98 protein-coding genes and 2 pseudogenes (2 of these 100 running past the window's edge) are annotated in these 114,762 nt (G+C 72.6%); 52 read left to right on the top strand and 48 right to left on the bottom strand.

What is annotated here, in order from left to right; translation table 11 throughout:
- From ACIODU_RS05240 to ACIODU_RS05275, 8 genes are all read right to left on the bottom strand, one after another.
- Positions 1-18: the beginning of an antitoxin gene (locus ACIODU_RS05240; protein WP_356419044.1), read on the bottom strand. Its footprint begins 183 nt before the window's first position; only the first 18 of its 201 coding nucleotides appear in the window; it begins with the start codon at positions 16-18; the stop codon falls past the left edge of the window.
- 95 nt (positions 19-113) lie between these two features.
- Positions 114-764, bottom strand: coding sequence for an endonuclease (locus ACIODU_RS05245; RefSeq protein ID WP_401764103.1), 651 nt, complete (start codon positions 762-764; stop codon positions 114-116).
- 114 nt (positions 765-878) lie between these two features.
- Positions 879-2,267 carry a glutamine synthetase family protein gene (locus ACIODU_RS05250; RefSeq protein ID WP_401764106.1) on the bottom strand — a complete coding sequence of 463 codons (1,389 nt, stop codon included), beginning with the start codon at positions 2,265-2,267 and terminating at the stop codon, positions 879-881.
- Positions 2,267-3,679, bottom strand: a complete 1,413-nt coding sequence (locus ACIODU_RS05255) for an amino acid permease (protein WP_356419643.1) — start codon at positions 3,677-3,679, stop codon at positions 2,267-2,269. Before ACIODU_RS05255 ends, ACIODU_RS05250 begins: the two co-directional genes overlap by 1 nt.
- A 162-nt stretch (positions 3,680-3,841) precedes the next feature.
- Positions 3,842-4,837 carry a hypothetical protein gene (locus tag ACIODU_RS05260; protein WP_401764109.1) on the bottom strand — a complete coding sequence of 332 codons (996 nt, stop codon included), beginning with the start codon at positions 4,835-4,837 and terminating at the stop codon, positions 3,842-3,844.
- 329 nt (positions 4,838-5,166) lie between these two features.
- The gene (locus ACIODU_RS05265) at positions 5,167-6,060 is read right to left on the bottom strand and encodes a hypothetical protein (RefSeq protein ID WP_401764112.1); all 894 of its coding nucleotides are present in this window, start codon (positions 6,058-6,060) and stop codon (positions 5,167-5,169) included.
- A complete protein-coding gene (locus ACIODU_RS05270) occupies positions 6,057-7,067 on the bottom strand; it encodes an SPFH domain-containing protein (protein WP_401764115.1) in 1,011 nt (336 codons plus the stop codon). The genes ACIODU_RS05265 and ACIODU_RS05270 overlap by 4 nt, the downstream gene beginning before the upstream one ends.
- Before the next feature lie 89 nt (positions 7,068-7,156).
- Positions 7,157-7,579: a DUF350 domain-containing protein gene (locus ACIODU_RS05275; RefSeq protein ID WP_401764117.1), complete on the bottom strand. Its 423-nt coding sequence runs from the start codon at positions 7,577-7,579 to the stop codon at positions 7,157-7,159.
- 208 nt (positions 7,580-7,787) lie between these two features.
- On the opposite strand from ACIODU_RS05275, the gene ACIODU_RS05280 reads away from it, so the two are divergent.
- Both ACIODU_RS05280 and ACIODU_RS05285 read left to right on the top strand, forming a co-directional pair.
- Complete coding sequence (locus ACIODU_RS05280) at positions 7,788-8,132, top strand: GNAT family N-acetyltransferase (protein ID WP_401764120.1); 345 nt, start codon at positions 7,788-7,790, stop codon at positions 8,130-8,132.
- 82 nt (positions 8,133-8,214) lie between these two features.
- Positions 8,215-8,847, top strand: a complete 633-nt coding sequence (locus ACIODU_RS05285) for an aspartate/glutamate racemase family protein (RefSeq protein ID WP_356419023.1) — start codon at positions 8,215-8,217, stop codon at positions 8,845-8,847.
- Positions 8,848-9,260: 413 nt separating this feature from the next.
- Here the strand turns inward: ACIODU_RS05285 and gndA are convergent, their stop codons facing one another.
- The gene (gndA, locus tag ACIODU_RS05290; RefSeq protein WP_401764124.1) at positions 9,261-10,703 is read right to left on the bottom strand and encodes an NADP-dependent phosphogluconate dehydrogenase; all 1,443 of its coding nucleotides are present in this window, start codon (positions 10,701-10,703) and stop codon (positions 9,261-9,263) included.
- Between the two features lie 465 nt (positions 10,704-11,168).
- Here gndA and ACIODU_RS05295 point away from each other — a divergent pair, with 465 nt between their 5' ends.
- From ACIODU_RS05295 to ACIODU_RS05320, 6 genes are all read left to right on the top strand, one after another.
- Positions 11,169-11,930, top strand: a complete 762-nt coding sequence (locus ACIODU_RS05295) for a DeoR/GlpR family DNA-binding transcription regulator (protein ID WP_356419017.1) — start codon at positions 11,169-11,171, stop codon at positions 11,928-11,930.
- Positions 11,931-12,054: 124 nt separating this feature from the next.
- Complete coding sequence (locus ACIODU_RS05300; protein WP_401764127.1) at positions 12,055-13,416, top strand: ABC transporter substrate-binding protein; 1,362 nt, start codon at positions 12,055-12,057, stop codon at positions 13,414-13,416.
- Complete coding sequence (locus tag ACIODU_RS05305) at positions 13,413-14,396, top strand: sugar ABC transporter permease (protein WP_356419011.1); 984 nt, start codon at positions 13,413-13,415, stop codon at positions 14,394-14,396. Before ACIODU_RS05300 ends, ACIODU_RS05305 begins: the two co-directional genes overlap by 4 nt.
- Positions 14,393-15,283: a carbohydrate ABC transporter permease gene (locus tag ACIODU_RS05310; protein WP_356419009.1), complete on the top strand. Its 891-nt coding sequence runs from the start codon at positions 14,393-14,395 to the stop codon at positions 15,281-15,283. Before ACIODU_RS05305 ends, ACIODU_RS05310 begins: the two co-directional genes overlap by 4 nt.
- Complete coding sequence (locus ACIODU_RS05315; RefSeq protein ID WP_401764131.1) at positions 15,280-16,269, top strand: zinc-dependent alcohol dehydrogenase family protein; 990 nt, start codon at positions 15,280-15,282, stop codon at positions 16,267-16,269. The genes ACIODU_RS05310 and ACIODU_RS05315 overlap by 4 nt, the downstream gene beginning before the upstream one ends.
- Positions 16,266-17,192, top strand: coding sequence for a PfkB family carbohydrate kinase (locus ACIODU_RS05320; RefSeq protein WP_401764134.1), 927 nt, complete (start codon positions 16,266-16,268; stop codon positions 17,190-17,192). Before ACIODU_RS05315 ends, ACIODU_RS05320 begins: the two co-directional genes overlap by 4 nt.
- Before the next feature lie 129 nt (positions 17,193-17,321).
- Here ACIODU_RS05320 and ACIODU_RS05325 read toward each other — a convergent pair whose 3' ends face one another.
- From ACIODU_RS05325 to ACIODU_RS05340, 4 genes are read right to left on the bottom strand one after another with little or no spacing between them, the layout of a single operon-like run.
- Entirely contained in the window at positions 17,322-18,677 is a 1,356-nt protein-coding gene (locus tag ACIODU_RS05325) for a GH1 family beta-glucosidase (RefSeq protein WP_401764920.1), read from the bottom strand.
- Between the two features lie 20 nt (positions 18,678-18,697).
- Positions 18,698-19,558 carry a carbohydrate ABC transporter permease gene (locus ACIODU_RS05330; protein WP_401764137.1) on the bottom strand — a complete coding sequence of 287 codons (861 nt, stop codon included), beginning with the start codon at positions 19,556-19,558 and terminating at the stop codon, positions 18,698-18,700.
- On the bottom strand, positions 19,551-20,561 hold the full coding sequence (locus tag ACIODU_RS05335) for a carbohydrate ABC transporter permease (protein ID WP_401764140.1): 1,011 nt from the start codon (positions 20,559-20,561) through the stop codon (positions 19,551-19,553). Before ACIODU_RS05335 ends, ACIODU_RS05330 begins: the two co-directional genes overlap by 8 nt.
- A 10-nt stretch (positions 20,562-20,571) precedes the next feature.
- Positions 20,572-21,882: a sugar ABC transporter substrate-binding protein gene (locus ACIODU_RS05340; protein WP_356418997.1), complete on the bottom strand. Its 1,311-nt coding sequence runs from the start codon at positions 21,880-21,882 to the stop codon at positions 20,572-20,574.
- Between the two features lie 142 nt (positions 21,883-22,024).
- On the opposite strand from ACIODU_RS05340, the gene ACIODU_RS05345 reads away from it, so the two are divergent.
- Complete coding sequence (locus ACIODU_RS05345; protein WP_356418994.1) at positions 22,025-23,359, top strand: ROK family transcriptional regulator; 1,335 nt, start codon at positions 22,025-22,027, stop codon at positions 23,357-23,359.
- Between the two features lie 196 nt (positions 23,360-23,555).
- Here ACIODU_RS05345 and ACIODU_RS05350 read toward each other — a convergent pair whose 3' ends face one another.
- The gene (locus tag ACIODU_RS05350; protein WP_401764148.1) at positions 23,556-24,683 is read right to left on the bottom strand and encodes a LacI family DNA-binding transcriptional regulator; all 1,128 of its coding nucleotides are present in this window, start codon (positions 24,681-24,683) and stop codon (positions 23,556-23,558) included.
- 154 nt (positions 24,684-24,837) lie between these two features.
- Between ACIODU_RS05350 and ACIODU_RS05355 the strand changes: the two genes are divergently transcribed.
- Positions 24,838-26,121, top strand: a complete 1,284-nt coding sequence (locus ACIODU_RS05355; protein WP_401764151.1) for a transglycosylase family protein — start codon at positions 24,838-24,840, stop codon at positions 26,119-26,121.
- Here the strand turns inward: ACIODU_RS05355 and ACIODU_RS05360 are convergent.
- Positions 26,002-27,189, bottom strand: coding sequence for a DMT family transporter (locus ACIODU_RS05360; RefSeq protein WP_356418986.1), 1,188 nt, complete (start codon positions 27,187-27,189; stop codon positions 26,002-26,004). The two genes, ACIODU_RS05355 and ACIODU_RS05360, sit on opposite strands and share 120 nt — an antisense overlap.
- Before the next feature lie 239 nt (positions 27,190-27,428).
- Here ACIODU_RS05360 and ACIODU_RS05365 point away from each other — a divergent pair, with 239 nt between their 5' ends.
- From ACIODU_RS05365 to ACIODU_RS05410, 10 genes are all read left to right on the top strand, one after another.
- A complete protein-coding gene (locus ACIODU_RS05365; protein WP_356418983.1) occupies positions 27,429-28,148 on the top strand; it encodes a (2Fe-2S)-binding protein in 720 nt (239 codons plus the stop codon).
- 77 nt (positions 28,149-28,225) lie between these two features.
- Complete coding sequence (gene glgA, locus ACIODU_RS05370; protein ID WP_356418980.1) at positions 28,226-29,416, top strand: glycogen synthase; 1,191 nt, start codon at positions 28,226-28,228, stop codon at positions 29,414-29,416.
- A 25-nt stretch (positions 29,417-29,441) separates the two neighbouring features.
- The gene (glgC, locus tag ACIODU_RS05375; protein ID WP_161309183.1) at positions 29,442-30,659 is read left to right on the top strand and encodes a glucose-1-phosphate adenylyltransferase; all 1,218 of its coding nucleotides are present in this window, start codon (positions 29,442-29,444) and stop codon (positions 30,657-30,659) included.
- Positions 30,660-30,925: 266 nt separating this feature from the next.
- Positions 30,926-31,849, top strand: coding sequence for an NADP-dependent oxidoreductase (locus ACIODU_RS05380; protein WP_401764155.1), 924 nt, complete (start codon positions 30,926-30,928; stop codon positions 31,847-31,849).
- A complete protein-coding gene (locus ACIODU_RS05385) occupies positions 31,846-32,559 on the top strand; it encodes a GNAT family N-acetyltransferase (protein WP_401764157.1) in 714 nt (237 codons plus the stop codon). Before ACIODU_RS05380 ends, ACIODU_RS05385 begins: the two co-directional genes overlap by 4 nt.
- A 101-nt stretch (positions 32,560-32,660) precedes the next feature.
- The gene (locus ACIODU_RS05390) at positions 32,661-34,133 is read left to right on the top strand and encodes an SDR family NAD(P)-dependent oxidoreductase (protein WP_356418971.1); all 1,473 of its coding nucleotides are present in this window, start codon (positions 32,661-32,663) and stop codon (positions 34,131-34,133) included.
- Positions 34,134-34,358: 225 nt separating this feature from the next.
- A complete protein-coding gene (locus ACIODU_RS05395) occupies positions 34,359-34,529 on the top strand; it encodes a hypothetical protein (RefSeq protein WP_356418968.1) in 171 nt (56 codons plus the stop codon).
- Positions 34,530-34,737: 208 nt separating this feature from the next.
- Complete coding sequence (locus tag ACIODU_RS05400; RefSeq protein WP_401764161.1) at positions 34,738-35,937, top strand: imelysin family protein; 1,200 nt, start codon at positions 34,738-34,740, stop codon at positions 35,935-35,937.
- On the top strand, positions 35,934-37,292 hold the full coding sequence (gene efeB, locus ACIODU_RS05405; RefSeq protein ID WP_401764164.1) for an iron uptake transporter deferrochelatase/peroxidase subunit: 1,359 nt from the start codon (positions 35,934-35,936) through the stop codon (positions 37,290-37,292). The genes ACIODU_RS05400 and efeB overlap by 4 nt, the downstream gene beginning before the upstream one ends.
- A 160-nt stretch (positions 37,293-37,452) precedes the next feature.
- Entirely contained in the window at positions 37,453-39,339 is a 1,887-nt protein-coding gene (locus ACIODU_RS05410) for a phospholipase C (protein ID WP_401764166.1), read from the top strand.
- A gap of 70 nt (positions 39,340-39,409) precedes the next feature.
- Here ACIODU_RS05410 and ACIODU_RS05415 read toward each other — a convergent pair whose 3' ends face one another.
- On the bottom strand, positions 39,410-39,946 hold the full coding sequence (locus ACIODU_RS05415) for a DUF1990 family protein (protein WP_401764169.1): 537 nt from the start codon (positions 39,944-39,946) through the stop codon (positions 39,410-39,412).
- Between the two features lie 327 nt (positions 39,947-40,273).
- Here ACIODU_RS05415 and ACIODU_RS05420 point away from each other — a divergent pair, with 327 nt between their 5' ends.
- The 6 genes from ACIODU_RS05420 (at position 40,274) to ACIODU_RS05445 (ending at position 47,309) form a co-directional block, all read left to right on the top strand.
- The gene (locus tag ACIODU_RS05420; protein ID WP_401764171.1) at positions 40,274-41,395 is read left to right on the top strand and encodes a DUF6777 domain-containing protein; all 1,122 of its coding nucleotides are present in this window, start codon (positions 40,274-40,276) and stop codon (positions 41,393-41,395) included.
- A 44-nt stretch (positions 41,396-41,439) separates the two neighbouring features.
- A complete protein-coding gene (locus ACIODU_RS05425) occupies positions 41,440-43,512 on the top strand; it encodes a SpoIIE family protein phosphatase (protein WP_356418950.1) in 2,073 nt (690 codons plus the stop codon).
- Positions 43,513-43,582: 70 nt separating this feature from the next.
- Positions 43,583-44,950, top strand: a complete 1,368-nt coding sequence (locus tag ACIODU_RS05430) for a wax ester/triacylglycerol synthase family O-acyltransferase (protein WP_401764174.1) — start codon at positions 43,583-43,585, stop codon at positions 44,948-44,950.
- A gap of 191 nt (positions 44,951-45,141) precedes the next feature.
- Positions 45,142-46,140: an aldo/keto reductase gene (locus ACIODU_RS05435; protein ID WP_401764177.1), complete on the top strand. Its 999-nt coding sequence runs from the start codon at positions 45,142-45,144 to the stop codon at positions 46,138-46,140.
- Positions 46,137-46,448 carry an L-rhamnose mutarotase gene (locus ACIODU_RS05440; protein WP_401764180.1) on the top strand — a complete coding sequence of 104 codons (312 nt, stop codon included), beginning with the start codon at positions 46,137-46,139 and terminating at the stop codon, positions 46,446-46,448. The genes ACIODU_RS05435 and ACIODU_RS05440 overlap by 4 nt, the downstream gene beginning before the upstream one ends.
- Before the next feature lie 6 nt (positions 46,449-46,454).
- Positions 46,455-47,309 (top strand): amidohydrolase family protein, encoded by an 855-nt coding sequence (locus ACIODU_RS05445; protein ID WP_401764923.1) that lies wholly within the window; start codon positions 46,455-46,457, stop codon positions 47,307-47,309.
- Between the two features lie 293 nt (positions 47,310-47,602).
- Here the strand turns inward: ACIODU_RS05445 and ACIODU_RS05450 are convergent, their stop codons facing one another.
- Positions 47,603-48,220, bottom strand: a complete 618-nt coding sequence (locus tag ACIODU_RS05450; protein ID WP_356419634.1) for an alpha/beta fold hydrolase — start codon at positions 48,218-48,220, stop codon at positions 47,603-47,605.
- A gap of 244 nt (positions 48,221-48,464) precedes the next feature.
- On the opposite strand from ACIODU_RS05450, the gene ACIODU_RS05455 reads away from it, so the two are divergent.
- Positions 48,465-49,331 (top strand): DNA-formamidopyrimidine glycosylase family protein, encoded by an 867-nt coding sequence (locus ACIODU_RS05455; RefSeq protein WP_356418942.1) that lies wholly within the window; start codon positions 48,465-48,467, stop codon positions 49,329-49,331.
- A gap of 21 nt (positions 49,332-49,352) precedes the next feature.
- Here ACIODU_RS05455 and ACIODU_RS05460 read toward each other — a convergent pair whose 3' ends face one another.
- Positions 49,353-50,033, bottom strand: coding sequence for a zf-HC2 domain-containing protein (locus ACIODU_RS05460; RefSeq protein ID WP_401764184.1), 681 nt, complete (start codon positions 50,031-50,033; stop codon positions 49,353-49,355).
- A 95-nt stretch (positions 50,034-50,128) separates the two neighbouring features.
- Here ACIODU_RS05460 and ACIODU_RS05465 point away from each other — a divergent pair, with 95 nt between their 5' ends.
- From ACIODU_RS05465 to ACIODU_RS05480, 4 genes are all read left to right on the top strand, one after another.
- Entirely contained in the window at positions 50,129-50,878 is a 750-nt protein-coding gene (locus ACIODU_RS05465) for a LytTR family DNA-binding domain-containing protein (RefSeq protein ID WP_356418938.1), read from the top strand.
- A gap of 114 nt (positions 50,879-50,992) precedes the next feature.
- On the top strand, positions 50,993-51,361 hold the full coding sequence (locus ACIODU_RS05470) for a hypothetical protein (RefSeq protein ID WP_401764187.1): 369 nt from the start codon (positions 50,993-50,995) through the stop codon (positions 51,359-51,361).
- The gene (locus ACIODU_RS05475; RefSeq protein ID WP_401764190.1) at positions 51,358-52,866 is read left to right on the top strand and encodes a cation acetate symporter; all 1,509 of its coding nucleotides are present in this window, start codon (positions 51,358-51,360) and stop codon (positions 52,864-52,866) included. The genes ACIODU_RS05470 and ACIODU_RS05475 overlap by 4 nt, the downstream gene beginning before the upstream one ends.
- Positions 52,863-54,056, top strand: a complete 1,194-nt coding sequence (locus tag ACIODU_RS05480; RefSeq protein WP_356418930.1) for a histidine kinase — start codon at positions 52,863-52,865, stop codon at positions 54,054-54,056. The genes ACIODU_RS05475 and ACIODU_RS05480 overlap by 4 nt, the downstream gene beginning before the upstream one ends.
- Positions 54,057-54,108: 52 nt before the next feature.
- Here the strand turns inward: ACIODU_RS05480 and ACIODU_RS05485 are convergent, their stop codons facing one another.
- On the bottom strand, positions 54,109-54,618 hold the full coding sequence (locus ACIODU_RS05485; protein ID WP_356418927.1) for a hypothetical protein: 510 nt from the start codon (positions 54,616-54,618) through the stop codon (positions 54,109-54,111).
- Positions 54,619-54,788: 170 nt separating this feature from the next.
- A pseudogene (locus ACIODU_RS05490) lies at positions 54,789-55,364 on the bottom strand (sigma-70 family RNA polymerase sigma factor); the annotation flags it as partial.
- 292 nt (positions 55,365-55,656) lie between these two features.
- Here ACIODU_RS05490 and ACIODU_RS05495 point away from each other — a divergent pair.
- On the top strand, positions 55,657-56,865 hold the full coding sequence (locus tag ACIODU_RS05495; protein ID WP_401764927.1) for a CapA family protein: 1,209 nt from the start codon (positions 55,657-55,659) through the stop codon (positions 56,863-56,865).
- A gap of 10 nt (positions 56,866-56,875) precedes the next feature.
- On the opposite strand, the gene ACIODU_RS05500 is transcribed toward ACIODU_RS05495, so the two are convergent.
- Positions 56,876-57,337, bottom strand: coding sequence for a universal stress protein (locus tag ACIODU_RS05500; RefSeq protein WP_356418924.1), 462 nt, complete (start codon positions 57,335-57,337; stop codon positions 56,876-56,878).
- A 145-nt stretch (positions 57,338-57,482) separates the two neighbouring features.
- On the opposite strand from ACIODU_RS05500, the gene ACIODU_RS05505 reads away from it, so the two are divergent.
- Positions 57,483-58,325: a polysaccharide deacetylase family protein gene (locus ACIODU_RS05505; protein WP_401764193.1), complete on the top strand. Its 843-nt coding sequence runs from the start codon at positions 57,483-57,485 to the stop codon at positions 58,323-58,325.
- 34 nt (positions 58,326-58,359) lie between these two features.
- Here the strand turns inward: ACIODU_RS05505 and ACIODU_RS05510 are convergent, their stop codons facing one another.
- Positions 58,360-59,019, bottom strand: coding sequence for a class F sortase (locus tag ACIODU_RS05510; protein WP_356418918.1), 660 nt, complete (start codon positions 59,017-59,019; stop codon positions 58,360-58,362).
- 310 nt (positions 59,020-59,329) lie between these two features.
- On the opposite strand from ACIODU_RS05510, the gene ACIODU_RS05515 reads away from it, so the two are divergent.
- Positions 59,330-59,815, top strand: a complete 486-nt coding sequence (locus tag ACIODU_RS05515) for a hypothetical protein (RefSeq protein ID WP_161310089.1) — start codon at positions 59,330-59,332, stop codon at positions 59,813-59,815.
- A gap of 95 nt (positions 59,816-59,910) precedes the next feature.
- Here ACIODU_RS05515 and ACIODU_RS05520 read toward each other — a convergent pair whose 3' ends face one another.
- Together ACIODU_RS05520 and ACIODU_RS05525 are read right to left on the bottom strand one after the other, a co-directional pair.
- Positions 59,911-60,465: a hypothetical protein gene (locus tag ACIODU_RS05520; protein ID WP_401764196.1), complete on the bottom strand. Its 555-nt coding sequence runs from the start codon at positions 60,463-60,465 to the stop codon at positions 59,911-59,913.
- Between the two features lie 202 nt (positions 60,466-60,667).
- A complete protein-coding gene (locus tag ACIODU_RS05525; protein WP_356418913.1) occupies positions 60,668-61,432 on the bottom strand; it encodes a hypothetical protein in 765 nt (254 codons plus the stop codon).
- Positions 61,433-62,309: 877 nt separating this feature from the next.
- Between ACIODU_RS05525 and ACIODU_RS05530 the strand changes: the two genes are divergently transcribed.
- The 3 genes from ACIODU_RS05530 to ACIODU_RS05540 all read left to right on the top strand — a co-directional run bounded on the left by ACIODU_RS05530 (position 62,310) and on the right by ACIODU_RS05540 (position 66,479).
- Positions 62,310-63,239 (top strand): SCO0930 family lipoprotein, encoded by a 930-nt coding sequence (locus tag ACIODU_RS05530; RefSeq protein ID WP_356418910.1) that lies wholly within the window; start codon positions 62,310-62,312, stop codon positions 63,237-63,239.
- 256 nt (positions 63,240-63,495) lie between these two features.
- Positions 63,496-64,308: an SAM-dependent methyltransferase gene (locus ACIODU_RS05535; protein ID WP_356418907.1), complete on the top strand. Its 813-nt coding sequence runs from the start codon at positions 63,496-63,498 to the stop codon at positions 64,306-64,308.
- Positions 64,305-66,479, top strand: a complete 2,175-nt coding sequence (locus ACIODU_RS05540; RefSeq protein ID WP_356418904.1) for an EAL domain-containing protein — start codon at positions 64,305-64,307, stop codon at positions 66,477-66,479. The genes ACIODU_RS05535 and ACIODU_RS05540 overlap by 4 nt, the downstream gene beginning before the upstream one ends.
- A 40-nt stretch (positions 66,480-66,519) precedes the next feature.
- Here the strand turns inward: ACIODU_RS05540 and ACIODU_RS05545 are convergent, their stop codons facing one another.
- Complete coding sequence (locus ACIODU_RS05545) at positions 66,520-67,488, bottom strand: LysR family transcriptional regulator (RefSeq protein ID WP_401764201.1); 969 nt, start codon at positions 67,486-67,488, stop codon at positions 66,520-66,522.
- An 82-nt stretch (positions 67,489-67,570) separates the two neighbouring features.
- Between ACIODU_RS05545 and ACIODU_RS05550 the strand changes: the two genes are divergently transcribed.
- From ACIODU_RS05550 to ACIODU_RS05560, 3 genes are read left to right on the top strand one after another with little or no spacing between them, the layout of a single operon-like run.
- Positions 67,571-68,278: a succinate dehydrogenase gene (locus tag ACIODU_RS05550; RefSeq protein WP_356418898.1), complete on the top strand. Its 708-nt coding sequence runs from the start codon at positions 67,571-67,573 to the stop codon at positions 68,276-68,278.
- Positions 68,279-68,294: 16 nt separating this feature from the next.
- The gene (locus tag ACIODU_RS05555; RefSeq protein WP_401764930.1) at positions 68,295-70,244 is read left to right on the top strand and encodes a fumarate reductase/succinate dehydrogenase flavoprotein subunit; all 1,950 of its coding nucleotides are present in this window, start codon (positions 68,295-68,297) and stop codon (positions 70,242-70,244) included.
- Positions 70,241-70,987, top strand: coding sequence for a succinate dehydrogenase/fumarate reductase iron-sulfur subunit (locus tag ACIODU_RS05560; protein WP_401764204.1), 747 nt, complete (start codon positions 70,241-70,243; stop codon positions 70,985-70,987). Before ACIODU_RS05555 ends, ACIODU_RS05560 begins: the two co-directional genes overlap by 4 nt.
- 9 nt (positions 70,988-70,996) lie before the next feature.
- Here the strand turns inward: ACIODU_RS05560 and ACIODU_RS05565 are convergent, their stop codons facing one another.
- Entirely contained in the window at positions 70,997-72,013 is a 1,017-nt protein-coding gene (locus ACIODU_RS05565) for an LLM class flavin-dependent oxidoreductase (RefSeq protein ID WP_401764207.1), read from the bottom strand.
- 60 nt (positions 72,014-72,073) lie between these two features.
- Between ACIODU_RS05565 and ACIODU_RS05570 the strand changes: the two genes are divergently transcribed.
- The gene (locus tag ACIODU_RS05570) at positions 72,074-72,595 is read left to right on the top strand and encodes a hypothetical protein (protein ID WP_401764210.1); all 522 of its coding nucleotides are present in this window, start codon (positions 72,074-72,076) and stop codon (positions 72,593-72,595) included.
- 40 nt (positions 72,596-72,635) lie between these two features.
- On the opposite strand, the gene ACIODU_RS05575 is transcribed toward ACIODU_RS05570, so the two are convergent.
- The 6 genes from ACIODU_RS05575 to ACIODU_RS05600 form a co-directional block, all read right to left on the bottom strand.
- Entirely contained in the window at positions 72,636-72,860 is a 225-nt protein-coding gene (locus ACIODU_RS05575) for a dodecin (RefSeq protein WP_161307172.1), read from the bottom strand.
- Positions 72,861-72,975: 115 nt separating this feature from the next.
- On the bottom strand, positions 72,976-73,971 hold the full coding sequence (gene dhaK, locus ACIODU_RS05580) for a dihydroxyacetone kinase subunit DhaK (protein ID WP_356418886.1): 996 nt from the start codon (positions 73,969-73,971) through the stop codon (positions 72,976-72,978).
- Between the two features lie 84 nt (positions 73,972-74,055).
- Complete coding sequence (gene dhaL, locus ACIODU_RS05585; RefSeq protein WP_356418883.1) at positions 74,056-74,706, bottom strand: dihydroxyacetone kinase subunit DhaL; 651 nt, start codon at positions 74,704-74,706, stop codon at positions 74,056-74,058.
- Positions 74,707-74,729: 23 nt separating this feature from the next.
- Entirely contained in the window at positions 74,730-75,536 is an 807-nt protein-coding gene (locus ACIODU_RS05590) for an HAD-IA family hydrolase (protein WP_401764215.1), read from the bottom strand.
- Positions 75,537-75,541: 5 nt separating this feature from the next.
- Positions 75,542-76,402, bottom strand: coding sequence for a class II fructose-bisphosphate aldolase (locus ACIODU_RS05595; RefSeq protein WP_356418878.1), 861 nt, complete (start codon positions 76,400-76,402; stop codon positions 75,542-75,544).
- A 150-nt stretch (positions 76,403-76,552) separates the two neighbouring features.
- Positions 76,553-78,331 (bottom strand): response regulator, encoded by a 1,779-nt coding sequence (locus ACIODU_RS05600; protein WP_401764218.1) that lies wholly within the window; start codon positions 78,329-78,331, stop codon positions 76,553-76,555.
- A 279-nt stretch (positions 78,332-78,610) separates the two neighbouring features.
- Here ACIODU_RS05600 and ACIODU_RS05605 point away from each other — a divergent pair, with 279 nt between their 5' ends.
- From ACIODU_RS05605 to ACIODU_RS05615, 3 genes are all read left to right on the top strand, one after another.
- A complete protein-coding gene (locus ACIODU_RS05605; protein WP_401764221.1) occupies positions 78,611-79,861 on the top strand; it encodes an extracellular solute-binding protein in 1,251 nt (416 codons plus the stop codon).
- 244 nt (positions 79,862-80,105) lie between these two features.
- Complete coding sequence (locus ACIODU_RS05610) at positions 80,106-81,005, top strand: GNAT family N-acetyltransferase (protein WP_401764224.1); 900 nt, start codon at positions 80,106-80,108, stop codon at positions 81,003-81,005.
- The gene (locus tag ACIODU_RS05615) at positions 81,002-81,982 is read left to right on the top strand and encodes a lysophospholipid acyltransferase family protein (protein ID WP_401764226.1); all 981 of its coding nucleotides are present in this window, start codon (positions 81,002-81,004) and stop codon (positions 81,980-81,982) included. Before ACIODU_RS05610 ends, ACIODU_RS05615 begins: the two co-directional genes overlap by 4 nt.
- Here ACIODU_RS05615 and egtD read toward each other — a convergent pair.
- From egtD to egtA, 4 genes are read right to left on the bottom strand one after another with little or no spacing between them, the layout of a single operon-like run.
- On the bottom strand, positions 81,877-82,839 hold the full coding sequence (gene egtD, locus ACIODU_RS05620) for an L-histidine N(alpha)-methyltransferase (protein ID WP_401764229.1): 963 nt from the start codon (positions 82,837-82,839) through the stop codon (positions 81,877-81,879). The two genes, ACIODU_RS05615 and egtD, sit on opposite strands and share 106 nt — an antisense overlap.
- Positions 82,836-83,591, bottom strand: a complete 756-nt coding sequence (gene egtC / locus ACIODU_RS05625) for an ergothioneine biosynthesis protein EgtC (RefSeq protein ID WP_401764232.1) — start codon at positions 83,589-83,591, stop codon at positions 82,836-82,838. Before egtC ends, egtD begins: the two co-directional genes overlap by 4 nt.
- Positions 83,591-84,898: an ergothioneine biosynthesis protein EgtB gene (egtB, locus tag ACIODU_RS05630; RefSeq protein ID WP_401764235.1), complete on the bottom strand. Its 1,308-nt coding sequence runs from the start codon at positions 84,896-84,898 to the stop codon at positions 83,591-83,593. The genes egtC and egtB overlap by 1 nt, the downstream gene beginning before the upstream one ends.
- Positions 84,895-86,169, bottom strand: a complete 1,275-nt coding sequence (gene egtA / locus ACIODU_RS05635) for an ergothioneine biosynthesis glutamate--cysteine ligase EgtA (protein ID WP_401764237.1) — start codon at positions 86,167-86,169, stop codon at positions 84,895-84,897. Before egtA ends, egtB begins: the two co-directional genes overlap by 4 nt.
- A gap of 173 nt (positions 86,170-86,342) precedes the next feature.
- On the opposite strand from egtA, the pseudogene ACIODU_RS05640 reads away from it, so the two are divergent.
- A pseudogene (locus tag ACIODU_RS05640) lies at positions 86,343-86,657 on the top strand (TIGR02452 family protein); the annotation flags it as partial.
- A gap of 2 nt (positions 86,658-86,659) precedes the next feature.
- Here ACIODU_RS05640 and ACIODU_RS05645 read toward each other — a convergent pair.
- Entirely contained in the window at positions 86,660-87,127 is a 468-nt protein-coding gene (locus tag ACIODU_RS05645) for a type II toxin-antitoxin system PemK/MazF family toxin (protein ID WP_401764240.1), read from the bottom strand.
- A gap of 131 nt (positions 87,128-87,258) precedes the next feature.
- Here ACIODU_RS05645 and ACIODU_RS05650 point away from each other — a divergent pair, with 131 nt between their 5' ends.
- From ACIODU_RS05650 to ACIODU_RS05670, 5 genes are all read left to right on the top strand, one after another.
- Positions 87,259-88,689, top strand: coding sequence for a WGR domain-containing protein (locus ACIODU_RS05650; RefSeq protein ID WP_401764243.1), 1,431 nt, complete (start codon positions 87,259-87,261; stop codon positions 88,687-88,689).
- A 2-nt stretch (positions 88,690-88,691) separates the two neighbouring features.
- Positions 88,692-89,594 (top strand): endo alpha-1,4 polygalactosaminidase, encoded by a 903-nt coding sequence (locus ACIODU_RS05655; RefSeq protein ID WP_401764245.1) that lies wholly within the window; start codon positions 88,692-88,694, stop codon positions 89,592-89,594.
- Between the two features lie 103 nt (positions 89,595-89,697).
- Positions 89,698-91,119 (top strand): DUF2252 domain-containing protein, encoded by a 1,422-nt coding sequence (locus tag ACIODU_RS05660; RefSeq protein WP_401764248.1) that lies wholly within the window; start codon positions 89,698-89,700, stop codon positions 91,117-91,119.
- A 133-nt stretch (positions 91,120-91,252) separates the two neighbouring features.
- Positions 91,253-92,263, top strand: a complete 1,011-nt coding sequence (locus tag ACIODU_RS05665) for a LacI family DNA-binding transcriptional regulator (RefSeq protein WP_356418840.1) — start codon at positions 91,253-91,255, stop codon at positions 92,261-92,263.
- A gap of 10 nt (positions 92,264-92,273) precedes the next feature.
- Positions 92,274-92,537, top strand: a complete 264-nt coding sequence (locus ACIODU_RS05670; protein ID WP_161309596.1) for a hypothetical protein — start codon at positions 92,274-92,276, stop codon at positions 92,535-92,537.
- A gap of 86 nt (positions 92,538-92,623) precedes the next feature.
- Here the strand turns inward: ACIODU_RS05670 and trxA are convergent, their stop codons facing one another.
- Entirely contained in the window at positions 92,624-93,004 is a 381-nt protein-coding gene (gene trxA, locus ACIODU_RS05675; protein WP_356418836.1) for a thioredoxin, read from the bottom strand.
- Positions 93,005-93,148: 144 nt separating this feature from the next.
- Between trxA and ACIODU_RS05680 the strand changes: the two genes are divergently transcribed.
- Positions 93,149-94,579 carry a dihydrolipoyl dehydrogenase family protein gene (locus ACIODU_RS05680; protein WP_401764252.1) on the top strand — a complete coding sequence of 477 codons (1,431 nt, stop codon included), beginning with the start codon at positions 93,149-93,151 and terminating at the stop codon, positions 94,577-94,579.
- A gap of 101 nt (positions 94,580-94,680) precedes the next feature.
- Here ACIODU_RS05680 and ACIODU_RS05685 read toward each other — a convergent pair whose 3' ends face one another.
- Positions 94,681-95,652 carry a DUF389 domain-containing protein gene (locus ACIODU_RS05685; RefSeq protein WP_401764254.1) on the bottom strand — a complete coding sequence of 324 codons (972 nt, stop codon included), beginning with the start codon at positions 95,650-95,652 and terminating at the stop codon, positions 94,681-94,683.
- A 231-nt stretch (positions 95,653-95,883) separates the two neighbouring features.
- On the opposite strand from ACIODU_RS05685, the gene ACIODU_RS05690 reads away from it, so the two are divergent.
- The gene (locus ACIODU_RS05690) at positions 95,884-98,556 is read left to right on the top strand and encodes a hypothetical protein (RefSeq protein WP_401764257.1); all 2,673 of its coding nucleotides are present in this window, start codon (positions 95,884-95,886) and stop codon (positions 98,554-98,556) included.
- A 71-nt stretch (positions 98,557-98,627) separates the two neighbouring features.
- On the opposite strand, the gene ilvC is transcribed toward ACIODU_RS05690, so the two are convergent.
- From ilvC to ACIODU_RS05735, 9 genes are all read right to left on the bottom strand, one after another.
- Positions 98,628-99,629, bottom strand: a complete 1,002-nt coding sequence (gene ilvC / locus ACIODU_RS05695) for a ketol-acid reductoisomerase (RefSeq protein ID WP_401764259.1) — start codon at positions 99,627-99,629, stop codon at positions 98,628-98,630.
- Between the two features lie 80 nt (positions 99,630-99,709).
- Positions 99,710-100,282 (bottom strand): acetolactate synthase small subunit, encoded by a 573-nt coding sequence (gene ilvN / locus ACIODU_RS05700; RefSeq protein WP_356420386.1) that lies wholly within the window; start codon positions 100,280-100,282, stop codon positions 99,710-99,712.
- Positions 100,283-100,296: 14 nt separating this feature from the next.
- Complete coding sequence (locus ACIODU_RS05705) at positions 100,297-102,186, bottom strand: acetolactate synthase large subunit (protein WP_401764262.1); 1,890 nt, start codon at positions 102,184-102,186, stop codon at positions 100,297-100,299.
- A 138-nt stretch (positions 102,187-102,324) separates the two neighbouring features.
- A complete protein-coding gene (locus ACIODU_RS05710; RefSeq protein WP_401764265.1) occupies positions 102,325-103,101 on the bottom strand; it encodes a 4'-phosphopantetheinyl transferase family protein in 777 nt (258 codons plus the stop codon).
- Positions 103,102-103,144: 43 nt separating this feature from the next.
- Positions 103,145-104,437 carry an MFS transporter gene (locus ACIODU_RS05715; RefSeq protein WP_401764268.1) on the bottom strand — a complete coding sequence of 431 codons (1,293 nt, stop codon included), beginning with the start codon at positions 104,435-104,437 and terminating at the stop codon, positions 103,145-103,147.
- Positions 104,434-107,199, bottom strand: coding sequence for an argininosuccinate lyase (argH, locus tag ACIODU_RS05720; RefSeq protein ID WP_401764271.1), 2,766 nt, complete (start codon positions 107,197-107,199; stop codon positions 104,434-104,436). Before argH ends, ACIODU_RS05715 begins: the two co-directional genes overlap by 4 nt.
- Positions 107,196-108,293 carry a PLP-dependent cysteine synthase family protein gene (locus tag ACIODU_RS05725; protein ID WP_202532261.1) on the bottom strand — a complete coding sequence of 366 codons (1,098 nt, stop codon included), beginning with the start codon at positions 108,291-108,293 and terminating at the stop codon, positions 107,196-107,198. The genes argH and ACIODU_RS05725 overlap by 4 nt, the downstream gene beginning before the upstream one ends.
- A gap of 1 nt (position 108,294) precedes the next feature.
- A complete protein-coding gene (locus tag ACIODU_RS05730; RefSeq protein WP_401764274.1) occupies positions 108,295-109,212 on the bottom strand; it encodes a kinase in 918 nt (305 codons plus the stop codon).
- Positions 109,213-109,400: 188 nt separating this feature from the next.
- On the bottom strand, positions 109,401-114,762 hold the 3' portion of the coding sequence (locus ACIODU_RS05735; protein ID WP_401764275.1) for an amino acid adenylation domain-containing protein. It continues 1,727 nt past the right edge of the window; 5,362 of the gene's 7,089 nt are visible here — the last part of the coding sequence; its start codon lies beyond the right edge, outside the window; the stop codon is at positions 109,401-109,403.

Below are 114,762 nucleotides of genomic sequence, written 5' to 3' on the forward strand. Positions count from 1 at the left end.
CTTGTCCATCATCGACATTGCTTGCTCCTCACTCGGAACGTACTCACCCCCACCATCCCCGCTGCCCGGCGATCCCGCATCCGCAGCGTGTGTTCCCGGGTCGGCGTGTGTTCTCAGGCGTCGTCCTCCGGGTCGAGCGACCCCGTCCGGTCCAGCGCCTCCCTCACCAGCGCCGACGCGAAGACCGCGGGGTCGGTGCCGCCCGCCAGCCGTATCAGCGCCGCCGGGTCGTCCGGCAGGCCCAGACGGCGGGCGCCCTGGAGCGCCTTGTCGTCCAGGTACGGCGCGACGTGCGGCCAGATCCCCTGCACCTCGCGCAGGAAGATGTCCGCCCCGACCGGGCCGATGCCCGGGGTCTTCTGGATGCCGGCGGCCAGGGCGCCGACGTCGCGGCCCGCCGCCTCGCGCAGTCGTCGCAGGTCACCGCCGTACTCGTGGAGGAGCAGGCGGGCGCCGTCACCGAGCTGGGTGGCCGTGCGCTCGTCGTACCGGCGGTAGCCACCGCGCCCCAGCGCGTCCACCCGCTCCTGCCAGGTGGCGTCGGCCATGCGCCGCGGGGTGCGCAGCCCCGCGTCGCCGAGGGCCCGGCAGGCCGCGACCGCGGTCTCGGCGCGGATCCGCGCGCTCAGCAGCAGGGCCAGGACCAGGGTGCGGTAGAGCGGCTGCGGTGTGTCGCGCAGGCGGATACCGGCCTCCTGCGCGTAGGTACGACCGTGGGTGCCGAGGAGCTTCCTCACGGTCTCGCTGTCACTGGATCGCGGCACAACACGCCTCCTCCGACGGACAGTTGCCGGTGCGGCGCGGGGCAGAACCTCTCTCCCCGCGCCTCCACCATTGTCGCGCCGCCGGGCGCCGACCGCACACGCTGCCGGGAGGGATCAGGCCCGGGCGAACCAGCGGGCGATCTCGGTGTCCGTGATCTCCTCTCCCAACTCCTCGGGCAGGGCGTCGAGTTCGAGCTGGGCGACCTGGGCGTAGTGTTTCGCCACCCCGGGCGCGAAGATCTTGTCCGGGAGCGGCCCGGCCCGGAACGCGTCGAGAGCGGCGCTCAGTGTGGTGTGGACCGGCGGGGCGGTGTGATCCGCGTACGCGTTGCCCGTGACCGGCTCCGGCGGGGTGAGGGCGTGCTCGATGCCGTGCTCGACCGCGGCCAGGGCGGCCGTCAGGGCGAGGTAGGGGTTCGCGTCCGCCCCCGGGAGCCGTACCTCCAGGTGCGGGGTGGCCCGCCCCACCACCCGTACCGCACAGGTCCGGTTGTCGTAGCCCCAGGTGAAGCTGGTGGGGGCGCCGGTGTCCGGCTGGTAGCGGCGGTACGAATTGGTGTTCGGCGCCCACAGCGGGGTGAGGTCCGGCAGGACCGCGAGCAGCCCGGCGACGGCCTGGGAGCCCGTGGCCGACAGCCCCCCCGAGGGGGCGGCGAACACCGGCTGGCCGTCCTGCCACAGGGACAGGTGCAGGTGCAGTCCGCTGGCCGTGCCGGCCTGCGGGGTGGGCATGAACGTCGGGGCCAGCCCCGTACGGTCGCCGGTGTGCCGGGCGACGCGCTTGAACAGGACGTGCCCGTCGCACGCCTCCACCGCGTCGCCGTACGGGAAGGTGATCTCCACCTGCCCCGGGGCGGCCTCGGACTTGGCGGCCTCGATGGGCCGGCCCGCGTGTTCCAGGTGTTCCTGGAGGAGCCGCAGGTAGCGGCTCGTCCGCGGGTCGACCTCCAGGGCGAAGTCGCGGTTCTTCGCCGACACGGGACGCAGCGCGCGGTGGAGCGTGTCCTCCAGGCGCTGGTGGGTGCCCCGGTAGAGGGCGAACTCCGTCTCGATGCCGACCTTGACCCGCAGGCCCCGCTCGGCGAGCAGGTCGAGCTGCCGCCGCAGGATCCGGCGCGGCGACACCTCCACGGGCCGGTCGTCGAGGTAGGCGTCCGCCTGGACGACCACCGTCGCCGGATCCCAGGGCGCCGTCCGGATCGTCGTCAGGTCGGGCCGCACCTGGAAGTCGCCGATGCCGCTGTCCCAGGAGACCAGCTCGAAGTCGGACGGCGGCAGCATGTCGACGTCCGTGGCCAGCACGTACGCGCACACGTCCGCCCCGTCGCCGGCCACCCGGTCCAGGAAGTACCGGGCGTGGTACCGCTTGCCCTGCTGTCGGCCCTGGACGTCGGCGAGCGCCAACTCCACGGTCCTGACGCGGCCTTCGGCCACCTCGGTGCGCAACTGGTCGAGGGTGAGGCGCCCGGTGGCCCGGGCCGTCCGGTCCAAGTCCGCGGTCATCAGATGAACTCCTCGACGTGGGCGCGGTCCTGGGCGGCCGGGGTGGGCGTCGGCGGGTTGTAGGCGCGGCGCGCGAACGGCCAGCGCAGCTCGGCCAGCAGCAGGACGGCGACCAGCGCCACCGGCGCGTAGTTGAACGTCTCGACGGTGACGGGGTTGCGCTGCGGCAGGCAGAAGAGCACGGTCACGAAGCCGACCCAGACCACCGCGATCCACCCCACCGGCTTGCTCCAGCGGCCCAGGTGCCAGGGGCCCTTGCGGAAGCGGTTCCCGTGGCGGAGGCGCAGGAAGATCGGGATCGCGTACGCGGGCGTCATCCCGATGATGTTGATCGCGGAGACGGCGGTGAACGCCGTGGGCGAGTACAGGCTCGGCAGGGTGATCAGGCACGCGGCGGCGACCACCAGCCACACGGCCAGGTGCGGGGTCTGGCTGCGGCTCAGCCGCCGCCACAGGCCGGAGCCGGGCAGCGCCCCGTCGCGGGAGAACGCGAACACCATCCGGCTGCCGGCCGCGACCTCGGCGTTGCCGCCGCACAGCAGCACCACGATGACCACGGCGAGCAGCAGGGTCGCCCCGTCGGTGCCCACCGCGTCCACGAAGATCTGCGCCGGGGGTACGGGGGAGGCGGCGGTGGTCGCGTAGTCCTGGATCGCGGACGCCATGGAGGCCAGCAGGACGAAGCCCACCGCCCACGACACCCAGATCGAGCGCACGATGCCGCGCGGGGCCGACACCGCCGCGCGGCTCGTCTCCTCCGACATGTGGGCCGAGGCGTCGTAGCCCACCAGGGTGCCCTGGGCGATCGCGAGGCCGATGCCGGTGACGTACAGCGGATTGGCCCAGCCGGTGCCGTTGCTGAACTCACCGAGGACGAACGACGCGGGCTGGTGGCTGTCCGGGGCGATCCACAGCACACCGAGGATGACGGCCACACCGGCGAGGTGCCACCACACACTGATCGAGTTCAGCACACTGACCAGCCGGACGCCGGCCAGGTTCAGGGCGGCGTGGAACAGGAGGATGGCGACGAAGATGACCATCGTCTCCTCCGGTGTGACGGCGATGCCCCACTGGAGGTCCAGGACGGCCCCGGTGAACAGGGCGGCGCCGTAGTCGATCACGGCGATGCCGCCGATCAGACCTAACAGGTTCAGCCAGCCCGTGTAGAACCCCCAGCGCCGGCCGCCGAGTTGGTCGGCCATGTAGAACATCGCGCCCGAGGTGGGGTACGCGCTCGTCACCTCGGCCAGCGCCATCCCGACGAAGAGCACGAAGAAGCCCACCACCGCCCAGCCCCACAGCATGACCGCGGGACCGCCCGCGATCAGGCCGGGCCCGTACAGCGCCATGCAGCCGCCCAGCACCGAGATGACACTGAAACTCACGGCGAAGTTGCCGAAACCGCCCATCCGCCGGGCCAGCACGGGTTCGTAGCCGAGATCGGCCAGCTGCCGGTTGTCGTCGGACACCTGCTCGGGTCCTGTGGCAGGTTGTGGTCGGGTCGCACCAAACACTGAGGTCCTCCTCATGGGACACACTCATCGGGGGAAAGGATCACCAGGAACGACGGCTCAGGGGGAGCCGTTCGCCAGGGCCGCGTCGTGCGCGTCGAGGAACAGGCGCTCCCACCGGGCCCCGTCGGCGACGAGGTACAGCCAGGGGCGGGGGGAGGCGTGCGGGCCCAGCGCGCGGAACACCTCGGCGGCGGGGCCGTACTGCTGGCTCGACCACAGCGCGTGCGCGAGGTAGTTCATGTCCTGCGTCAGACGGCGCGAGGTGGTGACCGCGAACCAGTCCCGGTACGCGACCCGGGCCCGCGCCAGCGCCCGGTCGGTCACCCAGTAGAGGCTGGCGTCCAGCGACTCGCGGCCGGTGTGGGTCGCCCGCCACCGCTCCACGGCGACATAGAGCGGAAGGGCCAGCAGGGCCGAGCCCCCGGGCGCGCAGTCCGCCACCCACCGGGCGAAGAAGTCCTGATGGGCGACCGAACCGCCCTTGCGGACCAGGAAGTAGCGTGCCATCCGGTGGTACGCCTCACGGTTGCCCGGGTCCCGCCGGTCGACCTCCGCCAGCAGCCCCCAGGGGCCGGGGAACAGCTGCGGGTCGGGGGCGTGGCGCCGGTGCTCCGGATCCACCTGGTCCGGGTCCAGCTCGGCGAGGGCCAGCCGGCAGAGGTACGGCACCGGATCGTGCGGCGCCAGCTCCGCGGCGGCCGGGCAGGCCGCGCTCGCGGTCCACCACAGGCTCTGGAGGTGCTGGACGTCGCCGATACGGTTCGCCCGCAGCGCCCGCTCCACCGCGACCCGGGCCCGCATCACCGCGGCCGGCCGGCTGTCCGGGACCTCCCGCTGCCACGTCTGTACGACCGTGGTCCCCGCCGACGCGGCGCCCAGCACCTGCGTACGGAAGGTCCACCGCGACCAGTCGGGGCCGCCCTCGGCGCGCAGGACGCCCGCCTCGGTGCGTAAGAGCAGATCCTGCATGGACATCCAGTAGCCCGAGGCCACGTCCTGGAGCACCGCGCGTAATTCGTGGTCGTCCCCGGCCGGCCCGGAGGACAACCGCATCCCCCGCCCGGACCTGTCGCCCGTCCCCATGGCGTTCACCGGCACCGGCCCCCGGGCCCGCCGTGGGCGGAGGACCGGGATAACGGCCGCACTGGAGACATCGTCATTCCTCGTCGCAGGTCAGGGGGGTCCACTCAGGACGCCGTCCATCACCGAGGGTTGGCGCTCGGTGGCCCTGCGTCCCGGCGCACCAGCATGGCACCTGGGCTTTCGTAAAGAAAGCTCGACCGGAACTTTGCTTCCGTCAATTGCGCGCCCCTGTGCGCCGTTTGACCGTTTCCGACCGGGAGACCTCCGCGTGGCGGAATACGTCTTCCGAAAAGGGCACTTCAGGCCAGCAGACGCAGCGCCACTCCGGCCAGGCCCACCGTGACCGTCTGGCCCCACGTCAGGTCCAGCGCGTCACTCTCCATGCCGTCGCCGAACGCCACCAGCCGCTCCGACTCCACCGTCAGGCGCAGCCGGTGGCTCCCGGTCAGGACGCCCGTCAGCCGGGACGTGCCGGTCGTGGGGGACGGCCAGGCCTCCCGTACGCACCAGACCAGGACGGGGTCGGTCGGCGCCGGCGACGGCAGCGCGCCGCCGCCCAGCGACCGCAGCCAGCCCGTCGCGCCCGTGCCCGTACCGACCAGCACCCCCGAGGACGCCTGGGCCTCGGCGGGACCCGTCCCGTCGTCCGGGCCCAGCCGGTAGCGCGAGGTCTGGTGGTCGGGCCGGCCGAGATAGATCTCGTTGAGCGCGAGAAGCCGCTGTGTGTCGTCGGCGACCGCCTCGACCATCGTCAGCTCGTCGACCCGGGCGGCCCTCCCCGGCCCGGCCGCCCGGAGCAGCGCCCCCGCGTCGCCGGGACGGTGGCGTACGAGCACCCCGAGCCCCCGCCCCGGATCCGTGTCGATCCCCACCACCACCTGCCCCGTCAGGTACTTCGCGGTGTTGGCGACCAGCCCGTCCGCGCCCACCACGACCACCACGTCCTCGGGGCCGAACAGGAACCGGTCCAGGTCCGCGCGCTCCACCCGGGCCTGCCGCCACGACAGCGGCACCGCCGCCGCCACCTCCGTCAGCGCGCGGAGCGCCCGGTGGTGCCGCGCGGCGACCTCGTCCAGGGACCGGCCGCGCGAGGAGAGGTAGAACGCGGCCTGGCCGTGCGTGCCGTGCCGGGCCAGCAGCTCCTCGTACTCGCTGGTGCGGTGGACCAGCACCGCGCGCGGCGCCAGGCTCACGCGGACCCGTCCCCGGGGCGGCCCAGCTTGGCGAGCAGCCCGGTGAGCACGTCGGGGGAGACGGTGAGGCTGTCGACGCGCGGCAGGTTCTCCGCGAGGCGCGTCGCGGCCAGCGCGCGCAGCGTCGCCGCGCCCACCTCGCCGTGCACCCGCAGCCAGGCGGACTGGGCCGCCGCCCGCGCGTCACCGGTCTGCCGCGCCGCCTCGGCCTGCGCGGTGGCGAGCTTCACGATCCGCCGCGCCTCGGCCTCGGCCCGTACGGCGTCGGCCGCCGCGCTCTCCTCGGCCTCGCGGCGGGCGTTGGTGCCGTGCTGCTCGACCAGCCGCTCCTCGCGCCGGGCCAGCTCGATCTTGCTGGCGAGTTCGTTCTCGGCGATGGTCCGCTCGCGCTCGACGGCCACGGCCCGCCGCTCGTAGGTGGCCCGGTCCGCCTCCTGCTGGATCAGCTCCCGGGCTGGTGTGCGCAGCGCGCGCTCCACCTCCGCCTCCGGGCGGATGGCGACCACCCGCGCGGCCACCACCTCGATGCCCGTGGCCGGCAGCCGGGGCTCGGCCGCGAGTCCGTCGGAGATCCGCTGCCGTACGGACGCGACCCCGTCGGCCAGCGCCGCCGCCAGCGGGGTACGGGCCAGCACGTCGAGCGCGTGCTGCTGGGCCGTCTCGGTGAGCAGGGTGGCGATCTGCTCCAGCGGCGCGCTCCGCCAGGCGCCGGTGTCCGGATCGACGGAGAAGTCGATCCGGCCGGCGGCCGTGCCCGGGTCGCTGATCCGGTAGGTGACGGTCGCCTGCACGGTGACGTCCTGGAAGTCCGCCGTACGGGCGTGGAAGGCCATGGCCAACTCCCGGTCGTCGACCGGCACTTCCGAGAGGGCCGCGCTCAGCGCCCGGAACCAGAAGCTCAGCCCGGTGCCGTCGCGTGCCAGCTGTCCGCGCCGGTGGTGCCGTACGTACGCGGTGGGCGCGGAGCGCAGATGGCGCCAGCCGAGGCGCCGGGTGATGTCGGCCATGGAGGCCCCCCTTGTTGTCGTCATGGCGACGATATCGAAGGCGACTCCTTGTCGTCAAGATGACGATATGAAGGGGGGTGGGTGTGCGGTCAGGCGATGGACGCCGAGATGATCGCGGCCACCGCGAGGTTGCAGGACGCGGTCACCCACACCGCCGGATGCGGCTCCGCCTCGACCAGCGTGGCGCCCAGCTTCCCCGGGGTGACCAGATCCACCACCAGGAAGGCCACGGCCATCATCACCAGCCCGAGCACGCCGAACGCGGCGGTCGACGCGAGTCCCTTGCCGAAGTCGTCGTAGGTCGTCCAGATCGAGGTGAACACGATGCCGCCGATGCCCAGCAGTGCCGAGCTGAGGAGGACCGCCGCGTTGCGGTTGCGCTCCTCCCATATCTGCTTCCCGAGCTTGCCCGGGGTCAGCAGGTCCACCAGGACGATGCCGAGGATCAGCAGGACGACACCGAGCGTCCCGTAGACGCCGGCCCGGCCAAGTCCGTTGAGAATGTCGCTCATTGAGAAGCTCGTCTCCGCCGCAGAAGTGGATCGTGGTAAAAGCGACGCAAAATGTATCGCACGGCCGTACGGGGTTTCCGTGCGCGGCGGCCCAAACCGGCGGCGCGGCGGGCGGGTTGCGTAGGCTGGAACGGTCACGTGAGTGTGGCTCTCCCCTCCGCGGAGCACTCCACCGACCACCCCACCGAGCCTCAGGGAGTCCGTCACCATGGCCGACATCGAGATCCGCGACCACCGCGCGCAGGGCCGTCTGGAGGCGTACGAGGACGGCCGGGCCGTCGGTGTCGTCGCCTACTTCACGCTCGACGCCACCCCCGCCGCGCTGGTCGCGGTGCACACGGTGGTGGAGCAGGGCCACGAGGGCAAGGGCATCGCGGGCACGCTCGTACGGGAGTTCTACGCGATGGCGGCGCGCGAGGGCGTGCCCGTCGTCCCCCTCTGCCCGTACGCGGCCTCCTGGGCCGAGCGGCACCCCGACGAGGCGCCCCCGGCGCCGGCGGACGCCGTGGCGGCCGCCGAGGAGCAGCTGAAGGCGAGCACGAAGGTCTGGTGACCCGGGGCGGGTCGATCGGCCGTGCCCCCGGGGTCCCGCCACCGACGCGACGCCTCCGCCGGCCGGGCCTAGCATCGTGATCATGCTCGCGCTGCTGCACACCTCGCCCGCCCACGTCCCGGTCTTCGACGCCCTGCGCGACTCCGGCCACCCGGGCCTCGTCCTGCGGCACGTGGTGGCCGGGGAACTGCTCGACCGGGCCAGGACCGAAGGGCCCGAGGCCGTGTCGGACGCGGTGGAGGCGGCGCTGGAGGACGTGGTCGCGGAGGGCGCGGCCGCCGTGCTCTGCACCTGCTCGACGCTCGGGGAGGTCGCGGAGAAGGCGGGCCGCGTCCTCGGCGTACCGGTGCTCCGGGTCGACCGGCCGATGGCCGCCGAGGCGGCCGGGGCGGGCCGGGTGGTGGTGGTCGCCACCGTGGAGAGCACGCTGGAACCGACGCTCACGCTGATCCGCGAGGAGGCGGCGGGCCGGCCCGTCGACCTGCGGACGGTGCTGGTCGACGGCGCCTGGGAGCGGTTCGAGGCGGGGGACCTCGACGGCTATCTGGACGCGGTGGCGGCCGTCGTGGACGGCGTCACCGCGGCGGACGTGATCGTCCTGGCCCAGGCCTCGATGGCCGGCGCGGCGGACCGCGCCACGACCACCGTCCCGGTGCTCTCCAGCCCCCGGGCCGGCCTGAACGCCGCCGCCGTGGCCGCCGCCGCGCTCTCCTGACGCGCACCCGGCGAATCCCGACGCGTGGACCCGGCGCGCGTGGGCACGCGCACCGGGAGACATTGGGAACGTACGACCACGCACCACAGGAGGTCAGTCATGACCAGCCCGTATCCGGATCCCGTACCGCCGTCGCCCGTCCCCACGCCAGGACCGCCGGCGCCGGGACCGGGACCGCTGCCGGGCCCGGGCCCCACGCCCGTTCCCTCGCCGCCCCCGGCCCCCTCGCCCCCGCCGCGCCCCTCGCCGCCCCCGGAGCCCGATCCGGTGCCGAGCCCGCCGGGCCCGGACCCCGTACCGGAACCGGAGCCCGCGCCGGGGCCCCTGCGCGACACCCTCTGACACCCGGCTTCCACGCCCGCCGGCCGGCCGCGACGACGCGGCCGGCCGGCGGCGTCGTACGCCGCGACGGGTCAGCCGCTGGTGACCTCCGAGCGGTCGCCGCCCCAGAGGGTGTGGAACGACCCCTCCCGGTCCGTACGCCGGTAGGTGTGCGCCCCGAAGAAGTCACGCTGGCCCTGCGTCAGCGCGGCGGGCAGCCGCTCCGCGCGCAGCGCGTCGTAGTACGAGAGCGCCGCCGAGAAGCCCGGGGTCGGGACCCCCTGCACCGCCGCCGTGGCCACCACGGCCCGCCAGTCGTCCTGCGCCGTGCCGATCTCCTCGGCGAACTGCTTGTCCGACAGCAGGCTCGGCAGGTCGCGCCGCGCGTCGAACGCCGCCCGGATCCGGTCCAGGAACGCCGCGCGGATGATGCATCCCGCCCGCCAGATCGAGGCGACGGAACCGAGGTCGATGTCCCAGTCGTACTCGTCGCTGCCCGCCCGGATCTGGTGGAAGCCCTGCGTGTACGACACGATCTTCGACGCGTACAGCGCCTGCTCCACCTGGTCGGCGAAGCGCGCCGCCTCCGTGTCGTCCAGCGGGCGCACGGTCGGCCCCGGCAGCCCGCGCGACGCCTCGCGCAGCGCCGCGTGGCCGGAGACGGCGCGCGCGAAGACCGCCTCGGCGATCCCGGAGACCGGCACACCCAGGTCGAGCGCGATCTGGACCGTCCAGCGGCCGGTGCCCTTCTGCTCGGCCTGGTCCACCACGATGTCCACGAACGGCTTGCCGGTCGCCTCATCCGTATGGGCCAGTACCTCGGCGGTGATCTCGATCAGGTACGAGTCGAGCCGGCCGGTGTTCCACGTACGGAACGTCTCGGCGATCTGCGCCGGGGAGTAGCCCGCGACGGACCGCAGCAGGTGGTACGCCTCCGCGATGAGCTGCATGTCGGCGTACTCGATGCCGTTGTGCACCATCTTCACGAAGTGGCCCGCGCCGTCCGGGCCGATGTGCGCGACCGTACGCGCCCCGTCCGGCGCCTTCGCCGCGATCCTCTCCAGCAGCGGGCCGAGCGATTCGTACGACTTGGCGGAGCCGCCCGGCATGATGCTCGGGCCGTGCAGCGCGCCCTCCTCGCCGCCCGAGACCCCCACCCCGACGAAGTGGATGCCGCGCTCGCGCAGCTCCTTCTCGCGGCGGCGGGTGTCGGCGAAGTGGGCGTTGCCGCCGTCGATGATGACGTCGCCCTCCTCCAGCAGAGGGGCGAACTCCTGGATCACGGCGTCCGTCGGGTCCCCGGCCTTCACCATGATCATCAGACGGCGGGGGCGCTCCAGGGCCGCGACGAACTCCTCCGCGCTCTCCGCGGGCACGAAGGTGCCCTCGTCGCCGAACTCCTCGACCAGGGCCCGGGTCTTGGCGGCCGTGCGGTTGTGCACCGCGACCGTGAGACCGTTGCGCGCGAAGTTGCGGGCCAGGTTGCGGCCCATCACCGCGAGCCCCGTGACGCCGATCTGGGCGGTACCACTCATGGAAGCGCTCCTGAAAGTTGTGAGTCTGTTACGCCGAGCGTGAGCCTGTGCCGAGCGTGAGCCTGTTACGTCGATCCTCAAGGTGCCCGGAGTCATCCGCATTCCGGGCTTGTCGCATCGTGTCGTGTTCCCGCCGTACGCGCGACGTGATCGCCGGATCGTGTCCGAACGGGCAGCTCCCGATGTGAGCGGCTTCTCGTGTAACCGGTCCGGTTGTGGGGAAAGGGGATTCCGGTTCGGGCTCCGTTCGGGCACGGGACGGTACCGAACCGGGCGGTGATCCGCGCGACAACAGCCGTTGTCGCCGGTCTGACCTGCGCCGACGCTCCGGGCCAAGCGGGCATGAACGGGCACAGTCGCCTCAGTGAAGAACCTGGTCGCGGCGGGGCCATTGCTTGTACAAACGACGCATGAGCCCGAACGGGTGCTGAGCCCGAGCCGCAGCGGAGCAGGGAAGTGTGTGTCGTGGACACCGACGAACGCCGACGAGAAATCCTGGAGATCGCCCGCCGTGCCGGGGCGGTCGACGTCACCGCGCTCGCCTCGAAACTCTCGGTGGCCAAGGAGACCGTCCGGCGCGACCTGCACGCGCTGGAGGAACACGGCCTGGTACGGCGGACCCACGGCGGGGCCTACCCGGTGGAGTCCGCCGGCTTCGAGACGACCCTCGCGGTACGGACGACCCGTCTCGTCCCGCAGAAGTCCCGGATCGCGGCCGCGGCAGCCGATCTGCTCGGCGACGCGGAGACCGTCTTCGTCGACGAGGGCTTCACCCCGCAGCTCGTCGCCGAGGCGCTGCCGCGCGACCGCTCCCTGACCGTCGTCACCGCCTCCCTCGCGGTGGCGACCGCGCTCGCCGACGCCGAGAAGATCGCGGTCCTGCTCCTCGGCGGCCGGGTCAGAGGCTCCACCATGGCCACGGTGGACCACTGGACCACGCGCATGCTCTCCGAGTTCGTCATCGACCTGGCGTACGTCGGAGCGAACGGGATCTCCCGCGAGTACGGCCTCACCACCCCGGATCCGGCCGTCAGCGAGGTCAAGGCGCAAGCCATGCGCAGCTCCAGGCGCCGGGTCTTCGCCGGGATCCACACGAAGTTCGGCGCGGTGAGCTTCTGCCGGTTCGCCGAGGTCGCCGACTTTGAATCCATCGTCACGGACGCGGGCCTGCCCTCGGCGGAGGCCCAGCGGTACTCCCTCCTCGGACCGCAGGTCATCCGCGTCTGACACCCACCGGCCCCCTCCGTTCCGTACCCGCCGCGCCGCGTCGGCCCGGCCGGGACGCGGGTCCGCACACCCCGAACCCCCTCACCCCGACCCCCCTCACAACGAAGTGATCAGGAGACAACTCATGCCCGTCCAGACAAGACGACGTGGAATCAGCGTCCGTGTGGGAGCAGGCGCCGCCCTGGCGGCCCTGCTCGCGGGGTGCAGCGGAGCCGGCGGCGGCGGCTCCGCCGGAGGGAGCGACTCGATCAACGTCCTGATGGTGAACAACCCGCAGATGGTCGAGTTGCAGAAGCTCACCGCGGATAACTTCACCAAGGACACCGGGATCAAGGTCAACTTCACCGTCCTGCCCGAGAACGACGTCCGCGACAAGATCAGCCAGGACTTCTCCGAGCAGGCCGGCCAGTACGACGTCGCCACCATCAGCAACTTCGAGGTCCCGTTCTTCGCCAAGAACGGCTGGCTGCACCCGCTGGACGACTACGTCAAGAAGGACAAGGCGTTCGACCAGCCCGACATCCTCAAGCCCCTCCAGGACTCGCTGACCGCAGCCGACGGCAAGCTCTACGGCGAACCGTTCTACGGCGAGTCGTCGTTCCTGATGTACCGCAAGGACATCTTCGCCGAGAAGAACCTGACCATGCCGCCCAAGCCCACCTGGCAGCAGGTCGCCGACCTCGCCGCGAAGGCGGACGGCGCGAAGAGCGGCATGAAGGGCATCTGCCTGCGCGGGCTGCCCGGCTGGGGCGAGGTCATCGCCCCGCTGACCACGGTCGTCAACACCATGGGCGGCACCTGGTTCACCAAGGACTGGGAGGCGCGGCTCACGTCGCCCGAGTTCACCAAGGCCACCCAGTTCTACGTCGACCTCGTCCGCGAGCACGGCGAGGCGGGCGCGGCGCAGTCCGGCTACTCCGAATGCCTCAACAACATGACGCAGGGCAAGTCGGCCATGTGGTACGACGCCACCGCCGGCGCCGGGTCGCTGGAGGCCGCCGACTCCCCGGTCAAGGGCAAGATCGGTTACGTACCCGCACCGGTCGACAAGACCGAGAGCTCCGGCTGGCTCTACACCTGGGCCTGGGGCATGCAGAAGGCGTCCACCAAGGACGAGAGCGCCTGGAAGTTCATCTCCTGGGCGTCCAGCAAGGAGTACGAGAACCTCGTCGGCGAAAAGATCGGCTGGCCCAACGTGCCCGCCGGCAAGCGCGCCTCGACGTACGCCAACCCGGACTACCTCAAGGACGCGGCGGCCTTCGCCGACGTGACCCAGCAGGCCATCACCTCGGCCAACCCGACCAACCCGGGCACCCAGCCCCGGCCCACGGTCGGCATCCAGTTCGTCGACATCCCGGAGTTCACCGACCTCGGCACGAAGGTCTCGCAGGAGATCAGCGCGGCCATCGCGGGCAAGCAGTCCGTCGCGGACGCCCTCAAGACCTCGCAGGCGCTCGCCGAGAAGGTCGGCAAGGAGCAGCGGTGAGTGCCTCCGTCAGCACCCCCAAGGCCTCCCCGGCCGGCGCGTCGCGGCCCCCGGCGCCGCGGCGCGCCGGCCGGGGGCCCTCGGTCAGGGCCCGCGCCTGGGCCACCAGGGCGCCCCTGCTGCCCGCGCTGATCTTCCTCATCGCGGTCACCCAACTGCCCTTCGTGGCGACGCTGTTCATCTCGCTCTTCGACTGGAACTCACTCGCCCCGGACGAGCGCGCGTTCTCCGGGCTGTCCAACTACAAGACGGTCGTCACGGACGCGTCCCTGCGCGACTCGATCCTCACCACCATCCTGCTCACGGCGACCGTCGTGATCGTCAGCGTGGTGCTCGGGCTGCTGCTGGCGCTCCTGATCAACCGGAAGTTCCTGGGGCGCGGATTCGTCCGTACCCTCCTGATCACCCCGTTCCTGCTGGTGCCCGTCTCGGCGGCGCTGATGTGGAAACACCTGCTCTACAACCCCGAGTACGGCCTGCTGAACGGGGGGTGGGCCTGGTTCACCGGGCTGTTCGGCGACTCCACGCCCGCCCAGCCCGACTGGATCACCGACATGCCGCTGCTGGCCGTCGAGGCGTCCCTCGTCTGGCAGTGGACGCCGTTCATGATGCTCATCCTGCTCGCCGGGCTCCAGAGCCAGCCGCTGGACATGATGGAGGCCGCGCGCCTCGACGGCGCCGGCACCTGGCAGATGTTCCGCTTCCTGACGGTGCCCCACCTGCGCCGCTACCTCGAACTGGGCACCCTGCTCGGCGCCATCTACGTCGTGCAGAACTTCGACGCGGTGTTCACCATCACCGCGGGCGGACTGGGCACCGCGAACCTGCCGTACACCATCTACCAGACCTTCTACCAGGCTCACGAGTACGGACTGGCCTCCGCGGCCGGAGTGGTCGTCGTGATCGGCACCATCGTGATCGCGACCTTCGCCCTCCGCGTGGTCTCGTCCCTCTTCAGTGAGGAGGCGAGCCGCGCATGACCACCACCACCGCCCCCGTGAAGGCGGCCCCGGCCACCACTGCCTACGCGCCCGCCACCCGCAGGGCCAGGCGGCGCTCCGCGGGCCTCGGCCTGCTCGCCTGGGTCGTGGGGCTCGGCTTCTGCCTGCCGGCGCTCTGGATGCTGCTCACGTCCTTCCACTCGGAGACGGACGCGGCGACCAACCCGCCCTCGTTCACGGCGCCCCTCACCCTCGACAGCTACAAGGTGTTCTTCGGCTCGGACGGCGGCGCGAGCCCCTGGCCGCCGCTGATCAACTCCCTGACCGCGTCGCTGTTCTCGACCCTGTTCGTGCTGCTGCTGGCCCTGCCGGCGGCGTACGCGCTGTCCATCAAGCCCGTCCGCAAGTGGACGGACGTGATGTTCTTCTTCCTCTCCACCAAGATGCTGCCGGTGGTCGCGGGACTGCTGCCGATCTACCTCTTCGCGAAGAACATCGGCATGCTGGACAACATCTGGCTGCTCGTCATCCTCTACACCTCGATGAACCTGCCGATCGCGGTGTGGATGATGCAGTCCTTCCTCGCGGACGTCCCGGTCTCCATCATCGAGGCCGCGCAGATGGACGGCGCCAGGCTGCCGACCGTCCTCGCCCGCGTCGTCGCCCCGGTCGCCGCGCCCGGCATCGCCGCCACCGCGCTGATCTGCTTCATCTTCAGCTGGAACGAGCTCCTGTTCGCCCGGGTGCTCACCGGTGTCACCGCGCAGACGGCGCCCGTCTTCCTGACGGGGTTCGTCACCAGCCAGGGCCTCTTCCTGGCCCAGCTGTGCGCCGCCGCCGTCGTCGTGTCACTGCCGGTGCTCGCCGCCGGTTTCGCCGCCCAGGACAAACTGGTCCAGGGCCTCTCTCTTGGAGCAGTCAAATGAGGGCCGCGATCATCGAAGCCCCCGGCAAGGTCTCCGTCACGACGGTGCCCGACCCCACCCCCGGCCCCCGGGACGTGGTCGTCGCCGTCGCGTCCTGCGGGCTCTGCGGCACCGATCTGCACATCCTCCAGGGCGAGTTCGCCCCCACCCTGCCGATCGTCCCCGGCCACGAGTTCGCCGGCGAGATCGTGGAAATCGGCTCCGACGTCACCGAACTCGCCGTGGGCGACAAGGTCGCCGTCGACCCCTCGCTCTACTGCCACGAGTGCCACTACTGCCGGATCGGGCGCGGCAACCTGTGCGAGCGGTGGAACGCGATCGGCGTCAGCAAGCCCGGCGGGGCCGCCCAGTTCGCCGTCGCGCCCGTCGCCAACTGCGTCCGGCTGCCCGACCACATCGACGTCAAGGACGCCGCGCTGATCGAGCCGCTGTCCTGCGCGGTGCGCGGCTACGACGTCCTGCGCTCGACGCTCGGCGCCGAGGTCCTGATCTACGGCTCCGGCACCATGGGCCTGATGATGCTGGAGCTCGCCAAGCGCACCGGCGCCGCCTCCGTCGACATCCTGGACATCAACCCGGAGCGGCTCGCGACCGCCTCCACCCTCGGCGTCTCGCGCGCCGCCGCCACCGCGGAGGAGCTGGACACCCCGCGCGGCTGGGACGTCGTCATCGACGCCACCGGCAACGCCGGCGCCATCCAGGACGGCCTCGGACGGGTCGCCAAGGGCGGTACGTTCCTCCAGTTCGGGGTCGCCGACTACGCGACGACCGCGGTCATCGAGCCGTACCGCATCTACAACCAGGAGATCACGATCACCGGCTCGATGGCGGTGCTCCACAGCTACGAGCGGGCCGCCGCGCTCTTCGCCACCGGGGTGCTCGACCCGGCGGTGTTCATCAGCGACCGGATGCCGCTGGAGTCCTACCCCGAGGCGCTGGACCGGTTCAAGGCCGGCCAGGGACGCAAGATCGTGGTCGAGCCGTGACCGGTGGGCCCGGCGCCGTGCTGGTGATGGGGGAGGCGCTGATCGACCTCGTACCGTCCCCGGACGACCGGCTGGTCCAGCACGCCCAGCCCGGCGGCGCGCCCGCGAACGTCGCCGCGGGGCTGGCCGCGCTCTCCACCCCCAGCTGGTTCGCCGGCACCCTCGGCGGCGACGGCTTCGGGCGGGCGATCGAGGAGCGGCTGGTCTCGGCCGGCACCGAACTCGGCCTGTGCGGGCGGTCGGAGCTGCCCACCGCCCTCGCGGTCGCCGACCCGGGGCCCGACGGCACGGGCTACCACTTCCACCTCCAGGACACCGCGACCTTCCGCATTGCCGAACGCGCGGCGGAGGCGGGGGAGTTCGGGGCGGTGTACGTGGGCGGGCTCGCCGCGGTCGTCTCCCCGGCGGCCGAGGCGGTGGCGGCGACGGCCCGCGCGGCGGCGGAGCGCTCGGTGCTGGTGGTCGACCCCAACGTGCGGGAGGACCGGACGCTGGACGCGGAGTCGGGCGGGCGGCGGCTGCGGGAGCTGTGCGGCCTGGCGGGGATCGTCAAGGCCAGCGACGAGGACGTGCTCCGGCTCTGGCCGGGGGCCGACCCCGGCGAGACGTGCCGGCGGCTGGCGCGGGAGGGGGAGGGGCGGCTGGTGGTGCTGACGCGCGGTTCGCGCGGCGCGACGGCCTATACGCGGGCGGGGGAGCCGGTGACGGTGCCGGCGGTGCCGGTCGAGGTGGTCAACACGATCGGCGCGGGGGACGCGTTCATGGCGGCGGTGCTGAACTGGCTCTCGCGGGAGGGGGCGTTCGCGCGGGCGGGGGAGCTTTCGCCGGCCGGCGTGGCGGAGATGCTCGGGTTCGCGTCCCGGGTCGCCGCGTCGGTGGTCGCGCAGGAGGGGACGCAGCCGGTGCCGGTCCCGGTGTCCTGAGGGGGCACGGCCTGCGGCCGTGGTGTGTCCTCAATCGCCGGACGGGCTTGATGCGTCCGGCCGGAGGGGCTGAACCCAAACGCCGGACGGGCTGAAATTCAGCCCGTCCGGTGATTGAGGACAAAAGCGTCAGGCGGCCGCGTCGCGCTTCGAAGCCGCCTCGCGGATGATCTCCGCGTAGCGGTACCCGCTGGACTTGATCGTGCGGGTCTGCGTCTCGTAGTCCACGTGGACCAGGCCGAACCGCTTGTCGTAGCCGTACGCCCACTCGAAGTTGTCCATCAGCGACCACGCGAAGTACCCCGCGAGCGGGGCGCCCTTCTCCACCGCGCGGGCACACGCCGCGAGGTGGTCCTCCAGGTACCGGGTCCGCTCGGGGTCGTCGACCGTACCGTCCGCGCGTACGACGTCGGGGAAGGCCGAGCCGTTCTCCGTCACGAAGATCCGCCGGACGCCGTACTCGTCGGTGAGGCGGAGCAGCAGCTGTTCCAGGCCCTCCGCGTGCACCTCCCACCCCATGTGGGTGTGGAGCGCGTTCGGACCCTCGACCTGCTTCGCGAAGGGCGCGATGCCGGCCGGGTCGTCCTGCACGATCTGGCGGAAGTAGTAGTTCACTCCCATCCAGTCCAGCGGCGCCGCGATGGTCTCCAGGTCACCCGGCCGGATCGGCAGTTCCACCCCGTACAGGTCGACCATGTCCTGCGGATAGCCGCGCCCGAGGATCGGGTCCAGCCACCAGCGGTTGGTGTGCCCGTCGGCGCGCACGGCGGCGGCGCGGTCCGCGTCGCTGTCCGAGGCCGCCTCGACCGGGCTGAGGTTGTTGACGATCCCGATCCGCGCGTCCGGCGAGACCGCGCGGATCGCCTGGACCGCGAGCCCGTGGCCGAGGTGCAGGTGGTACGAGGTGCGTACCGCCGCTTCGAGGTCGGTGACGCCGGGCGCCATCTTGCCTTCGAGGTGGCCGATCCACGACGAGCACAGCGGCTCGTTGAGGGTCGCCCAGTCCTTGACGCGGTCGCCGAGGCGCTCGGCGACGACGGAGGCGTACCGGGCGAAGTGCTCGGCGGTCTCGCGGACCGGCCAGCCGCCCCGGTCCTGGAGCGCCTGCGGCAGGTCCCAGTGGTAGAGCGTGGCGAACGGCGTGACGCCGGCCTCCAGCAGCCCGTCCACCAGCCGGTCGTAGAAGTCGAGGCCCGCCTTGTTGACGGGGCCGTCGCCGCCGGGGACGACCCGGGGCCAGGCCAGCGAGAAGCGGTACGCGTCCACGCCGAGCCGCTTCATCAGCCCGATGTCCTCGGGCACCCGGTGGTAGTGGTCGCAGGCCACGTCACCGTTGTCGTTGTTGTCGATCGTGCCGGGGAGGTGCGAGAACGTGTCCCAGATCGACGGGGCACGGCCGTCCTCGGCCACCGCCCCCTCGATCTGGTACGCGGCGGTGGCGACGCCCCAGGTGAAATCGGGAGGGAGGGCGTTGAGGTCGTTCACGAACAGCCTTTCGGGGTGGTTCACTTCACGGCGCCCGCGGTGAGGCCGGCGACGAGGTAGCGCTGGAGGAGAAGGAACCCGACGACGACCGGCACGCTCACGACCAGCGAGGCGGCCATGATCTGGTTCCAGTACACGTCGTTCTGCGTGGCGTAGCCCTGGAGACCGACCGCGAGGGTACGGGTCTGGTCGTCGGTCATGACGGAGGCGAAGAGGACCTCGCCCCAGGCCGTCATGAACGCGTACACGGCGACGGCCACGATGCCGGGCACGGCGGCCGGCACCACGACCTGGAACAGCGCGCGGATCGGTCCGCAGCCGTCCACCATGGCGGCCTCGTCCAGCTCGCGCGGGATGGAGTCGAAGTACCCGATCAGCATCCAGATGGAGAACGGCAGCGAGAACGTCAGGTAGGTGAGGATCAGCCCGGCGCGCGAGCCGTACAGCTCGATGCCGGTGCTGTTCCCGATGTTCACGAAGATGAGGAACAGCGGGAGCAGGAAGAGGATCCCCGGGAACATCTGGGTGGAGAGCACCGTGATGGTGAAGGTCCGCTTGCCGCGGAACCTGTACCGGCTCACCGCGTACGCCGCGAAGACCGCGATCACCACGGAGAGCACCGTCGCCGCGCCCGCCACGATCAGCGAGTTCACGAAGTACTTGGCGAGCGGGACCGTCTTCCAGATGTCGAAGTACGGGCGGATCGTCAGGTTCGTCGGGATCCACTGGAACTTCCCCGACACGTCCTGGAGCGGCTTGAGCGAGCTGCTGACCATCACGTAGACGGGCAGCAGCGCGAAGACCGCCAGCACCGTCAGGACGACGCGGCGCGTCCACAGGAACGACTGCGGCGGCGCCATGGGAGAGCGGGGGCTAGACATCGGTGCCCTTCCTTCCCCGTGAGGTGATGAGCAGGTAGACCGCCGTGACCAGCAGCAGGAAGAGCAGCAGCAGGACGGACATCGCGGAGCCGGAACCGAAGTTCCAGGTGACGAAGGACGACTGGTAGATGTGGATCGAGATCAGGTCCGCCGCTTCCGGCGCCGACTTGCCGAACAGCACGTACGGCGTGTTGAAGTCGTTGAACGTCCACAGGAAGAGCACCAGCACCAGCACCTGGTTGACCGGGCGCAGCGACGGCAGCGTGATCTTGCGGATCTGCTGCCAGATGCCGGCCCCGTCGATGGAGGCGGCCTCGTACAGGTCACGCGGGATGTTCTGGAGGGCGGCCATCAGCATCAGGAACGCGAAGGGCCAGGACTTCCAGAGCGAGACGATCACCAGCGCGATGAAACTGTTGTTGCCGATGAGCCAGAAGGACGGCTTGTCGGTGAGGCCGAGCTGGTCGTGCAGGACGTGATTGATCACGCCGTTGTCGTGCTGGAACATGAACGCCCACGTGATGACCGCCGCGTACACGGGCAGGGCGTACGGGACCAGGAAGATCGTCCGCAGGACGCTCCTGCCGCGGAAGTTCTCCTGGAGCATGATCGCCGCCGCCACCCCGAGCAGCCACGAGAGCCCGACGGAGAGCACGGTGAAGGCGCAGGTGACGAGGAACGAGTGGAGCAGCGCCTGACCGATCGGGGCATCGAAGTCGATGGCGATCTTGTAGTTGTCGAAACCGGCGGAGGGCGAATTGCCCCAGTTCCGGATGAAGAACTGGGTGAGCTGCCTGAAGCTCACCCAGATCCCGATCACCATCGGGATGATGTGGACGAGCAGTTCGAGCACGACGGCGGGCAGCAGCAGGAGGTAGGGCAGACCGCCCTGACGGATCCGGTCGGGGATGCGCGGGAAACGTCGTCCGCGCGCACCCCCGTTGTCCGTCTTCTCCACGTCGCCCGTTTTGCGCCCACTGCTGGGTGTCACGGTGGCGGTCATGGAGAGAGCCTCACGGAGTCATCTGCTGCTGGGCCTTGGTCAGTGCTGCCTTGACGGATTCGGTGGTCACCGGCTTCCCCGCCGCGGCGTCGGCCCACAGGCCCTTGACGGCCGTACCGACGGTCGTCTCGAACTGGGACTCGTTCGCGACCTGGGGGAGCGGGGCGGCGCTGGTGCCCAGCGTGTCCCTCAGGACCTTCACGTCCGAGGAGCCGAACGCCGGGTCCTGCTGCGCGGCCTTGACGGGCGGGACCGAGCCGTAGGTCTTGTTCAGCAGCGTCTGCTCGGCGTCGCTCGTCATGAACTTCACGAACTTCTTCGCGCCGTCGATGTTCTTGGTGTTGTTGAACACCGCGATGTTGATGCCGGCGACCATGGAGTTGGTCTGTTCGCCCGTGCCGGGGACGCCGGACTGGACGGGCACCGGGGCGACGCCCCAGTCCTCGGGCTTCATGCCCTGGGAGGCGAAGGTCGACGCGGCGGCCTGCCAGAGGACCATGGCCGTCTTGCCCTTGGCGAAGTCCTGGAGGGACTGGTTCTGGGCGTACTCCGCGTTGCCCGGAGCGATGATCTTGTCCTTGGCCATGAAGTCGACGTACTGCTTCACGGCGGCGACCGCGCCGTCCGACGTGAAGGTCGGCTTGCCGTCCTTGTCGAAGAAGTCGGCGCCGTGCTGCTTGCCGAGGGCGAAGACCTGGTGGATGTTGTTGGAGAGGTTACCGCCCTCCGCGCCCAGCGCCCACTTGCCGTCCTTGGAGATCTTCTTGCCGTCGGCGACCAGCTCGTCCCAGGTGGCCGGGGGCTTCTCGATGCCCGCGTCCTTGAACATCGCCTTGTTGTAGTAAAGGGCGTACGCCAGCGAGTACAGCGGCACGGCGGAGGGGTCCTTGCCCTCCGCGCCGGCCGAGGCCACCGCCGAGTCGACGAACCGGTCCCTGCCGCCGATCGCGTCGAAGTTCTTCGTGTTCCACGGGAGAAGGGCGCCGGTCGCCTGGAGCGAGGCCGACCAGGTGTTGCCTATGTTCAGCACGTCGGGGCCCTTGCCCGACGACGTGGCGGCGAGGATCCGGTTGAGCAGATCCGACCACGGCACGACCTCGAGCTTGACCTTGATCCCGGTCTGCTTCTCGAACTTCGCGAGCTCCGGGGTCAGGATCTTCTTGTCCGCCTCGATGCTGGGACCCTGGTTGGACGCCCAGTACGTGAGGGTCTTCGGTGATTCGTTGCTTCCACCTTCTGACGATCCCCCGCCGCAACCGGTGACGGCTGCCGCGAGAGCGCTGACGATGGTTACTGCTGCTGCGGCTCTGGCCTTGCGCATGTGAGGTGGCCCCTTTCCGGGGATGGCAGCGTTCGAGAGTCGAACGGCCTCCATGACTTAATTTATGACGTGATTTAAGAGGTGAGAGAAGGTCGCGTCAAGGGCTGGGGCCGGGGTATGTTGCCTGCCGGGAAGGAGCAACATGGCTGAGCGCGGCAGACGGACAGTGCGTGACCTGCGCCGGGGCAATCGTGCCAGGGTTGTACAACGGTTGTATTTCGACGGTCCGCTGAGCCGCCAGGAACTCGGATCCGCCACAGGACTCAGTTCGGGCTCCATCAGCAACGTTGTCGCGGAACTGGCCTCGGAGGGCCTCCTCGAAGAGGCCGGTGTCGTCGACTCCGACGGCGGCCGTCCGCGTACCCTGCTCCGCGTCGCCGCCGACGGCGGACTGCTGATCGGCATCGACATCGGCGAGACCCGGGTCAGGGTCGAGCTCTTCGACCTGTCGCTCACCGAACTCGCCAGGACCGAACGGCTCCTCGCCCAGCACGGGTACGACGTCGAACGCATCGTCTCCCACGTACGCTCCGGGGTCGCCGACGTCCTGCGCGACGCGGGCGCCGACCCCGCCCGGCTCCTCGGCATCGGCATCGGCGTCCCCGGCATCATCGAACGGGGCGGCCAGGACGGCGCGGTGGTGCACGGCCAGACCATCGGCTGGAGCGCCGTCCCCTTCGAGAAGCTGCTCCGGGAGGGCTTCGAAATCCCGCCCGAGGTGCCGCTGTTCATCGACAACGGCGCCAAGACCCTGGGCCAGGCCGAGATGTGGTTCGGCGGGGGCAGGGGCGCCGGCACGGCGGCGATCGCCCTCATCGGCTCCGGGGTCGGCGCGAGTGTCATCCACGGCAGCAGTCTGGTCGAGGAGAGCCGCCGCAGCAGCGCGCTGGAGTGGGGGCACACCACCGTCCAGATGCGCGGGCGAAGATGCCGCTGCGGCTCCATCGGCTGCCTGGAGGCGTACGCGGGCGCCGAGGCGATGCGCGAGCGGTGGTACGAGGCGGGCGGGCCGCTGCCCGACGACGCCGACGACGAGACGGCGCTGGCCGCGCTGCTCGAAGCGGCGTTCCCCGGGCCCGACGGGCCGCCGCCCGATCCGCTGGCCGTCTCGCTCCTGGACCACACGGCGGAGTGCCTCGGGGCGGCCGTCGCGGATCTCATCAACCTCTTCCTGCCGGAGCGGATCCTGCTGGGCGGCTGGGCCGGGCTGCTCATCGGGCCGCACCTGCTGCCCGCGATCCGGCGGCACGCGGAGGCGTACTCCCTCAAGCATCCGTCGGCGCGGACCACGATCGAACTGGGCGAACTGGGGCCGGACGCGGTGACGGTGGGGGCGGCGACGTTGCCGCTCGCGGCGTTTCTGGCGCGGGGCGGGAGCCGTCCCCGGGTGCCGGCGCCCGGGGCTCCCGGCGACGCGGGCGGCCTCGCGGCCCCGCACCGCTGGCGCCGCACGCCGACCCCGGACGCCTCGGCCTGAACGCCCACGTCGTCCTCAATCGCCGGACGGGCTTGAAGGGGCCGGGGCCGGCTTGATTCCGTCGGCCTTCGTGCCGGGACGTACGGGCGTGACATTCAAGCCCGTCCGGCGATTGAGGACACCCACAGCCCGTCCGGCGCTTGAGGACAACACCAGCCCGTCCGGCGCTTGAGGACATCCACCGCCCGGCGGACCGCTACGCGGAATCCCGTACCACCAGGGTCGGTTCGTAGATCACCGACGTGACCGGGAGGGTGGGCCGGGCCAGGCGCTCCAGCAGCAGGTCCACCATCGCCGCCGCCATCTCCTCCACCGGCTGCCGCACCGTCGTCAGCGGTGGACGGCACGCCGCGGCCACCCCGTTGTCGTCGAAGCCGATCACCGCCACATCCTCCGGCACCCGCCGCCCGTGCTCGCGCAGCACATGGCACGCGCCCACCGCCATCAGGTCGTTCGCCGCGAACACCCCGTCCAGGTCCGGGTGCTCCGCCAGCAGCCGCGCCATCGCCACCTCGCCGCTCTCCTGGCTGAACCGCCCCTCGACCGCCGGCACGTCAGGACGCCCCCGCCGCGCCAGCGTCTCGCGGAAGCCCGTCAGCCGGTCCTGCCCCACCGGGGCCTCCAGCGGCCCGGTGATCGTCACGATCCGCCGGCACCCCCGCTCCAGCAGCCGCTCCGCGGCCAGCCGCGCGCCGTCGCGCTGCGCCAGGTCCACGTAGCTGATCCGTACCGGCCGGGTCGGCCTGCCGTACAGCACCGCGGACAGCCCCGCCTCGGTGAGCAGGGACGGCAGCGGGTCCTCGGCGTGGGCGGACACGACCAGCGCGCCGTCCGTGTTCCCCTGCCGGATGTACGAGACCACCTCGTCGCGCGCCCGGGCGGTCCCCGCGAACATCAGCATCGGGTACATCCCGCGCGGCCGCAGGTGGTTGACGACCCCCGTCACCACCCGGCCGAAGAACGGGTCGGCCGAGACCCGCGCCGTGAAGGAGACACTTCCGCCGTCCGTCTCCTCCTCGTCACCGTCCGCGCCCCCGTCGTCCCGCCCGGCGGAGGCCGGCCCCGCTTCCTCCATCGCGTCGTCCGCCGCCGCCCCCGAGACGACCAGGGCGATGGCGTCCGCGCGCCGGGTGACCAGCGAACGGGCCGCGCGGTTGGGCGTGTAGCCCGTCGCGGCGACGGCCTGCCGTACCGCTTCCTGTATCGCGGGATCGACATTGCGCACCCCGTTGACCACCCGGGAGACCGTGGCGCGGGAGACCCCGGCCGCGCGTGCCACGTCCTCCAGGGTGGGCGCGGGGGCCGCTCGCACGTCTTCCGTCATGGCCCCATTTGTAGCACCAGAGGGAGAGCGCTCTCGTAGGGGGCGTATACGGTGGAAAGAGGGCGAGCGGAGCGTGAGCTCTTGTCACCGTCCGTGCGACTCCCTTAAGTTGGCGGCTTGCGACGTGTCCTACCTGTCAACGGGGGAGCAAGCCATGGCCGCTAACGGTCGGCACCGCAGGTACCAGCCCAGCCGCATCAACCGCGTTTCGCTGAGCGTGACGGCGGGTGGCGCGGGCATGGCGCTGCCGCTCATCGCCGCCGGGGCGGGGCACGCGGCGTCCGTGGACGTCTGGGAGAAGGTCGCGGCCTGCGAGTCGAGCGGGAACTGGCAGATCAACACGGGCAACAGCTATTACGGCGGGCTCCAGTTCACCCAGTCCACCTGGGAGGCGTACGACGGCCGGAGCTTCGCCCCGCGCGCCGACCTGGCCACCAAGGACCAGCAGATAGCCGTCGCCGAGAAGGTCCTCAAGGGGCAGGGGCCGCGCGCCTGGCCGGCCTGCTCGGTAAAGGCGGGGCTGACCCGGGGCGGAGACGCCCCGGACATCGCGCCCGGAGGGACGACCCGCGCCGCGCCCGTGGAGGCGAAGACCCGGGCGACGACCCAGCCCCCGACGCAGCCGAAGGCCAAAGCGACTTCGCCGACGTCTGTGCCCACCCACCGCGAGGGGTACACCGTCGCCCGGGGCGACTCGCTCTCCGAGATAGCCGTGGACGAGTCCGTCAAGGGCGGCTGGCAGCGTCTGTACGAGGACAACCGCCGCCTCATCGGCAGCGACCCCGACCTGATCTTCCCGGGCCAGAAGCTCGTCCTCCAGGCCCCGGCCAGGAGCGCCGCCCCCGCCACGAAGCCCGAGGCCGAGCCCGCCAAGCAGCCGGCCCGGGCCGCGAAGCCCAGGACGGTCGAGCGCCCGAAGACCGCCGAGAAGCCCAGGACCGCCGAGAAGCCGAAGACGGCCGAGCGGACGGCCAAGCCGAAGCCGGCCGAGAAGCGCAGGACCGAGGCGCCCACCCGTACCAGCACGCAGACCACCGGCGGAGCCACCGCCCCGGTGTCCGCGTCGACCGGCACGCCCTACCACCGGGCCGGTGCCTGGGCGAGCGGCTACCACACGGGCGTCGACTTCCCCGTCCCCACCGGCACGTCGGTGAAGGCTGTCGCCGCCGGGCACGTCGTCTCGGCCGGCTGGGCGGGGGCGTACGGCTACGAGGTCGTCATCCGGCACGCGGACGGCAAGTACAGCCAGTACGCGCACCTGTCCGCGCTGACGGTCCGGTCCGGCCAGCAGGTGAGCGGCGGCCAGCGGATCGCCCGGTCAGGATCCACCGGCAACAGCACGGGACCGCACCTGCACTTCGAGGTGCGTACGGGGCCGGGCTACGGCACCGACATCGACCCCCTCGCCTGGCTGCGGGCGCGCGGCGTCCGCATCTGACACCCGCCTCCCCTCCGGGCGCTTCCCGTCCGGCCCCGTCCCGCCGGGCCGTGTGCCGTCCGCACGCGGCCCGTTCGGCCGGGTGCCGTCGGGGCGGGCGCCCTCCTGCCGCGCGCCGCCGGAGGCTATGTCCTCCGGCTGTACGTCCTCCGGGCGCGCCCCGCCCGACGGGCCGCCGCGACGGGGCCCGGGTCCCCCCGGCGAGGACGGCGGCGCCGCGGGCTCGTCGCGCGGCTCCCGTGACGACCCCAGCCGCTCCGTGGTGAGCAGGATCAGCCCGCCCGCCGCGACCACCCCGGAGCCCAGCGCCAGCACCGTGCCCGGCACGCCGTACCGGAAGGTCTCGCCGAACAGCGTGATGCCCACCGCGGCGGCCACCACCGGGTTGACGACCGTGACCGTCGCCAGCGGGGCCGCCAGGCCCGCGCCCCGGTACGACGCCTGGGAGAGCATCAGGCCCGTGGCCGCCAGCACCCCGATCACCAGCAGGCTCGGCACCTGCACGGTCGTGGAGTCCGAGGTCCAGTCCACCGCGACCGTCTTCGTGAAGACCGACGCGATGCCGAACGCCACACCGCCCGCGCCGGCGAGCAGCATGCTCCGTACGATCGGCCGCCGCACCAGCTGCGCGACCAGGAAGAGCAGCCCGACCGCGCCGAACGTCGCCGCTCCGAGGATCAGCCGCTCCGTCGCGCCGAGGGAGTGCGAGTCGGTGCCGCCGGTCAGGGCCAGCAGCCCCGCCAGCCCCACCGCCGCCATGATCGCGCCGCGCCACGCGGTGTGCCCGGCCCTGCGCCCCACGAACAGCGCGGCCATCGGCAGCGCGAAGACGATCGTCAGCGCGCCGAGCGGCTGCACCAGGCTCAGCGGCCCGTACGCCAGCGCCACGACGTGCAGCAGCGCCCCCACCCCGTTCAGCGCCACGGCCGCCCACCACACCCCGTGGTGCAGCGGGGCGTAGGGGCGGTCGGGGGTGTCCGCGGCGACGCGCTCCTGAAGGATCGCCCCGGCCGCGTAGGCGACCGCGGAGACCAGCGACAGCAGCACGGACAGCGCAAGTGCACTCATGGCTCCACGATCTCTCGTCCGGGCGGATTCGGCGTCGTCCTGAAGTGGTCAATCCCTCGTACTACGGTCGTAGTACGGAGTGGTCCGGGAACTCCACCCGGAGAGGGTCGTACAGGTCAACGCCGGCGAGACCGCCGTGGGCCGGGTCCGCCCACCGGGGCGGGACCGGTCGCGTTCCGTGAAGGATCGGCCAAAAGGTCACCAGGAGTGATCGAAGTGAGGACGGAAGAGAGGTACGGATGGGCCGGACGGATCTGGCGGAAGTCGCTTCCGTGGGAGGCTTCTTCGTGCTGCGCACCGAGCCGCCGCCCGGCGCGCACGGCGCACTGGCCCGCGTGTACGAGGGCGGCATCGCGCCCCTGACGGCCCGCGTCGACACGGTGGCGGCCCGGCTGCGCGCCCCCGAGCGCAGGGTCGCGGCGTCCGTCGCCCAGCTCGGCCTCGCCGCCCGCCTCTGGTCCGTCGCGCTCGGTTGCGCCGTTCTGGGGGACGCGGTGCCCGATCTCGACCCCGAGCGGCTGCACTGGGACCCGGCCCTCACCACCCCCGACGACCTCTGGCTGGCCGGCGACCGTACGTTTCCGGCCACCGCCGCCACCGTCCGCGAGGTGGTGCAGTACGGCCATCTCGTCCCGCTCGCCGAGGCCCTGCGCCGCGACAGCCGCGTCTCCCCCCGGCTGCTGTGGGGCAACGCCGCCTCCGCGCTCGCCGGGGCCGCCCGCGAGCTGGGCGCCTGGGGGCACCGCAACGGCAGGCCCGAGGTGGCGGCCCGGGCGCGCGCCCTGGCCACCGAGCTTTTCGATCACCGGGACCTGCGTGCCACGGGCGATTACGGGGCAGGGTCCTTCCGGCGGCGGAGCTGCTGTCTCCACTACCGGTGTCCGGGCGGCGGGCTGTGCGGGGACTGCGTCTTCGACCGGCCTCCGCAACGCTCTTCCGCCGGGGCCGATTCCGGGTGACCATGACTGGCGTCGGCACCTGACACCGCGTGTGGCAGGCTGACCGGCAGTCTTTCGACCTAGGACAGGGGTACGGCGTGAGGGTGGGGCTGCTGACGCGGGAGTATCCGCCGGACGTCTACGGCGGGGCCGGTGTCCATGTGGAGTTCCTGGCCCGGGAGCTGCGGACGCTGACCGATCTCGACGTGCACTGCTGGGGCGAGAGCGCCGACCCCGCGGCCGACGCCCGCGACCGGGTGTTCCGCCACCGCGCCGCCGCCGGGCTCGACAGCGCCAACGACGCGCTGCGCACCTTCTCCGTGGACCTGGCGATGGCCGCCGCGCTCGAAGGCCGCGAGCTGGTCCACTCCCACACCTGGTACGCGAACCTCGCCGGCCACGTCGCCAAACTCCTCCACGGCATCCCGCACGTGATGACCGCCCACTCGCTGGAGCCCCTGCGCCCGTGGAAGGCCGAGCAGCTCGGCGGCGGGTACGCGCTCTCCAGCTGGGCCGAGCGGACGGCCGTCGAGGCCGCCGACGGGGTGATCGCCGTCTCCCACGGCATGCGCGCCGACATCCTCGCCGCCTACCCCGCGCTCGACCCGGACCGGGTGCACGTCGTCCACAACGGCATCGACACCCGCCTGTACCAGCCGGATCCGGCCACCGACGTACTGGAGCGGATCGGCCTCGACCCCGAGCGCCCGTTCGTCCTCTTCGTCGGCCGCATCACCCGCCAGAAGGGCGTCCCGCACCTGCTGCGCGCCGCCCGCGCCCTCGACCCCGACGCCCAGCTCGTGCTGTGCGCGGGCGCCCCGGACACCCCCGAGATCGAGCGCGAGTTCCGGGAGCTGGTCGAGGAGTTGCAGCGCACCCGCGACGGCGTGCACTGGATCCCCGAGATGCTGCCGCGCCCCGAGGTGGTCCAACTGCTGACGCACGCCGCGGTGTTCGTCTGCCCGTCGGTGTACGAGCCGCTCGGCATCGTCAACCTGGAGGCGATGGCCTGCGGGACGGCGGTCGTCGCCTCCGCGGTCGGCGGCATCCCGGAGGTCGTGGACGACGGGCGTACGGGCCTGCTCGTGCCGTACGACGAGCGCCACCCGGCCGCCTTCGAGTCGGCCCTCACCGAAACGCTCAACCGGGTTCTGGACGATCCGGAGTCGGCGGCCGCGATGGGGGTAGCGGGACGGGAGCGCGCCGTACGCGAATTCGGCTGGGACCAGGTGGCCCTGCGTACGCGCGAGGTGTACCGGAAACTGCTGAAGTCCGATCAGGGCTTCTGAGAGTACGGACGAGTAGGGAGCGGCGATGCGCGGTGGACCTTCGGTGCTCGGAATCGTTCTGGCGGGCGGGGAAGGCAAACGCCTGATGCCGCTCACCGCGGACCGGGCCAAACCGGCGGTGACGTTCGGCGGTACGTACCGCCTCGTCGATTTTGTCCTGTCCAACCTGGTGAACGCGGACATCCTGCGCGTCTGCGTGCTCACGCAGTACAAGTCGCACTCACTGGACCGTCACGTCACCACCACCTGGCGGATGTCGAGCCTGCTGGGGAACTACGTCACCCCGGTCCCCGCCCAGCAGCGGCTCGGCCCGCACTGGTACCTGGGCAGCGCGGACGCGATCCTCCAGTCGCTCAACCTCGTCCACGACGAACAGCCCGACTACATCGCGGTCTTCGGCGCCGACCACGTGTACCGCATGGACCCGCGCCAGATGCTCCAGCAGCACATCGAGAACGGCGCGGGCGTCACCGTCGCCGGGATCAGAGTGCCCAGAGCCGAGGCCTCCTCGTTCGGGATCATCACCCCGGCCTCGGACGGCGTCCAGGTCGACAGCTTCCTGGAGAAGCCGGCCGACCCGCCCGGCCTGCCGGGCGACCCCGGGCGCGTCTTCGCCTCGATGGGCAACTACCTCTTCACGACGAAGGTCCTGGTCGACGCCCTGCACCGGGACGCCGAGGACGAGAACTCGGTGCACGACATGGGCGGCTCCATCCTGCCGATGCTCACCGAGCGCGGCGCCGCCCAGGTGTACGACTTCACCGAGAACCACGTCCCCGGCGAGACGCCCGCCGAGCACGGCTACTGGCGTGACGTCGGCACGCTCGACTCGTACTACGACGCCCACATGGACCTGATCTCGCACCAGCCCGCCTTCAACCTCGACAACCGCCGCTGGCCCATCTACACCCACTCCACCCAGCTGCCGCCCGCGCGCTTCGTGGCGGGCGGCATCGCCGGCGAGTCGATCGTCAGCCCCGGCTGTGTCATCCGGGGCCAGGTCACCCGCTCCGTCCTCTCGCCCGGGGTGGTCGTCTCGGAGGGGGCGGTGGTGCAGGGGTCGGTGCTCCACGACAACGTACGGATCGGGCGGGGCGCGGTGGTCAGGAACGCGATCCTCGACAAGAACGTGGACGTACCGCCCGGCGCGACGATCGGCGTCAACCCGGAGCGGGACGGGGCGCTCTACACCGTCTCCAAGAACGGCATCATCGCCCTCGGCAAGGGGCAGGTCGTCGCCTGACCCGATGGGCCGGCCCCCGTCGGCCGACACAAGGACGCGCGGTGACGGCGGGCGGCCGGGGATCTCCCCGGCCGCCCGTTCCGTCGCGCCCCGTCGCGGCTTGTTGCGGGGGCATGAACAGCGTGTGACCCCGGGAATAGCCGTCCGGTGATCCGCTTTCCCTTCTTTGTGGGCCGAGGTACGGCTACCGAGGTATGGCTACCGAGGTACGACTACCGAGGCCCGGCGACACCGAGCCACACCGTCGGCCGAACGGAGGAGTTCCGATGACTCAGGCATACGTCTTCACCCGCAACGGCGGTCCCGAGACGGAAGCACTCGTCGAGCTGCCGGAGAGGCCCGCACCGGGCCCCGGACAGCTGCTCGTGGCCGTCCGCGCGGCCGGGGTGAACCCGGTCGACCACAAGATCCGTACCGGCTTCAGCAGGCCCGGCGCCCCGGCACCGCACTTCCCCGTCGTCTTCGGCGGCGAGGTCTCCGGCGTGGTCGAGGCGGTCGGACCCGACGTCACCGGGTTCGCGCCCGGCGACGCCGTCTTCGGCTCGGCCGCCACCGGCGGGTACACGGAAGACACCCTCGTCCCGGCCGGGAACGCCGCGCACAAGCCGGACGCGCTGTCGTTCACGGACGCCGCCACCCTGCCGATCGCCGCCGCGACCGCGTACGACGGCGTCAACCAGCTGGACCTCCCGCCCGGCGCGACCCTGCTGATCACCGGGGCCGGCGGCGGCGTGGGCGTCGCCGCCGCCCAGATCGCGATCGGCCGCGGCCTGCGGGTCGTCGGCACGGCGAGCGCCGGCAAGAAGGACTTCGTGGAATCGCTCGGCGTCGTCCACGTGACCCCGGGCCCCGACGTCGCCGCGCGCGTACGGGCCGTGGCGCCCGACGGCGTCGACGCGGTCTTCGACCTGGTCGGCGGCGCCGACCTGGAGGCCGTCGCCGACCTCGTGAAGGACCGTACGAAACTGATCAGCGCGGGCGACCACGCGACGGCCGAACGCCTCGGCGGGCAGTCCGTACGGCGGCTGCGCAAGGCCGAGGTCCTGGACGAGGTCGCGAAACTCGCCGTGAGCGGGGTGCTGCGCCCGTACGTCACCGGGACGTACCCGCTGGAGCGGGCCGGTGAGGCGCTGCGCGCCGTCGAAGAGGGCCACATCCAGGGCAAGATCGTCATCGAGATCGGAGCATGAACACCGTGTCGCACCCGTTGGACAACCCCGCCTACTCCTCCCTGAGCGGGCCGCACGCGCACTTCGCCGAACGGCGGGGCCGGCTGCTGCGCTACCCGCCCGAGGTGTCGCCCTGGCTGGCCCTCCCCGACCAGCCGGACGACGAGGACTGGGCGGACATCGCCGCGATCACCGGGCCCGGCAACACCGTCGCCCTCCCCGGCCTGCGGGTGCCCCCGCCGGCCGGCTGGGAGATCACCTTCAGCATCGCGGGGGTGCAGATGATCGACGACGGGGTGGTCGCGGCCCCGGACGAGGAGGCGGTACGGCTCGGCGCCGACGACGTCCCCGAGATCCTCGACCTGGTCGCGCGCACCCAGCCCGGCCCCTTCATGCCCCGCACCATCGAGATGGGCACCTACCTCGGCATCCGCCGCGAGGGGGCGCTCGTCGCCCTGGCCGGGGAGCGGATGCGGCCCGTCGGCCACACGGAGATCAGCGCGGTCTGCACCGACCCCGCCCATCGCGGCCAGGGACTGGCGGCGCGGCTCGTCCGCGCCGTCGCCCACGGCATCCGGGAGCGCGGCGACGTCCCGTTCCTGCACACCGCCGCGCAGAACACGAACGCCATCAGGCTGTACGAATCGCTCGGCTTCCGGCTCCGTAAGACCACCACCTTCCTGGACGCCCGCGTCCCGCTGCCCGACACCAGCCGGGTGAGCACCGGGTGACCTGAGGGATTTTGTTGACACCCGACACATCGGTATGCTCCTGACCTGCGCACGAGTGACCCGCGCAGCAGCGCGCGGGCGAGCGAGGAACGGCAGCGGCGATGACGGTGACAGAGGACAACCCGGCGTACGGCGAGAGCCTGACGCACGGCCCCGGCATCGACCCCGACCGGCTGGCCGTCTGTCTGAGCGTGCTGGACGAACTCGACAAGATCGACGTCGACCACCCCGACGCGATCGCCGTGCGCCGGGCCACCGCCGGGATCTACCGGACGGTGAAGCAGCGCCGCCGCCAGGAGCGCCGCGCCTCGAAGACCGCCCACGACCGGTCGGTCACCGAGGCCACCGCCACCGGCTCCGCCGAGCGGATCGACGACGAGACCCAGGGGCTGCTGCCCTCGTCGTCGGTCGCCGGGGAGATCGCGGGCATCCTCCGGCGCCCCCGCTCCTGCTACATCTGCAAGACCCGCTACGTCGAGGTCGACGCGTTCTACCACCAGCTCTGCCCGTCCTGCGCCGCCGAGAACCGCGCCCGCCGCGACGCCCGTACGGACCTCACGGGCCGCCGCGCCCTGCTCACCGGCGGCCGGGCCAAGATCGGCATGTACATCGCGCTGCGCCTGCTGCGCGACGGCGCCCACACCACCATCACCACCCGCTTCCCCACCGACGCGATCCGCCGCTTCAAGGCGATGGAGGACAGCGACGAGTGGATCCACCGGCTCAAGATCGTCGGCATCGACCTGCGGGACCCCGCCCAGGTCGTCGCCCTCGCCGACTCCGTCGCCGCCGAGGGCCCGCTGGACATTCTGATCAACAACGCGGCCCAGACGGTACGCCGCTCCCCGCAGGCCTACAGCGAGCTGCTCGCCGCCGAGTCCGCGCCCCTGCCCGCCGGGGAACTCCCCGCCTCGCACGTCATCGGGGCCTTCGGCAGCGGTGCCCAGGCGGTCCTGCCCTCCGGGGCGGCCGAGGCCCTGTCCGCCACGGACGTCACCGGACTCGCGCTCGTCGGCGGTTCGGCCAGCCTCGCCAGGATCGAGGCGGGCACCGCCATCGACGCCGGGGGCCTGGTGCCCGACCTGCACCACACCAACAGCTGGGTGCAGACGGTGTCCGACGTCGACGCGGTCGAACTGCTCGAAGTCCAGCTGTGCAACTCCACCGCGCCGTTCATCCTCATCAGCCGGCTGCGCCAGGCGATGGCCGCCGCCGCGGCGACCCACACGTACGTGGTGAACGTCTCCGCCATGGAGGGTGTTTTCAGCCGTGGTTACAAGGGGGCGGGCCACCCGCACACGAACATGGCCAAGGCCGCGCTGAACATGCTCACCCGGACCAGCGCCCAGGAGATGTTCCAGTCCGACGGCATCCTCATGACGGCCGTCGACACCGGCTGGATCACGGACGAGCGCCCGCACCCGGACAAGATGCGCCTGGCCGACGAGGGCTTCCACGCCCCGCTGGACCTCATCGACGGCGCGGCGCGCGTATACGACCCGATCGTGCGCGGCGAGCGCGGCGAGGCCCTCTACGGCTGCTTCCTCAAGGACTACGCGCCCGCCAACTGGTAGGGGCCGTTCGGCCGGAAACGTCACCCTCCGGTGAGCCCGGTCGAGCGGACAGCCGCTCATCTGGTTAATCTGAGGGGCACACGCGGCCAACACCCGGGGATACACCATCCTCACGGCCGCGCGGGGACAGGCCCACTACCACGGCCGCGGTCCCGCCCGAGTAGACGGCGCCACCGCGACGGAACTGCCCCTGTCCCAGAGTTGCGCGACACAGAGGAGTGCGCCGTGACACCAGACATCAAGACGAGCGACGACCGGGCCGCGGAGCCCGGCGAACCGACCCGCAGACCGGAGAAGCTCGGCAACCTCGAAGTGTGGGCCAGGTCGGCCCCGATCCGGCTGGCGGGGTACGAGGACGACCTCTCGGAGCCGCACATCCTGCGCGGAATCGACTGACCGACAGCGACCGAAGACGTCCGTCCGGTCGGCGCCCGCGGCGTCGGCCGGACATCTTGATTTCGGCCGAACTTCACCGAGTCGTCCCCGTCCGCCGCGATAACTGCAACTAGCATCCATTTTTGTGCCGCTCCGTGACCTCTTCCACCACGTCCCTCCGTCACCGCGGGCAGGGCCTCCGCCCGGCCGCCGGGTGCGACGCGGACGGGTGGCGCTCGCCGCGTGTCTCGTCCTGGCGGGTACGGGCGGCGCGCTCGCCCTCGCGCACCCCGGCGGACACCCCGCGCGGACCGTCGCCCAGCGTGCCGACGCGGCCGATCCGGCCGCTGACGGACTGCCCCACACCGCCGTCGAGGCGTCGGACGCCGCCGAGACCTGCGGCAAGGGCTGGCAGCACCCCCGGGCCGGACTCCAGGTCTTCGACGTCCGCAACGACACCGCCAGCGCCGCCGAGGTCCATCTCACCGACTCCACCGGCGCGTTGCTCGGCGAGGTCGACGGACTCGCGCCCGGCACGACCCGCCCGATCCGGGTGACCCTGGGCCGGGGCACGTACACCTTCCGCTGCCTCGTCGAGGACACCGACGCGGTCACGGGGCCCGCCGTACGGATCAGCCGGGGCCCCGCCCGGGGCGGGCCGGCGGTGCTGCCCGTCAACACCCACGACCTGATCCCCGTGACCCTCGCCTACCAGAAGTGGGTGGCCGACGGGTTCGGCGGTGTGGTGGCCCGGGTCGACACCCTGCGCGACGCGGTGGACCGGGGCGACCTGGCCGCCGCGCGCGCCGCCTGGCTGCCCGCCCATCTGGCGTTCGTCAGGCTCGGTGGCGCGTACGGCGCGTTCGGCGATCTCGGCGCCGCCGTGGACGGCACCGACGCCGGGCTGCCCGGCGGTCCGCGCGACCCGGACTTCACCGGCTTCCACCGGGTCGAGTACGGCCTGTGGCACGGCGAGCCGGCGAAGGGGCTGCGCGGTCCCGCCGACCGTCTGGCGGCGGACGTGCGGACGCTGCGGACCACGTGGACGGACACCCGTATGGACCCGCTCGACCTGGGCCTGCGGACCCACGAGATCACCGAGGACAGCATCCAGCAGGACCTCACGGGCCGCTCCGACTTCGGCAGCGGCACCTCCCTCGCGTCGGCCCGCGCCGGACTGGACGGCACCGCCGAACTCGTCACGCTGCTGCGGCCGTTGCTGACCCCCCGCGACACCGGCCTGCCCCGCCTCGACAGCGGACTGCGGACCGCGGAGCGGGACCTGGACGCGCTGGCGTCCCACGGCGGGTGGCGGGCGCCGGCGGCCCTGCCCCGCGCCGACCGCGAACGGATCGACGCCGACTTCGGCGACCTGGCGGAACAACTGGCCCCGGTGGCGGTCGTCTTCGACGTACGGAGGACCTCATGACCGGCGACCGTACGGAGGACTCCATGGCCACCGGACCCACCCCCGTCCCGCCCCCCGGCGACGCGGATCCGCTCACGGCCACCGGCCCAACGGCCGTCACCGGCAGCGCCCCTGACGCCCCGTCAGGCGTACGGCGCCGGTCCTTCCTCCACCGGGCGCTGGCGGCGGGCGCCGCCGGGGCCGCCGTGGGGGCCGGGGGAGCGGGCGCCGTCGCCCGCGCGGGCGACGAACCGGTGCGGGAGCGGCCCGAGGGCCACACGATCCCCTTCCACGGCGCCCACCAGGCGGGCATCCTGACACCCGTCCAGCGCCACGCCGTCTTCACCTCCTTCGACGTGACCGCGCGCGACCGCGCCGGACTGACCGACCTGCTGCGGACCCTCACCGCACGCCTGCGGTTCCTCACCGAGGGCGGGGTGCCCGACCCGCTCGGCATCTCGGCGCCGCTGCCCGACTCCGGTGTCCTCGGCCCGGTCGTCCCCGGCGACGGCCTCACCGCGACGGTCGCGGTGGGCTCTTCGCTCTTCGACGGCCGCTTCGGCCTCGCGTCCCTGCGCCCGCGCAGGCTGCGGCCGATGGACGTCTTCCCCGACGACGACCCGGCCGACGCCTGGTGTCACGGCGACCTGATGCTCCAGCTCTGCGCCGACCACCCCGACACGGTGGCGCACGCCCTGCGCGACGTCGCCCGGCACACCCGGGGGCTGATGCAGATCCGCTGGCGCATGGAGGGCTTCGTCTCGCCACCGCGCCCGTCCGGCACCCCCCGCAACCTGATGGGCTTCAAGGACGGCACCGGCAACCCCGACACCGGGGACGCGCGCCTGATGGACCGGCTGGTGTGGGTACGTCCCGGCGCCGGCGAGCCCGCCTGGGCGACGGGCGGCAGCTACCAGGTGGTGCGGCTGATCCGGATGATGGTGGAGTTCTGGGACCGGGTCTCGATCCACGAACAGGAACGGATGATCGGCCGCTCCCGCGACAGCGGAGCGCCCCTGGACGGCGGCCACGAGAAGGACGCGCCCCAGTACGCGCAGGACCCGCAGGGCGACGTGATCCCGCTGGACGCGCACATCAGGCTGGCCAACCCCAGGACCGCCGCGACGGCGGACACCCGGCTGCTGCGGCGCGGCTACAACTACGACCGGGGTGTGCGGGACAACGGCGACCTCGACACCGGCCTGGTGTTCTGCTGCTTCCAGCAGGACCTGGACCGGCAGTTCGCCGCCGTGCAGAAGAAGCTCGCCGGTGAACCCCTGGTGGACTACGTCAAGCCGTACGGCGGCGGCTACTTCTTCGCCCTGCCCGGGATACGCGACCGCGCCGACTGGCTGGGCAGCGCACTCCTGGCGTGACGGACATTTTGCATTCCCTGACCAACCATTCACCGCAGATACATGGTCGGGCCACGCAGTGGTGCGTACGGGCGTCCGATCATGCTGACGACAATCAGACGGCGCACCACCCGGGCGCCCGACGGGGGCGCCCGGGCGCGCACGCAGCGATAGGTGACAGATGTTCACAGCAAGAGACAAGGCGCGCAGGGGCCGGCGCGGGACGGGACGGGCGGCGACGCTCGCCACCGCCGCCGCCCTCATCGCGCTCGGCGGCTCGGTGGCCCCGGCCGCCGCGGCGCCGGGTCACCACCCCAAGGGCGACAAGGACAACAGCGCGAAGACCGCGACCCCGATCAAGCACGTCGTGGTCCTCTTCGACGAGAACGAGTCCTTCGACCACTACTTCGCGACGTACCCGAAGGCCGCGAACACCGACGGCACCCCCTTCACCGCCTCGAAGAAGACGCCCAAGGCGGTGAACAACCTGGCCACGGCGAACCTGCTGAAGAAGAACCCGAACCAGTATCTGCCGAAGCGGCTGGGCCCGGCGCAGGCGCTGACCTGCTCGCAGAACCACAACTACGGGCCCGAGCAGCTCGCGTACAACAACGGCAAGGCCGACAAGTTCGTCGAGAACACCGAGACGGACACCTGCTCCGGCGGTCTGTTCGGCGAGCCCGGCCTGGTCATGGACTACTACGACGGCAACACCGTCACGGCGCTGTGGAACTACGCGCAGCACTACACGCTCAACGACAACTCGTACAGCTCCGGGTTCGGGCCCTCGACCCCCGGCGCGCTGAACCTGATCTCGGGACAGACGCACGGCGCGATCTCGGTCGACCCGGCCTCGGGCACCGAGAACCCGAAGCAGACCGCCACCCCCAGCTCGTCCGTGCTGGCCTCGCCGGACGCCAAGGGCGTCGGCACGGTCGTGGCCGACCCCGACCCGGCGTACGACGACTGCTCGGACAGCGACCACACGAGCACCAGCGCGCTCGCGGCCCTCAAGGGCAAGAACATCGGTGACCTGCTGAACGCCCAGGGCGACACCTGGGGCTGGTTCCAGGGCGGCTTCCGGCCGAGCACCGCGTGGGACGGTACGCCGGGCACGTACGCGAAGTGCGACACCACGCACGCCAACCTGGGCGGCGCGGCCGTGAAGGACTACAGCCCGCACCACTCGCCGTTCGAGTACTACAAGTCCACCGCGAACCCGCACCACCTCGCGCCGGCCTCGGTCGACGAGATCGGGCACAGCGGGCGGGCCAACCACAACTACGACCTCACCGACTTCGACGCGGCCCTGGCCGCCCAGAAGCTGCCCGCCGTGAGCTTCCTCAAGGCCGCCGCGTACCAGGACGGCCACCCCGGCAACTCGGACCCGCTGGACGAGCAGAACTTCCTCGTCTCGGAGATCAACAAGATCCAGAAGTCGCCGCAGTGGAAGGACACCGCGATCGTCGTCGCCTACGACGACTCGGACGGCTGGTACGACCACGTCTCCCCGCCCGTCCTCAACGGGTCGAAGGACAGCACCCCGGGCTCGAACAACCAGCCCGCCGACAGCAAGGCCTGCCAGCGCGGCCCGGTGCCGAAGGCCGGCTACCAGGACCGCTGCGGGCCCGGCCCGCGCCAGCCGCTGCTCGTGATCTCCCCGTACGCGAAGACGAACCACATCGACCACACGCTCACCGAGCAGGCGTCGATCACCTCGTTCATCGAGAACAACTGGAAGACCGGGCGGGTCGGTGACGGCTCGTTCGACGTCCGGGGCGGCACGCTGCTCAACGCCTTCGACTTCAAGCACCCGAACAACGTCCAGGTGCTGCTGAGCAAGAACGGCGCGGTCTCCTCGATCACGTCGATCCCGAAGCACCCGGCGAAGCCGGTCAGGTCGAAGATCACGGGTCCGGCCGGGGGCACCCTCGACCGGGCGGGTCTCGCGGCGACGAGCAGTTCGACGTCCGTCGTGCTGCCGACCGCGATCGGCGCGGCGCTGCTCGTGGCGCTCGGCGGCGGCGCCTACCTGCGCCGTCGCGGCCGGGACCGCGCGGCGGTCTGACGGTCCGTAGGCGCGGGCGTACGGGGAGGGCGCGATCCCTCCCCGTACGCCCGCGTACGTGCGCCGGGGCTCAGGCCGCCAGGCGCTCCAGCGTGCGGCCCAGCCGGACGGCGTAGGCCCGTTGCAGGACGGGCACCAGCGGGCCCGCGAGCCGCGTGTACCACCGGGCCGGGCGGCTGAAGGCCATCACGGTGAACCACACCGTGCCGTCCTCGTGCAGATCCACCATGAAGGACTCCTCGCCGCGCTCCGGGTGCCCGGGCAGCGTCCCGTACGCGAAACCGGTGCGGTCCTTCTCGTACGCCGTCCACACCACCCGGCACGGCGCGCGCACCCGCAGCGGTCCCGCGCCCAGCGAGACCTCGACCGCGCCGCCCGCCTCCGCGCGCGCGGACCGCGCCCGGATCCGGGTGCCCGCCCGCCGGTGCATCGCCCAGGTGGTCACGGCGGCGCCCGCGGCCTCGAAGGCCGGGCGGCCCCGGCCGATCCTGGCGGTGTGGAAGAGGTGCCGGTAGCCGCGGGGGAGCGGCCCGAGCCGGGTCGCGCCGACCTCGCGATAGGTGAACGGGGCATCCGCCGGGGCGGGCTCCGTACGGGGCTCTGTCACGCGCGTTCTCCTCGAGTCGGCGCCGGTCCTCGGCCACCGGCGGCGTAGTGCGGACGGACCCGGCGCGGGCGGTGCGCCCGGCGTCTCCGGACGCCGGGCCCCACCCGCGCGATGACCAGCGGGCGGCGCGTCACGACCGGCCTGACCAGCACGGACGCCACATGCCACCCTCTGCACTTGAACATGTTCAAGTTATGGACCCAGCCTATGCCGTCGCTTGAACGCGTTCAAGCGACGGGTCCTCCCCGGCCGTCCCGGCTTGCGCGCCGGGTGAGGTTCCGTCAGACATGAGAGGACACCCTTCGGAGGAAGAGGCGGGAGACACCGGTGCGCTCACCCAACCGTCGTCGGTACGCCGCACTCGCCGCGCTGTCCGCGCTGGCCGCGGGCGCGCTGGTCCTGTCGGGCTGCGGGGGCGGCGGTACGAGCGCGCCGCGCGCCAAGGAGCTGTTCTTCCAGCCGGCCGGGGACCCGGGCGCCCACCCGTTCACCGAGTCGACCGTCACCGCCACGTCCGAGGGCCCGCCCGCCGCCCGGCGGTCCGCCCGCGGGGCCACCGCGGCGCCCGTCGGCGCCGCCCGCGCCCTGCCCGGCTCGACCCCCGGCCTGTACGGCGCCGCCCGCTCGGTCTCCAGCTGTGACGTGGAGCGGCAGATCCGCCTCCTCACCGAGGACCGGACCCGCTCCCGCGCCTTCGCCCGGGGCGCCGGCATCGGCGGGAGCGCCGTCCCGGCCTTCCTGCGCGGCCTCACCCCGGTGGTCCTGCGGGCCGACGCCCGGGTGACCGGTCACGGCTACCGCGACGGGACCGCCGCCCCGTACCAGTCCGTGCTCCAGGCCGGCACCGCCGTCATGGTCGACGAGCGGGGACTGCCGCGGGTGCGCTGCGCCTGCGGGAACCCGCTGCGCGCCCCCGTCCCCGTCCGGGGCGCGGTCGTGAACCGGGGCAAGCGCTGGGCCGGTTACGCCCCCGGCCGCGTCGTCGTCATCAGCCGCGCGGACACGGACGTCGAGGGGCTGGTGGTGGTCGACCTGGTCGACGTCGCCTGGATGCAGCGCAGGACCGGCACGGACGGCGACGAGGACGGGCTCCCCGAGGTTCTGCCGCCGTACGGCCCCGAGGCCGACATCACCGACCCCGACACCGTACGGCCGCCCGGGGAGGCCGTACCCTCCGCCGACCCCTCCGCCACCCCCGAGCCGTCCGCCCCGGCGAAGCCGGACCGCACCCCGCGCGAGTCCGGCGCCCCCACCCGTACGACCCTGCGGCCCGGCGACACCCTGCCCCCCGAGCCCCCGTCGGAGGAGCCGCCGCCGGAGGAGGAGCCGCCCGCGCAGCCCGAGCCGGAGCCCGTCCCGACCGGTGACGACGGCGGGATGTTCCCCGTCGAGCCCGACCGGGAGCAGGTCAGTGACGTCCTGACCGGCCCCGATGCCTACCAGGAATGACCGGACCGCTCGAAGAATCCGACAAATGATGACAGAGTGTCCCCATGGCTGAACGGGCAGCGGGTGCCGTGTCGCTCCCCGACGACTGGCCCGCCCCTCCGGAACTCAGCATGTCCCTCAACCGGATGGGCATCTTCGACTGGGATCTCGACAGCGGGCTGCTGCACCTCGACGGCTCGGCGCTCGCCGTGCTGGACCTCACGGCCGAGGAGTACGACGGGCGGCCGAGCGGGCTCAAGGGCCGGATCCCGTACAACGAGAGCATCCGGCTGTACGCCGTCGTGGCCGAGGCCATGGACAGCGGCAGCGAGACCTACGGCGCCTACATGCGCGTGCGGCAGCGCGACGGCACCCTGCGCTGGACGCACGCCCAGGGCCGTATCCGCCGCGAGAGCGACGGCCGGCCCCACCGCGTCATCGGCGTGCTCCGCGACGCCAGCCAGGAGCTGGCCGACTCCACCGCCCGGCTGGAGCTGGACGCGGTACGCCGGGTGCAGACCAGCGTCGTGGAGGGCACGACCGCCGCGCTCGCCCACGCCAGGACCGTCCAGGACGTCATCGACGTCCTGAAGGAGTCCCACGGCCTGGAGCACCTCGGCGCCACCAGCCTGGTCATGGGACTGGTCGAGTCCGGCCGCATCCACCTGGTCGCCGAGGGGCCCGAAGGGTCCCTCGTGCCCGGCACCCGCGTCACCCGGATCGACGAGCCGTACCCGATGAGCGATGTCGTACGGACGCTCACGCCCCGGTTCATCGAGTCCGCGGAGGAGTTCGCAGCGGCCTACCCGGACCTGTGGCCGCACATCGCCGAGCTGGGCATCACCGCCGCCGCCTACCTCCCGCTCATCGCGCAGGCCCGCCCCATCGGCGCCCTCGGCCTGCTCTACGGCGACAAGAACGGCTTCAGCGGCGAGGACCGCAACCTCCTCGTCGCCCTCGGCAGCAGCATCGCCCAGAGCCTCCAGCGCGCCGTGCTCTTCGAGCAGGACCACGACCTGGCGGAGGGCCTCCAGCAGGCCATGCTGCCGCGCCGGATCCCCGCCGTCCCCGGCGCCGAGGTCGCGGTCCGCTACCGGTCCGCCCGGCTCGGCCGCGACATCGGCGGTGACTGGTACGACGTGATCCCGCTGCCCGGCGGCCGGGTGGGCGCGGTCATCGGGGACGTCCAGGGGCACGACACCCACGCCGCCGCCGTGATGGGCCAGCTGCGCATCGTGCTGCGGGCGTACGCCGCCGAGGGGCACACCCCGGCGACGGTGATGGCCCGGGCCTCCGTCTTCCTGCACGAACTGGACACCGACCGCTTCGCCACCTGCATCTACGCGGAGGCGGACCTGACGACCGGCGTGGTCCAGCTGGTCCGGGCCGGCCACGTCGACCCGATGGTCAGGGGCATGGACGGCGGCTGCCGGAGGTTCCCGGTGAACGGCGGGATGCCGCTCGGCCTCTCGGCGCTCTTCGGGCAGCTCGACTACCCGGTGACGACGCTCGAACTGGACCCGGGCCAGACCCTGTTGCTGTTCACCGACGGACTGGTCGAGCAGCCGGGCGCCGACCTGGACGACGGGATGCGGCTGCTGTCCTCGCTCGTCCGCGACGGGCCGCGCGACCTCCAGATGCTCGCCGATACGCTCTGCGAGGTGGTGGACGAACGCGGCGGCGAGGACGACGTCGCGGTCCTGCTGCTGCGCCGCAGGGGCGCCCACGCCCCGCAGACCGGCGGGCGGCTCCAGCAGCACGTGGGCCAGGGCGACCCGGAGGCGCTCACCTCGGCACGGCACATGATCCGGGCGGCGGTGGGCGCCTGGGGCGCGGGCAACCGGTCCGACGAGATCGAGCTGTCCGCCGACGAACTGATCACCAACGCGCTCATGCACACCGACGGCGGCGCGATCGTGACCGTGCGGGTCCTGGCCGGGACCGTGCGGCGGCTGCGGGTCGAGGTCGAGGACCGCTCCAGCGCGCTGCCCCGGCGCAGGGACGCCGGGGAGGCGGGCGTGTCCGGGCGCGGACTGCTGCTCGTGGACGAGCTGGCGGACGCCTGGGGGGTGGAGTCGCGCGGCAGCGGCAAGTGTGTGTGGAGCGAGTTCCTCGTCCCGGACCGGCCGTCACGTTGAGCGGTACGCATCGTTGGTTGTACGTGAAGTGGCCGCCCCTGACCGTAACTGACCGGAACGTGAGGACCCCTTGACCACCGAGCTGCTGGCACCTCTCGATCTGGCTTTCTGGCACCTCGAATCCGCCGACCACCCCATGCACCTGGGCGCGCTCGCCGTCTTCACCGCGGCCCCGGGGGCGGCCCCCGGCGAAGGGGTGCCCGAGCTGCTCGCCACCCGCGCCGCCGCCGTGCCCCGGCTGCGGATGCGGGTACGGGACGTCCTGCTGCCGGTCGGCGGGGCCGCGTGGGCGGTGGACAAGGACTTCGACGTACACCGGCACGTACGGGTGCTGCCCCTCCCGGCCGGCGACTTCGCCGCGCAGGCCGAACTGCTCGCCGGGGAGCTGATGGAACGGCCGCTGGAGCGCGGCGTTCCGCCCTGGGAGATGTACGTGCTGACGCCGGCGGACCCCGGGCCGGGGGCCGCTCCGGAGGGGGGCCGGCGGTTCGCCGTCCTCGTGAAGATGCACCACGCCCTCGCGGACGGCATGCGCGCCGTCGCCATCGGCGCGGGCGTCTTCGACCAGATCGCCGACGTCCGGGCGGCGGGGGAGCGGCGGGCCCGCCCGGTGCCCCCGCGCTCCTGGCTGCCGGGGCCCTGGCAGGCGGCGGGGCTCGCCAGGGGCCGGCTCGAAGACCTCCGCAGGGCGCTCGGCATCGGCGCCTCCGTCGTACGGGCCAGCCGCTTCGACCCCCGGGGGGTCGCCGCCCTCACCGCGGGCTCCAGCGGGACCCGGCAGCTCGCCACCGCCGTCCTGGACCTGACCGACGTCCAGCTGGTCCGCAGGGCCGCGGGCGGCTCCGCCAACGACGTCCTGCTCGCCACCGTGGCCGGCGCGCTGCGCCGCTGGATGCTGGAGCGCGGCGAGCCGCTGCCCGCGGCCCCGCCGCGCGCGCTCGTCCCGGTCTCCCGGCGGCGGCCCGACAGCCCGCCGGGATCGGCCAACGAGCTCTCCGCCTACCTGCTGGGCCTGCCGGTCGCGGAGGCCGACGCGCGGGCCAGGCTCGACGCGGTGCGCGGCGCGATGGACCGCAACAAGTCCGAGGGCCCCGCCCGGGGCGCGGGCGCCTTCGCGCTGCTCGCCGACGCCCTGCCACCGCTCGCCCACCGGCTCGGGGCGCCCCTCGCGGGCAGCGCGGCCCGGGTCCTCTTCGACATCCTGGTGACGAGCGTGCCGCTGCCCCGCTCCACGCTCTCCCTCGGCGGCTGCCCGCTGCGCGCGCTGTACCCGATGGCCCCGCTGGCGCGCGGTCAGTCGCTGGCGATCGCCCTCTCCTCCTACGGAGGGCGGGTGTACGTGGGGCTCGTGGCCGACGGGAAGGCCGTACCGGACCTGGCCCGGCTGGCGCGCGGGATGAACGAGGAACTGGACGAGCTGCTCAGGATCGCGCCGTAACGCCGGGTGGAGCCCCGCAGGACCCGTACAGCCCCATAGATCGGAGTGATCGCCGCAGAACTACACAGAACTGCTGACCCCGAGGTGTTGACGCCACCCAGTCATCCGATGAATATTCGTCGTGATCGTCGTAAGCGACGAGACCGGCGGCGCGGAAGCCGCCGGCGGACCTTTGGGGAGGCGTCAGCGGTATGCGGCACACCACGCTCGGACACAGTGCGGTCCAGGTGACCGGACTGTCCTTCGGGGCGGCCGGGATCGGCAATCTCTACAGCCCGGTCGCACCGGACCAGGCCACCGCCGCGGTCGACGCCGCCTGGGACGCGGGCATCCGCTACTTCGACACCGCGCCCCACTACGGCCTCGGGCTCTCCGAACGCCGGCTCGGCGAGGCGCTGCGAGGCCGGCCGCGCGACGCGTACACCCTCTCCACCAAGGTGGGCCGCGTCCTCGAACCCGTACCGGACGCCGAACTCCCGGCGGACGGCCCCGGCGACGACCTCGCCAACGGCTTCGCCGTACCGGCCACGCACCGCCGGGTCTGGGACTTCAGCGCCGACGGCATCCGGCGCAGCATCGACGACAGCCTCGCGCGCCTCGGCACCGACCGGATCGACATCGTCTACCTGCACGACCCGGACCACCACGAGGACGAGGCGTTCGGCCAGGCGTACCCGGCCCTGGAGAAGCTGCGCGGCGAAGGGGTGATCGGCGCGATCGGCGCCGGGATGAACGCGACCGCGATGCTCACCCGCTTCGTACGGGAGACCGACGTCGACGTGGTGCTCTGCGCCGGGCGCTTCACCCTCCTCGACGGGTCCGCCCTCACCGCGCTGCTCCCCGAGGCCGCCGCGCGCGGCAAGAGCGTCGTCGTGGGCGGGGTCTTCAACTCCGGCCTGCTCGCCGACCCCCGGCCCGGCGCGACCTACGACTACGCGGCGGCGCCGGCCGCGCTCGTGGACCGGGCGCTGCGGATGGACGCCGTCACCCGCCGCCACGGGCTGCCGCTGCGCGCCGCCGCGCTGCACTACCCGCTGCGGCACCCCGCCGTCGCCAGCGTCCTGGTGGGCACCCGCTCGGCCGACGAGGTACGGGACGCCGGCGAGCAGTTCGCGCGGGAGATCCCCGAGGACCTGTGGGCGGAGCTGCGGGCGGGCGGCCTGCTGGCCGAGGACGGGACCGAGGCGTGAGGGTCGCCCTGCGCACGTCGGTGCGCGCCGACCGCGTCGAGGAGTACGAGGCGGCCCACCGGGAGGTGCCCCCGGCGCTGACCGCCGCGATCCGGGCCGCCGGGGCCACCTCGTGGACGATCTGGCGCAGCGGCACCGACCTGTTCCACGTCGTGGAGTGCGAGGACTACGCGCGCCTCCTCGCCGCGCTCGACCAGCTGCCGGTCAACGTCGCCTGGCAGGCGAGGATGGCCGAGCTGCTCGACACCGCGCACGACTACTCTGCGGCCGGCGCCGACGCCGGCCTGCCCGTCGTCTGGGAGCTCTGACGCATGATGACCCCGCCCGCGAACGTCGTGGACGCCCACCACCACTTCTGGGACCTGTCGGTACGGGACCAGGACTGGATCACCGGACCCGCGCTCGCGCCCCTGCGCCGCGACTTCACCCTCGCCGACCTGGAGCCGGAGGCGCGGGCGGCCGGAGTGACCGCCACCGTCGTCGTCCAGACCATCACGGTCGCCGAGGAGACCCCGGAGTTCCTCGCGATCGCGGACGCCAGTGACCTCGTCGCCGGCGTGGTCGGCTGGACCGACCTCACCGCACCCGACGTCGCGGACACCCTCGCGGCCCTGCGCGCGCTGCCCGGCGGCGACCGGCTCGTCGGCATCCGCCACCAGGTCCAGGGCGAGCCGGACCCGGAGTGGCTGCTGCGCCCCGACGTCCAGCGCGGACTGGCCGCCGTCGCGGCGGAGGGACTCGTGTACGACCTGGTGGTCCAGGTCTCCCAGCTGCCCGCCGCCACCAGGGCGGCCGAGCTGCTGCCCGGCCTCACCTTCGTCCTCGACCACCTCGGCAAGCCGCCGATCGCCTCCGGGGCGATCCAGCCCTGGGCGGACCACGTCGAGGCGCTGGCAGCCCGGCCCAACACGGTCTGCAAGCTGTCCGGCATGGTGACCGAGGCGGCCTGGGACTCCTGGACCCCCAACGGCCTCCGCCCGTACGCCGACATCGTCCTCGCCGCGTTCGGCCCCAGCCGCCTGATGTTCGGTTCCGACTGGCCGGTCTCCCGCCTGGCGGCCTCGTACGCGGAGGTCCTGGACGCGGCCCGCACGGTGACGGACGCCCTGACCGAGCCGGAACGCACGGAGGTCTTCTCCACGACGGCACGACGCGTGTACGGCCTCTGAGCCACGGCCTCGGCCCCCGACCCGGGAAACCGGCCCCCGCGACCGCCCGGGCGGGGACGCGCGGCCGCCGCCACGCCGCCCGGTGGACGACCGCGACGCCGCGGCGGGCGGCCCCTGGCGGTCAGGGATGCCCCGACGCGGCGGCCCTTCGCGGCCGCCCGGCGTGCGGTGGCAGCCTCGCCGCCGGTTCGGTGGCGGACCGAGGGCATACGCCGTACGGCCACCGCCCTTGTGCCGCAGGGACCGCCCGCCCGGGCGCCGCAGGGACCGCCCCCGCGCTGCGGCCACCGCCCTCACGCCGTCGTCGGGCCCCCGCCGTCCAGGAGGGCGCGGCCCACCGGGTCGGGGAGGGGGCCCACCCCCAGCAGGCCCGTCACCGACTCGGTCGCCAGGGTGTGCCAGGTCGCCGCCCTGCGGAGCATCGCGTGGTCGCCGCCCGCCAGCAGCACCGCGCAGGCCCGTGCGCCCGCCTCCCGGGCACGGGACGCCAGCGCCACGCTGCCGCGCGGGTCCGTCACGCGGTCGCGGTCGCCGTGGAGCAGGACCACGCCCCGGCCGTCCAGCTGCGCCACCGGCTCGTCCGGCGGGCACCAGGGCGCCAGTCCCACCACGCCGCTGACCAGGTCGTGCCCGGCCACCGACAGCGCCGCGCGGCCGCCCATCGAATGCCCGACGAGCACCACGGGCACCAGGCCGATCAGCTGTTCCAGCTCGTCCAGCGCCCGGCACGCGTCGCGGGCCGCGTCGGCGCGGGAGCCGTTCCAGCCCCGGTGGCGGTAGCGCACCCGGCCCACCACCACGTCCAGCCCGGCCGTGGCCCGCAGCACCGCGCGGGTGAAGGGCCACATCCGCGCGCCCGGCAGGTTCAGCCGCGACAGCGGCTCCTCGCTCTCCGAGCGCCCTCCGTGCATCAGCAGGACGGCGGCGCGGGGCCGGGTGGCGGTGCTGTCGAGCACCAGGGCCGGCGAGACGCTCGCTCGGCGGTCACGTACGGGCACGGAAATGCCTTCCTTCCGACGGGCGGCGCCCAGGACCGGGCCCGCCTCCTCCGGATCTATTCGTCGCCGACGGTCCCGCGGACGGGCCGCCGGCGGGTCCGCGGGACTCCGACCTGCCCGCCGGGCGTTCGCGCCGCGCTTCCGGCACGCTGGAGGCATGCCGGAAGTACCCGAAGTCGAAGCCCTCCGAGAATTCCTGGACGGCCACCTGGTGGGCAAGGAGATCGTCCGTGTCCTGCCCCTCACGGTGAACGTCCTCAAGACCTATGATCCGCCGCTCTCCGCGTTGGAGGGTTCCACGGTCACCTCCGTGGGCCGGTTCGGCAAGTATCTCGACATCGTCGCCGCCGACGCGGGGCTGCACCTCGCCGTCCACCTCGCCCGCGCCGGCTGGCTCCGCTGGAAGGACACCTTCCCGCCGGCCCCGCCGCGCCCCGGCAAGGGACCGCTCGCCCTGCGGGTCGTCCTCGCCGAGGGCGACGGCTTCGACCTCACCGAGGCGGGCACCACCAAGCGCCTCGCGGTCCACCTCGTCCGCGACCCCCAGGACGTGCCGGGCATCGCCCGCCTCGGGCCCGACCCGCTCGACCCCGCCTTCGACCGGGACGCCCTCGCCCGGCTGCTCGCCGGGGAACGGCGGCAGATCAAGGGCGCCCTGCGCGACCAGGGGCTCATCGCGGGGATCGGCAACGCGTACAGCGACGAGATCCTGCACGCCGCGAAGATGTCCCCGTTCAAGCCCGTGAAGAACTTCACCGAGGACGAGATCACGCTGCTGTACGACGCGATGCGCTCGACCCTCACCGAGGCGGTCGAGCGCTCGCGCGGCGTCGCCGCCGGGCGGCTCAAGGCCGAGAAGAAGAGCGGCCTCCGGGTCCACGGCCGCAAGGGCGAACCCTGCCCGGTGTGCGGCGACACGATCCGCGAGGTGTCGTTCAGCGACTCCGCGCTCCAGTACTGCCCGACCTGCCAGACGGGCGGCAAGCTCCTGGCCGACCGCAGGCTGTCCCGGCTCCTCAAGTAGGCCCGCGGGGGCCTGCGGGCGTCAGCCCCCCTGCGCCGTCCCCCCGACCGACACCAGCCGCACCCCGTCCGCCGTCCTGACCTCGAAGTGGTCGATCCCCTCCGGCGGCAGCGCGGCCCCGCCCCGGGTCACCAGCGGCTCCGCCCCGTCCGCCAGCGCCTTCCAGGTCGTCACCGTCTGCCGCGACCCGTCCCGTCCGACCGCGACCAGCGCGCACACCCCCGCCGCGTCGGAACGGAGCATCTCCAGCCCCACCTGCGTCCCCCACGTCGTCGCGAGGGCCGTCACCGCCGCCTTCGTCCCGGTCACCGGGTCCGTCGCCGTCCACCGGGCGGCCGTGACACCCCGCGACGAACCGGGCGCGGGACCGGCGAGGAGGACCGCGAGCGGACCGCCCACCACCAGCACCGCCGCCGCCGCGACCAGCGCGAGCCGCCGCCGGCGACCGCGCCGCCGCGCCTCGGCCGTACGGTCGAGCAGGCCGGCCAGCAGCCCCGGGCTCGCGGCGGCGAAAGGCGCCACCTCGGCCGGGGTACGCCGGCTGTACTCGTCGAGTTGCGCCTTCACACCACCGAAGTCGGCCAGCAGCAGCGCACACTGCGGGCACTCCATCAGATGATCCTCGAAGCGGAAGGCGTCCGCGGCGTCGAGCACGCCCAGTGAGTAGGCACCGACGTCGCGATGGAGGTCCAAGGTCCGCATGCTGTCTGGTACGCGGAACAGCGCCGAATCACTCAACGGACCGGCGCTCTCGCTCACGGACACCATCGGCGGCCGACCGTCTAAACTCCCGCCTCATGCTGCGTGTACTGGCCGTGGACGACGAAGAACCGGCCCTCGAAGAGCTGCTGTACCTCCTCCGCGCCGACCCGCGCGTCCGCAGCGCCGAGGGCGCCACCAGCGCCACCGAGGCCCTGCGCCGCATCGGCGCCGCGCTCGACGCGGGCCCCCACGACCCCGAGGCCGTCGACGTCGTCTTCCTCGACATCCACATGGCCGGCCTCACCGGCCTGGACGTCGCCAAGCTCCTCGCCGGTTTCGCCGAACCGCCCCTCATCGTCTTCGTCACCGCCCACGAGGGCTTCGCCGTCCAGGCGTTCGACCTCAAGGCCGTCGACTACGTCCTCAAGCCGGTCCGCAGGGAACGGCTCGCCGAGGCCGTCCGCCGGGTCGCCGAACTGGCGGGGGACCGGCCCGCGGTCCTCGACACCGCCGCCGACCAGATATCCGTCGAACTCGGCGGGGTCACCCGCTTCGTCGCCGTCGGCGACATCGCCTACGCCGAGGCGCAGGGCGACTACGCCCGCCTGCACACCGACACCGGCAGCCATCTGGTACGCGTGCCCCTCACCACCCTGGAGGAGCGCTGGCGCGCCCGCGGCTTCGTCCGGATCCACCGCCGCCACCTCGTGGCCCTCGCCCGGATCGACGAACTGCGGCTCGACGCGGGCGCGATGAGCGTCCGCGTGGGGGAGGCCGAGCTGGCGGTGTCCCGCCGTCACGCCCGGGGGCTGCGGGACCTCCTGATGCGCCAGGCGGGCCGCTGACCGGCGGCCGGCCGTCGCCGACCGGCCGCTGACAGTCCGTCCTGGTACGGTCCGACCCCACCGCCCGACCGGCCACGGGCCGCCGGCCGGCCGACACCGAAACGGGGAACCACCATGACAGGGGCAGGGGACACCACGCCCAGGCGCGAGACCGTCACCGGCGAGCCCCGGCGCGTCCGCCCGCTGCCCCGCTACCGCCCGCAGGCCGAGATCGACGAACAGACCGCGCTCGGTGACGCGTACGTCCGCTCCCTGATGCGCGGTCAGCTCCGGGCCGGCCTCACCGCCTTCGGCGTCCTCGCCCTCGTCGCCGGCACCCTGCCCCTCGCCTTCGCCGCGCTCCACGACGCCACCGCGGTCTGGGCGGTCCTCGGCGTCGCCGCGTACCCGCTGCTCACCCTCCTCGGCTGGTGGTACGTCCGCCGCGCCGAGCGCAACGAGCGCGACTTCGCCCGGCTCGTGAAGGGCCGGCCCGTCCCGTGAGCCAGGGCTACACCGTCGCGGCCGTCGCCGTCGTCGTGGTCGCGACCGTCCTCGTCGGCGGCTTCGGGCTGCGGATATCCCGTACCACCTCCGACTTCTACGTCGCCTCCCGCACCGTCCGCCCCGCGCTCAACGCCGCCGCCATCAGCGGCGAATACCTCTCCGCCGCCTCCTTCCTCGGCGTCGCCGGCCTGGTGCTGCTGCACGGCCCCGACATGCTCTGGTACCCGGTCGGCTACACCGCCGGCTATCTGGTGCTGCTGGTCTTCGTGGCGGCCCCGCTGCGCCGCTCGGGGGCGTACACCCTGCCCGACTTCGCCGAGGGCCGGCTCGAATCCCGCCCGGTGCGCAGGCTCGTGAGCGTCTTCGTGGTCGGGGCGGGCTGGCTCTACCTGATCCCCCAGCTCCAGGGCGCGGGGCTCACGCTGAAGATCCTCACCGGCGCCCCCTACTGGTTCGGCGGGGTCCTCGTCGCCGTGGTCGTGGTGGTGGCCGTCGCGGCGGGCGGCATGCGCAGCATCACCTTCGTCCAGGCCTTCCAGTACTGGCTCAAGCTCACCGCGCTGCTCGTCCCCGCGATCTTCCTGCTGCTCGCCTGGCAGGGCGACGGCCGGCCGCGCGTCGACCTCGCCCTCACCTCCGCCGCCGTCCGCGCCGACCACCCGCTCTACGCGACGTACGGACTCATCGTGGCGACCTTCCTCGGCACCATGGGCCTGCCGCACGTCGTCGTCCGCTTCTACACCAGCCCCAACGGCCGGGCCGCGCGCCGCACCACGGTCGTCGTCCTCGCGCTCGTCGGCGCCTTCTACCTGCTGCCGCCCGTGTACGGGGCCCTCGGCCGGCTGTACGTCCCCGAGCTGCCGTACGGCACCGACGCGGACGCCGCCGTCCTGCTCCTGCCGGAACGGGCCATCGGCGGGCTCGGCGGCGAGCTGCTGGGCGCGCTGGTGGCCGGCGGGGCCTTCGCCGCGTTCCTCTCCACCGCCTCGGGACTCACCATGGCCGTCGCCGGAGTCCTCACCCAGGACGTCCTGCCCTCCCGGGGCGTACGGCACTTCCGGCTCGCGACCCCGCTCGCCATGGCCGTACCGCTCGGCGGCTCGCTGCTCGTCAGCGGCATGCCCGTCGCCGATTCCGTCGGGATGGCCTTCGCCGTCTCCGCGTCCTCCTTCTGCCCGCTGCTCGTGCTCGGCATCTGGTGGCGCAGGCTCACCCCGCCCGGCGCGGTCGCCGGACTGCTGCTCGGCGGCGGGCTCGCCTTCGTCGCCACGCTCGTCACCGTCAGCGGCGCCGTGCGGTCCGGCTGGCCGCACGCGCTGCTCGCCTGGCCCGCCGTCTGGTCCGTCCCGGTCGGCTTCCTCGCGATGATCCTGGTCTCCCTGGCCACCCGGAGCCGGATACCGCCCGGCACGAACGCCGCGATGACCCGCTTCCACCTCCCGGAGACCCTGAAACCGCGCGCCCGCGCCGGCACCCCCGGCGGAAAGGGGGTCACCCGATGAGCGGCGCCGCCGCCCTCGCCGTCCTGATCGTGGTCGGCCCGCTGCTGCTCGCCGGCGGGTTCCTGCTCGGCCGGCGCACCGCCCGCCCCGTCCGTACCAGCGACGTCGGCACCCCCGTCGAGCACGCGACCTTCGAGACCCTGCACACCGCCTCCCTGGCCTCGCCGCCGCTGCGCGCGGGACTCACCGAGGAGAGCGCCCGCAAGGCCGCCCGGCGGCTGCGCTCCCTGCTCGGCACGGACGCGCTGTGCCTCACCGACCGGGACCGGGTGCTGGTCTGGAACGGCCTCGGGGAGCACCACGGGCCCCACGTCATGGAACAGGTCGAGGGGGTGCTCGGCGGAGGCAGGGGCACGGCCTTCGCCCTGCGGTGCGACGACCTCGACTGCCCGCTGCGCTGGGGCGTCGCCGCCCCGCTGACCGTCGACCACCGGGTGCTGGGCGTCCTCGTCGCCTGCGCGCCGCGCGAGTCGGCGGTGCTGGCCAGGGCGGCGGGGGAGGTGGCCCGCTGGGTCTCCGTCCAACTGGAACTGGCCGAGCTGGACCGCTCCCGTACGCGCCTCATCGAGGCGGAGATCAGGGCGCTGCGCGCGCAGATCTCCCCGCACTTCATCTTCAACTCCCTCGCCGCCATCGCCTCGTTCGTCCGCACGGACCCGGCGCGGGCCAGGGAACTCCTCCTGGAGTTCGCCGACTTCACCCGCTACTCGTTCCGCAGGCACGGCGACTTCACGACCCTCGCCGACGAACTGCACTCCATCGACCAGTACTTGGCCCTCGTCCGGGCCCGGTTCGGCGAGCGCCTCTCGGTCACGCTCCAGGTGGCGCCCGAGGTGCTGCCCGTGGCCATGCCCTTCCTCTGTCTGCAACCGCTGGTCGAGAACGCCGTCAAGCACGGCCTGGAGGGCGCGGTCACCACGAGCCGCATCACCATCAGCGCGCTCGACGCGGGCTCCGAGGCGGAGGTGGTGATCGAGGACGACGGGGTCGGCATGGAACCGGACCGGCTGCGGCAGATCCTGCGCGGCGAGGGCGGCGCGTCCACCGGCATCGGGCTGCTCAACGTGGACGAGCGGCTGCGCCAGGTGTACGGGGACGCGTACGGCCTCGTCATCGAGACGGGCGTCGGGGCCGGGATGAGGATCACCGTCCGCATCCCCAAGTACCGGGCGGGCGTGCACGGTTCGTGACCACCGCACCCCGGGCGGGGTCCGTACGGCACGTCGCCGGAACAGGTACGCCTCAGAACAGCTGGATCGCCAGGTGTCCGAGCGGCAGTCCCAGCTGCCACGCCGGGGTCCACACCTGCGGCCCCTCCTCCTCGGCCGGGAACGGCTCCTCCCCGGCCGGGCCCGCCGGTCCGACCGCGTCCAGGTCGGGCGCCAGCAGCTCGGTCTCCTCCAGCCACCGCCAGGCGGCCCCCGCCAGCTCCAGGTCGGGGTCGGCGCTCCCGGCACCCGCCGCCTCCAGCACGCGCAGCCGCCGGGACACCCACGCGCTCCACGACGTGCCGTACGCGGTGAGCGAGCGCCACTCCGCCATCCTGGCCCCGCCCCCGGGGCCGGTCACCGACCCGTCGGAGAGGAAGATGGTCAGGGCCAGCGCGTCCCGGCCGGCCCGGTACTCCAGCGTGGTCGGCGGCATCAGGTCGCCGGTGCGCAGCAGTTCGTCCGCGAGGTACTCCGCGTACATCCAAGCCATCGGCACCAACAGGCCCCCGCCGCCCGCCCCTTCGGTACATTCCGGACGCATGCTTTCCGCCTTCCTTCCTTTCCCCGAAGCCTGCTTCAGGGAGCATTGAACCGGCGGTGACCGTCCCGCGTGGCCAGAAGAGCAGGATCGGACGGCCGACGGGAGTGGATTGTGACGGGTGTGGCCGAGGGGGTCGCGCCGGCCCGTGAACCGGCCCGCGCACCACACGTCCGGTCGCTCTTCTGCGACCCGGACGACCGGCTGTAGCCGGGCAGCGAGCGCCCCAGCGCCCGCAGCGCGTAGTACGAACGGGACTTGACCGTGCCGGGCGGAATCCCGAGGGTCAGCGCCGCCTCGCCGACGCTCAGCCCCCGGAAGTAGATCTGTACGAGCACCGCCCGGTGCTCGGGGCTCAGCGCCCGTACCGCCTGCCGTACGTCGAGCCCCGCGACCGCGCACTCCGTCGGGTCCCGGGGGTCGGGGGTGGCGGCCAGGATCTCGTCGCCGACCTCCGAGGGGCGCGCGAGCCGGGACCTGCGCGCGTCGATCGCCAGCCGGCGGCCGACGGTGAACAGCCAGGGCCGCATCGACTCGAAGGGGGCGGCGAACGCCTCCGGGTGCTGCCAGGCCCGTACGAGCGTCTCCTGGAGGAGGTCCTCGGCCCGCTGCCGGTCGCCGTAGGTCAGCCCCAGCAGGAAGTGGAGCAGGGCGGCGCCGTGCTCGCGCTGGAGCGTGGCCAGGGCCCGCTCGTCGGTCGTGGCGGTCGCCGACGCGGAGGCAGCCGCGGTCGCTGTCGCTGTGGTCATGGTGCACGCCCTTCCCGGTGACGTCGCTGTCGCCCCGCGTATACGAGCGCATGGCGGCGGCCGGGGACAGACAGCGCGCGGAGGCGTGCGACGAGCGGTCGCTCACTGCGGCGAGTGGTGCGGTGAACGGTCCCGCCGCGGGCGATCGGTCCCTTTCGGGCCCCTTGGTGGCTTGATCACTTGACATCCATTTATATGACTATATGTATGCAAGGTGGCGATCCCTCAGAAAACCCCCAGCAAAGGAGTCCGGCCGATGACACGGCGCATGGCACAGCGCATGACCCGGCGCATGACACAGCGCGGACGACAGGGCGCGGCGGTGGCCGCGGCCGCCCTGCTCCTCGGTACGGCGGCGGCCTGCGCGGCCCCCGGCCGGAACCACCCGCCCGGCGCGGAACAGGACCGCCCGCCGCACGGCGCCGCGCCGCCCTCCGCCGCCGGCGGCGGGGCACCCCGGCACGGGTTCACGCTGGTCGCCTCGGGCGACGTCCTGCCGCACGACTCCGTGATCGCCCGGGCGAACGCCGACGCGGGCGGCCGGGGCTACGACTTCCGCCCCATGCTCGCCGGGGTGCGCCCCGTCGTGTCACGTGCCGATGTGGCGATCTGTCACATGGAGACGGTGTACGGGGCGAACGGCGGCCCGTACACCGGCTACCCGGCCTTCAAGTCCCCGCCCGAGGTGGCCGCCGCGCTGGGCCACACCGGCTACGACTCCTGCTCCACCGCGTCGAACCACTCCCTGGACGACGGCGCGGCCGGGGTACGCAGAACGCTGGACGCGCTCGACCGGGCCGGCGTCCGGCACGCGGGCTCGGCCCGCTCGGCCGCCGAGGCCGCCCGGCCGGCGCTCATGACGGCGGGCGGCGCCCGGGTCGCCCAGCTGGCCTATACGTACGACACCAACGGGATTCCGCTCCCCGACGGGCAGCCCTGGGCGGTCCGGGGTCTCGACGAGGGGCGGATCGTGGCCGACGCGCGCGCGGCCCGCGCGGCCGGCGCCGACGTGGTCGTGGTCAGCGTCCACTGGGGCACGGAGTGGCAGACCGCCCCCGACGCCCGGCAACTGGACCTCGGGCGGCGGCTCACGGCGGCGCGGACCGGCGGGCGCCCCGACATCGACCTGATCCTCGGCACGCACGCGCATGTGCCGCAGGCGTACGAGAAGGTCAACGGCACGTGGATCGTCTACGGCATGGGCGACCAGATCGCCGGCTCGATGGTCAACCACGAGGGTGCGGAGGACCCCCGGGGGAACCAGGGGTCGATCGGCCGCTTCACCTTCGCGCCGCCCGCCGCGCCGGGCGGGCGCTGGCCGGTGACGAAGGCGGAGTTCGTCCCGCAGTGGATGGACACCGGGGCCGGCCGGGTGGTCAATCTGTCCGAGGCGCTGCGGCGCTCGCCGGACCGCGCGGACTACCGGGAGGCACGGGCGGCGATCACGCAGGCGGTCCTGGGCCGGGGAGCGGCGGCGGACGGTCTCAGGGTCGGAGGCTAGGGCTGGCCGGTTACGGGACGACCGTCACCGGCCAGCGGCCCGCCTTGACCAGCCGTACCGCCACGGACCCCACGATCCGGTGCCCCGCCGACTCCGACGCGCCCACCACCACGGCGTCCGCGGTGAGTTCGTCGGCGGCGGTGACCAGGCCGCTGTACGGGTCCCCGTGGAAGGTGTGGAACTCCCAGCGGACGTCCCACACGTCCTTGAACCGCTCGGTCGCGAGCCGGATCTCGGCCACCAGCTCCTCGGCGATCTCCCCGGTCGTGCCGGTGGCCGGGGCGCCGAGGGCGGCCCCCGCCGACACCACGGGCTGGACGTAGACGATGGCGAGCAGAGCCCTCTGCCGCCGCGCGAGCCCCGCGGCGTAGGCGGCCGCGCGGTACGAGGACTGCGATCCGTCCACGCCGACGACGATCACCTTGGGGCCGTCGGTGCCACGTTCGAATGAGGTGGGCTTCTGCTCAGTCACGGGCGCAGGCTATCCGCTCCCTCCGAAGTCCCCGACGGAGGGCCCGGTGTGACGGTCGGATCATGTGCTGGTCCCATCGGGTGCTTTCGCGCGCGCGGCCGTGTCGGTGGGCGGCCCGGCGCATCCGCCGTGCGAGCCATTAGTCATGAAAAAGGAAGAAATGATTCCGGGGCGCCGCGCCCTCCTCCGGCTCGCCGCCTGTCTCGGCGCCGCCGTCACCACCCGGGTGTTCTTCCCGGGCGAGGCCCGCTCCCCGGGCGCCTCCACCGCCCCGGTGGCCGCCGCGGGACCGCCCGCGGGCCCGCCGGCCGGAGTCGCCCGCAACCCCGCCGCCTACCGGCTCCGGCCCATGACCGACGACGCCCCCTCCGTCCTCCGAACCCCGCCGCCGGTCCGCGAGAAACCGTTCCGCGAACTGCCGCAGGTGGGCCACGCGGTGGTGCTCACCTTCGACGACGGCCCCGACCCCCGCCACACCCCCGACATCCTGAGCACCCTCCGCGCCCACGACGTCCGCGCGATGTTCTTCGTCTGCGGCGAGATGGCCACGTACCAGCGCGACCTGCTCCGCCGGATGGCGGCGGACGGGCACATCGTGGGCAACCACACCTGGTCGCACCCGCAGTTGCCCCGGCTCACGCGGTCGGCGATCCGCAAGGAGATGGAGCGGACGAGCGAGCTGATCGAGGACACCGTCGGCGCCCCGCCCGTCTGGTTCCGCGCCCCCTACGGCGCCTGGAACCGGGACGCCTTCGAGATCGGCGCCGAACTGGGCATGGAACCCCTCGCCTGGACCGTCGACACCCTCGACTGGACCACCCCCGGCACGGACAAGATCGTCAAGGCGGTCCGGGACGGCGCCGGGCCCGGGGTCGTGGTGCTCTCGCACGACGCCGGAGGCAACCGGGAGCAGAGCGTGGCCGCGCTGCGCCGCTATCTGCCGGAGCTGATCGCCGAGGGGTACGGGATCGGCGTACCGCTTCCCTAGCCTTACCGACCCCCCCCGTCCCCCGCCCGGCCGGTCAGCGCGTCCTGACCAGCCGGGCGAAGACGACCACGTTCCCGTCGTAGCCGCCCGCCTTCGAGTAGCCGCCGCCGCACGTGATCACCCGCAGCTCCGGCCGGCCGGTGTCGCCGTACACCCGTGGCCCGGGGAAGTCGCTCTTCGAGAAGACCTCGACCCCGTAGATCTCGAACACCGCCACCCGGCCGTCGTAGCGGCTGACCTCGACGTGCTGGCCCTTCTCCAGCGAGCCGAGCCCGTAGAAGACGGCGGGCCCCGCCTGGTTGTCGACATGGCCGACCACCACCGCCGTGCCGCGCTGGCCCGGCGCCACCCCGTTCTGGTACCAGCCCGCCAGATTGGGGTCCTGCGGAGCGGGAGCCGCGATCCAGCCGTCCCGGTCCAGCCCCACGTCCACCGCCGGGGCGTCGACCTTGATCGCCGGGATCCGCACCCGGGACATCGGCGCGTACGGCAGCGGCTTCACGGCCGACGTGGTGACGGCGAGGGCGGCCGGGTCGATCTGACCGGCCGGCGCGGCCGCCGCCGCGGGCTGCGGCGGTCCCAGCGGTTCGTCCACCCCGTTCCGCATCAGCGCGATCCCGCTGAGCATGACGAGAGCCAGTACGCCCCAGGGGGAGCGCTTCCTCGACTCCGGGACGGTGTGGTCCTGGCCCATGGTTCTCCCTTCGTGGGCGCCTGTCAGCACGCTAAGCGCGGTCTGCGGCGGCGGCGATCACTGAGGGGCGAACGGGTGGCGGTGCGAGGGCTGCTGGCCCATCCGAGTATTCGGCGCACAAAACTTCTGACGGTCCGTGACCTGCGTATCCACGGGCCGGGGGAGCGTTCTGTCGGCGTGTCGCCTCACCGGGGTGGACCAGTGCCGAAATGCGGCGAATGGGAGGCCCGGTGAGGGTTCGTCATGGAAGGCGTACTCGTCGATCTTCCCGGAGCACCGCTTTGGGGCGTCTTCCGCTGGAGGTTCAACGATGCGTGCTTCACGCGCTCTCACGGTCGCCGCGACCGCCTGCGCGGCCGTGGCGCTCTCCGCCCCGCTGGCCGGCGCCACCAACGGTCCGAAAAACGTCACCGTCAATCCGTTCGCGGTCCACCAGGGCGGCACGATCCACATCTCGGCCCAGGGCTGCGGCCACGGAGGCACGGTCGACTCCAACGCCTTCCGCCAGGTCCGCTTCCCGGTGAACCCCTCGGGGAACGTGTCGGCCACGGCGCGGATCCGCGACAACGCCACGCCCGGCCGCTACAACCTGGTCGTCAGGTGCAGCGACAACCCGCGCGTCGAGACGCACCAGTTCGAGGTGCTCGCCGGGCGCGGTGCGCAGGGTGGTCTCGGCGGCTCCGTCGGACCCAGCTCGACCGAGGTGGGGATCGGGGCCGGGCTCGTCGCCACGGCCGCGGTCGGCGGTTCGTTCTTCCTGGCGCGCCGCCGCCGCGCGGCCGGCGGGCAGATCTGACCGGTCCTGCCGCCCGGCCTCCGACGCCCGTCGCCCCGAGTCCTCGTACAGGACTCGGGGCGACGGGCGTCGGGGCGGGCGGGACACCGCGGGCGTCAGTGCCCGCGGTTCTCCGCGCGGCGGCGCACGACATAGATGGTGCCGGTGGCCGCGGCCACCACCAGCGCCGTACCCGCCAGGATCTCGGCGGTGTTCATCCCGCCGACACTGCCGCCGAGACCGCCCCTGACGCCGCCGGGCGCGACGGAGGTGGCGGTGGTGACCGGCGTGGGGGTGCGGGTCGGCCGCACGGTGGGGGTACGGGTCGGCGTCGCGCCGCCCGCGATGGTGAACGACGCCGCCGCCGTCCCGCCGGACCCGCAGGTGAAGGTGGTCCGGTACGTGGCACCGCGCCTGGCGTCCCAGTCGACGGTGGCGGCCGCCGTCCCGCCCACCGGGACGGTGACGGTGTCGAAGACCGCGGCGGACGCGGTGCCGGACGAGCGGCAGCCGGGGGCCGCCAGTGTCAGCCGGCCGCCCGCCGCGACCGTGGACGGGGTGACGGTGAAGCCGAGGCCGGCGCCCCGCTGCGCGGCCACCGCCGTGGGTGCCGTCAGGGCGAGTGCGGTCGCTCCCAGCAGAGCGGCGGACGCGGCTCGTATCGCGCGCATGGTGAATCCTCCGGGTCCCCGAGGAGCACCTGCGGAACGATTTCCACACCTGGCACGGAATGCACCTCGATGCCCGAAACGCTAGGAGCGCACTATCACAGCCGCGATCGCTGACGGGCGAATGGGGCACGGCCGTCCCCCGGGTGGCGGACAGCCGTGCCTCCTGTGGAGCCCTGGGACCGGTGGGCTCGGACCGGCCGGCTCAGTTCCCGATGGCGGGGAAGAGATCGACGAACGGGGCGGCCGTGGCGGCGATGCCGCGGCCGTAGGGGGCGTCGAAGTCCCAGATGAGGAAGAGCAGGAAGGCGATGAGGACGCTGAACAGTCCCGCCAGCAGCAGCTCGCGGAAGGTCCGCCGGATCTGGAGGACGAAGATCAGCCCCACCGTGACCACGGCTCCGACGATGAGACCGAACCAGACGACGCCCGGCATGGTGGCCCCGGCGTTCTGGCCGCGGGCGCCTCGCGCGTCGTCCGCGACGGCCACCTGTTCGACCAGGGGCTGGTACGTCTGCCCTTCCAGTTCGGTACGGGGCGCGTAGCGCGACACGTCCGAGCGGATCTTCTCGAACAGCTGGGTGCCCTTAGCGCTGAGGGCGTTGTGCTCGGACATGTGGGGCCACTCGGTGTGCACGACGTATGAGGCGTACGCGTCGACGTCGGCGCGGATCCGCTCGCGGACGTCCGCCGGATAGACCTGGACCCGCTGCTGGATCTCGTGCAGGGCCTGTGCTTCCTGCCGTACGTTTTCCTGGGCGGCGCTGCGGCCTTCCCAGACGCCGGCTATCGCGAGGCCGAGAACGATCGCGTAGATCACTCCGATCATCATCGTCATGTATTCCATGACGTCCGGGGTCTTGGTGGGGTCGTCGTCCACCGGCAGCCGGCGGTTGTTGATGACGACGATGGTGAGGACGACGGCACTGGCCGCCGCCATGGCGATGCTCAGAACGAGCCATTCCGACATGGAGCCTCCGTGGATCAATGGATCGGCGGATCTGCGGATCAGCGGATCAGCGGGAAGAACGGGGGCGCAGTACGGCCACGGCGAGTGCGGCGGGGGCCGTGATCAGCAGCATCAGGGTGACGGGGGAGGGACCTCCGCGCGGCTGCTTGCGCACTGCCTTGTGGAAGGTGGGCAGGGCGATGGGGGAGGGCGTCGGACGGGCCGACGGGGTGGGCGAGGGGCTCGGGGACGGGGTGGGCGACGGCGGGCGCGGGGCCGGCCTCGGTGGTGGCGGGGGCTCGGGCGCGGGTACGGGTGCGGGCGGCGGCGGGGCCGGTCGCACGGGCCGGGGCGTCGGCTCGGGCCGGGGCCTGGGCGTCGGCTTGGGCGGGGTCGGTTCAGGGGTCGGCTCGGGAGTCGGAGTCGGTGTAGGGGTGGGTGTGGGCGTAGGGGAAGGGGTGGGTGTGGGTGTGGGCGTCGGTGTCGGCTTCGGCGGATGCGAGGGATGCGGCGGATGCGGTGGATGCGGCGGCCAGGGGCAGTGCCCGCCCCCCGTCTTCGCCACCGCCCACACGGAACCGTCGGGGCCTATGGACGCGTAGGCACAACCGGTGGCCGCGGCCGGTACGGGCACGGCCAACAGCCAGATGAGTGAAGCGGCCGCCACCAGCCGGCCGACGTGGAATCCGTACACGGAGAGGATCCTGTTCCCCTCATTCCCCCGACACGCCGAAAGTCGAGAAAATCCGCCCTGATAGGGGGATTTGGCGGGGCGGGGGTTTGGATGTCAGAAGTTTTTTCCGGCCGCGTTGAACGGGAGACCGGGCCCGGCCCGTACTTAGGGCCATGAACCGGCGCAGCCCGGCGCCCAACTGACTTACTGACAAGCGGAGTTGATATGAACACCTGGCGGAACGCCTCGCTCGCGGTGACCGCGGTGGCCGTACTGGCCCTGACGACGGCGTGCGGTCAGGAGCAGGGCACCCCCACCAACGGAGCGCCGGTCGGAGCCGCCGCGGCGGCGGGGGACGACTACGGTTCCGACGCCTACGGCTCCGACGCGGCCGCCAAGACCGAGGCCACGGCGGCCGGCCAACTCGCCGTGTGGGACAGCAAGGAGCTCGGCGAGGTCGTCACCGACAGCGAGGGCTTCACGCTCTACCGCTTCGACAAGGACACCGCCAGCCCGCCCAAGTCGAACTGCGAGGGCGACTGCGAGAAGGCCTGGCCCGTCGTCTCCGCCGAGGGCGCCAAGGCCCCGGCCGGCGTCGACGCGTCCCTGCTGGGCGAGGTCGCCCGCGCCGACGGCACCAAGCAACTCACCATCGCGGGCTGGCCGATGTACCGCTACGCCCAGGACGAGAGCCCCGGCGACGCCAACGGCCAGGGTGTGGGCGGGACCTGGTTCGCCTCCGCCCCCGACGGCAAGAAGGCCGCGCCGGCCGACGACGTCACCGTCGCCGACCTGCCGGGGCTTTCGGTCCGCAAGGATCCCAAGCTCGGCGACATCATCGTGGATTCCAAGGGCATGACCGTCTACCGGTTCAAGAAGGACTCCGCGTGGCCCATGAAGTCGGCCTGCACCGGGGCCTGCCTCGACAAGTGGCCGGTTGTCGCCCCCGTCGACAAGAATGACACCGAAGGGATCATCGAGAAGGGATTTGTGACCTTCGACCGCCCCGACGGAATCAAGCAGCAGAGCATCGACTGCTGGCCCGTCTACACCTTCACCGGTGACAAGAAGCCGGGTGACACCAACGGCCAGGGCGTGGGCGGCACTTGGTACGCGGTCTCCCCGCAGGCAAAGCTGGTCGGAGCGCCGAAGTAGTCTCCCCGTCGCCTCCGGCCCGCCCGGTCCGCCGTCCCACGCCCCCCACGTGACGGCGGATCGGGCACGTCTGAGGGTCAGTCAACAGCACGCGCGGGTAAGGCATGTGGTCAAGAGACGTGTTCAAGACGTGTGACGAAGAACGGACCGTTAATTTCCGTTTGGGCTCGCTCTCTTGGCGGGCGATCAGTAGCCTCGGCTCGAACAACCGGCCATGTACATGGCCGTGACCCCGTGGCGACTGTTGGAGACATCGATGGAGCGTCCCGCCTGGGCCCCGCAGGGCATCGACATATCGGTGCCCAGCGTGTCCCGCATTTACGACTACTATCTGGGCGGTTCGCACAATTTCGAGGTGGACAGGGAAGCCGCGCGCAAGGCAATGGAGTTCATGCCGGGGCTGCCCAAGATCATGAAGGCGAACCGCGCGTTCATGCGCCGCGCGGTCAAATTCGCCCTGGACAGCGGTGTCAACCAGTTCCTCGACATCGGCTCCGGCATTCCGACCTACGGGAATGTCCACGAAGTCGCCCAGGCCGCCGACCCCGCCGCCCGGGTGCTCTACGTCGACCACGACCCGGTCGCGGTCGCCCACAGCCAGGCCGTCCTCACCGGGGTCGAGCACGCCGCCGTCGTGAGCGCGGACCTCCGCAAGCCCGCCCAGATCCTCACCAGCCGTGAGGCCGCCGGACTGCTGGACCTGGAACGCCCCGTGGCCCTGTTCCTCGTCGCCGTCCTGCACTTCCTGGAGGACGCGGACGACCCCTACGGCGCGGTCGCCGAGCTGCGGGACGCCCTCGCGCCCGGCAGCCTGATCGTCCTCACCCACGCCTCGTACGAGGGCATCCCGGTCCCCAAGGAGCAGGCGGGCGGCGCCGTCGGCGTCTACCGCACCATCCGCAATCCGCTGGTGATGCGGTCGCAGGAGGAGACGGCCCGCTTCTTCGACGGGTTCGAGATGGTCGAACCCGGCCTGGTGGCCATGCCCGACTGGCGCCCCGACAGCCCCGCCGACCAGGAGGATCCGTACGCCTACTCGGGCTTCGCCGGAGTGGGACGCAAGGCGTGATGATGCCGGCGCAGGAGACAGCGGGAGCCACGTCGGACCCGGACGGCCTGGAGGACAGACTCAGACGGCTGGCGACGATCTGGAGCCGGGCCATCTTCCCGGCCAGCGCGACATCGCTGACCCGAACCGAGTTCGAGGCGCTTCTCCTCCCGCTGGCACGGGAGTTGAGCGGCGCGCTGCACGCGCGCCACTTCGACCCCGCGCCCGCCGGAGGCGTCGGCGCGGCCCTCGTCGCGGCGCACTGCACGGACCCCGAGGCCCTCGGCCGTACGCTCGGCGTCGTCGACGCGTACCTGGTCCTGTACTGCGGTACGGAGACGCTGCCCGCCGACGAGTCCCGGGCCCGGTGCGCCCGGCTCCAGCACGCGCTGGCCGCCGGGTTCGCCCAGGCGCTGCGCGAGCGGACCCTCGCCGAGCAGGAGGCCATCGCGCGCTCGGCCCTCGCCGCCCGCAGCCACGCCGAGCAGGCGCTGCACGCCACCGAGGTCCGCTTCCGCGCGGTCTTCGACGAGGCGGCCGTCGGCATAGGCATCGCCGACCTCGACGGCAACATGCTGGAGGTCAACGACACCCTCATCCAGATGTTCGGCGGCCTCGAACACCACGTCCGCAGCCGCAACATGAGCGAGTGGGTCCACCCCGAGGACGTCCCCCAGGTCTGGCGCATGTACGGCGAGCTGGTGCGCGGCGAGCGGGAGCACTTCCGCTGCGAGAAGCCCTTCTACCGCAACGACGGCACGGTCCTCTGGACCAACCTGACCGTCTCGCTGCTCCGGGACGCCGAGGGCGCGCCGCAGTACCAGCTCGCCCTGATGGAGGACACCACCGAGCGCCGGCTGCTCAACCTGCGGCTGCGCTACGAGGCCACGCACGACGCGCTGACCGGGCTGCCCAACAGGACCCTCTTCTTCGAGCGCCTGGAGAAGACTCTCGCCGCGCCGGACGGGAGCCGCTTCGGGCTCTGCTACCTCGATCTCGACGGCTTCAAGGCCATCAACGACAGCCTCGGCCACTCGGCGGGCGACCGGCTGCTGGTCGAGGTCGCGGACCGGCTCCAGAGCTGCGCCACGGCCCCGGGCGAGATGGTGGCGCGGATCGGCGGCGACGAGTTCGTGGCGCTGACCACCGGGCACGCCTCGTGCGGCGAGGTGGCCGACCTCGCCTCCCGCATCCTCGGCGTGCTCGCCACCCCGATCCGGCTCGACGGGCGGGAGTTCACGGTCCGGGGCAGCATCGGCATCGTGGAGGGCCCGGTCGCCGGGCGCGCCCCCGCCGAGGTCCTGCGGAGCGCGGACATCACCATGTACCGCGCCAAGGCGGCGGGCGGCAACCGCTTCGAGCTCGCCGACGCCGAGGCCGACGCGCGCGCGATCACCCGGCACGGGCTGACCACCGCGCTGCCGGCGGCGCTGGAGCGCGGTGAGTTCTTCATCGAGTACCAGCCGCTGGTGCACCTGGACGACGGTTCGGTCCACGGCGCGGAGGCCCTGGTGCGCTGGCTGCACCCGCAGCACGGCATCCTCGGGCCCGACCGGTTCATCCCGCTCGCCGAGCACACCGGGCTGATCGTGCCGCTCGGCCGCTGGGTGCTCGAACAGTCAGTACGGCAGGCCAAGGCGTGGCAGGAGCAGCTGCCCGACGGGGCCGTGGGCCGGCCGCTGCGCATCAACGTGAACCTCTCGCCCACCCAGCTCCACCATCCGGGGCTGGTCGCCGAGACGGTCGAGGCGCTGGAGCGGATCGGCCTCGCGCCGGGGGCGCTCTGCCTGGAGGTCACCGAGTCGGCGCTGATCGGTGCCGACGAGGACCTGCTCAAGCCGCTGCGCCAGCTCGCCGAGATGGGCGTGGACATCGCGCTGGACGACTTCGGGACCGGCTACTCGAACCTGGCGAACCTGCGCAGGCTGCCGGTGAGCGTGCTCAAGCTGGATCGTTCTTTCACCCAGGGCATGCAGCAGCACCCGGCGGACCCGGTCGACTTGAAGATCGTCGAGGGGATCGTCTCGCTCGCGCACAGCCTGGACCTGGCGGTGACGGTGGAGGGCGTGGAGACCGGCGCGCAGGCGGACCATCTGCGCCGACTGGGCTGCGACACCGCGCAGGGCTGGTTCTACGCGCGCCCGGGCCCGCCGGAGCATCTGCACCGCCTGTCCCTGCTGGACGCGGTCTAGAAGCGGTCCGGAGGCGTTCCGAAGGCGTTCCGGAGGCGGTCTACGCGCGGGGCCCGGCGGCCGGACCCCGCCCCCGGGCCTCCGCCGCACGCCGGGACCGCCACGCGGCGGTCTCCGCAGACATCCGGGCTCCGGTACGGGTGGACAGCAGGACGCGTTCCAGCTCCCGGGCCGCGCGGGGCGGCGCGACGTCGCTGCGGTGCGCGAGGGCGACGGTACGGCTCAGTCCCGGCCGCGCGAGCGGTGTGACCCGCAGCTCGCGGGTCCGCCCCGCGACCATGCTCGGGACGACGGCGACCCCGAGACCGGCCCGGACGAAGCCCAGGACCGCGTCCATCTCGCCGCCCTCGACGACGAACGACGGCTCGAACCCCTCGGCCCGGCACGCGGCCACGGTCAGGTCGCGCAGGTCGTAGCCGTGCCGGAACATCACCAGCGGCTGGTCCGCCAGATCGGCGATCCGCAGCGGGCTGCGCGGCGGCGGCGCGGACGCCGAGGAGACCACGACCAGGTCCTCGTGAAGCAGCTCGACGGTCGTCAGCGCGGGGGAGGGGGCCGGCAGCGGCAGGACCACCAGCGCCAGATCCAGGCCGCCGCGGGCCAGCGCCCGTACCAGATCGTGCGAGCCGTTCTCCTCGATCAGCAGCTCGATGCCCGGGTGCAGCTCGTGGAAGGCCAGCAGCACCTCGGGCAGCAGGCCGGTGCAGAGGCTGGGCGGGGCCCCCAGCCTGACCCGGCCCCGCCGCAGCTGGGCCAGCTCCTGGACCTCCAGGCGGGCCGTCTCGGAGTCGGCCAGGATCCGCCGGGCCAGGGGCAGCAGCGCCTCGCCCGCGTCGGTCAGCGTGACGTTGCCGCGGGCCCGGCTGAACAGCTCCGCGCCCAGCTCCTTCTCCAGCGCCCTGATCTGCTGCGAGAGGGACGGCTGGGAGACGTGGACCCGCTCGGCGGCGCGGGTGAAGTGCCTGGTCTCGGCCACGGCGACGAAGTAGAACAACTGCTGGAACTGCATCCCCTCATCATAGGCACACCCTATGGACATGAGCCGGACCATGTCTTGGACCTCTGGTCACGGCGCCCCTACCGTCAGGTACATGGCTCTGGCAACGCGGACGGACCGGCGCGCGTCCCTGCCGCGCACCCTCTGGGGATCGACGGTCGGCAAAAAAGTGATCATGGCCGTCACCGGCCTGTTCATGCTCGCCTACCTCGTCGCGCACATGTACGGCAACCTCAAGATCTTCTTCGGCCTGGACTCCTTCAACGGATACGCGCACTGGCTGCGGACCCTCGGCGAACCCGTCCTGCACTACGAGTGGGCGCTGTGGGGCCTGCGGATCGGCCTCGTCGCCGCCGTCGTCCTGCACGCCGTCTGCGCCTACCAGTTGAGCCGCCGGGACCGCGCGGCCCGGCCCACCCCGTACGTGCACAAGCGGCAGCGCGCCGGCTACGCCACCCGCACCATGCGCTGGGGCGGGATCATCCTCGCGCTGTTCATCGTCTGGCACATCCTCGACCTGACCACCGGCACCGTGCACCCCGGCGGCTTCCAGCAGGGCCGCCCGTACCAGAACGTCGTCGACACCTTCTCGACCTGGTACGGCAACACCATCTACATCGTCGCCATGCTGGCGCTCGGACTGCACGTCCGGCACGGGTTCTGGAGCGCCGCCCAGACCCTCGGCGTGGGCAGCCCCACCCGCGAACGGATCCTCAAGGCGTCGGCCGACGTCCTCGCCGTGGTGCTGACCGCCGGATTCATCGCCGTACCCGTAGGGGTCATGTGCGGAGTCGTGAACTGACATGAACGGAGCCGACATGCGGGACTACACCGACTACACCACCGGCGAGCCCGTCGCCGACACCACCGCCCCCGACGGACCGGTCGCCGAGCGCTGGAACCGCCGCCGCTTCGAGGCGAAGCTCGTCAACCCCGCCAACCGCCGCAAGCACACCGTCATCGTCGTCGGTACGGGCCTGGCGGGCGGCGCCGCCGGCGCCACCCTCGCCGAACAGGGCTACCACGTCGTCCAGTTCTGCTACCAGGACTCCCCGCGCCGCGCCCACTCCATCGCCGCGCAGGGCGGCATCAACGCCGCCAAGAACTACCGCAACGACGGCGACTCCGTCCAGCGGCTCTTCTACGACACGGTCAAGGGCGGCGACTTCCGCGCCCGCGAGTCCAACGTCCACCGGCTCGCCGAGGTCTCCGTCGAGATCATCGACCAGTGTGTCGCGCAGGGCGTGCCCTTCGCCCGTGAGTACGGCGGCCTCCTCGACACCCGCTCCTTCGGCGGCGTCCAGGTCTCCCGCACCTTCTACGCCCGGGGCCAGACGGGACAGCAACTGCTCCTCGGCGCCTACCAGGCACTGTCCCGGCAGATCGCCGCCGGGGCCGTCGAGATGCACCCCCGTACCGAGATGCTCGACCTGATCGTGGTGGACGGACGGGCGCGCGGCATCGTCGCCCGCGACCTGATCACCGGCACGGTCTCCAGCTACTTCGCGGACGCCGTCGTCCTCGCCACCGGCGGCTACGGCAACGTCTTCCACCTCTCCACCAACGCCAAGAACAGCAACGCCACCGCCGCGTGGCGCGCCCACCGGCGCGGCGCGTACTTCGCCAACCCCTGCTTCACCCAGATCCACCCCACCTGCGTCCCGCGCTCCGGCGAGCACCAGTCCAAGCTGACGCTGATGAGCGAGTCCCTGCGCAACGACGGCCGCATCTGGGTCCCGAAGGCCCACGGCGACACCCGGCCGCCCGGGCGGATCCCCGAGGACGAGCGCGACTACTACCTGGAGCGGATCTACCCCGCCTTCGGCAACCTCGTCCCGCGCGACATCGCGTCGCGCGCCGCGAAGAACGTCTGCGACGAGGGCCGCGGGGTCGGCCCCGGCGGACAGGGCGTCTACCTCGACTTCGCCGACGCCATCGCCCGGCTCGGCCGCAAGGCCGTCGAGGAGAAGTACGGCAACCTCTTCGAGATGTACGAGCGCATCACCGCCGAGGACCCGTACCAGGTCCCCATGCGCATCTACCCGGCCATCCACTACACGATGGGCGGACTGTGGGTCGACTACGACCTCCAGACCACCCTGCCGGGCCTGTTCGCGATCGGCGAGGCCAACTTCTCCGACCACGGGGCCAACCGGCTCGGCGCGTCCGCGCTGATGCAGGGCCTCGCCGACGGCTACTTCGTCCTGCCCGCCACCCTCAACGACTACCTGGGCCGCAACCCCCATCTCGACCCGGTCGACGACTCCCACCCGGTGGCCGTCGAGGCCGTCGCCGACACCGAGGACCGGCTGCGCCTGCTCCTGGCCGTCGACGGCGACCGTACCCCCGACTCCTTCCACAAGGAGATCGGCGAACTCCTCTGGGACCACTGCGGAATGGCCCGTACGGAAGAGGGCCTGCGCAAGGCGCTCGGCCGGATCCCGCAGATCCGCGAGGAGTTCTGGCGCCGCATCAAGGTGCCCGGCTCCGGCGAGGAGTTCAACCAGTCGCTGGAGAAGGCCAACCGCATCGTCGACTACCTCGAACTCGCCGAGCTGATGTGCCTCGACGCCCTGCACCGCGCGGAGTCCTGCGGCGGCCACTTCCGTGAGGAGTCGCAGACGGAGGGCGGCGAGGCGGAGCGCCGCGACGAGGAGTTCTCGTACGCGGCGGCCTGGGAGTTCACCGGGACCGGCGCCGCGCCCGTCCTGCACAAGGAAGACCTCGTCTTCGAGTACGTCCACCCCACCCAGCGGAGCTACGCATGAGGCTCACCCTGCGCGTCTGGCGCCAGCACGACGCCGGCGCCCCCGGCGCCATGGTCACCTACGACATCGACGGGATCTCCGGGGACATGTCGTTCCTGGAGATGCTCGACACCCTCAACGAGGAGCTGATCCTCCGGGGCGACGACCCGGTCGCCTTCGACCACGACTGCCGTGAGGGCATCTGCGGCGCCTGCGGGGTCGTCATCAACGGCGACGCCCACGGCCCGGAGCGCACCACCACCTGCCAGCTGCACATGCGGCACTTCGAGGACGGCGACACCATCGACGTCGAGCCGTGGCGGGCCGGCGCGTTCCCGGTGGTCAAGGACCTGGTGGTGGACCGCTCGGCGTTCGACCGGATCATCGGCGCGGGCGGCTACATCACCGCCCCCACCGGCTCGGCCCCCGACGCCCACGCCACCCCCGTCCCCAAGCCCGACGCGGAGTTCGCCTTCGAACACGCGGAGTGCATCGGCTGCGGCGCGTGTGTGGCGGCCTGCCCCAACGGCTCGGCGATGCTCTTCACCTCCGCCAAGATCAACCACCTCAGCGTCCTGCCCCAGGGCGCCCCGGAACGCGAGACCCGGGTCCTGGACATGGTCGCGACGATGGACGAGGAGGGCTTCGGCGGCTGCACCCTGGCCGGCGAATGCGCCACGGCCTGCCCGAAGGGCATCCCCCTGCCGTCGATCACGGCGATGAACAGGGAATGGCTGCGGGCGACGCGGAAGGCCGCGCGCTGACCGCCTGGGTCAGGCGTTCCCGCCGGTCAGCCCGAGGAGCACTGCCAGCCTCCGGTACGAGTCCAGTTGGGCGTCCAGGTCGTACGTGCTCGTGGTGACGAGGAATTCGTCCGCCTCGCTGCGCGCCAGGAGCTTGTCCAGGGACTCGGCCACGTCGTCCGCCGTGCCGTACAGGTGGCCCCGCCGGGACTCCTCGAACAGGGTCCGTTCGCGTGCGGTCATCGGTGTGCCGAGGACCGTCTCCACCGGGAGCAGCGGCGGGAACTCGCCGTGGGTACGGGACCAGGCGGCCGACCACGCCTCGGGGAGCAGGAGCCGCCGCGCCTCCTCGGTGGTGGCCGCCACCGCGATCGTGCCGGAGAGCATCACGTACGGCCGGTCGTTCCACGCGGAGGGACGGAAGTCGCGCCGGTAGTCCGCCACCGCGCGCAGCATCGCCTCCTCGCCGCGTACGGCCGCGATGACCAGCGGCAGCCCGGCCCGTGCCGCCACCGCCGCGCCCTTGCCGGTGGCCAGGACGAAGGGCGGCGGGCGCAGGCCCTCGGCGGGCTGGGCGTGGACCCGGGGGCGGGTGTCCGGGGTCCCGGAGAAGTAGCCGAGCAACTCCTCGATCCGCGCGGGGAAGTCCTCGGCGTCCTGCTTGTCCCGGCCCAGCGCCTTCCGTACCCCGTCGGTGAACCCCACCGACCTGCCCAGACCCATGTCGATCCGGCCGGGGAACAGGGACTCCAGGACGCCGAACTGCTCGGCCACGACGAGCGGCCGGTGGTTCGGCAGCATCACTCCGCCGGTCCCCACCCGGACGGTCGACGTCGCGGCGGCGACGGCCGCCGCGAGGACCGTCGGCGCCGAGCCCGCGACACCGGGCACCCCGTGGTGCTCGGAGACCCAGAAGCGGTGGTAGCCCAGCGCCTCGACCTCCTGGGCGAAACGCACGGTGTCCCGCAGGGCCGTCGGGCCGTCCCTGCCCTCCCTCGTACGGGAGCGGTCCAGCACGGAGAACGGAATGCCCGGCGAGATGGTCACGTACGGTTCAACACCCTCTCCGGCTGGGGATTCCCCGGGCGGATTGCCTAGGCTGACGGTGTGACGACCAAGACGACCAAGACGACCAGGACGCCCCAGACGGCCCGGCGGCCGGTGGCCGTGTTCGATCTGGACGGGACCCTCGCCGAGACCGGCCACCGCCAGCACTTCCTGGAGCGCGTGCCCAAGGACTGGAACGGCTTCTTCGGCGCGGCGGGCCAGGACACACCACTGGCCGAGGGGGTACGGCGGGCCGTCGCCGCCGCCGGGGAGTGCGATCTCCTCTACCTGACGGGACGCCCCGAACGCTGCCGCCGGGACACCCTCGCCTGGCTGGCGGAGCACGGCCTGCCCGAAGGGCCGGTGCGCATGCGGCGCGACGCCGACCGGCGCCCTGCCCGTACGACCAAGCTGGAAGTCCTGCGCGAGGTGGCGGAACAGCGCAAGGTCCGCATGCTCGTGGACGACGACGAACTGGTCTGCGCCGCCGCCGAACGGGCGGGCTTCCGGGTCGTACGGGCGGACTGGGCCAGCACGTCACCGGCGTTCAGGGACGCGCAGGAGCGCGAAGGGCGCACCTGAGCCCCCGGGCCCGCCGGCGACCGGGAACGGCCGCCGCCGGTCAGGAACCGTCGTCCGCCGGGTCGAGGCGGAACCCCACCTTCAGACCCACCTGGAAGTGCTCGATCACACCGTCCTCGATGTGACCCCTGACCTCCGTCATCTCGAACCAGTCCAGGCCGTGCAGCGTCGTGGACGCACGGCTGATCGCGTTACGGATGGCGTCGTCGATGCCCTCGTGGGAGGTGCCGACGATCTCGGTGACCCGGTAGGTGTGGTTCGACATGGAGCGGTCTCCTCTGCACGCGTCGCGGATGTCGCGGGGTGTGGTTCCACGGTGCCCCAGCGCGGGGCGCTCCGCGAGACCAGAATCCCCGCGTACCCGCTCCCCGGACCCCCACTCAGAAGACGTGGACCGGGATCTCGGCGGGGGCGGCCAGCAGGTCCGCGATCTCGTCGTCCAGCCGGACCAGGGTCAGCGAGGCACCCGCCATGTCGAGCGACGTGCAGTACTCGCCCACGTAGCTGCGCCGGATGTCGATCCCGCGTCCGGCCAGCTGCTTGTGGGCCTGCCCGTACACCAGGTACAGCTCACCGAGCGGGGTGCCGCCGAGGCCGTTGACCATCAGCGCCACGTCGTCGCCGGACGCGTACGGCAGATCCTCCACCACCGCCGTCAGCAACTCCCCGACCAGCTCGTCCGCCGACTGGAGCTTCTCCCGCCGCCGGCCCGGCTCACCGTGGATGCCGACGCCCATCTCGATCTCGTCGTCGGGCAGGTCGAACAGCGGCGAACCCTTGGCGGGCGGGGTGCAGGCGGTCAGCGCCAGCCCCATCGTGCGGGTCACGGCGTTGACCTTCTCGCCGATCCGGTACACCTCGTCCAGGTCGGCGCCCCGCTCGGCCGCCGCCCCGCACGCCTTCATGACGAAGAAGTTGCCGGCCACCCCGCGGCGTCCGACGGTGTACGTCGAGTCCTGTACGGAGACGTCGTCGTCGATGAACAGCGTGCGGACGGTCACCCCGTCGGCGTCCGACAGCTCCTCCGCCATCTCGAAGGCCATGCGGTCACCCGTGTAGTTGTTGACCAGCAACAGCACGCCCTTGTCCGACGCGACCCGCTTCACCGTCTCGTACACGTAGTCGGTCGGCGGCGCGGAGAACACGTCCCCCGGACAGGCCGCGTCGAGCATGCCGAATCCCACGCTCATCACGTGGGCCGGCTCGTGCCCGGAGCCCGAGCCCTGGACGAGGGAGACCTTGTCCGCCCGGGGCGCGTCCGCGCGCATGATCAGGTTGTACTCGGGGACGTACCGGAGGGTGTCGGGATTGGCCAGCGCCAGGCCCTCCAGCATCTCCGGTACGTAGTTCTTCGGGTCGTTCACGAACTTCTTCATCTGCTGGCTCTCCTCGGTCGAGTCGGGTTCTGACGCCGCGTCCCGGGACGCGGCGGACGCGTCACACGCGGGCGGACCGACGCGTCACACGCGGGCCGCCCACTCGTCGGCGACCCGTTCCGCCATGACCGCCACGGCCATGGCCCCCGCGTCCGGGGAGCCGATGCTGCGCTCCCCGGTGTAGCTCGGACGTCCCCGCATGGCCTGCATCGGCGTGGTCGCCTCGGCGGCCGTACGGGCGGTCTCCGCGACCACCCCGGCCAGGTCGGCGCCGCTCCCGCCGCCGCCCAGCGCCTTCTCCAGCGCGTCCGTCATCGGGATCAGGGCGTCCAGCAGGGTCTTGTCACCGAGATCGGACCTGCCCCGCTTCTTGATGCCCTCGGCGGCGGCCCGCAGCATCGCCACGGCGTCCTCGCCGGACAGGGCGGTCAGCTCCGGCCGGTCGGAGATCGCGCCGGCCGCCCGGAGGAAGGCGGTGCCCCACAAGGGGCCCGACGTCCCGCCGACCCGTTTGGAGATCACCAGGGCGATCTTCTTGAGGAAGTCCGACGGGGTGTCGCGGTCGAAGGAGTCCCAGTCGGCGAGGACGATCTCGAAGCCCCGGGCCAGCGAGTAGCCCAGGTCCCCGTCGCCGACGACGGCGTCGAGATCGGAGAACGCGCGTTCGTTCTCGACGGCCGTCCGCGCGATCGTCCGGACGACAAATTCGAGGTCACTGGTGGTTGCGGTGGACATGTCTCTCCTCACCTGGCCTGACATCAGTGCGCGCCGGGCACGGCGGCGAGCAGGAATTCGAGAGCGGCGAGCCGTACGTACGGGGAGGGATCGGCGCCGAACGGGTCGCTCAGCACCTCGGAGGCCGTCCCCGCCGGATCGGGCCCCTGGCCCGCCGGGTCCCCGAGCGAGGACACGACCAGCAGGGCTCCCGTGAAGTCCTCCTCCGCCGTGTACGCGCTGGTCGTGACCGCGCAGCCGAGACCCGCGTCCCGCGCCGCGCGCAGCCCGTTGGCACTGTCCTCGATGACGAGGGCCCGTGTGGTGTCGAGCCCGAGCCGGGCCACCGCGAGGTCGTAGATGTCGGGGGCGGGTTTCTTGCGGGGGACGACGTCCCCGGCGAACACGCTGAACCGGGTGGCCAGTTCGGGGCCGACGGCCAGGTTGAGCACCCCGCGCACGGACCGTTCCGCCGAGGTCGAGGCGACGGCCAGCGTCCACCCGGCCGCGTCGGCCTCGGCCGCGATCCGCCGTACGCCCGGACGGGGCGGGATCTTCCCGCCCGCGATGATCTCCAGATAGATCTCGGTCTTGCGCCGGTGCCACCGGCCGACCTCCTCGTCGAGCAGGCGCGGATCGGCGGGGAGACCGGCCTCGGCGACGAAGGACGGGGTCAGGAGCGTCTTCATCCGCTCCTTGCCCCCGCCGACCTTGACCTTCTCCGCGTAGTCCCCGTCGCTCCAGCGCACGGGGAGGCCGAACTCCTCGAAGGTCCGGTTGAACGCGGGCAGGTGTCCGTACCGCTCGGTGTCCGCGAGGACGCCGTCACAGTCGAAGACGAGCGCGGGCACGGCACTCACCTCGCCCGGCCGGCGCTGCCGAACACCGTCATCAGCGAACCGGCCAGGTCGACGACGTCCTGCCGTACCGACCGGAACAACGACGGCGGATCCCACTTCTGCTTTTCCTCGGCCGATTCCAGGAAGGCGAGGGACGATTTCATGAAGGTCTCCTTGAGGGCGGTCGAGATGTTGACCTTCGCGCAGCCCCGGCCTATGAGATCGCGGAACTGTTCGTCCGACATGCCGCTGCCGCCGTGGAGCGCGATGGGGATCGAGCGGGCGGCGACCAGGTCGGAGACCCGCTGGAAATCCAGGACCGGTGTTTTCCGGTACGAACCGTGGGCATTCCCGATCGCGGGGGCGAAGACGTCGACATGTGTGGTGTCGAGGAATTCCAGCGCGACGGCCAGATCCTGTTGCGCGGCGGCGCTGTCGCTGCCGATACCGTCCTCGACGCCGGTGATGGACTCGATCTCGCCCTCGACGTGGGCGCCGTGCTGCCGCGCTTCGGCGACGACCTCGACCGTCTGCCGCATGTTCTCCTCGACCGGGAGGTGCGAGGCGTCGAACAGCACCGAATTCCACCCCCGGTCCAGGCATTCGGTGATGACCTCGCGCTCCGGGCAGTGGTCCAGGTGCAGGGTGACGGGCACCTCGATCCCGGCCGTCATGGACGTCCACATTGTGTACAGGACGTCACTGCCGATCGATTTCACCGTCTTCACGGACGTCTGCACGATCAGGGGCGAGGATTTCTCCACCGCCGCGGCGAGGACGGCTTCCAGGGTGAGGTCGTTGAACACATTGATGGCCGGTACGCCGTAACGCTCTTTGAAGGCGCCGGACAGAATGTCGGTCAGCGGGACGACGGACACGTGAACTCCCGGGATCGATTTCCCCCGCTTACCCCCGCGTTTCCCTCTTCCTTTTCGAGGCTAGCCCCGGAAGGACGCGGGGTCGGCCGGGAATCCCCCCATCCCCGGGTAGGGAATCCCCCCACGCCCCGCGTCCGCGCCGTCCCCCTGTCAGCCGCCGTCGGACGCCGCGCGGTGCGCCAGCGCCGTACGGTTCGGCGCCCCGGTCTTCCGCAGGACGGCGCCGACGTGCTTCTCGACCGTCTTCACCGAGATGCCCAGCGCGGTGGCGATCCGCTTGTCCGGCAGCCCGCGCTCCACCAGCGCCCGCACCTCCCGCTCCCGGTCGGTGAGCGGATCCGGGACGGGACGGTCACGGTCGGTGATGCTCCGCAGGACACGCTGGCTGAGCAGGACGTCCCCGTGGGCGGCGGCCAGCACCGCCCGCACCAGCCCGGCACCCTCCAGGTCCGAGCCCACACACCCGCGCGCACCGGCCCGCACGGCCTCCGGGAGCAGCGGGTCGCCCAGGTCGTCGGTCATCAGCAGCACCGCCGTACCGGGGCTGGCGGAGCGTACGTACGACGTCAGCCGGGCACCGTCGAGCCCCGGCATCCGCAGGTCCAGCAGGACGACGTCCGGTTCGAGGACCCGTACCGCGTCCACCACCTCACGGGCGTCCGCGATCTCCCCCACCACCTGGATCTCGGGCCCCGCCCGGTCCAGCAGCCGCACCAGCCCGGCCCGTACGACGGGGCGCCGGTCGACCACCAGCACCCGCCAGGGGGTCATCGCCCCGGCCGGACGGTCCTCGTCCGCCGGGGTACGGGGGAACCTGGCCCGGATCCGGGTCCCCCAGCCCGGGGTGGACTCGATGCGGAGGTCCGCGCCGAGCTGGTCCGCCCGCGCCACGATGCCGCTCAGCCCGAGCCCGCTGCGCCGCACCTCCGTGTCCCCCGGGTCAAAACCCCGTCCGTCGTCCTCCACCACCACGGCCACGTCGTCCGCGCCGTACATCACCCCCACCCGGATCAGGGCGGCTCCGGCGTGCGTGACGGCGTTGGTCAGCGCCTCCTGCACCAGGCGCAGGGCGTGCGCGGCGACCTCGGGGGACAGCGCCGGGCGCTCGCCGGTAACCACCAGATCCGTACGGACACCGGCGGTGGAGCGGACCCAGCCCAGCTCGACGCCGACGGCCTCGTCCAGCGGACGGTCCTCCAGCAGGGCGGGGCCGAGGCCGAGCACGGTCCTGCGGGTCTCGGCCAGCGCGGCCCTGGCGGCGGCCCGCGCGGCGGCCGGCCGGGCGGGTCCGTCCATGTGCAGCAGGATCGAGCCGAGCGCGCGGGCCACCGTGTCGTGGACGTCCCGGGCCACCCGCTCCCGCTCGGCGCCGACGGCCAGGCGGCGGGCCCGGTCCTCGGACTTCTGGTGCAGGCGCGCGTTGGCCAGCGCGATCGCCGCGTGCTTGGCGAAGACGTCGAGGAGGTCCACGTCCTCCTTGCCGAAGCGGGTCTCGGGATCGGTGGAGAAGACGACGCAGACCCCGATGATCTCGCCCTGCCACACGATGGGCACCCCGACCGTGGCGTACAGGCGGTCCCGGTCCCCGGCGCCCACATGGCCGCCCGGCACGTCCCCGTACCGCTCGAAGAGCCGGGGCCCCCGGCGCGCCACCACCGCGCCCGTGACGCCCTCCCCGAGCGGGAAGACCGCGCCCTCCTGGCAGGCCACCCCCAGGTCGGCTTCCTTGCGGTACGTGCCCGCCTCCTCGTCGACCGTGCTGATCGACCCGGCGCCGGCGCCCAGCAGGCTCACGGCCCGGCTCAGGATGCGGCGCAGGAGCGGCTGGAGGGCGAACTGGCCCGCCAGGTCCTCGACCGCCCCGCTCAGGGCGTCGACCTGGGCGTTCGGCCCGGCCCGGCCGCCCGTCGCGGGGCGGGTGTCACCCATGGGCCCGGTGAGAGGTCGCCATACCTCTCAGCGTATCTCCGGAGGGTCGAAGGCGCGGCTCCACGCCGGTGTCCGCGCAGGTCAGGGCGGGGAACGGGCGGGGTACGGAGGGGGAAGGAACGGTCACGGACGGGGTGTTCGCCCCTGTTTCGCCCCAAGGACAGGACTTGACCGCACCTTTGGTACATACCAAAATCCCAAACACCCGTGCGAGTGATGGTCGCTCGTTCCCCCCACGTCGGGCTCCTCTCCGCGCGCTCACGCCAGAAGGTGACCTACGTGAAAAACCGATGTCTCGTCAGCTCCGTCGCGCTTGTGTCCTGCGCGGCGCTCGGAGGCTGCGGATTGATGCCCGGTGGCAGTGGCACGACCACGGTCACCGTGTGGCTGATGAAGGACAGCGTCACCGACGAGTTCCTCGACCGCTTCGTCAGCGCGTACGAGAAGGAGCACGCGTCCGTCGAACTGGACGTCAGGATCCAGGAATGGACGGGGATCGGCGACAAGGTGCTGGCCGCGCTGGACAGCGACGACGCCCCCGACGTCATCGAGGTCGGCAACACCCAGGTCGCCCAGTACGCGGAGAGCGGCAACCTCCGCGACCTCACCCTGGAGGCGGTACGGGACCTCGGCAGCGAGGAGTGGCTGCCCGGTCTCGCCCAGCCGGGCAGCATCAACGGCGCCCAGTTCGGGATCCCCTGGTACGCGGCCAACCGCATCGTGATCTACAACAAGGAGCTGTTCGCCCTCGCGGGCATCGACAAGCCTCCCAAGACCCGCGACCAGTGGATCGAGGACACCGAGGAGCTGAACGCGGGCGGCACCCAGGGCATCTACCTCGCCGGGCAGGACTGGTACACCCTCGCCGGCTTCATCTGGGACGAGGGCGGCGAACTCGCCGTCGCGAGCGGCGGCGACTGGACGGGCACCGTCGACACCCCGGCCGCGCTCCGGGGCATGGCCTTCTACAAGGAACTCCAGTCGCTGGGCAACGGGCCGAAGAACTCCGACGAGGCCAAGCCCCCGCAGGCGGACGTCTTCGCCAAGGGCGATGTCGCCCAGATCATCTCGACCCCCAGCTCGGCGCGGCTCATCGAGGAGCAGAACCCCGAACTCAAGGGCAAGCTCGGCTTCTTCCCCATCCCGGGCAAGACCGCCGACGCGCCGGGCGCGGTCTTCACCGGCGGCTCCGACCTGATCGTCTCCAAGAACTCCCACCACCACTCGGCCGCCGCCGACGTCGTGAAGGCGCTGGCCAGTACGAAGTGGCAGACGGACCTGGCGCGGACCATGAGCTACGTGCCCAACAAGACGACCCTCGCCGGGGTCATCCGGGGCGACGCCAGCACGGCGGCGATGGCGGCGGGCGCCGCGCAGGGCCGGGCCACGCCCAACTCGCCGCAGTGGGCGAACGTGGAGGCCAAGAACCCGATCAAGCCCTACATGACGGCCGTCCTCGAAGGACAGGACCCCAAGGCGGCCGCGAAGGCGGCCTCGGAGGGCATCACACGCGCGCTCAACTCCGACTGAGGACGTTCCGGCGCGGCGGGGGCGGGCAGGAGGACGGGCGGGGGACACACAGGGACAGGCGGGGGACAGGCGGGGACAGGCGGAGGATCCGGGGCGGGGACTCCCGGCATTCAGCCGTCCCACATCCGCACTCCGCCGTGCGGTCATGTCAAATCCAGCCGGTCACGGAAGAAACAAGGTGCCGGGCCGTCGCGCGAGCGGCGGACCCCGGCACCTGCCTTCCCTACCGGCACAGGAGACTTCCATGTCCGCCGTCGTCCCCGCCCCGCTCACGCTCACCCTCCCCTCCCCGCGCGCCCCTCACCTCCCCGCCGAGGCGCCCGCGCAGACCGCCACCCAGGCCCCCGTCCAGACCCTCGCCCCGGCCCCCGCTCAGGCCCCGGCCCCGGTCCTCCCCGCCGACCCCGCCCCCGCCCCGCGCTACGTCGTCACCCTCGCCCGCGACGAGAACGACGTACGGGCCGCGCAGCGCCTGCGTCACCTCGTCTTCGCCGGCGAGCTGGGCGCCCGCCTCGACGGCCCCGAGCCCGGCCTGGACGGCGACGCCTTCGACGCGTACTGCGACCACCTCCTCGTACGCGAGGAGAACACCGGCGAGGTCGTCGGCACCTACCGCCTGCTGCCGCCCGACCGCGCCAGGGCCGCCGGACGCCTCTACTCCGACAGCGAGTTCGACCTCGGGCGCCTCGGCCCGATCCGCGACGACCTGGTCGAGGTCGGCCGCTCCTGCGTCCACCCGAGGCACCGTACCGGCGCCGTCATCGGCCTGATCTGGGCCGGACTCGCCCGCTACATGACCGACAGCGGCCACAACTGGCTCGCCGGCTGCTGCTCCGTCCCCCTCGCCGACGGCGGCGCGCTCGCCGCGTCGACCTGGTCCACGGTCCGGGAGCGGCACCTCTCGCCCGAGGAGTACCGGGTCACCCCCCACCGCCTCTGGACCCCGGACAGCGCCGCGGCGGCCACGTCCCGTGCCGAACTGCCCCCGCTGCTCCGCGGCTACCTGCGGCTCGGCGCCTGGGTGTGCGGCGCGCCCGCGCACGACCCGGAGTTCGGCGTCGCCGACCTCTACGTCCTGCTGTCGATGCGCCGCACCAACCCCCGGTACCTGAAGCACTTCCTCTCGCTCGCCCCCGCGGCATGAGCGTCTGGCTGCCCACCGCACCCTGCACCCCGCGCGCGTGCGGCACCCACCACGGTCCGGTGGCCGCCGCCACGGTGGCGGCCGTCCGGGTGGGGGCGGGCCTCTTTTTCGTCCTGGCCGGCGCCCTGCTCTCGACCCCGGTGGCGCTGCTCGGCGCCGGGGCACGGGACCGGCTCACCCGCGTCTGGGCCCGCAACGTCCTGCGCGTCTTCGGCCTGCGGATCCGGGTCGTGGGCGCGCCCCTCCCGCCGCGCGGGGCCGGGGTCCTGGTCGTGTCCAACCACATCTCCTGGCTGGACATCCCCCTCCTGGCCGCGCTCTTCCCCGGCCGGGTGCTGGCCAAGAGCGAGATACGGCAGTGGCCGGTGCTCGGCGGGATGGCCGCCCGCGGCGGCACCCTCTTCGTCGAGCGCGAGCGGCTGCGGGCCCTGCCCGAGACCGTACGGACCCTCGCCACCGCCCTCACCGAGGGCTCCCGGGTGGTCGTCTTCCCCGAGGGCTGTACGTGGTGCGGGCGCGACCAGGGGCGGTTCACCCGGGCCGTCTTCCAGTCCGCGCTGGACGCGGGCGCGCCCGTGCGGCCCGTACGGATCACGTATCGCACGCCGTCCGGGACCTCGTCGGGCGCTCCGGCGTTCGTCGGCGACGACTCGCTGCCCGCGTCGCTGTGGCGGGTCGCGCGGGCCGGCGGGCTCACGGCGGAGATCACGGTCCTGCCGCTGATCCCCGCCGGTCGCCACGCCGACCGGCGCTCACTCGCGCTGGCGGCCCAGCGGGCCGTCGCCGGTGACACGGCCGCCGGTGACACCGCTATCGGTGACACGCCTGCCGCGCGCACGACGGCCGGTGATTCTCAGAGGGCTGCCGCCTCTCAGAGGGCCGTCGCCAGCGACAGCGCGAACCGTCCCCCGCTGTCGGTCCACCACTGCGTCAGCTCCATCCCCGCCGCGCTCAGCTCCGCCCGGACCCCCTCCTGACGGAACTTCGCCGACACCTCCGTACGTACCTCCTCACCGGCGTCGAACTGCACCACCAGATCCAGCTCCGGGATCTTCACCGTGAGATCCCGGCGCGCCCGCAGCCGCATCTCGATCCACTCGTGCTCCTCGTCCCAGAGCGCCACATGCTCGAAGTCGGCCGGATCGAAGTCCGCGCCCAGCTCGCGGTTCATCACCGACAGGACGTTCTTGTTGAACGCGGCCGTCACCCCCGACGCGTCGTCGTAGGCCCTGACCAGCACGGACTCGTCCTTCACCAGGTCCGTTCCCAGCAGCAGCGCGTCGCCGGGCTCCAGCAGCGAACGGACCGACGACAGGAAGGCGGCACGCTCGGCGGGCAGCAGATTGCCGACCGTGCCGCCGAGGAACACGACCAGCCGCGGGCCCGGCGTGCCGGGCAGCGCGAGACCGGCGGTGAAGTCGGCGATCAGCGCGTGCACCCGCAGCTCCGGCCGCGCGGCCAGCAGGCTCTCGGCCGCGCCGGTCAGCGCGCTCTCGCTCACGTCGACCGGTACGTAGTGCAGCGGGTCCGGCAGCTCGTCGAGCAGGTGCCGGGTCTTCACGGAGGACCCGGACCCCAGCTCGATCACGGTACGGGCGCCGGTCACCTCCGCGATCTCCGCCGAGCGGTCGACCAGGATCTCCCGCTCGGCCCGGGTCGGGTAGTACTCGGGGAGCCGGGTGATCTCCTCGAACAGGTCGCTGCCCCTGGCGTCGTAGAACCACTTCGGCGGCAACACCTTGGGCGTACGGGTCAGTCCTTGCAGCACGTCGGCGCGCAGCGCGGCGTCGGTGGCGTCCTCGGGCAGGGTGCGGGTCAGCAGGAACGGGCTCACGGGAGGGGCTCCTTGAGGGGGGTGAGCGACACGTCGGCGCGCGTGGCCACGACCAGGGTGCGGTCGGGCACCTCGCGCCAGCGCGGATCGTCGTCGTACGGCTCCGAGGCCACCGCCACGCGGTGGCCCGGTTCGGCCAGGAACCAGAGCGAGTCCCCCCAGGCCGTCGCGGCCACGTGTTCGCCGTCCGTCACCAGCAGGTTCAGCCGGGACGCCGGAGCGGCCGTCGCCACGTCGAGGACGGTGTCGGCCAGGGCCTGGCCGATCTCGTCCCCGGTCCGCAGCCGGTGCAGGAGCAGCGCCCACACCAGTGCGGAGTCGGTGTGTGCCGGGAGCGAGAGCAGCTCCTCGGCGGGCAGTGTGCCGGCCACGCCCGCCACGGTGGCGGGCCACCCCCCGACCGCGCCGTTGTGACTGAACAGCCAGCGGTCCGCGGCGAAGGGCGCCGCGGCGGCCTCGCCGTCCGCGCCCGGCAGGGTGGCGTCCCGGACGGCCGCGAGCAGCGCGCCGGTCCTCACCACCCGCGCCAGATCGGTCAGGCCCACGTCCGACCAGATGGGCCCGGCACGCCGGTAGCGCGCCGGGACCGGGTCACCCTCGGCGTACCAACCCACCCCGAAACCATCGGCGTTGACCGTCCCGTTGCGTTGCCGGCGCGGCTCCCACGACTGCCGGTACAGCGCGTGCGACGGCGCGATCAGCAGCTCGCCGAGCGCCACCGGCGGTCCCAGGTAGGCGATATGACGGCACATCAGACGTCCCTGGCCGTACGGAATCCCGAGAAGATCTGCCGGCGCACCGGCAGGTCCCAGTTGCGGAACGTCCCCCGGCAGGCCACCGCGTCCACGGCGAACGAACCGCCGCGCAGCACCTTGTGCTCACTGCCGAAGAACACTTCGGAGTACTCGCGGTACGGGAACGGCACGAAGCCCGGGTACGGCAGGAAGTCGCTCGCCGTCCACTCCCACACGTCCCCGATCAGCTGCTGGACACCCAGCGGGGACGCGCCCTTCGGGTAGCTGCCCACGGGGGCGGGCTGGAGGTGGTGCTGGCCCAGGTTGGCGTGCTCGGCGGTGGGTTCGCCGTCGCCCCACGGGTAGCGCAGGGCCCGCCCGGTCGCCGGGTCGTGCCGGGCCGCCTTCTCCCACTCCTCCTCGCTGGGCAGCCGCCGCCCCGCCCAGCGGGCGTACGCGTCGGCCTCGTACCAGCTCACGTGCAGCACCGGCTCGTCGGCGGGAACGGCCTCCGTCACACCGAAACGGCGGCGCAGCCACTGGCCACCCTCCTGCCGCCAGAACAGCGGCGCCGTGATCCCGTGCTGCCGGATCTGCGCCCAGCCCTCGGGGGCCCACCACCGCTCCTGGGAGTAGCCGCCGTCCTCGATGAAGTGGAGGTACGCGCCGTTCGTCACCGGCACCGTGTCGATGAAGAACGCGGGCACCAGGCGCTGGTGCGCGGGCCGTTCGTTGTCGAGGGCCCACGGCTCGGCGGTGGTGCCCATGGTGAAGCGGCCGGCCGGCACCAGGATCTCGGCGGGCAGACCCGTGGTGTCCCCGGCGGGCGGCCGGGGGGCGGTCAGCGCGGCCGGGCCCCGGCGCAGCTGGTGGGTGATGAGCATGGTCTCGTCGTGCTGCTGCTCGTGCTGCGCGATCATCCCGAAGGCGAAGCCCGCGTCGAGCAGCGGGGCGCCGTGCAGCGGGGTGCGCTCGATGACGTCGATCACCCGATTACGCACGTCGGCCGCGTACGCGCGCGCCTCCGCGGGCGCGAGCAGCGGCAGGGTGGGCCGTTCGGAGCGCGGGTGCTCGAAGGCGTCGTAGATGGAGTCGATGTCGGGGCGTATCGCGTCCCGGCCGCCGACGGTACGCAGCAGCCACTGCTCCTCCTGGTTGCCTATGTGGGCGAGATCCCACACCAGGGGCGACATCAGGGGCGAGTGCTGTGCGGTGAGGTCGTTGTCCTCCACGGAAGAGGTCAGCAGGGTCGTACGGTCCCGGGCCCTCGTCAGGGTGTCGACGGCGCGGCGCCGCAGCTCTTCGGAGGAGGTGTCGACGGTCATGTGAGGAGTTCCTTCCCGGTGACGGGTGCGCGCACATCGTCGGCGGGACAGCGGCCCGGCAGGACGTAGCGGTCGTTGAACGCGGCGACGGCCGCCCGCACGGCCGGTGTGGCACCGACGCGCGGAAGTGCTTCGAGAGCGGTCGCGAAACAGGAGATCGCGGCCAGGTGGAGTTCGGGGTCGCCCAGGCCGTACCGCGCGGCGTTGACCCACAGGAGATTGCCCGGCGCGGGCAGCGCGCCCGCGGTCTCGGCGAGCGGCTTGACCGTGCGGTAGACGGTCTCCGCGGCCTCCGGGTCGTCGAACAGCGCGGTGGTCACCGCGAGCGGCACGATCCAGCCGTCCTCACCGGGCTGCGCGTCGATCATGCGCAGCTCCAGGTGACCGCGCGGCCGCGCGGGCGGGAACAGGGTGCTCAGGTGGTAGTCGAGGTCCGCCCGGACCGGCGGACGCGGCAGCCCCGAGCGGATCCACTCACGGAACGTGAGCCCGTCGGGCACGTGCCAGGGCCCTTCTTCCGCGCGGACGCACATCACGGGCGCGTCCAGGGCGTGCGCGGCCCAGGCCGCGCGCGGTTCGCGGCCGGGGGGCGGCGCGGTGGTACGGGCCGGGTCGAGCCGCGTCCACATCGCCTGCCGGGTGGAGCGCCAGCCCGTCTCGCGCCCGTCCCGCATCGGTGAGTGGGCGAAGGCGGCCACCAGGACGGCCCCCAGCAGATGGGCCAGCTGCCAGCGGCGCCCGTACCCGAGCGGCCCCGGCTCCTCGTACCCCGCGTCCAGGCACACCTGGACGGAGGCCGTGGTCCGCATCATCGCCCGGCCGGCCGTGCCGATCCGGTCGAGATACGTCTCCATGGCGTCGTACCGCGGCTCGCGCAGGAACCTGTCCGGTGAGCGCCAGGGGTCCTGTCCGTATCCGGCGAGGGCCAGTCCCGCCCTCCGGAGTACGGGGCGTACGGCGTCGAGGTCCGCGGACGCGGAGGCGACGCACTCCATCAGGGAGGAGGCGGGCCGCGAGCTGAGTTCCAGCTGGCCGCCGGGTTCGAAGGTCAGTGCCGACTCCAGAGGCAGCTCCCGCAGGCTCCGGAAGGCCGCTCCGAGGCGGCCGGTGGGCACAGGTCGTGCAGGGTCACGCAGGTCGTGGACAAGCCATTCGAGCTCCACCCCCACCTTCCGGGGCGGGCCCGTCTTGAAGCAGATACCGCGCAACAGGTCTTCGGCCTCTGTCTCGCCGAGGGCTTGCCCGTCGTCGGTCGAACAGTCGGTTGGCATGGTCGGATCCTCCTGTCGAAGATCTTGACCGGACTCCGCCCCGGGTTCGGGGCGGAGCACTCCGGTCCAACCTAAAGCCACTCCCGCCGCTTCGCACAAGAGTGCCCCAGGGGTCATCATTTCGTCAGAAATTCGGTTGCCCCGTCCGTGATCCTTCACGCACGATGCCGCGCATGGGCGCACGGCCGCGGGGATCGCCAAGGAGGATCGCCAAGGAGACGGAGGACGTCGTCCAAGCGGGCGGTTACCCGGCGGAAGACGGCCCTGACGTGCGGATACGCTCCGCGCTCGACGCGGTACTGGCCGGTACGGAAATGTACGGCCCCGAGCCGCTCGGCGGTTCACCCGGTCGGGTGCCGGCGCGGTCGCGGTGCTGGACTTCTCCTCTGCCCGGAACCCCGGAGGCGGGTATCTCCACCGACCGGGTGATTCACTCACCCGGGGTGCCGGTCCTCCGCGACGACCGGGGGCGCTTCCCGGCCGCCCCGGCTCAGTTCCAGCCGTACCGCAGCCGCAGCGCGTGGACGACCAGGCCGAAGCGCTGGCGGTCCAGGGCGCACGCCTCCCGGCGCATCCCCTTCTCGTGGACGCGGATCACCCGGTCGACCGCCACCCACGACTCACGGCCCGCGCGGTCCCACGGGCCCACCCCGATCGGCACCCAGTCCCGGTCGCCGTCGTGCCCCTTGCTGGAGAGCTGGACGGCGAGCAGCGTGCCGGCCGCCTCACGGGCGACCACCAGGACCGGGCGGTCCTTGCCCCGGCCGTCGTTCTCCTCGAACGGCACCCAGGTCCAGACGATCTCGCCCGGGTCGGGGTCGCCGTCGTGTTCCGGGGCGTACGAGGTGCGGACCTCGCCCACGTGACGGGGATCGGCCTCGGTGGTGGCGGAAGGGCCGGTGCGGCCGGGGAAGTCACGGTCGGGCTCGGGGGCACGGGAGTGCGAAGAGGTCGTCATCCGGATGACGTTAGAACGTGCCGCCGGGAGCCCGGTGCGCGGGGCGCGTTGTCAGTGGCGTCTCGTAGCGTTCTCCCTGTCGGACACGGTGCGTACGGAGCGCCGGGGTCCATTTCGGGGAGGGAACCGCCATGTCTCGTACCACCACGTATCTGGAGCTGTCGCAGGACGGCGAAGGAGCGCACAAGTTCTACGAGGTGACCGTGGACGGGACGGTCGTGTCGGTGCGGTACGGACGCATCGGCGCGAGCGGGCAGGTGCAGACCTCCTCCTTCCCCACCGAGGCGAAGGCACAGGCCGCGGCGGCCAAGAAGATAGGCGAGAAGGTCCGCAAGGGATACGCGCCGGCGGTCCAGGGGCAGCGCGCCGCGCGGTCGGTGACGCGCCGCCAGGTCACCTCGGCGCCCTCCACGGCCCGGTCCGTGGCGCCCGTGCTGTGGCGGTTCAGGACCGGCGCGGCGGCCTTCGGGATCCATGTGGACGAGGACCGCTGCTGGGTGGGGAACCAGTCCGGTGACGTCTACACGGTCAGCCACGGCGGTGAGGTCCTGGCGCGCTACAAGCTGCCCGACGGCGTCAAGTGCCTGGTGGCGGACGACTTCTGGATCTACGCGGGATGTGACGACGGCAAGGTCTACGACCTCTCCTCGAAGCTCCCGTTCGCGGCGTACGACATCGCGGCGGACGTGGACATCTTCTGGCTGGACATCCACGAGGGGGTGCTGAACGTCTCCGACGGCGCCGGCGGCCTGACGGTCATCGACCACGAGGACGAGTACCAGTGGGCGCGCAAGTCCACGGGTGGCCACGGCTGGATGGTCCGCGCCGACGAACGGGCCGTCTACCACGGGCACCACAAGGGCGTGACGGCCTACGCGCCGGACGGCTCGGGCGAGTTGTGGCACACACCGACGCCGGGTCAGGTGCTGTTCGGCTGGCAGGAGGACGCGTCGGTGTACGCGGGCACGGCGAAGAACGTCGTGCAGCGGCTCTCCAAGGCCACGGGTGTGGTGGAGGCGACCTTCCGCTGCGACACCGCCGTGTACGCGTGCGCGACCGCGCCCGGCGGCCGGTTCGTCTTCGCGGGCGACAGCTCGTCGTCGGTGTACTGCTTCGACGCGGACGGCACCCGGCTGTGGAAGCTCGGGACGGGCGGCGGCTCGGCGCTGTCCATGCAGTTCTTCGACGACAAGCTGTACATGGTCACCACGGACGGCTCGCTGGTGTGCGTGGACGCGAGCCCCGCCGCCGTCGAGGCCGCCCAGCAGGGTACGGTCCCGGTCGCGGCGGACATCAAGTCGGCGGCGGCGCTGCCCACGTACACCCCGGCGGCCACGATCGCGACCGTCACCTCGCCGCCGGCCGGCGGGGTGGTCGTGGAGTGCGTCCAGGACGGGTCCCGGCTGCGGGTCCACGTCGTCTCGGACGGTTTCGAACCGTCGTGGAACGTCCAGTTCCCGCGCGGGATGCGCCAGGCGGGCACGCGGTACGTGGTCGACGCGCTGCACCCGGCGTCGTCCGGCTTCTACCGGGTGCGCGGTGAGATCAGGAGGCTGGTCTGACGGTGTACGTCCACGTTCCGTACGTCTCCCGGGGGCGGGCCTGGCCGCCCGGCTCCACGGCTCTCCTCACCTCGCTCCGCGCGGCCCTGCTCTGTCTCGCGCTGCTGCTCACCGGGTGCGGCGGCGGTTCCGGCGAGGGTGCGGGCGTGGGCGCGGACGAGACCTCCCGCGCCGGTCCCGGGGTGCGCCCGCCCCGCGCGGGGCATCCGTTCGACTACCAGCTCGGCGGTCCCTACGACCTGCCCGCCGGGGTCTCCACGGTAGTACGGGACCGTACGGCCGCGCCCGCCCCCGGCGCGTACTCCATCTGCTACGTCAACGCCTTCCAGGCCCAGCCCGACGCCGTGGGGTGGTGGCGCGAGCACCATCCGGACCTGCTGCTCCGCGACGCGGCCCACGCGCTCGTGGTGGACGAGGAGTGGGACGAGCCGCTGCTGGACGTCAGGACCGCCGACCGGCGCGCGCGGCTGGCCGGGATCGTGGGCGGCTGGATCGACGGCTGCGCCGACCGGGGGTTCGACGCCGTGGAGGCGGACAACCTGGACTCGTACCTGCGCTCCGACGGGCTCATACGACGCGGCCAGGCGATCGCCTTCGCCCGGCGGCTCGCCGCCCGGGCCCATCGCGCGGGCCTGGCCCTCGGGCAGAAGAACGCGGCCGAGATGACCAGGTCCCGCGACAGGATCGGCTTCGACTTCGCCGTCGCCGAGGAGTGCGCGCGCTACGACGAGTGCGACGCGTACGCGCGGGCCTACGACGACGTGGTGCTGGTGGTCGAGTACCGGAAGGAGGACTTCGTACGGGCCTGCCGGCAGTGGGGGAAGCGGCTGTCGGTCCTGCTCCGGGACCGCGACCTGGAACCGGCGGGGAGGCCCGGGCACGTGGTCGCGCGCTGTCACGCGTGAGTCCCGGCCGAGATGCGGTCCGTACCCGCGTCCGGAGAATGAGAGGTCACAGCCGGACGGACCGGACGGACCGGATGGACCGGACAGAAACGGGAGTGTGCCCATGGCCGAGGGCAGCGGGACCCCGAACGGCACCGCCCACCTGTCGCCGCGCGAGCGCGCGGACCTGGGCCGGGCGGCCCGCAAGCGGACGCCCCGGTCGAGCCACGGGGTCTACGAGGCGCCCCCGGCGCGGCGGGACCCCGTGCACGTGATCGAGGAGCAGTCGGCGTCCCGGGTGCCCGAGCTCGTACCGATCCGGTACGGCCGGATGACGGAGTCGCCGTTCCGCTTCTACCGGGGCGCGGCCGCCGTCATGGCCGGGGACCTGGCCGGCACCCCCCGCTCCGGGTTCACCGCCCAGCTGTGCGGGGACGCGCACCTGCTGAACTTCCGGCTGCTCGCCTCTCCCGAGCGGCAACTGGTCTTCGACATCAACGACTTCGACGAGACGCTGCCCGGCCCCTGGGAGTGGGACGTCAAACGGCTCGTCACCAGCCTGGTGATCGCCGGCCGCGAGAACGGCTACGCCCCACAGGTCCGGGAGGACATCGTGCGCGCCACGGTCCGCTCGTACCGCGAGAGGACCCGGCTCTTCGCCGGCCAGGGCAACCTCGACGTGTGGTACGCCCGGGCCGACGCGGACCAGATCAAGGCGCTGGCGGACCGCAGACTCGACAAGCGGGGACGCGGGCGGCTCACCAAGGCCCTGTCCAAGGCGCGGACCAAGGACAACCTCCAGGCGTTCGAAAAGCTCACCCAGGTGGTCCGGGGGGAGCGCCGGTTCGTGTACGACCCGCCCCTCGTCGTCCCCATCGAGAACATGCTGCCCGGCGCCGAACGCGACGAGGTCGAGCGGCAGTTGCGCGAACTGGTCGCCCGGTACGGCGAGTCGCTGTCCACGGACCGGGCGCACCTGCTGCGGCAGTACCGCGTGGTGGACATGGCGAGGAAGGTCGTCGGGGTGGGCAGCGTGGGGACCCGCTGCTGGATCATCCTGCTCCTCGGCAGGGACGGCGAGGACCCGCTGATCCTCCAGGCCAAGCAGGCCGACGCGTCGGTGCTCGCCGAGCACGTCGGCGCGAGCGTGTACGACAACGAAGGGCAACGGGTCGTCGCGGGCCAGCGGCTCATGCAGGCCGTCGGTGACATCTTCCTCGGCTGGGACCGGGTCGTGGGCCTGGACGGCGAGCGACGCGACTTCTACGTACGGCAGTTGCACGACTGGAAGGGCATCGTCGTGCCGCAGATCATGGTGCCGGGCGGCATGCGCGCCTTCGGCGAACTCTGCGGCGCGACCCTGGCCCGCGCGCACGCCCGGTCCGGGGACCGGATCGCCGTCGCGGCGTACCTCGGCGGGGGCGACACGTTCGACCGCGCCCTGACCGGGTTCGCCGAGAGCTACGCGGACCAGAACGAGAGCGACCACCGCGCCCTGGTGGAGGCGGTGCGGACCGGCCGCGTACGGGCGGAGGACCCGGCCTGACCGACGCGCCCCGGACCGGCCCGCCGGAAAGTGAACCGAACGGGCGTTGAGTCATCTTCTCTTGAATTGCGTACTACCCAGGAGCACTTCGCCGGATCACGCCGCGAACCCGCCTGGAAAGGTGCCGAGAGCGATGAGTCAGCCCCCCGAGCGCGCCGTTCCGACCAGTACCGACGTCGCGCGACGGGCCGGAGTCTCCCGGGCCACCGTCTCGTACGTCCTGAACAACGCCGCGGCCGTCCGGATCAGCGAACCCACCCGCCGCAAGGTCCGCGAGGCCGCGGACGAACTGGGCTACGTGCCGCACGCGGGCGCCCGCAGCCTGCGCTCCGGACACACCCGGATGGTGCTCCTGCCCTCCGCCCACACCCCCGTCGGCCCGCTCTACAGCACGTTCTTCAACGAACTCCAGTGGGCGCTGCGCCGCCTCGACTACACCGTGGTGCAGTACGGCAGCCTCGGGCTCGACGGCGACGGGGCCGCCCGCGCCTGGGCGGAGCTGCGGCCGGTCGCGGTCGTCTCGCTCGGCGAGATCTCCCTGACGCCGCACGGCGTGAACGTCCTCAAGCGCTCCGGCGCGAAGGCGGTCATTACCCTCGGGCCGCAGCGGGTCGCCGGCGCGCACGCGCTGGTCATGGACCAGCGGGAGATCGGCTGCGGGGCCGTGTCCCACCTGATCGAGCGCGGCCGGCGCCGCATCGGCGTCGTGATGCCGGAGGAGCCGGGCCTCGGGCTGTTCTCCCAGCCGCGACTGGCGGGCGCCCGGGCCTCGGCAGCGGCGTCCGGCGCGCACGTGGAGCCCGTACCGCTCGCGTACACGGAACAGTCGGCGGCAGCCCTGGCCGCGCGGTGGCGCTCGCTCGGCCTGGACGGCGTGTACGCGTACAACGACGAGTACGCGATGCTGCTGATGCGGGCGCTCCAGGACGAGGGGATCGGCGTCCCGGGGGACACCTCGGTGATCGGGGCGGACGATCTGCTGCTCGGCCGGCTGCTGCGGCCGCGCCTTTCGACCGTTCGGGTGGATCTGGTGACCGGGCAGCGGCTGGCGGAACTGGTGGACCGAGTCGTCCGCGACCCCGGCGGTGAACCGGAACGTCACGATCTGATGGGGGCCCGGGCCGTACCCCGCGAATCCAGCTAGCCTCACCCCCATGACGATCGTGCCGCAGCGCTTCGAGATCCTGCTGGTCCCCGAGTACGCCGAGGGCCACGAGGGCCCGCAGGAGCCGGCGAGCGCGCTGCGGTCGGCGGTGGTGGAGGCGACGGGCGACCTGGGCGCCTCGGGATACCCGCGGTACGCGGGCGAGGGCATGGAGGCCGACATCGACGCGGAGACGCGGACGGTGGAGGCCTTGCTCGTGGACGGCGAGGAGCTGGACTACGGCCTGTCGGCCCTGGTGGTCGACGCGGTCTAGGACGGACGCCCTCCTGGGCATACGAGAGGGGACGGGCGCCGCCCGTCCCCTCTCACCCGGATCCGCATCCGGCCCGGCACCGCCGATCAGGCGCCTTCGGCGCCCTTCGCGTCCGCCTCGGCCACCGACTTGCGCACCTCGTCCATGTCCAGCGCGCGGGCCTGGCCGATCACGTCCTCCAGGGCCGTCTCGGGCAACGCGCCCGGCTGCGCGAACACCGCGACGTTCTCGCGGACGATCATCAGCGTCGGAATCGAACGAATGTCGAACGCGGCGGCCAGCTCCTGCTGCGCCTCCGTGTCGACCTTGGCGAAGACCAGATCTCCGTGACGCTCCGACGCCTTCTCGTACACCGGCCCGAACTGGCGGCACGGGGCGCACCAGGAGGCCCAGAAGTCGATGAGGATGAAGTCGTTCTCCGACACGGTCCGGTCGAAGTTCTCCTTGGTGAGTTCCACAGTGGCCATGACCTGATACCTCTTCCTGCTCTCCGGGGGAAGCCGCCAGATGGAACGGTGCGTGGCACCGCCGTATTCCATTCCTCAGTCCGTTCCTCGACCGTTCCCCACGACCATGTGGCCATGTCAGGGGTCCGGGACCAGACTGACCCCATGAGTGAAGCTATGCAGTACGACGTCGTGGTGCTCGGTGCCGGACCCGTCGGGGAGAACGTGGCCGACCGGGCCAGGGCCGCGGGGCTGCGCACGGCGGTGGTGGAGAGCGAACTGGTCGGCGGCGAGTGTTCGTACTGGGCCTGCATGCCCAGCAAGGCGCTGCTGCGTCCGGCGATCGCCCGGGCGGAGGCGCGGAAGCTCCCCGGGTTGAGTGAATCGGTACGGGGCCCCCTGGACGCCGCCGCGGTGCTGGCGCGCCGGGACGAGTTCACCTCGCACTGGAAGGACGACGGCCAGGTCGGCTGGATCGACGGCATCGGCGCCGACATCTACCGCGGCCACGGCCGGCTCGACGGCCCGAAGAAGGTGGTCGTGAAGGGCCCGGACGGTACGGAGCGGGTGCTCACCGCGCGCCACGCCGTCGCCGTGTGCACCGGCACCCGCGCCGTGGTCCCCGACCTGCCGGGCGTGGCCGGGGCCAAGCCCTGGACCAGCCGCGAGGCGACCAGCTCGCAGCACGTCCCCGGGCGGCTCGTGGTGGTCGGCGGCGGCGTGGTGGGGGTCGAGATGGCCACCGCGTGGCAGGCGCTGGGCTCCCGGGTGACGCTGCTGATCAGGGGCGGCGGGCTGCTGCCGAAGATGGAGTCCTTCGCCGGGGAACTGGTCGCCGACGCGCTGACGGAGGCGGGCGCCACGATCCGTTACGGCGTCTCCGTCGCGTCGGTCGAGCGCGACGGCGGCACGGGCCCGGTGACGGTGGTGCTGGACGGCGGCGAGCGCGTCGAGGCGGACGAGATCCTCTTCGCCACCGGGCGTGCCCCGCGCAGCGAGGACATCGGGCTGGAGTCGGTCGGCCTGCGCCCCGGCTCCTGGCTCACGGTGGACGACAGCTGCCTGGTCGAGGGCAGCGACTGGCTGTACGCGGTCGGTGACGTCAACCACCGGGCGCTCCTCACCCACCAGGGCAAGTACCAGGCACGGATCGCGGGCGCCGCGATCGCCGCCAGGGCCGCCGGGGTCCCGCTGCTGGAGACCGACCGCTGGGGCGCCCACGCCGCCACCGCCGATCACGCGGCGGTGCCCCAGGTCGTCTTCACCGACCCGGAGGTCGCCTCGGTCGGCCTGACCCTCGCGGAGGCGGAGGCGGCGGGCCACCGGGTCCGCGCGGTCGACTACGAGATCGGCTCCGTGGCGGGCGCGAGCCTGTACGGCGACGGCTACACGGGCCGCGCCCGCATGATCGTCGACCTGGACCGTGAGATCCTGCGCGGCGTCACCTTCGCCGGCCCCGGCGTCGGCGAGATGCTGCACTCCGCCACGATCGCGGTGGTCGGCGAGGTCCCGATCGACCGCCTGTGGCACGCGGTCCCGGCCTACCCCACGATCAGCGAGATCTGGCTGCGCCTGCTGGAGACCTACCGCGGCTGAGGCACGTACGGCGGAGGAGTCCGAAGGCCAACGGACGCCGACGGCCGCTGACGTCGACGCGACGACGTGCCCGCCCGCAGCCGACGCTGCGGGTGGGCACGTCAGCGTGATGTCGGGGACGCGGTGGGCGCAGTACGGGCCTTCGGCAGGACGTGGAGTCCGTAGCGGGCCCACAGCACGCGCTGGAGGAACAGTGTCAGCGTTCCCGCCAGGAACATTCCGGCGAGGTTGAGTCCGAGCTGACCGAAGGAAGCACCGACCTCGCTCCAGTGCGCCAGGGCTATCGCGATCGCGATGTTGCCGGCGGCCGGGACGGTGGTGACGGAGATGAACACCCCGACCAGTGCGGCGGACTTGCCGGCGGTCAGCGAGAGGATTCCGGCGATACCGGCCAGGACCGCGACGATGAACGACCACCGGTCGGGATGGATGATGAAGTCGGTGAGCGGCCGGTCGTCGAGCATGGCCGGGGTGATCCACCCCAGGCCGCGGCTCACCGCCGCGCAGGCCAGCGTGATCGTGATCGCCACGGAGAACCCGACGACCAGTGCCCGTGCGGCCGCGACGACCAGGCGCCCGTCGCGGCGCAGCGTTCCGAAACAGGCCGCCGCGACCGGGCCGAACTCCGGGCCGAGGACCATGGCGCCCACGATCAGGATCGGCTGGTCCAGCAGGGCGCCGATCGCCGCGATCTGGGTCGCCAGCGCCAGGAAGGCGAGGAACGCCCAGGTGATCCGCGTGTCCGAAGCGGTTCTGGCCGCCAGCTCGTCCCACACCACCGCGTCGTCGGGGTCCCCCGGAGCCACCTCCCCGGCCACCTCGGCCGCCGTCGAGATCGACAGATCCACCTGCTGGACCGAAACGCCCCCGGTGTCCTTCAGACCCAGGGCCCGCAACTGCTCCAGCACGTCGTTGGCCGCCTCCCGCGCCACCTCGAACTCGACCACGTCTCCCGCCGGCGACCGCGCCGCCCCGGGAAAGCTCACGACGTGGACGACCGCCGGGGAGCCGGCGGCGATCCGCAGCACGTCCTCCGTGGCGGCCGGAGGACTGATCACTCGTATATGCAGCACGTTGCGTATTCTGGCCCATGGCTAAACACCCGATGAATCTGTGCCGACGGGGTGGAAGGGCGGCGATCAACCCCCTTTCAGGGTCGGGTACATGGGTACCGGGATGAGGTGCGCAAACCCTTGACAGGGGAAGCGGGCGGGTCGACCATTCGTCAAACATCGGATGTAAGTGCGCGGTCAGGTCAGGCATTCGTCCAGGGAAAGGACCCGCCCGTGTCACCTCGAGGTTCCGTGTCACCACCCCGTTCGGTCGTGCGGAAGCTGCTGCGTCGGGTCGGGCCGGTCGTGGCCGCCCTCGGGCTGATGTCGACGGCGCCCGCGGTCCAGTCCGCCGATGCCGCGGCCGCCGTGACGCTCTACGCGTCACCGTCCGGGGGCGGTTTGGTCTGTTCCTCGTCGGCTCCGTGTTCTCTGTCCGGTGCCCAGCAGGCGGTACGCGCCCAACTCGCCGCCAACAGTTCCGCCGACGTCACCGTGCTGCTGGCCGACGGGGTGTACCGCCTGTCGAGCACCTGGTCCTTCGGGCCCGCCGACTCGGGTACACCGGGGCATCCCGTGGTGTGGAAGGCCGCGCCGGGGGCGCGTCCGGTGATCTCGGGGGCCACGAGGGTCACCGGATGGACGCAGAGCGGAACGAGCGGGGTGTGGTCCGCTCCCGTACCCGCCGGCAGCGACAGCCGTCAGCTGTACGTCGACGGCCGTGCGGTCCCGACCGCGCGGGCGACCCCGGCGAGCCTGGGATTCCGGGGCGCGTGGACCGGATCGTCCACGGGCTACACGATCTCCGCCGACCCGGCGGCGATGGCGTGGTTCGGGGCGCTGACCGCGAGCCAGGTGGCGGGCGTCGAGTTCGACTACCCCGGCGGCAACGGGCCCTGGACCGAGTCGAGATGCCGGGTGGCGAGCTTCTCCGCGGCGGCCGGGACGCTGCGGATGAGCCAGCCGTGCTGGACCAATGTGACCGCCCGGGCCTCCTACGCGCAGGCCAGCGGCGGTCTGCCGTCCATGTCGGTCCACACCATGCCCGCGCGCATCGAGAACGCGCGGACCCTGCTCGGTCCCGGACAGTGGTTCCTGGACGGCCCCGGCGGCACGCTCTCCTACAAGCCCACCGCCGGGCAGCAGATGTCCGCCCTCGACGTGGAACTGCCGCGCCTCGAAACGCTGGTCCAGGTCGCCGGTACGCTCGCCACGCCCGTGCACGACCTCACCTTCGGCGGACTCCAGTTCTCGTACGCGACCTGGAACGCGCCCTCCACCAGCGCCGGGTTCTCCGACGTGCAGAGCAACCTGCGGATCACGGGCGCGAACAACCAGGGCATGTGCAACTTCTCGACCCCCGCCGGGAGTTGCCCCTGGGGAGCTCTGACCCAGCCGCTGGCGAACGTCTCGGTCACCGCCGCCAAGAACGTCACACTCACCGGCAACCGGTTCTCCCAACTCGGCGGCGCCGGACTGGGCGTGAGGTACGGAGCGGTCAACACCCTCATCCAGGGCAACGAGTTCACCGACATCGCCTCCACCGCGCTCCTCCTCGGCTGCACGTACGACCCGCTGCCGACCGACCCGTCGGAAGCCGCGGGGATCAAGCAGAACTGCACGCCCAACGGAGCGACCGAGACCGCCACGATCGGCACCAACGAGATCCTGACCGGCACCACCGTCGCGGACAACGTCATCCATCACATCGGTACGGACTACTCCTCGGCCAGCGGCATCACCCTGCTGTTCTCGCAGCGCACCACCATCACCAGGAACAACCTGTACGACCTGCCCTACACCGCCATCACCGCCGGAGTCATCCAGGGGCACGTCAACCAGGCGACCACCCCGCAGAACACCACCAACATCAACAGCTCCAACACCATCAGCGACAACATCCTGCACGACTACCTGTCCGTCCGCAGCGACGGCGGCGCCGTCTACGTCGAGGGGCACCAGGCGCAGTACGTGTACCAGGCGGACGGGACGACGATCGACCCGGTGCAGACCCTGGCCAAGGGCCTCCAGGTCACCGGCAACATCGCGTACAACGGCCCGACGACCAACTTCACCTACTACGACGACGCGGGCGCGGAATGGGTCAACTGGCAGGGGAACGTGGCCTTCGGCGCCGGCGACAGCTCGCAGGGCGGGTGTAGCCCGACCGGTCACCTCTGGATCACCGGCAACTACTTCTCCGCCCGCATCCAGTCGTACCCCTGCGCCCAGCCCGTCGACACCCATGCGAGCGGGAACACGACCATCCCGGCGACCCCCGGGCCGACCCACATCCCCAACGGTCTGCTCCGGGCCGCGGGCGCGGGGTCCGGGTCCTTCGCGCCGGTCCTCTCCGTTCCCGCGCGGATCTTCTACGTGTCGCCCACGGCCAACGCGACCCAGGTCCTCGTCGCCGGTGAGGGCTTCGGCCCGGCGACGCCGGTGTACATCGGCACCACCCAGGTCGGCAACGTGACCCGGCTGTCCAGCGGATTCATGATCGTCCCCATTCCGGCCGGCACCTCGGCCGGGCAGATCTCCGTCACTCCGCAGGTCCCCGGAACCATCCGGCTCAACGACGACGACGGCGGGATCACCTACAACGGGTTCTCCTACGCGGGCGGCCGCTCCTACGGCGACTACCGGAACGACGTCCACTACGCGACGGCCAACGGGTCGACCGCGTCGGTCACCTTCACCGGCACCAAGGTCACGGTGTACGGCGAGCAGAACACCGACCAGGGGAACATCGGCATCAGCGTCGACGGCGGACCGCAGCAGGTCGTCAGTACGCTGCCGACCGACGGCGTACGCCATGCGAACGTCGCCCTGTACACCTCCGGTCAGCTCTCCTCCGGCACCCATACCGTCGTCGTGACCAAACTGTCCGGTCAGTACAGCACTCTCGACGGTTTCCTCGTGTGAACGAACGGCTGCCCCCTGCCGCGCGCGGCAGGGGGCTCGCCGGTGTCATGAGAGCCGGTGTCATGGGAGCCCTATGCTTCGGCGTCGACCCAGCTCATCAGCTTGCGCAGCTCCTTGCCCGTGGTCTCCAGCAGGTGCTCGGAATCCTGGGCCTTGTACGTCCCGTACTTCTTGAGGCCGCCGTGGTACTCGTCCATCCAGGTCTGGGCGAAGGATCCGTCCTGGATCTCGGCGAGGATCTTCTTCATCTCGGCCTTGGTCTGGTCGGTGATGATGCGGGGGCCGGTGACGTAGTCGCCCCACTCGGCGGTCTCGGAGACCGACCAGCGCATCTTCTCCAGGCCGCCCTCGTACATGAGGTCCACGATCAGCTTCAGCTCGTGCAGGCACTCGAAGTACGCGATCTCCGGCTGGTAGCCGGCCTCGGTCAGCGTCTCGAAGCCCGCCTTGACCAGCGCCGCCGTACCACCGCAGAGCACCGCCTGCTCACCGAACAGGTCCGTCTCCGTCTCCTCCTTGAACGTCGTCTTGATGACGCCGGCGCGCGTCCCGCCGATCCCCTTCGCGTAGGAGAGCGCGAGCGCGAACGCCTTGCCCGAGAAGTCCTGCTCGACGGCGGCGATGCAGGGCACGCCGCGGCCTTCCTCGTACTGGCGGCGGACCAGGTGGCCGGGGCCCTTCGGCGCGACCATCGCCACGTCGACGTTGGCCGGCGGCTTGATGAAGCCGTAACGGATGTTGAGACCGTGGCCGAAGAACAGCGCGTCGCCGTCCTTGAGCTGGTCCTTGATGGACTCCTCGTAGATCTTGCCCTGGAGCGGGTCCGGGACCAGGATCATGATGACGTCGGCCTCAGCGGCCGCCTCCGCCACCGACACCACGCGCAGGCCCGCTTCCTCGGCCTTCGCCCTGGACGACGAGCCGTCGTGCAGGCCGACGCGCACGTCGACCCCGGAGTCGCGCAGGGACAGCGCGTGGGCGTGGCCCTGGCTGCCGTACCCGATGACCGCGACCTTGCGGCCCTGGATGGTGGACAGGTCGGCGTCGTCCTCGTAGAACAGCTCGGCGGGCATGAGGGACTCTCCTCGGTCGGGGAACGTATCGGCTGATGTGGGGCAGAGGTTCGGGGGAAGAGCGGGGCGTACGAGCGGTGTCAGGCGCTCCGCGCACCGGCCGTCACCGGCGTCGCGGACGTCGCCAGGCGCATCGGACGCGCCTCGCGCACCGCGCGGTCGGCCAGCGCGCGGGACCCGCGGCCGATCGCGATCGCACCGGACTGGACCAACTCCTTGATGCCGAAGGGCGCGAGCATCCGGAGCATCCCGTCGAGCTTGGCGCCGGAACCGGTCGCCTCCAGGGTGACGGCCTCGGGCGAGACGTCGACGACCCCGGCGCGGAACAGCTCGGCGATCTGCACGATCTGGCCGCGCGTGGTGTTGTCGGCGCCTACCTTCACCAGGACCAGTTCGCGCTGGACGGCGGAGTCCGCCTCCAGCTCGACGATCTTCAACACGTTGACCAGTTTGTTGAGTTGTTTCGTCACCTGCTCCAGGGGCAGTTCCTCGTCGACCCTGACCACGATGGTGATGCGGGACAGCTCGGGGTGTTCCGTGGTGCCGACCGCGAGCGAGTCGATGTTGAAGCCGCGCCGTGAGAAGAGACCGGCGACCCGGGCCAGGATGCCGGGTGTGTTCTCGACCAGGACGGAGAGTGTGTGCTGGGACATGTCGGAGGGTCCTCTCAGTCGTCCGCGGAGTCGCCGAAGTCGGGGCGCACGCCACGGGCGGCCATGATGTCGTCGTTGGAGGTGCCGGCGGCGACCATCGGCCACACCATCGCGTCCTCGTGGACGATGAAGTCCACGACGACCGGGCGGTCGTTGATCGAGTTGGCCTTGTCGATGACCGCGTCCAGTTCGTCCGGGTTCTCGCAGCGCAGGCCCACACAGCCCATCGCCTCGGAGAGCTGGACGAAGTCGGGGACGCGGGTGCCCCGGTTGGTGGCGGAGCCCACGCCCAGGGTGGAACCGGTCGTGGCGTTGGTGGCGCCGTCGTGCAGGACGGTGTTGGAGAAGCGGGCGCCGTAGAACAGGTTCTGCCACTGGCGGACCATGCCGAGCGCGCCGTTGTTGATGATCGCGACCTTGATGGGGATGTTGTTCAGGGCGCAGGTGGTGAGTTCCTGGTTGGTCATCTGGAAGCAGCCGTCGCCGTCGATCGCCCAGACGGTACGGTCGGGGCGGCCGGCCTTCGCGCCCATCGCGGCGGGCACGGCGTACCCCATGGTCCCCGCGCCCCCCGAGTTGAACCAGGTGCCCGGCTCCTCGTGCGGGAGGAACTGCGCCGCCCACATCTGGTGCTGGCCGACGCCGGAGGCGAACAACGTCCCCTCCGGGGCGAGTTGGCCGACCCGCTCGATGACCTGCTGCGGCAGGAGCAGTCCCGGGTCGGCGGGCGGCTCGTAGCCGCGGCGGTAGGTGGCGCGCCAGCGGTCCAGGTCCCGCCACCACTCCGTGTACGCGCCGTACCGCCCGTCCTTGTGCTCCGCGCGTACGGCGGCGGCCAGCCCGGCGAGCACCTCGCGGGCGTCCCCGACGATGGGAACGTCCACCGCGCGGTTCTTGCCGATCTCCGCCGGGTCGATGTCGGCGTGCACGACCTTCGCGTACGGCGCGAAGCTGTCCAGCTTGCCGGTGACCCGGTCGTCGAAGCGGGTGCCCAGCGCGACGATCAGGTCCGCCTTCTGGAGCGCCGCGACGGCCGCGACGTCCCCGTGCATGCCCGGCATGCCCACGTGCTGCGGGTGGCTGCCGGGGAACGCGCCGAGCGCCATCAGAGTGGTGACCACGGGCGCCCCGGTCAGCTCGGCGAGGGTGCGCAGCTCCGCCGTCGCCCGCGCCTTGAGGACACCCCCGCCCACGTACAGCACCGGGCGCCGGGACGTGCTCAGGAGGCGGGCGGCCTCCCTGAGCTGCCCCGGGTGCGGGCGGGTGACGGGGCGGTAGCCGGGCAGCTCCCTGACGGGTGGCCAGCTGAAGGTGGTACGGGCCTGGAGGGCGTCCTTCGCGATGTCGACCAGGACGGGTCCCGGGCGGCCCGTCGACGCGATGTGGAACGCCTCGGCGATGGTCCTGGGGATGTCCTCGGCGTTCCTGACCAGGAAGTTGTGCTTGGTGATCGGCATGGTGATGCCGACGATGTCCGCCTCCTGGAAGGCGTCGGTGCCGATCGCCTTGGAGGAGACCTGGCCGGTGATCGCGACGAGCGGCACCGAGTCCATGTGCGCGTCCGCGATCGGGGTGACCAGGTTGGTGGCGCCCGGGCCCGAGGTCGCCATGCAGACCCCGACCCTGCCGGTGGCCTGGGCGTACCCGGTGGCCGCGTGGCCCGCGCCCTGCTCGTGCCGGACCAGCACGTGGCGCAGCCGGGTCGAGTCCATCATCGGGTCGTAGGCGGGCAGGATGGAACCGCCGGGGATGCCGAACACGGTGTCCGCGCCGACCTCTTCGAGCGAGCGGATGAGGGCCTGCGCCCCGGTCACCCGCTCGACGGCGGTGGCGGGCTGCGCGGTGGTACGGACCCGCAGGGGCGGGAGGAGGGCCGCGGGGGCCTGCTGCACGGTGTCTGGCATCGTCGGTTCCCAAAGTCCGTAGGGGTGGTGGCGAGGTCGTTCCGGTGTTCGGGGGCCGCGCGGAGGCGCGGCCGGGAGGTGCGTGCCCACCGCCGGGTGGGCACCGGAGCGGTGCGCCCGACGGACCGTGCGTTCGGGTCAGGGCGGCTTTCCCACCGCCAGGGGGGCCTCCCGGGTGTGCCGTACGACATCGAGGACGGAGAGCCGGTTGACGGTGGGGCCGCCGACGTCGAGCGTGCCGCGCACCGCGATCGCCGCCGCGTAGCCCCGGTCCACCGGGACGTCCAGCAGGGTCCAGCCGGACGGCGGGTACGGGCCCTGGGGGCCGCCCGAGCCGACGTAGTCGAGGGCGGGGTCGCGGCCCAGGCCCGTACCGAGGCCCTTCAGGTAGGCCTCCTTGCGGGTCCACAGCCTGGCCAGCGCCCGGGGCCGTAACTCCGGCGCCAGGGAGGCCAGTTCGGCCCGCTCGTCGACGTGCAGCATCGCGGCCAGCTCGGCGGTGCTCTCCTGGTCCGACACCAGTTCGACGTCGACCCCGATGGGGGCGGCCGCCGTACCGACGAGGGCCAGGTCGCCCCGGTGGGACAGGGAGAAGAACAGTTCGTGGTCCGTGTCGAGAACGGTCGGGCGGCCGTGCGGCCCACCGCAGCAGGGGCAGGTGTCCCGGCCGAAGTGGATCTCCTCGGGGCGCAGGCTCAGGTAGGAGCCGAGCAGCCGGCGGAGGGCGACGTGCGCGGCCGTGAACCGGGTACGGTCCTCGGCGCGCAGGAGGCTGGCGGCGCGCCGGCGCTCGGTCGCGTCGAGCACCTGGTCGTCCAGGATGCCGGTGGGGACATCCGAGACCCTCAGCAGCCAGAGGGCCGGTGAGCCGGGGGGTGGCAGCTCACGGACGACCCACGGCGGGGTGTGTTCCACGGGGTCTCTCCTGTTCGTACGGAGGGGACGTGCGGGTCGGGTCTCACGCCGGCTCCGGCGTGGCCGGCAGGTCCCGCCGTCCGCGCATCGGGCCGATCAGGAGCAGCAGCGGGGTCAGGGCGAGCCCCGCGCCCAGCAGCCACAGGGTGGGCCGCAGGCCGAGGGCGGTGCCGAGGATCCCGCCGAGCAGGGAACCGAAGGGAATCGCGCCGAAGTTGGCGACCGAGATGCTGGCCGAGACGCGGCCGAGCAGCTGCGGCGGGCAGTACCGCTGGCGGAACGCCCCCTGGATCACGTTGGCGAGCACGACACCCAGCGCGAGGATCGCGCTCCCCGCGACCAGCGCGGACAGCGTCCAGTCCCGTCCGGCCAGCGGGATCAGCAGGGCGAACGGGGCGCTGGCGGCGGTGGCCACCAGCAGGCCGCGGGCCGTGCCGAACCGGGCGGTCAGGTGTTTGGCGGTGGTGGCCCCGAGGATCCCGCCGACACTGCTGGAGGCGAGGAGCCAGCCGGTCGCGCCCTCGGGCACCCCGAGTTCCCGGATGATGAAGATCGGCAGGATCGCCGACTGGGCCGTCAGGAGCAGGTTGGTGGCGGTGCCGTACGCGGTGAGGACACGCAGGTACGGGTCCCCGAGCGCGTACTGGAGCCCTTCCTTGATGTCCTGCCGCAGCGCGGGGCGTACCTTCGGTTTCTCCGGGACCGGTTCCCTGCTGCGGATGGCGAGCAGGCACAGCGCCGAGACCAGGAACGTCCCCGCGTTGACGAGCAGCCCGGAGGCCGCGCCGAACGCCTGCGCCAGCAGACCACCGCCGCCGAGCCCGGCGACCTGGGCCACCGACTCGCTGCCCTGGAGCTTGGCGTTGGCCTCCTGAAGGTCCTCGCGGTCGACGATGGACGGCACGTACACCTTGTACGAGATCCCGAAGAACACCGCCGCGAAGCCGTTGAGCAGCGCCACCACCAGCAGGTGGGTCATGGTCAGGACGCCGAGCCACGCGGCCACCGGGACGCTCGCCAGGAGCAGCAGCGGCGTCAGGTTGCACAGGAGCATGATCGGCCGGCGCCGCATCCGGTCCACCCAGGCACCGGCCGGCAGGCCGATCAGCAGCCAGGGCAGCCAGGGCGCGGCGGCCAGCACACTCACCGCGAGCGTGCTCGCGTTCAGGGTCACCACCGCCACCAGCGGCATCGCGACCGCGGTGATGTTGATGCCGATGCGGTTGGTCGTCTCGCCGAACCACAGGAGCCGGAAGTCGCGGTGGCCCAGCAGCCCGCCGCGCGGGGGGCGCCCGCGCTCCCCGCCGGGGAGGCGTTCCTCCAGTTGCGCGGTCATGACGTCACCGCCTTGAGCACGGCCTGCGAGAGCAGGGTCTCCGCGTGTGACCAGCGCTCGCGCCGAGCCGTCAACTCCGCCCGCAGGGACGCGAGGTGCGTGTCGGCCTGGCGGATTCCCGCCGCCGTGGAGCCCGGTCCGCCGCCGTGCACACACGCCTCGGCGACCCGGTCGGGCGCCAGCCCGCCGTCCCCGACGGCGCCGGACTCCGCCGCGTCCACCAGGGACCGCCCGGAGTCCAGGGCGCCGAGGACCGTCTCGCCCACCAGGTGGTGCGCGGCCCGGAACGGCATCCCGTCCAGGACGAGCCGCTCCGCCAGGTACGTCGCCGAGGTGAACCCCGCCACGGCCCGGTCCGTCATCCGCGCGCGCTCCGGTTCCGTACCCGCCACCACCAGACTCAGCAGGGTCACCGCGTCGGTGGTGCCGCTCAGGCCCGGCCACAGGTGGCGTACGGCCTCCGTGCCCACCGCGATCGCGTTGGTGTAGCCGCCGGTCGTCATCGCGGACGCCGCCGACACGAAGGCGCCGAGGCTCGCCGTGGACCGGCCCTGGATGTGTTCGAGCAGGAACGGGTTGCGCTTCTGCGGCATCATCGAGCTGGACCCGACGAGGGTGTCGGCCACCCGCAGCAGCCCGAACTCCTCCGACGTCCAGGTGCTCAGGTCACGCCCCGCTCTGGCCAGCGTCACCCCGAGCACGGCGGACGCCGACAGCAGGTCCAGGACGAAGTCCCGGGAGGCCACCGCGTCGACCGAGTTGGGCGCGGCCGACGTGAAGCCGAGGAGTTCGGCGGTGCGCCGGGGGTCGATCGGGACGGACGTCCCGCCGATCGCCCCCGCGCCCAGCGGGTTGACGTCGAGCTGACGGCCCGCGTCGAGCAGCGCCTCGTACGCCCGCAGCACCGCCCCGGCGACCCCCGCCAGATAGTGCCCGTAGCTGATCGGGACGGCCGGCTGCCCGTGCGTGTACGCGGGCATGATCACGTCCTGGTACTCCGACGCCTTCGCCAGGAGGACGCCGGCCAGCCGGTCGACCGCGTCCAGCAGCGCCAGGTACGGCGTGCGGGTCTTCAGCCGGGTCGTGGTGGCGTTGAGGTCGTTGCGCGACCGGCCCGTGTGCAGGATGCCGCCCGTGCTGTCGCCCAACTGCTCGATGAGGCGGCCCTCGTACGCGAGATACACCCCGCGCGGCATGGGCGTCGCCCGTACCGGCGCGAAGTCCTGGCCGCGCAGCTCCTCGATCGCGCGCAGCAGGGCGCCGGCCCGCTCCGCGTCCACGATCCCGCACTCGGTGAGCATGATCAGGTGGGCCCGGTCGACCTCGCTGATGCAGCGCAGCTCCTCGCCGAGACCGTCGCCCGCCCCGTCCGGGAGGTACTGGTCGTAGACGATGCGGTGCGCCTCCGCGTCCAGCGCGGCCTTGAGCCGGCCGGTGTCGACACCCCGCGCCGCACCCGTCTCCGCTTCCGTACCGGTGGTCATGGGCGCGCCTCCGCTGGGCGGGTCGAGGGAGGGATCCGTGTACGAGACCGCCGCGCCCAGCAGGGCCACGGCCCGGTCGGCGGACTCGGCGGCCCGCCCCGCGTGGCCGGCGACGGCGATGACATGGCCGACCCGTCCCCGGAAGTCCTCGGCGGGGCCCACCCGTTCACCCTCGGCGCGGTACAGCACCGCCTCCACCGTGTCCGGCACCGCGCGGGCCCGGTCCACGGCGTCCGCCAGTACGGCGGCGGGGGCGAGGACCCCGTCCTGCCCGGACGTCAGGAACCGGATCGAGGCACGGGCGTACGCGCCCCGCCCCAGCTCCGGTACGCCACCGAGCGCGGCCTGCACCTGGGCGAGCACCAGGTCGATCCCGCACGCCCTGCGCACCAGTTCGGGGATCATGCCCCCGGCCAGCCGGGGGTTGACCTCGATGACGCTGACGGCCCGGGAGTCGGTCCCGGTCAGCCGCAGCTCCACATGGGCCGCCCCCCAGCCGAGCCCGAGGGCCCGTACGGCGGCCACCGCGGTCTCGCGCAGGGCGCGGTCGCGGTCCCCCGGCAGCGGGGCCGGCACGTCATGGCCGACCTCCACGAACACCGGCAGCGAGCCCACGTGCTTGGCGACCGTCACGACCGCCTCCGTACCGAACACCTCGACGGAGAACTCCGGCCCCGTCAGGTACTCCTCCACCAGGATCCGGCCCGGCACCGCGACGCCCCGCTCGTTGACGGTCGCCGTCAGGAGCGTCCCGGCGTGCGCGGCGACCTCGTCGAGGTCCGCGCAGAGCCGTACGCCCAGACTCCCCGAACCCTGCACCGGTTTGACCACCACGGGCAGCCCGATCTCCCGGGCCGCCTCCCGCGCGCCGGTGACGTCGGAGACCACGGCGAAGCCCGGCCCCCCCACCCCGGCGGCGTCCAGCGCCCGGCGCTGCCCGGCCTTGTCACGGCAGGCCCGTACGGCCTCCGCGTCCGGGCCCGGCAGCCCGAGGCGGCGCGCCAGCGCGGCGGCGGCCGGCACGTAGTACTCGGAACTCGTCAGGACGCCGACGACCGCGGCCTCACCGGCCAGCGCCCCGACGGCCGCCCACAGCGCCGCCTCGTCCGAGGTGTCCACCGTGACCGTACGCAGCCGGTCCTCGGCGGCGTACGGGTAGCGGCCCGGGTCCGCGCACAGCAGCACGGGCACCACCCCGAGGTCGGCCGCGCGCCGCGCGAACAGCCGCCCCGTACCGGTCGTGTTGCTCTCCACCAGGAGGAGCAGGCGCTCGCTCATGAGCCGACCGCCGGCATCACCACGTCGTCGAAGCCGCGGCGGGCCCACAGCAGCCGGGACCAGCCGGCCGTGGCGTCCAGCGGGTGCTCGACGGTCAGCGGGCCGCCGGGCGCGGGGGCCGGGACGATGCCCTGCTCGCGCAGCCAGGTGTCGTTGTAGACCGTGGACTGGTAGCGGTAGCCCTCGTCCGGCAGCACCATCACCACCGTGCTCCGCGGGTTGCGCTCCGCCCACCACGACGCCACCTGGAAGGACGCGCCGCTGGTCGGGCCCATGAACAGGCCGTGCGCGCGGTACAGCTCGTGGGTCGCGTGGAATGCCTCGGGGGCGGTCACCCAGTGCACCTCGTCGTACGCCCGGTGGGTGACGTTGCCCGGGTGGATGCTGCTGCCGAGGCCGCGCAGGGTGCGCGGGCCGTCCGGGTTGCCGAAGATGATGCTGCCGTGGGTGTCCACACCGACCAGGTGCAGCGCGGGGTCGGCGGGCCGCAGCGCGGCGGCGAGGCCGCCGGTGGAGCCGCCCGAACCGACCGGGCCCACCAGGCAGTCCACGGAGCCGACGGTGTCACCGATCAGGTCGGCGACGACGCTGTACGCCCCCGGGTTGTCGGGGTTGTCGTACTGGCCGGGGACGAAGGCGTCCGGGTGCCGGCGGCGCAGCTCCTCCACGCGGGCGAGCCGCGCGCCCTGGATGCCCCCGGGCTGGCCGGTGTGCTCGACGATCTCCACCGTCGTCCCGAGCATTTCGAGCCGCGTCCGCAGGTCCCGGTCGATGGCCGAGTCGCCCACGATGGTCAGCGGGTAGCCGCGCAGCCGGCAGACCATGGCCAGGCCCAGCGCGAACGTGCCCGAGGACGTCTCGATGACCGGCGTGCCGGGGGAGATGAGCCCCGCAGCCTCGGCGCGGTCGAGGATGTAGCGGGCGGGCAGCAGCTTCATCAGGGTGAAGGCCGCCGCGTAGAGGTTGTCGGTCACCTTGATGATGCGGGGCAGCTCGGTGGCCTCCACGATCGAGGAGTGAGCCCTCGTCAGGGGGGCGGAAGCGGCCGTCGTCGGGGTGGTGGGGGTCGTCGTCGTGAGCGTGGTCGTCGTCATGTCAGTCACCCGTTGTGTAGGTCCACTGCTCGTGAATTCCGAGCGCTTGCAGGAGGCGCTGTGCCAGGCCGGTCCGCTCCTCGGCCTCGGGGTCGTCCCGGTCGAAGAGCAGCCCCGCGATGTCTCCGCTGTGCGCCGCCTGCACCCCGAGCGCTCCGGAGTCCCGCGCGACGTTCCGGATCAGATCCAGCTTGGGGATGGGCAGATGACGCTGGTTGATCTCCGTGCTGGCCGTCGCCACCGACCCGAGCAGGGCGACGTCTTTCATCTGGATGGCCTCCCGGAGCATCGCCTGGAGCCGGGTGAAGAGGCCGATCTCCCCCTGGTCGTAGCGGGCCGGCGCGAAGGCCAGCGTGTCCACGCCCCGCCCGTCGTTCTCCGGGCGGGCGCCGAAGCCGAGGACCCGCATCGGCGGCATCCGGTAGCCGAAGTCCTCGATCACCGTGCCCTCGCGCTGGGCGAAGAGCACCGTCGACTCCTCGAACATCAGGGAGTCGGACGCGGTCTCCGCGCGTACCGCGATCCGGGCCACGTCCTGCGGCGGCAGCGGGCTGGTGAACGCGTCCTTGACGGCCCAGATGGCCGCCAGGACGTCGCTCGTCGACGAGCCGAACCCCCGGCACAGCGGCACGTCCCCGGTCAGTTCCAGATGACCGCCCACGGGCCCGGCGTCCGCCGGGGTGACGGCCCGCACGGCGAGTTCCGCCGCGCGCCGCGCCTTGCCCTTCCAGTCCGGCGTGACGGTGACCTCGGCGCCGGGGGCGGGGATGAAGGTCGCACGGGTCGCGTGGATGGTGCAGGGCAGAGTGACCAGACCGCGGGTGAGTCCACCGTCGCCGGTGAACACACCTTGCAGGATCTCGCCATGATGGACGGGGGCCGAAGCTACCCCGACACGCCAGTCGGAATGATCCACCATTTCCTTGACTTTCTGTTGCCGGTGAAGCCGTGACCTGCGGATGGCTTCACGCTATGCAGGCCGGAACCCGCCGCCCGGCACAAGGAGCGGCAGGCGGAGGGCAATTGGACGCACCGGGCGCGCGGGCGCACGCGAAGGTGCCCGGGACCGCCGACGACGGCGGTCCCGGGCACCTGGTGGGCGGGAGGTCAGTGACGCGCCCCCCGCAACTCCTCGGCCAGCACCTTTCCTATCTCGCGCAGCGGTTCCGCCCCGGTCATGTCCCAGTGCGCGCAGTCGACGTCGTACTCCTCGACGCGGCCCAGGACATGGGGCGCCCAGGACACGGCGCCGCTCGCCGCGGCCGGGGTACGGGCGGCGTTGAAGAACACCATGTCGCCGCCGAACCGCCGCCGGGGGACGTACCGGTAGCGCATCTCCAGGTTCCCGGCGGTCGCCTCGACCACCGCGGCGGCCTGGGCCGGCTCCAGCGCCCCCAGGATCGGGTCCTCGGCGCGCAGCACGGTCGCCAGCTCGGCCGCGTCCGGTACGGTGCCGGCGCAGCGCACGTCCAGTCCGGCGCCGCGCCCGCCGAGCAGCGCGGTCAGCACCTCCCGCCCGGTGATGGCGGGCGGCACGAAGCCGTCCGGCAGCGGGTACGAGTCCAGCAGCGCGAGCAGGGCCACCTCCTCGCCCAGTTCCTCCAGCCGGGCCGCGACCGCGTGGGCGACCAGGCCGCCGAACGACCAGCCGAGCAGGTGGTACGGGCCGTGCGGCTGGACCGCGCGGATCTCGGCCACGTACCCGTCCGCCATCTCCTCGACCCCGGCCGGCCGGGCCGACGGATCCGTCAGCTCCCGGGCCTGGAGGCCGATCAGCGGCCGCCCGTCACCGAGGTGCCGGAGGAGTCCGGCGTACGACCAGCTCATCCCGGAGATCGGGTGGACGCAGAACAGCGGGGCCTCGGAGCCCTTCCCCGACGCGGCCCGGATCGGCAGCACCGTCTCCAGCGGGTTCCCGGCCGCGTTCGTGCCGATGTGCTCGGCGAGCAGCACCGGGGTCGGGTACTGGAACAGGTCCCTGATGGTGACCGGGGTGTCCCAGATCGCCCGGATCCGGCCGATCAGCCGGGTCGCGAGCAGCGAGTGGCCGCCCAGCTGGAAGAAGTGGTCGTCGATGGTGACCGACGGCACCCCCAGGGTGGCCGCGAACAGCCCGCACAGCACCTCCTCGGCCGGGGTGCGCGGCGCCCGGCCCCCGGCGGTGTCGGCCATGGGCGGCGCGGGCAGCGCACGCCGGTCCAGCTTGCCGTTCACCGTCAGCGGCAGCGCGTCCAGCGGCACGATCGCGGCCGGCACCATGTACTCGGGCAGCGCCGCCACCGCGTGCCGGCGCAGCCCGGGCAGGTCGAGTACGGCGCCGTCGGCGGCCACCACGTACGCCACCAGGCGCTTGTCGCCCGGCCGGTCCTCGCGGATCAGCACCGCAGCCTGGGCGACCGAGGCGTGCCGCAGCAGCGCCGACTCGATCTCACCCGGCTCGATGCGGAACCCCCGCAGCTTGATCTGCTGGTCCGCCCGGCCGAAATACTCCAGCGCCCCGTCCTGGCTCCAGCGGGCCAGGTCGCCGGTCCGGTACATCCGCGCGCCCGGCGCGCCGTGCGGGTCGGCGACGAACCGCTGCGCGCTCAGCCACGGCTGCCCGATGTAGCCGTGGGCGAGGCCGTGCCCGGCGACGTACAGCTCCCCGGGCACCCCCGGCGGCAGCAGCCGCAGGTTCTCGTCCAGGACGTAGGCGTGCTTGCCCGCGACCGGGCGGCCGATCGGGATGGCGGCGGCGGGTCCGCCGATGAGGTGGGCGGTGGTGAAGCCCATGCTCTCGGCGGGGCCGTAGCCGTTGACCAGGTGCAGGTGGGGGTGGTCGGCCAGGGCCTTGGCGGTGTGGGCCGGCGAGGCGGTCTCCCCGGCGGTCATCGCCTCCCGGAGCCGGGAGAACACCGCCGGGTGCTCGTCGAGCATGTGGTTGAACAGGCTCGCCGACATCTGGAGCGTGGTGATCCGGTGGCGTTCCACCAGCTCCGCGATCTGGTGCGGGTCGGTGTGCTGGCCGGGCTGGAGGACACAGACCCCGCCGTGGAGCAGCGGCCCGAAGACCTCCAGGGCGAAGGCGTCCCAGGAGACGGGGGAGCTTTGCAGGTACGTCTGCTCGGGGCCGAAGTTCAGGTAGTCGGGGCCGATGAAGGTGGCGGCCAGCGCCCGGTGCGAGGCGGCGACGCCCTTGGGGACACCGGTCGAGCCGGAGGTGAACATCACGCAGGCGACGGACTCCGGGTGCCCGCCGGTCTCCACCGGCGTCCCGGGCAGCGCGCTGATCGCCGGGGTGTCGACGGTCAGGTCCACCAGGGTGGCCGGGGTCGGCAGGGCCACCAGGTGGCTCTGGGTGACCAGGGCGGCCGGACCGGTCTGACCCAGCACCGTGGTCAGCCGGTCGGCGGGGAACTGCGGGTCCAGCAGGGTGTACCCGGCCCCGGCCTTGAGCGCCGCGAGCAGTGACGCGATCAGCTGCGGCGAGCGCTCCAGGTGGATGGCGACGATGCTGCCCGGGGTGACACCGCGCGCGGTCAGGTGCCGGGCCAGGCGGTTGGACCAGGTGTCCAACTCCTGGTAGGTCACCCGCTGTTCCTCGTGGACCAGCGCCACCGCGTGCGGGGTACGGGCGACCTGGCCCGCGAAGAGCCCGTCGAGGCCCAGACCGGGGGCCGGGGACGGCGGTCCGCTCCACTCCAGGACCCGCGCCCGCTCCTCCCCGGACAGCAACTCCAGTTCCCCGACGGGGAGATCGGGGGTGGCGACGGCTCCGGTGAGCAGCCGGACCAGGCGGTCCGCGGTGGCCTCGACCGTACGGGGGTCGTAGAGGTCGGTGGCGTACTCGATCAGGATGTCCAGGCCGTCCGGGGCGCCGTCCGCCGTGCGCCGCTCGGCGAAGGCGAACGTGAGGTCGAACTTCGCCACGGACACCGGCGGGAACGCGAACTCGCTCTCCAGGCCCGCCAGTCGGGGGGCCTCGTTGCTCGTGTCGCCGACGGTGAGCATGACCTGGAACAGGGGGTGGCGGGCGGTGGTGCGCTCGGGGTTGAGGGCTTCGACGAGGCGGTCGAAGGGGAGATCCTGGTGCGCCCAGGCGGCGAGGTCGGTGTCCCGGACGCGGGACAGCAGGTCACGGAAGGTGGGGTTGCCGGTCACATCCGTGCGCAGGACCAGGGTGTTGACGAAGAACCCGATCAGGCCGTCGAGCTTCTGGTCGGTGCGGCCGGCGACGGGGGAGCCGAGGGGGATGTCGTGTCCGGCGCCGGAGCGGGAGAGCAGGGTGGCGACGGCGGCCTGGGCCACCATGAACAGCGTGCTGCTGGTGTCCTGGGCCAGCGACATCAGGCCGGAGTGCAGCGCGGCCGGGCAGTGGACGACGTGCGTACGGCCCTGGTTGGACGGGGTCGCGGGGCGGGCGTGGTCGGTGGGAAGGGTGGCCTCCTCGGGGAGGTCGGCCAACGTCTCGCGCCAGTGGTCGAGTTGGCGCTCCTCGTCGTTCTCCAGGAGCCGCTGCTGCCAGAGGGTGTAGTCGGCGTACTGGACGGGAAGAGGCTCCCACTCCGGTGCCCGGCCTTCGGCGCGGGCCGCGTAGGACGTGGCGAGGTCCTGGAAGAGGGGTCCGTTGGACCAGCCGTCCGAGGCGATGTGGTGGACCACCAGCGACAGGACGTGCTCCTCGGCTCCCAGCCGCAACAGCGAGGCCCGGTACGGCAGTTCGGCGGCGAGGTCGAAGGTACGGACGGCCTCGGCGGCCAGCAGCGCGGGCAGCGACTCCTCGGTGGCCGGGACCACCGGGAGGGCGGCGGCGGCCGGGGGCAGGATGTGCTGGTGCGGGGTCCCCTCGTGGGTGGGGAAGACGGTACGGAGTGTTTCGTGGCGTGCGGTGAGGTCGGTGAGGGCGAGTCGCAGCGCCTCGTGGTCGAGCGGGCCGGTGAGCCGCAGGGCCAGCGGGATGTTGTACGTCGCGGACGGGCCCTCCATCTGGTCCAGGAACCAGAGCCGTTGCTGGGCGGAGGAGAGCGGGATCAGCTCCGGGCGCTCCCCGCTCGTCAGCGCCGGACGCCGCTCTCCGCTGCCCTCGGCCGCGATCCGCTCGGCGAGCTGCGCGACCGTCGCGTACTGGAACAGCTCCCGGATGGTGATGCCGGTGTCCCACACCGCCCGGATGCGGCTGATGAGGCGGGTGGCGAGCAGGGAGTGCCCGCCGCGCCGGAAGAAGTGGTCGTCGATGGTGACGGACGGCAGCCCGAGGACGGCCGCGAACAGGCCGCACAGGACTTCCTCGGCGGGGGTCCTGGGCGTACGGCCGTCGGTGTCGCCCTGGTGCTGGGGCGCGGGCAGGGCGCGGCGGTCGATCTTGCCGTTGGTGGTGAGGGGGATCTCGTCCAGGACCAGGAAGGCGGACGGGACCATGTACTCGGGGAGCGCGCCGGAGATCTCCCGGTGCACGGCCTCGGTGTCGATGGTGGCGCCGTCGGCGGCGACGAGATAGGCGACGAGGCGCTTGTCGCCGGGGCGGTCCTCGCGGACGCTGACGGTCGCCTGGCCCACGGCCTGAAGAGCCGTCAGGGCGCTCTCGATCTCGCCCAGTTCGATGCGGAAGCCGCGCAGCTTGACCTGCTGGTCGGCCCGCCCGAGGTATTCCAGCGAGCCGTGGTGGTTCCAGCGCGCGAGGTCGCCCGTGCGGTACATCCGTGAGCCCGCGGGACCGTACGGGTCGGCGGTGAACCGCTCGGCCGTCAGCGACGGCCGGTTGAGGTAGCCCTGCGCGAGGCCCGTGCCCGCGACGTACAACTCGCCCGGCGCGCCCGGCGCGACGAGCTGGAGCGCCCGGTCCAGGACGTACAGGCGGTGGTTGTCCAGGGGTTCGCCGATCGGGATCGCCCCGGTGTGGTCGAGGGGTCTGCGGACGCGATGGGTGGTGGCGAAGGTGGTGGTCTCCGTCGGCCCGTAGCCGTTGACGACGGTGGTGTCGGGGCAGTGTTCGTGGATCCGGCGCACCGCTTCCGGCGGCACGACGTCCCCGCCGGCCCAGACCTCCCGTACCCCCGCGAAGGCCTCGGGCGCCTCCTCGGCCATCAGCCGGAACAGGCCGGCCGTCAACCACACGCCGGTCACGCGGTGTTCGGTGAGCAGCCGCCGGTACGTGGGCGGATCGAGGTGGCCCGGAGGCGCGACGACGACGGTGCCGCCGTTCAGCCACGGCACCCAGATCTCGTAGGTCGACGCGTCGAACGCGGCCGGCGAGTGGAACAGCACCCGCCGGTGGTTGCCGTTCGCGTACATGGTCTGGGCGGCGAGGTCGGCGACGTTGCGGTGGGTGACCGCGACGCCCTTGGGCACCCCCGTCGAGCCCGAGGTGAACATCGCGTACAGCGGCTGGTCGGGGTGGATGGTGTGCGCCGGAGCCGTCGCCGGGAGGTGGCCGAGGCCGGTGGTGCCGTCGAGGACGACCACCCGCGCGCCGGTCTCCAGGACCACCGGG

The sequence above is a fragment of the Streptomyces sp. NPDC088261 genome (genome assembly GCF_044740805.1).
GTDB lineage: Bacteria > Actinomycetota > Actinomycetes > Streptomycetales > Streptomycetaceae > Streptomyces.

Excerpts from the sequence above, each read along its gene's own strand:
- ACIODU_RS05250 (WP_401764106.1), bottom strand. The coding sequence starts at position 2,267 with ATGACCGCGGACTTGGACCGGACGGCCCGGGCCACCGGGCGCCTCACC.
- ACIODU_RS05255 (WP_356419643.1), bottom strand. The coding sequence starts at position 3,679 with ATGGGCGGTTTCGGCAACTTCGCCGTGAGTTTCAGTGTCATCTCGGTG.
- ACIODU_RS05260 (WP_401764109.1), bottom strand. The coding sequence starts at position 4,837 with ATGCGGTTGTCCTCCGGGCCGGCCGGGGACGACCACGAATTACGCGCG.
- ACIODU_RS05270 (WP_401764115.1), bottom strand. The coding sequence starts at position 7,067 with ATGGCCGACATCACCCGGCGCCTCGGCTGGCGCCATCTGCGCTCCGCG.
- ACIODU_RS05275 (WP_401764117.1), bottom strand. The coding sequence starts at position 7,579 with ATGAGCGACATTCTCAACGGACTTGGCCGGGCCGGCGTCTACGGGACG.
- ACIODU_RS05280 (WP_401764120.1), top strand. The coding sequence starts at position 7,788 with ATGGCCGACATCGAGATCCGCGACCACCGCGCGCAGGGCCGTCTGGAG.
- ACIODU_RS05285 (WP_356419023.1), top strand. The coding sequence starts at position 8,215 with ATGCTCGCGCTGCTGCACACCTCGCCCGCCCACGTCCCGGTCTTCGAC.
- gndA (WP_401764124.1), bottom strand. The coding sequence starts at position 10,703 with ATGAGTGGTACCGCCCAGATCGGCGTCACGGGGCTCGCGGTGATGGGC.
- ACIODU_RS05300 (WP_401764127.1), top strand. The coding sequence starts at position 12,055 with ATGCCCGTCCAGACAAGACGACGTGGAATCAGCGTCCGTGTGGGAGCA.
- ACIODU_RS05310 (WP_356419009.1), top strand. The coding sequence starts at position 14,393 with ATGACCACCACCACCGCCCCCGTGAAGGCGGCCCCGGCCACCACTGCC.
- ACIODU_RS05315 (WP_401764131.1), top strand. The coding sequence starts at position 15,280 with ATGAGGGCCGCGATCATCGAAGCCCCCGGCAAGGTCTCCGTCACGACG.
- ACIODU_RS05330 (WP_401764137.1), bottom strand. The coding sequence starts at position 19,558 with ATGTCTAGCCCCCGCTCTCCCATGGCGCCGCCGCAGTCGTTCCTGTGG.
- ACIODU_RS05335 (WP_401764140.1), bottom strand. The coding sequence starts at position 20,561 with ATGACCGCCACCGTGACACCCAGCAGTGGGCGCAAAACGGGCGACGTG.
- ACIODU_RS05340 (WP_356418997.1), bottom strand. The coding sequence starts at position 21,882 with ATGCGCAAGGCCAGAGCCGCAGCAGCAGTAACCATCGTCAGCGCTCTC.
- ACIODU_RS05345 (WP_356418994.1), top strand. The coding sequence starts at position 22,025 with ATGGCTGAGCGCGGCAGACGGACAGTGCGTGACCTGCGCCGGGGCAAT.
- ACIODU_RS05350 (WP_401764148.1), bottom strand. The coding sequence starts at position 24,683 with ATGACGGAAGACGTGCGAGCGGCCCCCGCGCCCACCCTGGAGGACGTG.
- ACIODU_RS05355 (WP_401764151.1), top strand. The coding sequence starts at position 24,838 with ATGGCCGCTAACGGTCGGCACCGCAGGTACCAGCCCAGCCGCATCAAC.
- ACIODU_RS05360 (WP_356418986.1), bottom strand. The coding sequence starts at position 27,189 with ATGAGTGCACTTGCGCTGTCCGTGCTGCTGTCGCTGGTCTCCGCGGTC.
- ACIODU_RS05365 (WP_356418983.1), top strand. The coding sequence starts at position 27,429 with ATGGGCCGGACGGATCTGGCGGAAGTCGCTTCCGTGGGAGGCTTCTTC.
- glgC (WP_161309183.1), top strand. The coding sequence starts at position 29,442 with ATGCGCGGTGGACCTTCGGTGCTCGGAATCGTTCTGGCGGGCGGGGAA.
- ACIODU_RS05380 (WP_401764155.1), top strand. The coding sequence starts at position 30,926 with ATGACTCAGGCATACGTCTTCACCCGCAACGGCGGTCCCGAGACGGAA.
- ACIODU_RS05385 (WP_401764157.1), top strand. The coding sequence starts at position 31,846 with ATGAACACCGTGTCGCACCCGTTGGACAACCCCGCCTACTCCTCCCTG.
- ACIODU_RS05390 (WP_356418971.1), top strand. The coding sequence starts at position 32,661 with ATGACGGTGACAGAGGACAACCCGGCGTACGGCGAGAGCCTGACGCAC.
- efeB (WP_401764164.1), top strand. The coding sequence starts at position 35,934 with ATGACCGGCGACCGTACGGAGGACTCCATGGCCACCGGACCCACCCCC.
- ACIODU_RS05410 (WP_401764166.1), top strand. The coding sequence starts at position 37,453 with ATGTTCACAGCAAGAGACAAGGCGCGCAGGGGCCGGCGCGGGACGGGA.
- ACIODU_RS05425 (WP_356418950.1), top strand. The coding sequence starts at position 41,440 with ATGGCTGAACGGGCAGCGGGTGCCGTGTCGCTCCCCGACGACTGGCCC.
- ACIODU_RS05435 (WP_401764177.1), top strand. The coding sequence starts at position 45,142 with ATGCGGCACACCACGCTCGGACACAGTGCGGTCCAGGTGACCGGACTG.
- ACIODU_RS05445 (WP_401764923.1), top strand. The coding sequence starts at position 46,455 with ATGACCCCGCCCGCGAACGTCGTGGACGCCCACCACCACTTCTGGGAC.
- ACIODU_RS05450 (WP_356419634.1), bottom strand. The coding sequence starts at position 48,220 with ATGCACGGAGGGCGCTCGGAGAGCGAGGAGCCGCTGTCGCGGCTGAAC.
- ACIODU_RS05455 (WP_356418942.1), top strand. The coding sequence starts at position 48,465 with ATGCCGGAAGTACCCGAAGTCGAAGCCCTCCGAGAATTCCTGGACGGC.
- ACIODU_RS05460 (WP_401764184.1), bottom strand. The coding sequence starts at position 50,033 with ATGCGGACCTTGGACCTCCATCGCGACGTCGGTGCCTACTCACTGGGC.
- ACIODU_RS05465 (WP_356418938.1), top strand. The coding sequence starts at position 50,129 with ATGCTGCGTGTACTGGCCGTGGACGACGAAGAACCGGCCCTCGAAGAG.
- ACIODU_RS05470 (WP_401764187.1), top strand. The coding sequence starts at position 50,993 with ATGACAGGGGCAGGGGACACCACGCCCAGGCGCGAGACCGTCACCGGC.
- ACIODU_RS05480 (WP_356418930.1), top strand. The coding sequence starts at position 52,863 with ATGAGCGGCGCCGCCGCCCTCGCCGTCCTGATCGTGGTCGGCCCGCTG.
- ACIODU_RS05485 (WP_356418927.1), bottom strand. The coding sequence starts at position 54,618 with ATGCGTCCGGAATGTACCGAAGGGGCGGGCGGCGGGGGCCTGTTGGTG.
- ACIODU_RS05495 (WP_401764927.1), top strand. The coding sequence starts at position 55,657 with ATGACACAGCGCGGACGACAGGGCGCGGCGGTGGCCGCGGCCGCCCTG.
- ACIODU_RS05505 (WP_401764193.1), top strand. The coding sequence starts at position 57,483 with ATGAAAAAGGAAGAAATGATTCCGGGGCGCCGCGCCCTCCTCCGGCTC.
- ACIODU_RS05510 (WP_356418918.1), bottom strand. The coding sequence starts at position 59,019 with ATGGGCCAGGACCACACCGTCCCGGAGTCGAGGAAGCGCTCCCCCTGG.
- ACIODU_RS05515 (WP_161310089.1), top strand. The coding sequence starts at position 59,330 with ATGCGTGCTTCACGCGCTCTCACGGTCGCCGCGACCGCCTGCGCGGCC.
- ACIODU_RS05520 (WP_401764196.1), bottom strand. The coding sequence starts at position 60,465 with ATGCGCGCGATACGAGCCGCGTCCGCCGCTCTGCTGGGAGCGACCGCA.
- ACIODU_RS05525 (WP_356418913.1), bottom strand. The coding sequence starts at position 61,432 with ATGTCGGAATGGCTCGTTCTGAGCATCGCCATGGCGGCGGCCAGTGCC.
- ACIODU_RS05530 (WP_356418910.1), top strand. The coding sequence starts at position 62,310 with ATGAACACCTGGCGGAACGCCTCGCTCGCGGTGACCGCGGTGGCCGTA.
- ACIODU_RS05535 (WP_356418907.1), top strand. The coding sequence starts at position 63,496 with ATGGAGCGTCCCGCCTGGGCCCCGCAGGGCATCGACATATCGGTGCCC.
- ACIODU_RS05545 (WP_401764201.1), bottom strand. The coding sequence starts at position 67,488 with ATGCAGTTCCAGCAGTTGTTCTACTTCGTCGCCGTGGCCGAGACCAGG.
- ACIODU_RS05550 (WP_356418898.1), top strand. The coding sequence starts at position 67,571 with ATGGCTCTGGCAACGCGGACGGACCGGCGCGCGTCCCTGCCGCGCACC.
- ACIODU_RS05555 (WP_401764930.1), top strand. The coding sequence starts at position 68,295 with ATGCGGGACTACACCGACTACACCACCGGCGAGCCCGTCGCCGACACC.
- ACIODU_RS05560 (WP_401764204.1), top strand. The coding sequence starts at position 70,241 with ATGAGGCTCACCCTGCGCGTCTGGCGCCAGCACGACGCCGGCGCCCCC.
- ACIODU_RS05575 (WP_161307172.1), bottom strand. The coding sequence starts at position 72,860 with ATGTCGAACCACACCTACCGGGTCACCGAGATCGTCGGCACCTCCCAC.
- dhaK (WP_356418886.1), bottom strand. The coding sequence starts at position 73,971 with ATGAAGAAGTTCGTGAACGACCCGAAGAACTACGTACCGGAGATGCTG.
- dhaL (WP_356418883.1), bottom strand. The coding sequence starts at position 74,706 with ATGTCCACCGCAACCACCAGTGACCTCGAATTTGTCGTCCGGACGATC.
- ACIODU_RS05600 (WP_401764218.1), bottom strand. The coding sequence starts at position 78,331 with ATGGGTGACACCCGCCCCGCGACGGGCGGCCGGGCCGGGCCGAACGCC.
- ACIODU_RS05610 (WP_401764224.1), top strand. The coding sequence starts at position 80,106 with ATGTCCGCCGTCGTCCCCGCCCCGCTCACGCTCACCCTCCCCTCCCCG.
- ACIODU_RS05615 (WP_401764226.1), top strand. The coding sequence starts at position 81,002 with ATGAGCGTCTGGCTGCCCACCGCACCCTGCACCCCGCGCGCGTGCGGC.
- egtC (WP_401764232.1), bottom strand. The coding sequence starts at position 83,591 with ATGTGCCGTCATATCGCCTACCTGGGACCGCCGGTGGCGCTCGGCGAG.
- egtB (WP_401764235.1), bottom strand. The coding sequence starts at position 84,898 with ATGACCGTCGACACCTCCTCCGAAGAGCTGCGGCGCCGCGCCGTCGAC.
- egtA (WP_401764237.1), bottom strand. The coding sequence starts at position 86,169 with ATGCCAACCGACTGTTCGACCGACGACGGGCAAGCCCTCGGCGAGACA.
- ACIODU_RS05645 (WP_401764240.1), bottom strand. The coding sequence starts at position 87,127 with ATGACGACCTCTTCGCACTCCCGTGCCCCCGAGCCCGACCGTGACTTC.
- ACIODU_RS05650 (WP_401764243.1), top strand. The coding sequence starts at position 87,259 with ATGTCTCGTACCACCACGTATCTGGAGCTGTCGCAGGACGGCGAAGGA.
- ACIODU_RS05660 (WP_401764248.1), top strand. The coding sequence starts at position 89,698 with ATGGCCGAGGGCAGCGGGACCCCGAACGGCACCGCCCACCTGTCGCCG.
- ACIODU_RS05665 (WP_356418840.1), top strand. The coding sequence starts at position 91,253 with ATGAGTCAGCCCCCCGAGCGCGCCGTTCCGACCAGTACCGACGTCGCG.
- ACIODU_RS05670 (WP_161309596.1), top strand. The coding sequence starts at position 92,274 with ATGACGATCGTGCCGCAGCGCTTCGAGATCCTGCTGGTCCCCGAGTAC.
- trxA (WP_356418836.1), bottom strand. The coding sequence starts at position 93,004 with ATGGCCACTGTGGAACTCACCAAGGAGAACTTCGACCGGACCGTGTCG.
- ACIODU_RS05680 (WP_401764252.1), top strand. The coding sequence starts at position 93,149 with ATGAGTGAAGCTATGCAGTACGACGTCGTGGTGCTCGGTGCCGGACCC.
- ilvC (WP_401764259.1), bottom strand. The coding sequence starts at position 99,629 with ATGCCCGCCGAGCTGTTCTACGAGGACGACGCCGACCTGTCCACCATC.
- ilvN (WP_356420386.1), bottom strand. The coding sequence starts at position 100,282 with ATGTCCCAGCACACACTCTCCGTCCTGGTCGAGAACACACCCGGCATC.
- ACIODU_RS05705 (WP_401764262.1), bottom strand. The coding sequence starts at position 102,186 with ATGCCAGACACCGTGCAGCAGGCCCCCGCGGCCCTCCTCCCGCCCCTG.
- ACIODU_RS05715 (WP_401764268.1), bottom strand. The coding sequence starts at position 104,437 with ATGACCGCGCAACTGGAGGAACGCCTCCCCGGCGGGGAGCGCGGGCGC.
- argH (WP_401764271.1), bottom strand. The coding sequence starts at position 107,199 with ATGAGCGAGCGCCTGCTCCTCCTGGTGGAGAGCAACACGACCGGTACG.
- ACIODU_RS05725 (WP_202532261.1), bottom strand. The coding sequence starts at position 108,293 with ATGACGACGACCACGCTCACGACGACGACCCCCACCACCCCGACGACG.
- ACIODU_RS05730 (WP_401764274.1), bottom strand. The coding sequence starts at position 109,212 with ATGGTGGATCATTCCGACTGGCGTGTCGGGGTAGCTTCGGCCCCCGTC.